This is a genomic window from Rhizobium sp. PP-F2F-G48 (assembly GCF_004342335.1).
GTDB lineage: Bacteria > Pseudomonadota > Alphaproteobacteria > Rhizobiales > Rhizobiaceae > Ferranicluibacter.
In genome coordinates this window covers 1-111,116 of record NZ_SLVH01000005.1, presented here as the reverse complement: position 1 = coordinate 111,116, position 111,116 = coordinate 1, and the positions used below count along the sequence as shown (strand labels likewise).

General features: G+C 64.6%; 111 protein-coding genes, 2 tRNA genes and 1 other RNA gene (1 of these 114 running past the window's edge). 60 read left to right on the top strand and 54 right to left on the bottom strand.

Going from position 1 to position 111,116, the window contains the following annotated elements:
* The 3 genes in view from C8J36_RS13580 to phnG are tightly spaced (at most 3 nt apart) and all read right to left on the bottom strand, a layout consistent with a single transcriptional unit that may run on beyond the window.
* Positions 1 to 507: the start of a carbon-phosphorus lyase complex subunit PhnI gene (locus C8J36_RS13580; protein ID WP_132535624.1), read on the bottom strand. Its footprint begins 606 nt before the window's first position; 507 of the gene's 1,113 nt are visible here — the first part of the coding sequence; it begins with the start codon at positions 505 to 507; its stop codon lies off the left edge, out of view.
* A 3-nt stretch (positions 508 to 510) separates the two neighbouring features.
* Positions 511 to 1,101 (bottom strand): phosphonate C-P lyase system protein PhnH, encoded by a 591-nt coding sequence (gene phnH, locus C8J36_RS13575; RefSeq protein WP_132535622.1) that lies wholly within the window; start codon positions 1,099 to 1,101, stop codon positions 511 to 513.
* Positions 1,098 to 1,559 carry a phosphonate C-P lyase system protein PhnG gene (phnG, locus tag C8J36_RS13570; RefSeq protein WP_132535620.1) on the bottom strand — a complete coding sequence of 154 codons (462 nt, stop codon included), beginning with the start codon at positions 1,557 to 1,559 and terminating at the stop codon, positions 1,098 to 1,100. The genes phnH and phnG overlap by 4 nt, the downstream gene beginning before the upstream one ends.
* Positions 1,560 to 1,671: 112 nt before the next feature.
* Here phnG and phnF point away from each other — a divergent pair, with 112 nt between their 5' ends.
* Positions 1,672 to 2,406, top strand: coding sequence for a phosphonate metabolism transcriptional regulator PhnF (gene phnF / locus C8J36_RS13565; protein WP_132535618.1), 735 nt, complete (start codon positions 1,672 to 1,674; stop codon positions 2,404 to 2,406).
* Positions 2,407 to 2,415: 9 nt separating this feature from the next.
* Here the strand turns inward: phnF and C8J36_RS13560 are convergent, their stop codons facing one another.
* The 6 genes from C8J36_RS13560 to C8J36_RS13535 all read right to left on the bottom strand — a co-directional run bounded on the left by C8J36_RS13560 (position 2,416) and on the right by C8J36_RS13535 (position 8,560).
* A complete protein-coding gene (locus C8J36_RS13560) occupies positions 2,416 to 3,261 on the bottom strand; it encodes a DeoR/GlpR family DNA-binding transcription regulator (protein ID WP_062595378.1) in 846 nt (281 codons plus the stop codon).
* A 315-nt stretch (positions 3,262 to 3,576) separates the two neighbouring features.
* A complete protein-coding gene (locus C8J36_RS13555; protein WP_062595592.1) occupies positions 3,577 to 4,524 on the bottom strand; it encodes a D-ribose ABC transporter substrate-binding protein in 948 nt (315 codons plus the stop codon).
* Positions 4,525 to 4,655: 131 nt separating this feature from the next.
* On the bottom strand, positions 4,656 to 5,645 hold the full coding sequence (locus tag C8J36_RS13550) for an ABC transporter permease (protein WP_245506570.1): 990 nt from the start codon (positions 5,643 to 5,645) through the stop codon (positions 4,656 to 4,658).
* Between the two features lie 50 nt (positions 5,646 to 5,695).
* Positions 5,696 to 7,285 (bottom strand): sugar ABC transporter ATP-binding protein, encoded by a 1,590-nt coding sequence (locus tag C8J36_RS13545; protein ID WP_132535614.1) that lies wholly within the window; start codon positions 7,283 to 7,285, stop codon positions 5,696 to 5,698.
* Positions 7,282 to 7,938 (bottom strand): DUF2291 domain-containing protein, encoded by a 657-nt coding sequence (locus C8J36_RS13540; protein ID WP_062595375.1) that lies wholly within the window; start codon positions 7,936 to 7,938, stop codon positions 7,282 to 7,284. The genes C8J36_RS13545 and C8J36_RS13540 overlap by 4 nt, the downstream gene beginning before the upstream one ends.
* An 88-nt stretch (positions 7,939 to 8,026) precedes the next feature.
* Positions 8,027 to 8,560 carry a hypothetical protein gene (locus C8J36_RS13535; RefSeq protein WP_132535612.1) on the bottom strand — a complete coding sequence of 178 codons (534 nt, stop codon included), beginning with the start codon at positions 8,558 to 8,560 and terminating at the stop codon, positions 8,027 to 8,029.
* 226 nt (positions 8,561 to 8,786) lie between these two features.
* Here C8J36_RS13535 and C8J36_RS13530 point away from each other — a divergent pair, with 226 nt between their 5' ends.
* The 11 genes from C8J36_RS13530 (at position 8,787) to C8J36_RS13480 (ending at position 22,518) form a co-directional block, all read left to right on the top strand.
* Positions 8,787 to 10,433, top strand: a complete 1,647-nt coding sequence (locus C8J36_RS13530) for an FGGY-family carbohydrate kinase (RefSeq protein ID WP_132535610.1) — start codon at positions 8,787 to 8,789, stop codon at positions 10,431 to 10,433.
* Position 10,434: 1 nt separating this feature from the next.
* Positions 10,435 to 11,946, top strand: a complete 1,512-nt coding sequence (locus C8J36_RS13525; protein WP_132535608.1) for a glycerol-3-phosphate dehydrogenase — start codon at positions 10,435 to 10,437, stop codon at positions 11,944 to 11,946.
* Positions 11,947 to 11,956: 10 nt separating this feature from the next.
* The gene (locus tag C8J36_RS13520) at positions 11,957 to 12,889 is read left to right on the top strand and encodes a TIM barrel protein (protein WP_132535606.1); all 933 of its coding nucleotides are present in this window, start codon (positions 11,957 to 11,959) and stop codon (positions 12,887 to 12,889) included.
* A gap of 151 nt (positions 12,890 to 13,040) precedes the next feature.
* A complete protein-coding gene (locus C8J36_RS13515; RefSeq protein ID WP_062595373.1) occupies positions 13,041 to 14,000 on the top strand; it encodes a sugar-binding transcriptional regulator in 960 nt (319 codons plus the stop codon).
* Between the two features lie 147 nt (positions 14,001 to 14,147).
* On the top strand, positions 14,148 to 15,365 hold the full coding sequence (locus tag C8J36_RS13510; RefSeq protein WP_162242432.1) for a CHASE3 domain-containing protein: 1,218 nt from the start codon (positions 14,148 to 14,150) through the stop codon (positions 15,363 to 15,365).
* Between the two features lie 63 nt (positions 15,366 to 15,428).
* Complete coding sequence (locus tag C8J36_RS13505; RefSeq protein WP_132535604.1) at positions 15,429 to 16,706, top strand: arsenic transporter; 1,278 nt, start codon at positions 15,429 to 15,431, stop codon at positions 16,704 to 16,706.
* An 86-nt stretch (positions 16,707 to 16,792) separates the two neighbouring features.
* Positions 16,793 to 18,415: a ribosomal protection-like ABC-F family protein gene (gene abc-f, locus C8J36_RS13500; protein ID WP_062595370.1), complete on the top strand. Its 1,623-nt coding sequence runs from the start codon at positions 16,793 to 16,795 to the stop codon at positions 18,413 to 18,415.
* Between the two features lie 138 nt (positions 18,416 to 18,553).
* The gene (locus tag C8J36_RS13495) at positions 18,554 to 19,462 is read left to right on the top strand and encodes an ABC transporter substrate-binding protein (protein ID WP_244481218.1); all 909 of its coding nucleotides are present in this window, start codon (positions 18,554 to 18,556) and stop codon (positions 19,460 to 19,462) included.
* Between the two features lie 169 nt (positions 19,463 to 19,631).
* Positions 19,632 to 20,798, top strand: coding sequence for an ABC transporter permease (locus C8J36_RS13490; protein WP_132535602.1), 1,167 nt, complete (start codon positions 19,632 to 19,634; stop codon positions 20,796 to 20,798).
* On the top strand, positions 20,795 to 21,733 hold the full coding sequence (locus C8J36_RS13485; RefSeq protein ID WP_132535600.1) for an ABC transporter ATP-binding protein: 939 nt from the start codon (positions 20,795 to 20,797) through the stop codon (positions 21,731 to 21,733). The genes C8J36_RS13490 and C8J36_RS13485 overlap by 4 nt, the downstream gene beginning before the upstream one ends.
* A gap of 44 nt (positions 21,734 to 21,777) precedes the next feature.
* Positions 21,778 to 22,518: an ABC transporter permease gene (locus C8J36_RS13480; RefSeq protein ID WP_062595589.1), complete on the top strand. Its 741-nt coding sequence runs from the start codon at positions 21,778 to 21,780 to the stop codon at positions 22,516 to 22,518.
* Positions 22,519 to 22,606: 88 nt separating this feature from the next.
* On the opposite strand, the gene C8J36_RS13475 is transcribed toward C8J36_RS13480, so the two are convergent.
* The 6 genes from C8J36_RS13475 to C8J36_RS13450 all read right to left on the bottom strand — a co-directional run bounded on the left by C8J36_RS13475 (position 22,607) and on the right by C8J36_RS13450 (position 27,536).
* A complete protein-coding gene (locus C8J36_RS13475; RefSeq protein ID WP_062595367.1) occupies positions 22,607 to 22,861 on the bottom strand; it encodes a hypothetical protein in 255 nt (84 codons plus the stop codon).
* Positions 22,862 to 22,987: 126 nt separating this feature from the next.
* A complete protein-coding gene (locus tag C8J36_RS13470) occupies positions 22,988 to 23,725 on the bottom strand; it encodes a TfuA-like protein (protein ID WP_132535598.1) in 738 nt (245 codons plus the stop codon).
* Positions 23,722 to 24,891 (bottom strand): YcaO-like family protein, encoded by a 1,170-nt coding sequence (locus C8J36_RS13465; RefSeq protein WP_132535596.1) that lies wholly within the window; start codon positions 24,889 to 24,891, stop codon positions 23,722 to 23,724. Before C8J36_RS13465 ends, C8J36_RS13470 begins: the two co-directional genes overlap by 4 nt.
* 5 nt (positions 24,892 to 24,896) lie before the next feature.
* Positions 24,897 to 25,100, bottom strand: coding sequence for a hypothetical protein (locus tag C8J36_RS13460; RefSeq protein ID WP_132535594.1), 204 nt, complete (start codon positions 25,098 to 25,100; stop codon positions 24,897 to 24,899).
* 100 nt (positions 25,101 to 25,200) lie between these two features.
* Positions 25,201 to 27,087 (bottom strand): hypothetical protein, encoded by a 1,887-nt coding sequence (locus C8J36_RS13455; protein ID WP_132535592.1) that lies wholly within the window; start codon positions 27,085 to 27,087, stop codon positions 25,201 to 25,203.
* On the bottom strand, positions 27,087 to 27,536 hold the full coding sequence (locus C8J36_RS13450) for a helix-turn-helix transcriptional regulator (RefSeq protein WP_062595362.1): 450 nt from the start codon (positions 27,534 to 27,536) through the stop codon (positions 27,087 to 27,089). The genes C8J36_RS13455 and C8J36_RS13450 overlap by 1 nt, the downstream gene beginning before the upstream one ends.
* Positions 27,537 to 28,186: 650 nt before the next feature.
* Here C8J36_RS13450 and C8J36_RS13445 point away from each other — a divergent pair.
* Positions 28,187 to 28,366: a hypothetical protein gene (locus C8J36_RS13445; RefSeq protein WP_132535590.1), complete on the top strand. Its 180-nt coding sequence runs from the start codon at positions 28,187 to 28,189 to the stop codon at positions 28,364 to 28,366.
* A gap of 9 nt (positions 28,367 to 28,375) precedes the next feature.
* Positions 28,376 to 29,146, top strand: coding sequence for an exodeoxyribonuclease III (xth, locus tag C8J36_RS13440; protein WP_132535588.1), 771 nt, complete (start codon positions 28,376 to 28,378; stop codon positions 29,144 to 29,146).
* 55 nt (positions 29,147 to 29,201) lie between these two features.
* Here the strand turns inward: xth and C8J36_RS13435 are convergent.
* Positions 29,202 to 29,277: transfer RNA gene (locus C8J36_RS13435), tRNA-Ala, on the bottom strand.
* 236 nt (positions 29,278 to 29,513) lie between these two features.
* Positions 29,514 to 29,903: a TIGR02300 family protein gene (locus C8J36_RS13430; RefSeq protein ID WP_062471147.1), complete on the bottom strand. Its 390-nt coding sequence runs from the start codon at positions 29,901 to 29,903 to the stop codon at positions 29,514 to 29,516.
* A 341-nt stretch (positions 29,904 to 30,244) separates the two neighbouring features.
* Here C8J36_RS13430 and cmk point away from each other — a divergent pair, with 341 nt between their 5' ends.
* Both cmk and rpsA read left to right on the top strand, forming a co-directional pair.
* The gene (gene cmk / locus C8J36_RS13425; protein WP_132535586.1) at positions 30,245 to 30,877 is read left to right on the top strand and encodes a (d)CMP kinase; all 633 of its coding nucleotides are present in this window, start codon (positions 30,245 to 30,247) and stop codon (positions 30,875 to 30,877) included.
* Between the two features lie 136 nt (positions 30,878 to 31,013).
* Positions 31,014 to 32,720, top strand: a complete 1,707-nt coding sequence (rpsA, locus tag C8J36_RS13420; protein ID WP_062595358.1) for a 30S ribosomal protein S1 — start codon at positions 31,014 to 31,016, stop codon at positions 32,718 to 32,720.
* 125 nt (positions 32,721 to 32,845) lie between these two features.
* Here rpsA and C8J36_RS13415 read toward each other — a convergent pair whose 3' ends face one another.
* Positions 32,846 to 35,005: a hypothetical protein gene (locus tag C8J36_RS13415; protein ID WP_132535584.1), complete on the bottom strand. Its 2,160-nt coding sequence runs from the start codon at positions 35,003 to 35,005 to the stop codon at positions 32,846 to 32,848.
* Between the two features lie 263 nt (positions 35,006 to 35,268).
* Here C8J36_RS13415 and C8J36_RS13410 point away from each other — a divergent pair, with 263 nt between their 5' ends.
* Complete coding sequence (locus C8J36_RS13410) at positions 35,269 to 36,672, top strand: nicotinate phosphoribosyltransferase (RefSeq protein ID WP_245506553.1); 1,404 nt, start codon at positions 35,269 to 35,271, stop codon at positions 36,670 to 36,672.
* Between the two features lie 120 nt (positions 36,673 to 36,792).
* Positions 36,793 to 37,137 (top strand): DUF6665 family protein, encoded by a 345-nt coding sequence (locus C8J36_RS13405; protein ID WP_132535582.1) that lies wholly within the window; start codon positions 36,793 to 36,795, stop codon positions 37,135 to 37,137.
* 20 nt (positions 37,138 to 37,157) lie between these two features.
* Here the strand turns inward: C8J36_RS13405 and C8J36_RS13400 are convergent, their stop codons facing one another.
* A complete protein-coding gene (locus tag C8J36_RS13400) occupies positions 37,158 to 37,784 on the bottom strand; it encodes a ribonuclease D (RefSeq protein ID WP_062595355.1) in 627 nt (208 codons plus the stop codon).
* 137 nt (positions 37,785 to 37,921) lie between these two features.
* On the opposite strand from C8J36_RS13400, the gene C8J36_RS13395 reads away from it, so the two are divergent.
* Entirely contained in the window at positions 37,922 to 38,254 is a 333-nt protein-coding gene (locus C8J36_RS13395; protein ID WP_132535580.1) for a hypothetical protein, read from the top strand.
* 120 nt (positions 38,255 to 38,374) lie between these two features.
* Positions 38,375 to 39,406: a hydroxyacid dehydrogenase gene (locus tag C8J36_RS13390; RefSeq protein WP_132535578.1), complete on the top strand. Its 1,032-nt coding sequence runs from the start codon at positions 38,375 to 38,377 to the stop codon at positions 39,404 to 39,406.
* 27 nt (positions 39,407 to 39,433) lie between these two features.
* Here C8J36_RS13390 and C8J36_RS13385 read toward each other — a convergent pair whose 3' ends face one another.
* From C8J36_RS13385 to rimP, 10 genes are all read right to left on the bottom strand, one after another.
* On the bottom strand, positions 39,434 to 39,646 hold the full coding sequence (locus C8J36_RS13385; protein ID WP_062595352.1) for a hypothetical protein: 213 nt from the start codon (positions 39,644 to 39,646) through the stop codon (positions 39,434 to 39,436).
* An 81-nt stretch (positions 39,647 to 39,727) separates the two neighbouring features.
* Entirely contained in the window at positions 39,728 to 39,964 is a 237-nt protein-coding gene (locus tag C8J36_RS13380) for a hypothetical protein (protein ID WP_062595351.1), read from the bottom strand.
* 304 nt (positions 39,965 to 40,268) lie between these two features.
* A tRNA-Leu gene (locus tag C8J36_RS13375) sits at positions 40,269 to 40,355 on the bottom strand.
* Positions 40,356 to 40,451: 96 nt separating this feature from the next.
* Complete coding sequence (locus tag C8J36_RS13370) at positions 40,452 to 41,915, bottom strand: phosphomannomutase (protein WP_132535576.1); 1,464 nt, start codon at positions 41,913 to 41,915, stop codon at positions 40,452 to 40,454.
* A gap of 141 nt (positions 41,916 to 42,056) precedes the next feature.
* On the bottom strand, positions 42,057 to 42,482 hold the full coding sequence (locus tag C8J36_RS13365) for a YqaA family protein (protein ID WP_132535574.1): 426 nt from the start codon (positions 42,480 to 42,482) through the stop codon (positions 42,057 to 42,059).
* On the bottom strand, positions 42,479 to 42,769 hold the full coding sequence (locus C8J36_RS13360; protein ID WP_132535572.1) for a SelT/SelW/SelH family protein: 291 nt from the start codon (positions 42,767 to 42,769) through the stop codon (positions 42,479 to 42,481). Before C8J36_RS13360 ends, C8J36_RS13365 begins: the two co-directional genes overlap by 4 nt.
* A gap of 125 nt (positions 42,770 to 42,894) precedes the next feature.
* Positions 42,895 to 45,573, bottom strand: coding sequence for a translation initiation factor IF-2 (gene infB / locus C8J36_RS13355; protein WP_062595348.1), 2,679 nt, complete (start codon positions 45,571 to 45,573; stop codon positions 42,895 to 42,897).
* Between the two features lie 106 nt (positions 45,574 to 45,679).
* Positions 45,680 to 46,396: an RNA-binding protein gene (locus tag C8J36_RS13350; protein WP_132535570.1), complete on the bottom strand. Its 717-nt coding sequence runs from the start codon at positions 46,394 to 46,396 to the stop codon at positions 45,680 to 45,682.
* Between the two features lie 5 nt (positions 46,397 to 46,401).
* On the bottom strand, positions 46,402 to 48,024 hold the full coding sequence (nusA, locus tag C8J36_RS13345) for a transcription termination factor NusA (protein ID WP_062595346.1): 1,623 nt from the start codon (positions 48,022 to 48,024) through the stop codon (positions 46,402 to 46,404).
* An 81-nt stretch (positions 48,025 to 48,105) separates the two neighbouring features.
* A complete protein-coding gene (gene rimP / locus C8J36_RS13340; protein ID WP_132535569.1) occupies positions 48,106 to 48,741 on the bottom strand; it encodes a ribosome maturation factor RimP in 636 nt (211 codons plus the stop codon).
* A gap of 330 nt (positions 48,742 to 49,071) precedes the next feature.
* On the opposite strand from rimP, the gene C8J36_RS13335 reads away from it, so the two are divergent.
* Positions 49,072 to 50,703, top strand: coding sequence for an MFS transporter (locus tag C8J36_RS13335; RefSeq protein WP_132535567.1), 1,632 nt, complete (start codon positions 49,072 to 49,074; stop codon positions 50,701 to 50,703).
* An 8-nt stretch (positions 50,704 to 50,711) separates the two neighbouring features.
* Here the strand turns inward: C8J36_RS13335 and C8J36_RS13330 are convergent, their stop codons facing one another.
* On the bottom strand, positions 50,712 to 51,980 hold the full coding sequence (locus C8J36_RS13330; protein ID WP_132535565.1) for a lytic murein transglycosylase: 1,269 nt from the start codon (positions 51,978 to 51,980) through the stop codon (positions 50,712 to 50,714).
* 1 nt (position 51,981) lies between these two features.
* On the bottom strand, positions 51,982 to 52,587 hold the full coding sequence (recR, locus tag C8J36_RS13325; protein WP_062595342.1) for a recombination mediator RecR: 606 nt from the start codon (positions 52,585 to 52,587) through the stop codon (positions 51,982 to 51,984).
* Positions 52,588 to 52,671: 84 nt separating this feature from the next.
* On the opposite strand from recR, the gene C8J36_RS13320 reads away from it, so the two are divergent.
* Both C8J36_RS13320 and C8J36_RS13315 read left to right on the top strand, forming a co-directional pair.
* A complete protein-coding gene (locus C8J36_RS13320; protein WP_132535563.1) occupies positions 52,672 to 53,292 on the top strand; it encodes an MOSC domain-containing protein in 621 nt (206 codons plus the stop codon).
* A gap of 164 nt (positions 53,293 to 53,456) precedes the next feature.
* On the top strand, positions 53,457 to 54,257 hold the full coding sequence (locus tag C8J36_RS13315) for a DUF2865 domain-containing protein (protein ID WP_207897505.1): 801 nt from the start codon (positions 53,457 to 53,459) through the stop codon (positions 54,255 to 54,257).
* 64 nt (positions 54,258 to 54,321) lie between these two features.
* Here the strand turns inward: C8J36_RS13315 and C8J36_RS13310 are convergent, their stop codons facing one another.
* The 3 genes from C8J36_RS13310 to ffs all read right to left on the bottom strand — a co-directional run bounded on the left by C8J36_RS13310 (position 54,322) and on the right by ffs (position 56,825).
* The gene (locus C8J36_RS13310) at positions 54,322 to 54,645 is read right to left on the bottom strand and encodes a YbaB/EbfC family nucleoid-associated protein (protein ID WP_132535559.1); all 324 of its coding nucleotides are present in this window, start codon (positions 54,643 to 54,645) and stop codon (positions 54,322 to 54,324) included.
* A gap of 34 nt (positions 54,646 to 54,679) precedes the next feature.
* Positions 54,680 to 56,611: a DNA polymerase III subunit gamma/tau gene (locus C8J36_RS13305; RefSeq protein ID WP_132535557.1), complete on the bottom strand. Its 1,932-nt coding sequence runs from the start codon at positions 56,609 to 56,611 to the stop codon at positions 54,680 to 54,682.
* Positions 56,612 to 56,728: 117 nt separating this feature from the next.
* Positions 56,729 to 56,825: signal recognition particle sRNA small type (gene ffs / locus C8J36_RS13300), an RNA gene on the bottom strand.
* Positions 56,826 to 56,987: 162 nt separating this feature from the next.
* Here ffs and C8J36_RS13295 point away from each other — a divergent pair.
* Positions 56,988 to 57,395 (top strand): HIT family protein, encoded by a 408-nt coding sequence (locus C8J36_RS13295; protein ID WP_207897504.1) that lies wholly within the window; start codon positions 56,988 to 56,990, stop codon positions 57,393 to 57,395.
* Positions 57,392 to 58,360 (top strand): NAD(+) diphosphatase, encoded by a 969-nt coding sequence (nudC, locus tag C8J36_RS13290; RefSeq protein WP_132535554.1) that lies wholly within the window; start codon positions 57,392 to 57,394, stop codon positions 58,358 to 58,360. The genes C8J36_RS13295 and nudC overlap by 4 nt, the downstream gene beginning before the upstream one ends.
* A 78-nt stretch (positions 58,361 to 58,438) precedes the next feature.
* Here the strand turns inward: nudC and C8J36_RS13285 are convergent, their stop codons facing one another.
* The 3 genes from C8J36_RS13285 to C8J36_RS13275 all read right to left on the bottom strand — a co-directional run bounded on the left by C8J36_RS13285 (position 58,439) and on the right by C8J36_RS13275 (position 61,289).
* The gene (locus tag C8J36_RS13285) at positions 58,439 to 59,500 is read right to left on the bottom strand and encodes a porin (RefSeq protein WP_062595337.1); all 1,062 of its coding nucleotides are present in this window, start codon (positions 59,498 to 59,500) and stop codon (positions 58,439 to 58,441) included.
* 173 nt (positions 59,501 to 59,673) lie between these two features.
* Positions 59,674 to 60,528, bottom strand: coding sequence for a prephenate dehydratase (locus C8J36_RS13280; protein ID WP_132535552.1), 855 nt, complete (start codon positions 60,526 to 60,528; stop codon positions 59,674 to 59,676).
* Positions 60,525 to 61,289: a 3-deoxy-manno-octulosonate cytidylyltransferase gene (locus C8J36_RS13275; protein ID WP_132535550.1), complete on the bottom strand. Its 765-nt coding sequence runs from the start codon at positions 61,287 to 61,289 to the stop codon at positions 60,525 to 60,527. Before C8J36_RS13275 ends, C8J36_RS13280 begins: the two co-directional genes overlap by 4 nt.
* Before the next feature lie 180 nt (positions 61,290 to 61,469).
* On the opposite strand from C8J36_RS13275, the gene C8J36_RS13270 reads away from it, so the two are divergent.
* Positions 61,470 to 62,138, top strand: a complete 669-nt coding sequence (locus C8J36_RS13270) for a cytochrome c family protein (RefSeq protein WP_132535548.1) — start codon at positions 61,470 to 61,472, stop codon at positions 62,136 to 62,138.
* 135 nt (positions 62,139 to 62,273) lie between these two features.
* Here the strand turns inward: C8J36_RS13270 and C8J36_RS13265 are convergent, their stop codons facing one another.
* A complete protein-coding gene (locus C8J36_RS13265; protein WP_132535546.1) occupies positions 62,274 to 63,218 on the bottom strand; it encodes an AEC family transporter in 945 nt (314 codons plus the stop codon).
* A gap of 131 nt (positions 63,219 to 63,349) precedes the next feature.
* Between C8J36_RS13265 and C8J36_RS13260 the strand changes: the two genes are divergently transcribed.
* Both C8J36_RS13260 and C8J36_RS13255 read left to right on the top strand, forming a co-directional pair.
* A complete protein-coding gene (locus tag C8J36_RS13260; protein ID WP_132535544.1) occupies positions 63,350 to 63,637 on the top strand; it encodes a DUF982 domain-containing protein in 288 nt (95 codons plus the stop codon).
* A 155-nt stretch (positions 63,638 to 63,792) separates the two neighbouring features.
* Positions 63,793 to 64,056 (top strand): BON domain-containing protein, encoded by a 264-nt coding sequence (locus tag C8J36_RS13255; protein ID WP_062595331.1) that lies wholly within the window; start codon positions 63,793 to 63,795, stop codon positions 64,054 to 64,056.
* A 24-nt stretch (positions 64,057 to 64,080) separates the two neighbouring features.
* Here C8J36_RS13255 and C8J36_RS13250 read toward each other — a convergent pair whose 3' ends face one another.
* The gene (locus tag C8J36_RS13250) at positions 64,081 to 64,446 is read right to left on the bottom strand and encodes a YraN family protein (RefSeq protein WP_132535542.1); all 366 of its coding nucleotides are present in this window, start codon (positions 64,444 to 64,446) and stop codon (positions 64,081 to 64,083) included.
* Positions 64,443 to 65,375: a 16S rRNA (cytidine(1402)-2'-O)-methyltransferase gene (gene rsmI / locus C8J36_RS13245; protein WP_132535540.1), complete on the bottom strand. Its 933-nt coding sequence runs from the start codon at positions 65,373 to 65,375 to the stop codon at positions 64,443 to 64,445. The genes C8J36_RS13250 and rsmI overlap by 4 nt, the downstream gene beginning before the upstream one ends.
* A 231-nt stretch (positions 65,376 to 65,606) precedes the next feature.
* Here rsmI and dnaN point away from each other — a divergent pair, with 231 nt between their 5' ends.
* Positions 65,607 to 66,725, top strand: coding sequence for a DNA polymerase III subunit beta (gene dnaN / locus C8J36_RS13240; protein WP_132535538.1), 1,119 nt, complete (start codon positions 65,607 to 65,609; stop codon positions 66,723 to 66,725).
* A gap of 60 nt (positions 66,726 to 66,785) precedes the next feature.
* On the opposite strand, the gene C8J36_RS13235 is transcribed toward dnaN, so the two are convergent.
* Positions 66,786 to 67,697, bottom strand: a complete 912-nt coding sequence (locus C8J36_RS13235; RefSeq protein ID WP_132535536.1) for an agmatinase — start codon at positions 67,695 to 67,697, stop codon at positions 66,786 to 66,788.
* Positions 67,698 to 67,882: 185 nt separating this feature from the next.
* Between C8J36_RS13235 and pmtA the strand changes: the two genes are divergently transcribed.
* From pmtA to C8J36_RS13205, 6 genes are all read left to right on the top strand, one after another.
* Complete coding sequence (gene pmtA, locus C8J36_RS13230; protein ID WP_132535534.1) at positions 67,883 to 68,479, top strand: phospholipid N-methyltransferase PmtA; 597 nt, start codon at positions 67,883 to 67,885, stop codon at positions 68,477 to 68,479.
* Positions 68,480 to 68,508: 29 nt separating this feature from the next.
* Positions 68,509 to 69,156 carry a histidine phosphatase family protein gene (locus C8J36_RS13225; protein ID WP_132535532.1) on the top strand — a complete coding sequence of 216 codons (648 nt, stop codon included), beginning with the start codon at positions 68,509 to 68,511 and terminating at the stop codon, positions 69,154 to 69,156.
* Complete coding sequence (pyrF, locus tag C8J36_RS13220) at positions 69,149 to 69,862, top strand: orotidine-5'-phosphate decarboxylase (RefSeq protein WP_132535530.1); 714 nt, start codon at positions 69,149 to 69,151, stop codon at positions 69,860 to 69,862. The genes C8J36_RS13225 and pyrF overlap by 8 nt, the downstream gene beginning before the upstream one ends.
* A 35-nt stretch (positions 69,863 to 69,897) precedes the next feature.
* The gene (locus C8J36_RS13215) at positions 69,898 to 70,185 is read left to right on the top strand and encodes a DUF1330 domain-containing protein (RefSeq protein WP_062595324.1); all 288 of its coding nucleotides are present in this window, start codon (positions 69,898 to 69,900) and stop codon (positions 70,183 to 70,185) included.
* 130 nt (positions 70,186 to 70,315) lie between these two features.
* The gene (locus tag C8J36_RS13210; protein WP_062595323.1) at positions 70,316 to 71,296 is read left to right on the top strand and encodes a complex I NDUFA9 subunit family protein; all 981 of its coding nucleotides are present in this window, start codon (positions 70,316 to 70,318) and stop codon (positions 71,294 to 71,296) included.
* 234 nt (positions 71,297 to 71,530) lie between these two features.
* Positions 71,531 to 71,695: a hypothetical protein gene (locus C8J36_RS13205; protein ID WP_092931659.1), complete on the top strand. Its 165-nt coding sequence runs from the start codon at positions 71,531 to 71,533 to the stop codon at positions 71,693 to 71,695.
* Between the two features lie 117 nt (positions 71,696 to 71,812).
* Here C8J36_RS13205 and C8J36_RS13200 read toward each other — a convergent pair whose 3' ends face one another.
* Positions 71,813 to 72,619, bottom strand: coding sequence for an undecaprenyl-diphosphate phosphatase (locus C8J36_RS13200; protein WP_132535528.1), 807 nt, complete (start codon positions 72,617 to 72,619; stop codon positions 71,813 to 71,815).
* A gap of 195 nt (positions 72,620 to 72,814) precedes the next feature.
* Here C8J36_RS13200 and C8J36_RS13195 point away from each other — a divergent pair, with 195 nt between their 5' ends.
* The 3 genes from C8J36_RS13195 to C8J36_RS13185 are packed head-to-tail and all read left to right on the top strand — an operon-like array spanning position 72,815 to position 75,535.
* Entirely contained in the window at positions 72,815 to 73,507 is a 693-nt protein-coding gene (locus C8J36_RS13195) for a glutathione S-transferase family protein (protein ID WP_062595585.1), read from the top strand.
* Positions 73,488 to 74,663 carry a tRNA epoxyqueuosine(34) reductase QueG gene (queG, locus tag C8J36_RS13190; protein WP_132535526.1) on the top strand — a complete coding sequence of 392 codons (1,176 nt, stop codon included), beginning with the start codon at positions 73,488 to 73,490 and terminating at the stop codon, positions 74,661 to 74,663. Before C8J36_RS13195 ends, queG begins: the two co-directional genes overlap by 20 nt.
* The gene (locus C8J36_RS13185; protein ID WP_132535917.1) at positions 74,663 to 75,535 is read left to right on the top strand and encodes an SDR family oxidoreductase; all 873 of its coding nucleotides are present in this window, start codon (positions 74,663 to 74,665) and stop codon (positions 75,533 to 75,535) included. The genes queG and C8J36_RS13185 overlap by 1 nt, the downstream gene beginning before the upstream one ends.
* A gap of 257 nt (positions 75,536 to 75,792) precedes the next feature.
* Here C8J36_RS13185 and C8J36_RS25335 read toward each other — a convergent pair whose 3' ends face one another.
* The gene (locus tag C8J36_RS25335) at positions 75,793 to 76,038 is read right to left on the bottom strand and encodes a hypothetical protein (protein ID WP_245506575.1); all 246 of its coding nucleotides are present in this window, start codon (positions 76,036 to 76,038) and stop codon (positions 75,793 to 75,795) included.
* On the opposite strand from C8J36_RS25335, the gene C8J36_RS13180 reads away from it, so the two are divergent.
* The 14 genes from C8J36_RS13180 (at position 75,932) to C8J36_RS13115 (ending at position 89,028) form a co-directional block, all read left to right on the top strand.
* Positions 75,932 to 76,255 carry a septal ring lytic transglycosylase RlpA family protein gene (locus C8J36_RS13180; protein ID WP_244481235.1) on the top strand — a complete coding sequence of 108 codons (324 nt, stop codon included), beginning with the start codon at positions 75,932 to 75,934 and terminating at the stop codon, positions 76,253 to 76,255. The two genes, C8J36_RS25335 and C8J36_RS13180, sit on opposite strands and share 107 nt — an antisense overlap.
* 186 nt (positions 76,256 to 76,441) lie before the next feature.
* The gene (locus C8J36_RS13175; RefSeq protein WP_132535524.1) at positions 76,442 to 77,731 is read left to right on the top strand and encodes an RsmB/NOP family class I SAM-dependent RNA methyltransferase; all 1,290 of its coding nucleotides are present in this window, start codon (positions 76,442 to 76,444) and stop codon (positions 77,729 to 77,731) included.
* 166 nt (positions 77,732 to 77,897) lie between these two features.
* Entirely contained in the window at positions 77,898 to 79,178 is a 1,281-nt protein-coding gene (locus C8J36_RS13170) for an imelysin family protein (protein WP_132535522.1), read from the top strand.
* Positions 79,179 to 79,213: 35 nt separating this feature from the next.
* Positions 79,214 to 80,824, top strand: a complete 1,611-nt coding sequence (locus C8J36_RS13165) for a di-heme oxidoredictase family protein (RefSeq protein ID WP_132535520.1) — start codon at positions 79,214 to 79,216, stop codon at positions 80,822 to 80,824.
* Entirely contained in the window at positions 80,824 to 81,957 is a 1,134-nt protein-coding gene (locus C8J36_RS13160; protein ID WP_132535518.1) for an imelysin family protein, read from the top strand. The genes C8J36_RS13165 and C8J36_RS13160 overlap by 1 nt, the downstream gene beginning before the upstream one ends.
* 10 nt (positions 81,958 to 81,967) lie before the next feature.
* Positions 81,968 to 83,077 (top strand): DUF1513 domain-containing protein, encoded by a 1,110-nt coding sequence (locus tag C8J36_RS13155; protein ID WP_132535516.1) that lies wholly within the window; start codon positions 81,968 to 81,970, stop codon positions 83,075 to 83,077.
* A 127-nt stretch (positions 83,078 to 83,204) separates the two neighbouring features.
* A complete protein-coding gene (locus C8J36_RS13150; protein ID WP_062595313.1) occupies positions 83,205 to 83,657 on the top strand; it encodes a TspO/MBR family protein in 453 nt (150 codons plus the stop codon).
* Between the two features lie 125 nt (positions 83,658 to 83,782).
* Entirely contained in the window at positions 83,783 to 84,235 is a 453-nt protein-coding gene (locus tag C8J36_RS13145; RefSeq protein ID WP_062595312.1) for a PaaI family thioesterase, read from the top strand.
* Between the two features lie 17 nt (positions 84,236 to 84,252).
* Positions 84,253 to 84,894 carry a 5'-methylthioadenosine/S-adenosylhomocysteine nucleosidase gene (locus C8J36_RS13140; RefSeq protein WP_132535915.1) on the top strand — a complete coding sequence of 214 codons (642 nt, stop codon included), beginning with the start codon at positions 84,253 to 84,255 and terminating at the stop codon, positions 84,892 to 84,894.
* An 85-nt stretch (positions 84,895 to 84,979) separates the two neighbouring features.
* Entirely contained in the window at positions 84,980 to 86,557 is a 1,578-nt protein-coding gene (gene guaA, locus C8J36_RS13135; RefSeq protein WP_062595311.1) for a glutamine-hydrolyzing GMP synthase, read from the top strand.
* Between the two features lie 160 nt (positions 86,558 to 86,717).
* Positions 86,718 to 87,779, top strand: a complete 1,062-nt coding sequence (locus C8J36_RS13130) for a succinylglutamate desuccinylase/aspartoacylase family protein (RefSeq protein WP_132535514.1) — start codon at positions 86,718 to 86,720, stop codon at positions 87,777 to 87,779.
* 2 nt (positions 87,780 to 87,781) lie between these two features.
* Complete coding sequence (locus C8J36_RS13125) at positions 87,782 to 88,132, top strand: ArsC family reductase (RefSeq protein ID WP_132535512.1); 351 nt, start codon at positions 87,782 to 87,784, stop codon at positions 88,130 to 88,132.
* Between the two features lie 21 nt (positions 88,133 to 88,153).
* Positions 88,154 to 88,627, top strand: a complete 474-nt coding sequence (gene ybaK / locus C8J36_RS13120) for a Cys-tRNA(Pro) deacylase (protein ID WP_132535510.1) — start codon at positions 88,154 to 88,156, stop codon at positions 88,625 to 88,627.
* A gap of 83 nt (positions 88,628 to 88,710) precedes the next feature.
* Positions 88,711 to 89,028 (top strand): DUF6074 family protein, encoded by a 318-nt coding sequence (locus C8J36_RS13115; protein WP_245506568.1) that lies wholly within the window; start codon positions 88,711 to 88,713, stop codon positions 89,026 to 89,028.
* A 4-nt stretch (positions 89,029 to 89,032) separates the two neighbouring features.
* Here the strand turns inward: C8J36_RS13115 and C8J36_RS13110 are convergent, their stop codons facing one another.
* Entirely contained in the window at positions 89,033 to 89,587 is a 555-nt protein-coding gene (locus tag C8J36_RS13110; RefSeq protein WP_132535508.1) for a 2'-5' RNA ligase family protein, read from the bottom strand.
* Between the two features lie 139 nt (positions 89,588 to 89,726).
* On the opposite strand from C8J36_RS13110, the gene C8J36_RS13105 reads away from it, so the two are divergent.
* Positions 89,727 to 92,036 (top strand): heavy metal translocating P-type ATPase, encoded by a 2,310-nt coding sequence (locus C8J36_RS13105; protein ID WP_132535913.1) that lies wholly within the window; start codon positions 89,727 to 89,729, stop codon positions 92,034 to 92,036.
* 91 nt (positions 92,037 to 92,127) lie between these two features.
* Here the strand turns inward: C8J36_RS13105 and C8J36_RS13100 are convergent, their stop codons facing one another.
* The 3 genes from C8J36_RS13100 to C8J36_RS13090 form a co-directional block, all read right to left on the bottom strand.
* Complete coding sequence (locus tag C8J36_RS13100; protein WP_062595306.1) at positions 92,128 to 92,565, bottom strand: RpiB/LacA/LacB family sugar-phosphate isomerase; 438 nt, start codon at positions 92,563 to 92,565, stop codon at positions 92,128 to 92,130.
* Between the two features lie 161 nt (positions 92,566 to 92,726).
* Positions 92,727 to 93,494 carry a triose-phosphate isomerase gene (locus tag C8J36_RS13095; protein WP_132535506.1) on the bottom strand — a complete coding sequence of 256 codons (768 nt, stop codon included), beginning with the start codon at positions 93,492 to 93,494 and terminating at the stop codon, positions 92,727 to 92,729.
* Positions 93,495 to 93,522: 28 nt separating this feature from the next.
* Positions 93,523 to 94,281, bottom strand: a complete 759-nt coding sequence (locus tag C8J36_RS13090) for a DeoR/GlpR family DNA-binding transcription regulator (protein WP_132535911.1) — start codon at positions 94,279 to 94,281, stop codon at positions 93,523 to 93,525.
* 238 nt (positions 94,282 to 94,519) lie between these two features.
* Here C8J36_RS13090 and pncB point away from each other — a divergent pair, with 238 nt between their 5' ends.
* Positions 94,520 to 95,824 carry a nicotinate phosphoribosyltransferase gene (gene pncB / locus C8J36_RS13085; RefSeq protein ID WP_062595303.1) on the top strand — a complete coding sequence of 435 codons (1,305 nt, stop codon included), beginning with the start codon at positions 94,520 to 94,522 and terminating at the stop codon, positions 95,822 to 95,824.
* A gap of 132 nt (positions 95,825 to 95,956) precedes the next feature.
* On the opposite strand, the gene C8J36_RS13080 is transcribed toward pncB, so the two are convergent.
* Positions 95,957 to 96,223: a hypothetical protein gene (locus C8J36_RS13080; protein ID WP_132535504.1), complete on the bottom strand. Its 267-nt coding sequence runs from the start codon at positions 96,221 to 96,223 to the stop codon at positions 95,957 to 95,959.
* A gap of 165 nt (positions 96,224 to 96,388) precedes the next feature.
* On the opposite strand from C8J36_RS13080, the gene C8J36_RS13075 reads away from it, so the two are divergent.
* Positions 96,389 to 97,003, top strand: a complete 615-nt coding sequence (locus C8J36_RS13075) for a TetR/AcrR family transcriptional regulator (RefSeq protein WP_062595301.1) — start codon at positions 96,389 to 96,391, stop codon at positions 97,001 to 97,003.
* Positions 97,004 to 97,100: 97 nt separating this feature from the next.
* On the opposite strand, the gene C8J36_RS13070 is transcribed toward C8J36_RS13075, so the two are convergent.
* Positions 97,101 to 97,487 (bottom strand): hypothetical protein, encoded by a 387-nt coding sequence (locus C8J36_RS13070; protein ID WP_132535502.1) that lies wholly within the window; start codon positions 97,485 to 97,487, stop codon positions 97,101 to 97,103.
* 288 nt (positions 97,488 to 97,775) lie between these two features.
* Here C8J36_RS13070 and C8J36_RS13065 point away from each other — a divergent pair, with 288 nt between their 5' ends.
* Entirely contained in the window at positions 97,776 to 98,075 is a 300-nt protein-coding gene (locus C8J36_RS13065) for a DUF2934 domain-containing protein (protein WP_132535500.1), read from the top strand.
* Between the two features lie 244 nt (positions 98,076 to 98,319).
* The gene (gene glgA / locus C8J36_RS13060) at positions 98,320 to 99,777 is read left to right on the top strand and encodes a glycogen synthase GlgA (RefSeq protein ID WP_132535498.1); all 1,458 of its coding nucleotides are present in this window, start codon (positions 98,320 to 98,322) and stop codon (positions 99,775 to 99,777) included.
* Between the two features lie 118 nt (positions 99,778 to 99,895).
* Here the strand turns inward: glgA and glgX are convergent, their stop codons facing one another.
* Entirely contained in the window at positions 99,896 to 101,986 is a 2,091-nt protein-coding gene (gene glgX / locus C8J36_RS13055; protein ID WP_132535496.1) for a glycogen debranching protein GlgX, read from the bottom strand.
* 372 nt (positions 101,987 to 102,358) lie between these two features.
* Between glgX and treZ the strand changes: the two genes are divergently transcribed.
* The 3 genes from treZ to C8J36_RS13040 all read left to right on the top strand — a co-directional run bounded on the left by treZ (position 102,359) and on the right by C8J36_RS13040 (position 106,074).
* The gene (gene treZ, locus C8J36_RS13050) at positions 102,359 to 104,161 is read left to right on the top strand and encodes a malto-oligosyltrehalose trehalohydrolase (protein WP_165915049.1); all 1,803 of its coding nucleotides are present in this window, start codon (positions 102,359 to 102,361) and stop codon (positions 104,159 to 104,161) included.
* Between the two features lie 203 nt (positions 104,162 to 104,364).
* Complete coding sequence (locus C8J36_RS13045) at positions 104,365 to 105,294, top strand: VOC family protein (protein WP_132535492.1); 930 nt, start codon at positions 104,365 to 104,367, stop codon at positions 105,292 to 105,294.
* 177 nt (positions 105,295 to 105,471) lie between these two features.
* Entirely contained in the window at positions 105,472 to 106,074 is a 603-nt protein-coding gene (locus tag C8J36_RS13040; RefSeq protein WP_132535490.1) for an alpha/beta hydrolase, read from the top strand.
* Between the two features lie 4 nt (positions 106,075 to 106,078).
* Here the strand turns inward: C8J36_RS13040 and ggt are convergent, their stop codons facing one another.
* The 4 genes from ggt to C8J36_RS13020 all read right to left on the bottom strand — a co-directional run.
* The gene (gene ggt, locus C8J36_RS13035; RefSeq protein ID WP_132535488.1) at positions 106,079 to 107,818 is read right to left on the bottom strand and encodes a gamma-glutamyltransferase; all 1,740 of its coding nucleotides are present in this window, start codon (positions 107,816 to 107,818) and stop codon (positions 106,079 to 106,081) included.
* 102 nt (positions 107,819 to 107,920) lie between these two features.
* The gene (locus C8J36_RS13030; protein WP_132535486.1) at positions 107,921 to 109,864 is read right to left on the bottom strand and encodes a hypothetical protein; all 1,944 of its coding nucleotides are present in this window, start codon (positions 109,862 to 109,864) and stop codon (positions 107,921 to 107,923) included.
* On the bottom strand, positions 109,861 to 110,895 hold the full coding sequence (locus tag C8J36_RS13025; protein ID WP_132535484.1) for a Gfo/Idh/MocA family oxidoreductase: 1,035 nt from the start codon (positions 110,893 to 110,895) through the stop codon (positions 109,861 to 109,863). Before C8J36_RS13025 ends, C8J36_RS13030 begins: the two co-directional genes overlap by 4 nt.
* Before the next feature lie 44 nt (positions 110,896 to 110,939).
* Positions 110,940 to 111,116: phosphogluconate dehydrogenase C-terminal domain-containing protein (locus C8J36_RS13020; protein ID WP_281029237.1), on the bottom strand; the 177-nt coding region annotated here is incomplete at its 5' end.

The following is a 111,116-nucleotide window of genomic DNA, read 5'->3' as shown; positions in this document are numbered from 1 at the left end:
CAGGCCCTCGCCATTGAGGATATCCGTCACGCGGGGATAGGCGGCATCGCCGGCCACGTCGCCAGCCACGTCACGCCGGGCGCCGGGCTCGACGGGGTGGTCGCCGGCCATGTCGGGGTCGATCAGGCGGTGTGTATAGTCGAAGGTGGGTCCGAGCAGCTGCCCGCCGGGAATGTCCTTGTAGGTGGCCGACACGCGGCGCTCGATCCGCATGGCCCCGGTCTCCACCGGCCGCGTCGCGCCGAAGCGCGGCAGCGTCGTGCGATAGGCGCGGATGAGGAAGATCGCCTCGATCAGGTCGCCGCGCGACTGGCGCACGGCCATGGCGGCGAGCTCGGGATCGTAGAGCGACCCCTCGGCCATGACGCGATCCACAGCGAGCGACAGCTGGCCGGCGATCTGGTCGAGCGAGAGTGCAGGGACGGAGCGGTCGCCCCGACGCCGGTCGGCGAGCAGCCGGTGCGCCTTTTCGATGGCGGCTTCCCCGCCCTTGACGGCAACATACATGGCTTAGGCCTCCTGGATGCGTGTGGTGCGGGGCAGGGCCAGCGCCTCGCTGCCCGAGACGAGGACGAGATCGAAGCCGAGCGGAAAGCCGGCGCGGTTGGCGGCCATGACATCGGCAAAGCCCTTCGGCAGGCCTTGCGGCGCGATGTCGCTCGAGGTCTCGATGCCCGGCCCGCTGAGGCTGAGGCGCTCGCCGCCGCGAAGGGAGGCGACCGGCAGAAGCAGCGTGGCCGAGCGATCCGGATATTCCGCCGTGCCCACCGCAAAACGGCTCCAGGCAGTGGTGTCGCTGTCGTCGGCAAGGTGAACGAAGCGGGCGGACGGCACCGCGCCTGTTATCGGCGCGCCGGTGTGGAAGCCGACCCAGGCTTGTGCGTCCGGCATGTCCGTTTCGAAGAACACGGGCGTATCGTTGTCGGCCAGCGCCAGAAGGATCGCGCCGGCCGCAGACGACATCGGCCTGGGGGGGCCGGCAAGGCCTGCGAAGTCGGCGATGCTGCCCGGTCGCGCAAAGGCATCCATCAGGGCGCGAAAGGCGCGCTGCGACCCGAAGACGGGCTCGGCGAAACCGCCATCGACAAAGGCAAGGCTCATCGGTCTTCTCCCCGAACCAGCGTGAAGAAATCGACGCGTGTCGCTTCCGTTTCTTCCGCGCGCTGCCGGCGCGCTTCGGCATCGAGGACCAGCGCGGGTGCGACGACATCCGTCTCGATCATGGGCTGCCATTCGGCACGCTGACCGAGCGCGTCGAGATGCGCCACCATGCGGGCCTTCTCCAGGTCGCGACCGAGAACGATGGCGTGGCCGACCTCGCCGCTGTCGAGCTTCACGGTCGCCCGCGTCACGCTGGCTTCGCCAAGGTTGAACGGTGCGCCGCCGCCGCCGATCCGTCCGCGCACCATCACGGCACCGATCTCCGGCCCCCGCACGGGGATTGCCGACGGTGCGGTTCTGGCAATCGCACCGTAGCGCTCGGCAAGGATGTCCGCGGGCATGGACGCCATGGCGTCGAGCGCGCGTTTGCGATCTGGGATCTGCTGTTCTGTGGTCATTTCGGATCCTATTTGTCTATTTGTGTAGACAACTAATCTTGATCCGATTTATAACCCGAAAATCATGACGCCGCTGTGACACTCTTTACTGGCGGCGCTGAAGGGATGGGCCATGGACAGACAGGATGACGGAATTTCACGCTGGCGCCGGGTGGCCGATGGCATTCGCGCCTCGATCCTTGCGGCCGCAGTAACCGACCGCCTTCCCCCGGAAACGGAGCTTGCGGCCGACTATGGCGTCAACCGCCACACGGTGCGCCGCGCCATCGCGGCCCTTGCGGCGGAGGGCATCGTCCGGGCCGAGCGGGGTCGAGGGACCTTCGTCAATCCGGTCGAGCCGCGCATCTCCTATCCGATCGGCACGCGGGCGCGGTTTTCCGAAAACATGATGCGGCAATCGCTGGAGCCCTCGGGGCGTCTCGTCGGATCGCAGAAGGTGGTGGCGGACATGGCGATGGCGCGGCTGCTCGGCCTCGCGCCGGGCGCCCCGCTTCACCGGCTGGACCATATGGCCGTGGTGGACGGCGTGCCTCTGTCCCGCTCCACCTCGCACTTCTCGGCCGAGCGCTTTCCCGGCATCATCGCGGCCTATGCGCAGGAGGGCTCGATCACCCAGGCGCTGCAGCGCTGCGGCCTTGCCGATTATCGCCGGCGCGAAACGCGCCTGACGGCCGAACGGATCGCTGCGACCGATGCCGACGCGCTCGCCTGCGCCGCCGATGCCATCGTGCTCGTCACCAATGCCGTCGATGTGGATCTCGAGGACCGGCCGGTGCAGGCGATACGCACCCGGTTTCTGGCGGATCGCATGGAACTCGTCTTCGCCAATCCGCAGAGCGCCCTTTAAGCGGACGCCCTATCGCCCGACCTTCGGCCGGTCCACCGGCGCGACCATCAGGTTGATGCCTTTGGAGCGCATGCGCTCCAGATGCTCCGGCGCGATATTGTCGTCCACGATGACGAGATCGAACTCGGTGAGGGCTGCGAAGGAATAGAGCGCACGGCGCTCGAATTTCGTGTGGTCGGCCAGAAGGATGCGCATGGCGGCGCTGTCGAACATCGCCCGCTTGGTCTCCACCATTTCCGGCGACTGGTGAAACGCGACATCGTCGAGAATGGCCGACATCGACATGAACACGGTATCGCCCCGGAGTTTTTCGATCTCGCGGATGGTCATGCGGCCCATGAAGGCATTGCACCAGTTGTAGAACTGCCCGCCAAGACCGAGCAGCGTGACGTCCGGTACGGCCTTCAGCTCGTTCATCAGATTGAGCGAATTGGTAATGACCGTCAGCGGCACTTTTTCCGGCAGGTGGTGGGCCATCTGCAGCACGGTGGTGCTGTCGTCGAAGAAGATCGCCTGTCCCGGCTCGATGAAGGTCATGGCCGCCCGGGCGATCGCAGCCTTCTCGCGAGCCTGGCGGCTCGATCGGTAGACGTCGCTGGATTCGATCAGGCTCGTCGGGGCGGCGGTGACGATACCGCGCGTCTTGCGGAAAAGGCCGCGGCTGACGAGTTCGTCGACATCCCGGTGCGCCGTCATCAGGCTGATGCCGAAACGGTCGGTCAGGTCCTCGATCCGCATGGAGCCCTCGGCCATCACGGCCTCGGCGATCAGCTGACGGCGCACGATCTGGCGGGCATGACGACTGTCGCTCGGAAGCTCGGACATGAACGGACTGGCGGTTGTCTTGTTCGTCATCCCGGTGCCCCTCTGTTCGCTCTGCCTGCGTCCTAGCGGAATGAATTTGACATTTGATACCCACCAGCGGCGATCTCTGTGATCAAATGTAAAATTCTTAAATTCCACTCGAATCATGAACTTCCTAGTGGTTTTTTGGATTCCGGCATTTGCCCTCATGGGTGCTGCAAACGGGAGCAAATGTCGGAATCAAACCACTAGCGCATAAAACCTTCAACGGAAAACCCGTTCGCACGGATGCGACCAGCGAGCGAGGCGACCTGAGGACAATGAGAAAAGGGCGCCGCGGACGGCGCCCTCTCTGGCCTTGGGAGTTTACTTGTCGAGGACGAAGGGTGCCGAGTACTTGTCGACATTGTCCTTGGTGATGAGCAGGCAATCGAACAGCTGCTTTTCGGACTTGGCGCCCGTCGCGCCCGTCTTGATGAAGCTGTCGGCCTGCTTCACGGCTTCTTCCGAGAAGACGGCGACCGGCTGGAGCACGGTGTACTGCAGCTCGCCGGCCTTGATGGCGGCGACCGCATCCGGCGAGCCGTCGAAGCCGCCAACCTTGACGTTGGCGATCTTGCCGGCTTCCTTGAGTGCCGCGATGGCGCCGAGCGCCATTTCGTCATTGCCGGAGATCACGCCGTTGATGTCGGGATTGGCCTGCAGCATGGACTGCATCTTGTCGTGACCCTTGGTGCGATCCCAGTCGGCCACTTCCGACGCCACTTTTTCGAGGTCCGGATACTGCGTGAGAACGGTCTCGTAACCGTTGGAGCGGGTCGCGGCATTGTTGTCGGAGGGAGCGCCGAAGAGTTCGACATACTTGCCCTTATCGCCGACGGCTTCCACCCACTGCGTGGCACCAAGGGCGGCACCCTGCGCATTGTTGGAGACGAGCTGCGCCTTGGCGAGGCCTTCCTGGTTGATCTCGGCATTGACGAGGATGACCGGAATGCCGGCGGCAACGGCCTTCTTCACCGCGCCGACGGAGCCGTCGGCATTGGCCGGGTCGAGGATGATCGCGACCGACTTGTTGGTGATGGCGGTGTCGATCAGGTTGCTCTCGGTGTTGGTATCGCCCTTATGCGCGCCGACGGTCGCGGTGTAGCCGAGCTTTTCGGCAGCGGCCTTGGCCACGTTGCCTTCGGTCAGCCAGTAGGGGTTGGACGGATCGTTGACGATCACCGTCATCAGGCCCTCGGCATAAGCGGTGCTGGCGAACATCGTGGCGGCAGCGGCGGCGGCCATCAAGAGGCGGGTTGCTTGTTTCATCATGGTCTCTCTCCCGGTTTTGAAATGCGGTTCGGTTGTGCCGGTCACCCGGCGGTGCTTGTCCGTGGCCGACGCCGCCTCTCCTCGAAAGGCAGGGGCCGGATAGGCGGAGAAGGTCGTGTGTCGGTCGCCGCTTACTTCGGGCGGCGCCCGTACTGGATGCTGTTGAGCAGGACGGCGAGAACGATGACCGCGCCGGTAAAGACGGTCTGCCAGTAGGAAGACACGCCGATGATGACGAGGCCATCCGACAGGAAGCCGATGACGAAGGCGCCGAGCATGGTGCCGCCGATCGTGCCGCGTCCGCCGGTGAGCGCCGCGCCGCCGATGACGACGGCCGCAATCGCCGTCAATTCATAGGTGGTCCCGGCCGTCGGGCCGGCGGAGGTCAGCTGCGACGACAGGACGAGGCCGGCAATCGCCGCGCAGACGCCCGAGAGCACATAGACGATGATCTTGACCCGCTTGACCGGCACGCCGGACAGCTCTGCCGCCCGCTCGTTGCCGCCCGACGCATAGAGCCAGCGGCCGAAAGCCGACCGGCTGAGCATGACGAAGCAGAGGATAGCGAGCAGAGCGAGCACGAGAACGCCGATCGGCACGCCGAACAGCCGGTTGAAGCCCAGCCAGTCGAAGCCTGTATTGCCGAGCTCCGGCCGTCCGCCGAGATTGTTGAAGGTGAGGCCATTGGTCATCAGCAGGGCCACCCCGCGCGCGACATAGAGGACGCCGAGCGTCGCCACGAAGGCGGGAACGCGGAAATAGGCGATCAGCACGCCATTGACCGCGCCGACGAAGGCGCCGAGCGCGCAGGTCAGAATGACCACGACCCAGACCGGCGGATAGAGCACCACACCGAGCTGTTCGAGCGTGACGCCCTGCATGAGATAGCCGGCGACAACGCCGGACAGCCCGAGCGTCGAGCCGACCGAGAGGTCGATGCCGCCATTGAGGATCACGAGCAGCATGCCGATGGCGAGAATCCCGAAGATCGCCACATGCGACGACATGATCAGGAAATTGGCGACGGAGAAATAATAGGGCGACAACAGCGAGAACACAACGATGATCGCGATCAGGGCGAAGAAGGCGCGGCCCTCGAGCAGGAGCTGAGCGATGTTCATCGTCTTCTTCTGCGGCGTCGGGCGCGCGGTGGAATGGGTTGCCGACATGATCAGTGCGTCCTCGTTTCGGGCTCGTGCCCATCCGATCCATGGCCTCCGGCTTTTTCGCCGGATGCCGCCATGATGAGTTCCTTGGTGACGTCGGAGCCGAATTCGGCGGAAATCCTGCCGCGGCGCATGACGACGATGCGGTGCGCGATGCTCAGGCATTCGCCCACTTCCGATGTGGAATAGATGACCGCGAGGCCTTGTCTTGCGCGCTCGGCGAGCAGCTTGAACACTTCCGACTTCGCGCCGATATCGATGCCGCGGCTGGGCTCGTCGAGCAGCATGACCTCCGGATTGGTCGCCAGCATCTTGCCGATCACGACCTTCTGCTGGTTGCCGCCCGACAGCGAGCCGATCGGCGCCGTGCCGCCATCCGTCTTGATGTGGACCTTGGCGATCGCGTCGGTGACGAGGCCGGCTTCGCCGCGGCGCGAGGTGAAAAGGCCCTTGGTGAAGGCACCGATGCTGGCAAGCGACAGGTTGCTGCCGACCGTCATCGTCTGCACCAGCCCGTCGCGCTGCCGGTCTTCGGGCACGAGAACGAGCCCGTTGTCGATGCGCTCGGCAATGGAGAGCCGGGACACGTCCTGCCCGCGCAGCATGACGCGGCCGGCGGATGGCTGCAGCCGTCCGGCCACGCATTCCAGAAGCTCGGTCCGCCCGGCACCCATCAGCCCGTAGATGCAAACGACCTCGCCTGCGCGAACGTCGAGCGAGAGCGCATCGACCACCGAATAGCCGGCGCCTGAGGCGTCCGGGACCGAAAGCTTCTCGATCGACAGGGCGACCGGACCGAACGCATAACCCGACGGCGGCGCGCCGAGGTCGAAATTCTCGCCGACCATGTTCCGCACGATCCATTCCAGATCGATATCGGCACGCGGTGCATAGGCGGTCATCGTGCCGTCGCGCAGCACCACGGCATGGTGGGTGATCTGCAGCGCCTCTTCCAGATGGTGCGAGATATAGACGATCGACACGCCGCGCGCCGTGAGGTCGCGGATCACCTTGAACAGCACCTCGACTTCCGAGGCGCTGAGCGCCGATGTCGGCTCGTCCATGATGAGGATGCGGGAATTGACCGACAGCGCGCGGGCAATCTCCACGATCTGCTGCTGCCCGAGACGAAGCTCCTCGACCGGCGTCAGCGGATCGATGGGCTCTTCCAGTTCCTCCATCAGCAGCCGGGTCTGCCGTTCTTCCTCGGCATAGTTGACGCCGGTCGGCCCCATGATCTCGCGGCCCATGAAGATATTGTCGCGGACATTCATGTTCAGCGCCAGCGACAGTTCCTGATGGATGATCGAAACGCCGCTGTCGCGGGCATGCGACGAGGAGGAGAAGCTCACCGGCTCGCCGTCGAGCAGGATCTCGCCGGAGGTCGGCTGCACCACGCCTGAGAGGATCTTCATCAGCGTCGACTTGCCGGCGCCGTTCTCGCCGAACAGGGTGGTGACCTGACCGCGGCGGATCTCGAAATTGACGCCCTTCAGCGCATGGATGCTGCCATAGGACTTGGCGATATTGCGCGCCTCCATGACGACGGCGCCATGGTCGCCCGATGGCGTGAGACGTGCGGTTGCGGCGCTCATTTCACGGTCACCACGACGGGCGTGACCAGCCAGTTCTTGGGGTTGATCAGCTTGAACACGCCGGTGATTTCCACCGTCTTGCCTTGAAGCGCGGCCGGATCGAGACTGCCGAGCGCCTCTTTCTTCATGGCGTTGTTCAGCGCCGAGCCGGCGTTCTGGTACTCGATCTGGTTGGTGAACTGGCCGAACTCGATCTCGCCGGTGGCATCGCGCAGGTCCGTGCCGTTGATCGCCGGGCCGGTCTGGACCCGCACCACGGTCCCCTCGGGCAGGCCGGACACGGCGATCGTGTTGGTGCTCGACTTGCGCTCGCCGACGACGCCGGTGAACTTGACCGGGATGACAGGGCCGGTGCTGGTGGCAACGCCGTATTTGGTGCCGGCGGCCGCCTTGTCGGCGGCGATCGCCTGGCCGAGTTCGGCGGCATCGACCGCGCGGCTCGCCACGCTGTCGCGGACCTTGGGAAAATTCTCGGCCCCGAAAGCTTCCGGCGAGAACACGTCGGCGCGCACGTCATGTTCGGAGCCGATCTGAACCACGCGCGTATCATAGGCCATGGCACCGACGAGGATCACGGCCAACACGGCCGTGACCAGGCGACCGCGGGTGAAGCGGGGGGAATGTATCGATTTCGCTTCGGCAAGGGTGCTCATGACGAAAGCCTCATATCTGAAATCGCCTCTTGAAGGAGGCGCAAAGGTCGGTTGAAGGCCGCGGATGTCCGCGACGACGTGTCGAAGGTCATCTCTGGGGACGGTCGTCGCGGGAACGGTGGCTGGCGGGCAGCACGGTGCGACGGCGGAGGGTCCGGTCGCGGAACGGGATCACGGTTCTGTTCATGACGTCTCCTCCCTCGCGCATCGACGGCGCATCCCCGCCGACGATCTCCTCCCGTCGGCCTTCATGCTTGATGATAACAGATGATAGGTCTGTGTTATCAATGGATCGAACAATGGTAGAAAATTTTCCGACTGTCAACGGCACCTGCTTACCGAAATCGCGGATCTGGAGGCGTGGAGCGACAGGGAAGGAGGCGACTTCAGCGGTGGATCGCCGGAGGGTAAAGACTAAAGAGGGCGTCCTGTTGCCGAATGGGTTGATGGCGATGGAACGCATCTCACGCGAAGCCTCAAACGGTTCTATCGTCTGATTATATTGGTTTAATGATAATAGAAGACGGTTTCTTGCGCGGATTTGGCGCTGCTGGAAGACTGTGATCGAATGGTTCGTCCGATCGGAGAGCCGGCACCGCGTCATGCCGTCATCTGCGGCCACGGCTCTCGCTTGGCAACCTTGACACAACAGATCATTTGTGAAAAAAAATGCGGAAGCAGAAAGATATTTCGACGTCAGTGTGATGTTTGTGAGATATCGTGATGGCAGATTGTTATCTTGGAGGATGACATGGCCGGGCGCCCTTCCGATAAGGGCTCTGCGAGAATGGGAGGAGCACCGATGATGGCATGTGCAGGAGCGCGGCGACGAGCCTTGTGGATGCGGCATGCGTGAGGGTGGCGACGTCATCATCGGCGTGGATGCGGGAACGTCGGTCATCAAGGCCGTCGCCTTCGATCTCACCGGACGCCAGCTCGCCTGTGCGTCCGTGCGCAATGTCTACGCGACCGGCGACGACGGCTCCGCGACCCAATCCCTGGAACAGACCTGGGCGGACTGCGTCGCCGCGCTGAAGGGCCTTTGCGAAAAGATCGACGGCCTCGCGTCAAGGACCGCGGCGCTCGCCGTCACCGCGCAAGGCGACGGCACCTGGCTCGTCGGGTCGCACGATCGTCCCGTCTGCGATGCCTGGCTGTGGCTCGATGCCCGCGCCGCGTCGAGCGTGCGCCGCCTGGCCGGCCGCACGGAGGATCGCGTGCGATTCGAGGCGACCGGCACCGGGCTCAACACCTGCCAGCAGAGTGCGCAGATGGCGCATATGGACCGCCACCGCCCCGAGCTCCTGGACGGGGCCGAGGTCGCCCTGCACTGCAAGGACTGGCTCTACCTCAACCTCACCGGCATCCGCGCCACCGACCCGTCGGAAGCAAGCTTCACCTTCGGCAATTTCCGCACCCGGCAGTACGACGATCTCGCGATCGACAGCCTCGGCCTTGCGCATCGCCGCAGCCTCCTGCCGGAGATCATCGACGGCACGCAGGTCCAGCATCCGCTTTCGGCCGAGGCGGCCCGGGCCACCGGACTGCGCGCGGGAACGCCCGTGTCGCTCGGCTATGTCGATATGGTCATGACGGCGCTCGGTGCCGGGGTGCGGACGCGCTCGACCAATGCCGCCTGTTCCACCGTCGGCTCCACCGGCGTTCACATGCGCGCCAAGCCCGTGGACGCGGTGCATCTGAACGCCGAGGGCACGGGCTATGTCATCGCGCTGCCCGTCCCCGGCATCGTCACCCAGGTTCAGACGAATATGGGGGCGACGCTCAATATCGACTGGATCCTGCGCCTTGCCGCGGACCTGATGGCGGATGCGGGGCGGCAGGTCGCCTTTTCCGATCTCGTCGGGCGGATCGAGCACTGGCTGGAAACGACGCGCCCCGGCGCACTGCTCTATCATCCCTATATTTCCGAGGCCGGCGAGCGCGGGCCGTTCGTCAATGCCCATGCCCGCGCCGGCTTCATCGGCCTGTCCACCCGCCATGGTTTCCCCGACATGCTGCGCGCCGTGGTCGAGGGTCTGGGCATGGCGACGCGGGATTGCTATGCCGCGATGGGCGCCATGCCGGAAGAGCTGCGGCTGACCGGGGGCGCGGCCCGTTCGCGCGCCCTGCGCGGCGTGCTCGCCGCTTCGGTCGATGCGCCCGTTCGCATTTCCGACCGCGAGGAGGCGGGTGCCGCGGGTGCCGCGATGATGGCGGCGGTGGCGCTCGGCGTCTATCCCACCATGGATGCCTGCATCGACGAATGGGTGAGCCCGCTTCTCGGTCAGGCCGAGGCGCCCGACCCCGATCTCGCCCGCCACTACGACCGCCTGTACCCGGCCTATGTCGCGGCCCGCCAGTCCCTGACGCCCGTCTGGGAAACGCTCGGACAGGAGCCTGCGCATGCCCGCCCCGAAGGGGAGACGACGCCGGCCGCCCTGGACCCTGCCGACATGACGACGCGCGACGACACATCCCACCTTCGAGGAGCCTGACATGACAGACGCAAAGACGGTCGATCTCTTCGTGATCGGCGGCGGCATCAACGGTGCCGGCATTGCACGGGACGCCGCGGGTCGCGGCCTCTCGGTCATCCTCTGCGAAAAGGGCGATCTGGCCGAAGGCACGTCGTCTCGCTCGGGAAAGCTCGTTCATGGCGGCCTGCGCTATCTCGAATATTACGAGTTTCGCCTCGTGCGCGAAGCGCTGATCGAACGCGAGGTGCTTTTGAACTCGGCAAGCCACATCATCTGGCCGATGCGCTTCGTGCTGCCGCACAGCCCGGACGATCGCCCCGCCTGGCTCGTCCGGCTCGGCCTCTTCCTCTACGACCATCTCGGCGGCCGCAAGCGCCTGCCGGGCACCCGCTCGCTCGATCTGCACCGAGATCCCGAGGGCGCGCCGATCCTCGACAAATACACCAAGGGCTTCGAATATTCCGATTGTTGGGTGGATGATGCCCGCCTCGTGGTGCTGAACGCGCTGGATGCCGCCGAACGGGGTGCCACCGTGCTGACGCGCACCGCCTGCATCAGCGCCCGCCGCGAGGATGGCGGCTGGCGCGTGGAGACGCGCAACGAGCGCACCGGCGAACTCTCGTCGTTCCGCGCAAAGGTGCTCGTCAATGCCGGCGGCCCCTGGGTCAACGACATCGTCGGCCGGGTCGCCGGCTCCAACAGCAGCCGCAACGTGCGCCTCGTCAAGGGCAGCCACATCGTCGTGCCGAAGTTCTGGGAGGGCAGCCAAGCCTATCTCGTGCAGAACCACGACAAGCGCGTGATCTTCATCAACCCCTATGAGGGCGACAAGGCGCTGATCGGCACCACGGACATTCCCTATGAAGGGCGTCCGGAAGAGGTTCAGGCCGAGGAGAAGGAGATCGATTACCTGCTCGCCGCCGTGAACCGCTATTTCAAGGAGAAGCTGCGTCGCAGCGACGTGCTGCACAGCTTCTCCGGCGTCCGCCCGCTCTTCGATGACGGCAAGGGCAATCCCTCCGCCGTCACGCGCGACTATGTCTTCGAACTGGACGAGACCGGCGGCGCTCCGCTGCTCAACATCTACGGCGGCAAGATCACCACGTTCCGCAAGCTCTCCGAGCATGCCATCCAGAAGATCGCCGGCTTCTTCCCCAACATGAAGGGCGACTGGACGCGCGGCGCGACGCTGCCCGGCGGCGAAATCCCCAATGCCGATTACGTGCAGTTTGCCGAGCGGATGCGCAGCGACTACCCCTGGATGCCGCGCGCGCTGGTCCATCATTACGGCCGCCTCTACGGCGCCCGCGTCAACCGCATCGTCAAGGGCGTCACGTCGATCGAGGGTCTCGGCCGGCATTTCGGCGGGCAGCTTTACGAGGCCGAGGTCCGCTACCTCGTCGCCAACGAATGGGCCGAGACATCCGAGGACGTGCTTGTCCGTCGCACCAAGCAGAACCTGCACCTGACGGCTGCCGAACGGGCGGCGTTTGCCGACTGGTTCGATGCGCATGTCGCGCTGGCCGCGTGAGGGAGCGATCATGAACCTGACCCTGTCCCTGAACACCAATCCGCTCGTCAACCGCTTCGCCGAGCCGGACGACCTGATCGATACCGTGGCGCACGCGCTGAAGGTCCGCGATCTGCAACTGACCCACGAGTTCATCAATCCGAGCTGGCCCGCACCCGTCATCCGCCGTCTGACGCGGGAGATGCAGGCGGCCCTTTCCCGCACCGGCGTGCGCGTCACCTCCGGCATGACGGGGCCTTATGGCCGCCTCAACCATTTCGGTCATCCCGACCGCGACGTGCGACGCTACTACGTCGACTGGTTCAAGACCTTCGCGGACATCACCGCCGATCTCGGCGGCGTCTCCGTCGGCACCCAGTTCGCCATCTTCACCTATCAGGATTTCGACGACCCCACCCGGCGCGAGGCGCTCATCCGGATCGCCATCGACTGCTGGGCCGAAGTCGCCGAGCACGGCAAGGCGGCCGGTCTCGACTACATCTTCTGGGAGCCGATGAGCGTCGGGCGCGAGTTCGGCGAAACCATCGCCGACAGCATCCGCCTGCAGGACAGGCTGACGGCCGCCGGCATGGCCATTCCCATGTGGATGATGGCCGACATCGACCATGGCGACGTGACCTCGCCCAATCCCGACGATGTCGACCCCTATGCCTGGGCGCGGGCGGTGCCGAAACTGTCGCCGATCATCCACATCAAGCAGAGCCTGATGGACAAGGGCGGTCACCGTCCGTTCACCGCCGAATTCAACGCCCGCGGCCGCGTTCACCCCGAGCCGCTGTTGAAAGCGCTCGCGGAGGGCGGCGCCGAGACCAACGAGATCTGCCTCGAACTCTCCTTCAAGGAGCGCGATCCGAACGACCGCCAGGTCATCGAGCAGATCGCCGAAAGCGTCGCCTTCTGGGCGCCGCATATCGATACGGGTGTCTCCGACCTGCATATCTGACACACTCTGCGACACGGCATCGCGATGGCGGAGCGCCGTGCGCGCCGCGGAAATAACGTGCCAGCCTGCGACGCGGGGTGTATGGCGAAGGTGAGGACAAGTCGGATCGGCGCGCGGCACGACGCCCGAGGCAGGAGAAATGGCAGGACGCATGGCAGGGAACCGACGCCCCATCGACCCGGAGGAATCGCTCGCGACGCGCGCCGCCTGGCTGCACTATGTCGGCGGCATGACCCAGGCGGCGGTCGCCAAGATGCTCGGCCTGCCCTCGGTCAAAACGCACAGGATGATCGCGCGTGCGGTGGCCGACGGCATGGTCAAGGTCACCATCGACGGCGATATCGTCGAATGCGTCGATCTGGAGGCGCGCCTTGCCGAGCGGTACGGCCTGACCTATTGCGAGGTCGCACCCGACATGCGCGAAGAGGGGCTGCCGCTCCGCGCGCTCGCGTCCGCCGGCGCATCCTATCTGCGGCGGGAGATCGAGCACGGCGCGCACCGGATGATCGGCCTCGGCCATGGCCGCACGCTGGCCGCCGCGGTGCGTCATATGCCGCGTCTGGCCGCGAGCACCGTGTCCTTCGTGTCGCTTCTGGGCGGCGTCACCCGCAACTACGCCATCAATCCGCATGACGTGATGCACCAGATTGCCGAGAAGACAGGGGCGACCGCCTATGTCATGCCGGTTCCCTTCTTTGCCAATACGGCGGAGGACCGCGAGGTTCTTCTTTCCCAGCGCGGCGTCGGCGAGGTGTTCGCGCTGGCCGAAGGCGCCGATCTCAAATTCGTCGGCATCGGCACGGTGGAGCCGGCCGCCCAGCTCGTCGCCTCCGGCATGATCGAGCCGCGCGAAATCCGCGAGATCTCCGCAAACGGCGCCGTCGGCGAACTGCTCGGCCACTTCTTCGATGCCCGCGGTCGCCTGCTCGAAACCATGCTGAGCGCCCGCACGCTTTCGGTCTCCTTCCACTCCGCCAAGGCCGACCACATCGTCGCCATTGCCGGCGGCGCGAGCAAGGTCGAGGCTATTCGCGCCGTTCTCACCAGCCGCCGCCTCTCCGGCCTCATCACCGACGAGCGCACCGCGCAGGCCCTGCTCGACGCGGGGTAAAAGGCCAGGATCGGGCACGTGAGGAACTGTTGGCAAAGCTTCGCATCATAAAAGCGGGGCGGGCGCTTTCCATTCGACGGGACGAACACATGTATGGTCGAACGCGGGGCCGCACGGCATGCCCGCGACGCCGCAGCGCGAGGGACCATGGCCAGACCGACGGTGAACAAGTTCCTGCTGCAGGCGCGCAACGAGGTGCGCCAGAGTGCCGGGATGATCATCATCGCCGTGCTCTTCGTCGCCGTCGCCTCGATCGGGGCTTCGGTTCTCCTGTCGCAGCGGGAACGGCAGGCGCAGGAGGCCATCGCCCACACCATCGGCAACGAGCGGCGGATCTCCACCCTGCAATCGCTGTTGCAGGATGCCGAGATCGGCCAGCGCGGCTACCTCATCACGCAGGACCGTGCCTATCTCGAGCCCTACGAGGGGTCCATTCAGGAAATCGACCGGATGATGGAGGAGCTCGCGACAGGTCTGTCCGACAATAGCCGTCAGGATGCCAATGTCGCCGTTCTCCGCTCGCTGATCGTCCAGAAACTGTCGGAACTGCGCCAGAGCATCGACCGCCAGCGCGAGGGCGATGCGGCCGGGGCACTCGCCATCATGAAGACCGGGCAGGGCAAGATGCTCATGGACGGCGTGCGCAACGCCTTGAAGACGATGCGGGCCGAAGAGAGCAATCAGCGCATGCAGCGCGTGGCCGAAGCACGACAGGCCGGCGCCCGCATGGAGATGGTGGTCTTCGCGCTGTCGCTGCTGACCGCCGTCTTCGCACTCGTTGCGGTGCGCGCCACCGCGAGACGGGCGCGGTCCGCGGAGCTCACGAGGGACGAACTGCTCTCCCGGCTCGACCGCCGGCTGCTTGCGATCATGGCGGCGGATATCGTCGGCTATTCCCGGCTGATGGAGGGCGACGAGACGAAGACGCTCGTGCGCCTGAAGATCGTGCGCGACCGGATCGATCCGATCATCGAGAAGCACAGCGGCACGATCGTCACCACCGCCGGCGACAGCGTTCTCGCCGCCTTTGCCAGCGCCCTGTCCGCCATCGATTGCGCGATCGAGATCCAGCAGGCGATGGCGGAAGCGAATGCGGACCTCGATGAAAACGCCCGGCTGATGTTCCGGATCGGCATTAACGTCGGCGATGTCGTGGTGCAGGATGGCGACGTCTTCGGCGACACGGTCAATGTAGCGGCACGGCTGGAAACGCTGGCCGAACCCGGCGCCATCTGCATTTCCCGCACCGTGCGCGACCATGTCCGCAAGCAGCGTCCGCTGACCTTCGACGATCTCGGCTTCCAGCGCGTCAAGAACATCGCCCAGCCGATCAGCGCCTTTCGCGTACGGGCCGAAGCGGGGTAGACGACGGCGTCAGCCGACCCCCTTCGCGCTTCGCCATCCAGACATCCATAGAGCCGGAAATCCATGCCGACGTTTCTTTCCCCTGTCCTGCTCACCTGGGGCATCTCAGCCCTGGCCGTCGCCGGGGTCATCACCCGGCCGTTTCGCCTGCCGGAGGCCGTCTGGGCCGTTCTGGGTGCCGCCGTCATCGCCGCACTCGGCCTCATGCCGCTGTCGGCGGTCTGGAACGGCATCGCCCGCGGCACCGATGTCTACCTGTTCCTGATCGGCATGATGCTGTTGTCGGAACTGGCCCGCAAGGAAGGACTGTTCGACTGGCTCGCCGCCATCGCGACCCGCCAGGCGAATGGGTCGCCGAAGTGCCTGTTCTTCCTGATCTACGCGGTCGGCGTGCTCGTGACCGTGTTCCTGTCGAACGACGCGACGGCCGTGGTGCTGACGCCGGCCGTCTACGCCGCCACGCGGGCGGCGAAGGTCGCAAACCCGCTGCCTTACCTGCTGATCTGCGCCTTCATCGCCAATGCCGCGAGCTTCGTGCTGCCGATCTCCAATCCCGCCAACCTCGTCATCTTCGGTGGCGGCGAGATGCCGCCGCTCGGGGAATGGCTGCGCACCTTCACGCTTCCGTCCATCGTGGCGATCGTCGTCACCTATCTCGCGCTCGCCTTCACCCAGCGCCGCGCGCTCGCCTCGGAAACGGTCGCGGCCGACGTGCCGACGCCGAGCTTGTCGCCCGCCGCCCGCGTCGCCGGCATCGGGCTTGCCCTGACCGCCATCGGCCTCGTCATCGTGTCCGCGCTCGATCTCGATCTCGGCCTGCCGACGTTTGTCGCCGGCATCGCCACGACGCTCCTGATCGTTCTCGTCAATCGCGAGCCACCTCTCGACGTCCTCAAGGGGATTTCCTGGAGCGTCCTGCCCCTGGTCGCCGGCCTTTTCGTCATCGTGGAAGCGCTCAGCGGCACCGGGCTCGTCGGCATGCTCGGCGATCTCCTTGCCCGCAACGCGGCGATCTCGCCCGCGTGGACGGCGGGCGTCGCCGGTGTCGGCGTCGGCTTTGCGGCCAACCTCGTCAACAACCTGCCGGCCGGGCTCTTTGCCGGCAGTGCGGTGCAGGCCGCGGGTGCGCCGAGCCTTGTCGCCGCCGCCATCCTGATCGGCGTCGATCTTGGTCCCAACCTCTCCGTCACCGGCTCGCTCGCCACCATTCTCTGGCTCACCGCCCTGCGGCGCGAGGGTATCGAAGTCGGCACCTGGCAGTTTCTGAAGCTCGGGGCGGTGGTGATGATCCCGGCGCTGTTGCTCTCCATCGCCACGCTGATCGGCATGTCTCTGCTGTGACGCGCGTGCGCTGCAGCAAAAAGCCGGGACAACAGGGCCATCCCGTGCCATAAGGCGACCCGCAACGCAGCCGGGCCCGACCGATCATGATACGCATCGAAAACATCTCCAAGCAGAACAGCCACCGCCTCCTCTTCATCGAGGCCTCGGCCGCGCTCAACAAGGGCGAAAAGATAGGCCTCGTCGGCCCGAACGGCGCCGGCAAGACGACCCTTTTCCGCATGATCACCGGCTCGGAACTGCCCGACGAGGGGCAGGTGGCCACCGAGAAGAACGTGACGATCGGCTATTTCAACCAGGATGTCGGCGAGATGTCCGGCCGCAGCGCCGTGGCCGAGGTCATGGAGGGGGCAGGGCCCGTCAGCATCGTGGCGGCCGAACTGCGCGCGCTCGAAGCCGCGATGTCCGACCCCGACCGCATGGACGAGATGGACGCGATCATTGAGCGCTATGGCGAGGTGCAGGCGCGCTACGAGGAGCTGGACGGGTACGCGCTGGAAGGCCGCGCCCGCGAAGTGCTCGACGGCCTGTCCTTCAGCCAGGAAATGATGGACGGCGATGTCGGCAAGCTCTCCGGCGGCTGGAAGATGCGCGTGGCGCTCGCCCGCATTCTGCTGATGCGGCCCGATGTCATGCTGCTCGACGAGCCGAGCAACCATCTGGACCTCGAAAGCCTGATCTGGCTCGAAAACTTCCTGAAGACCTATGACGGCGCGCTGCTGATGACCTCGCACGACCGCGAGTTCATGAACCGCATCGTCACCAAGATCATCGAGATCGACGGCGGCTCGCTCAACAGCTATTCCGGCGATTACGGTTTCTACGAGCAGCAGCGGGCGCTGAGCGAAAAGCACCAGCAGGCGCAGTTCGAGCGCCAGCAGGCCATGCTGGCCAAGGAAATCAAGTTCATCGAGCGCTTCAAGGCCCGTGCCTCGCACGCCTCGCAGGTGCAGAGCCGCGTCAAGAAGCTCGAGAAGATCGACCGCGTCGAGCCGCCGAAGCGCCGCCAGACGGTCGCCTTCGACTTCCTGCCGGCGCCGCGCTCGGGCGAAGACGTCGTCAATATCAAGCAGGTCCACAAAGCCTATGGCGCGCGGACGATCTATGACGGGCTCGACTTCATGGTGCGCCGGCGCGAACGCTGGTGCATCATGGGCATCAACGGTGCCGGAAAATCCACGCTTTTGAAGCTTGTCACGGGAACCGCCGCGCCGGACAAGGGCAGTGTCACCATCGGCGCCAGCGTCAAGGTCGGCTATTTCGCCCAGCACGCCATGGATCTGCTCGATGGCGAGAGCACGGTTCTGCAGTGGCTGGAGGAGCGGTTCCCGAAGGCTGGGCAGGCGCCGCTCCGGGCTTTGTCGGGCTGCTTCGGCTTTTCCGGCGATGACGTCGACAAACGCTGCCGGGTTCTCTCCGGCGGCGAAAAGGCGCGCCTCGTCATGGCGGCCATGCTGTTCGACCCGCCGAACTTCCTCGTGCTCGACGAGCCGACCAACCACCTCGACCTCGACACGAAGGAAATGCTGATCAAGGCGCTCTCGGCCTATGAGGGCACGATGCTCTTCGTCTCGCACGATCGCCATTTTCTCGCGGCCCTGTCCAACCGGGTGCTGGAACTGACGCCGGACGGTATCCATCAGTATGGCGGCGGATACACCGAATATGTCGAGCGGACGGGGCAGGAGGCTCCCGGCATACACGTTTAGGCTGCGTCGAAACGAACCGGTCGCATTTTGCCCTGCGACGGCTCTGTTTTTCCTCCGATGTCGCCACATATGGCAGCCTATGCCGCGACGATCGCTGTCATCGCGTGGACGATAGTGTGTCATCAGGGGAGAATTCGCGTGCGTCTCAAGTCTACACTCATCGCGGCGGCAGCCGCTGTCCTGTCATTTTCCGCCGCTCAGGCCCAGGTCGTCGTGTCCTCCAAGATCGATACCGAAGGCGGCGTGCTCGGCAACATCATCCTGTCGGTCCTGAACGCCAACGGCATCAAGACGACGGATCGCGTGCAACTCGGTGCAACGCCGGTCGTGCGCAAGGCGATCACCGCCGGCGAGATCGACATCTATCCGGAATATACGGGCAATGCCGCGTTCTTCTTCGAAAAGGCCGAAGACCCCGCCTGGAAGGATGCCGCCAAGGCCTATGAAGAGGCCAAGAAGCTCGACTACGACGCCAACAAGATCGTCTGGCTGACGCCGTCGCCCGCCAACAACACCTGGGCCGTCGCCATCCGCAAGGATCTGGCCGACCAGTCCAAGGTCAAGACCTTCTCCGACTTCGGCAAATACGTGACCGATGGCGGTACGGTGAAGCTCGCGGCCTCCTCAGAATTCGTGAACTCGGCCGCCGCCCTGCCGGCCTTCCAGACCACCTACGGCTTTACGCTGAAGCCCGACCAGTTGATCACGCTGTCGGGCGGCGATACCGCAGCCACCATCGCCGCTGCCGCCAACCAGACGAACGGCGCCAATGCCGCCATGGTCTACGGCACTGACGGCGGCATCGCACCGTCCGGCCTCGTGGTCCTGGAAGACGACAAGGGCGTCCAGCCGGTCTACCAGCCGGCGCCGATCATCCGCGAAGCCGTGCTGAAGGAAAATCCGCAGATCGAAACGCTTCTGAAGCCCGTTTTCGAAAAGCTCGATCTCGTGACGCTGCAGGACCTGAACGGTCGCGTGCAGGTCGGCGGCGAGCCGGCCAAGGCCGTGGCCGAAGACTTCCTGAAGAAGAACGGCTTCTTGAAGTAAGCAGACGGGCCGGGAGGCATTGCCCTCCCGGCCCTTTTCACGTCCGCCTTCGACGGTTGCGGCAAACGTCTTCCAGGAGGCTCGCCCCTATCGCCGGCAAGACACCGTCACGTTCCGGCACGGAACGGTCTCGCGGCACGGGGCTTGCCTTCGGAACATCAGGAGAGGCATGCGCATCCGCTTCGACAAGCTCGGCGTCCTGATCGCCATCCTCCTTTGCCTCGGCACGCTTCTGGCGCCGTTTGCGACCTTCCGTGCCAATCGGATCGTCCCCGGCGGTCCGCGTTCCATCCTCGAATCCCTGCCCGCTGGCTACGGGACGGCGCTCCTGATCGCCCTCGGCGTGGCGGCTGTGGTGACCATCCTCAGGACGCCGGCCGCCGCACGGCTGGCGGTTGCCGCGATCGGTCTTCTCGCGCTGATGCTTTTGATCGGCACGGCCGGACGCTTCCTGACGCCGGAGGGCAACACCTATGCGCGGGTCTCCCCGGCATCCGGCTTCTGGACGCTTCTCTTCGCCTTCCTGCTGCTTGCCGCCGATGCCATCACGCGCATGAAGCCGAAGCCTTCCGTCCGGGTGCTGCTGCTCGGCGTGACGCTCGGTGCCCTTGCCGCCATCCTCGCCTCCGGCCGATGGGATTCGCTCTCGCTTCTTAAGGAATATTCCGGCCGGGCGGACGTCTTCTGGAACGAGGCGGGCAAGCATGTGACGCTCGCGATCGGCTCGCTCCTTGCCTCCGTCATCGTCGGCCTGCCGCTCGGCATCCTCTGTCACCGCGTGCGGCCGCTGCGGGCCGGCGTGCTGAACGTTCTCAACCTCATCCAGACGATCCCGTCGATCGCGCTCTTCGGCCTCCTCATCGCGCCGCTCGGCTGGATCGCGGTGAACGTTCCCGGCGCCTCTGCGATCGGCGTGCGCGGCATCGGCGCGGCGCCTGCCTTCGTCGCGCTGTTTCTCTATTCGCTGCTCCCCGTCGTTGCCAATACGGTGGTCGGGCTTGCGGGCGTTCCCCGCGAGGCGAACGAGGCCGCGCGCGGGCTCGGCATGACGGGGGCGCAGCGCCTGCTGCGGGTCGAGTTCCCCCTCGCTCTCCCGGTCATTCTCACCGGCATCCGAATCGTTCTCGTCCAGAACATCGGTCTTGCGACCATTGCGGCGCTGATCGGCGGCGGCGGGTTCGGCGTGTTCGTCTTTCAGGGCATCGGCCAGACCGCCATGGACCTCGTGCTGCTCGGCGCCGTGCCGACAGTGCTTCTGGCCTTCGCCGCGGCCACCATCCTCGACGCCCTCATCGAAATCAACGCGCCGCTCAACCGCGCAGGCAGGACAGCATGATCGAGATCGACGGCATCACCAAGCGCTACGGCGACGACACCGTCGTCGACACTGTCACGATGACCATCCAGCCGCGAACCGTCACCGTCATCGTCGGCACCTCAGGCTCCGGCAAGACGACGCTGCTGCGCATGATCAACCGTCTCGTCGAGCCGACCGCGGGGACGATCCGCCTCGACGGCGAGGACAACCGCTCCGTTCCCGGCTTCGAGCTGCGCCGGCGCATCGGCTACGCCATCCAGGGCCACGGCCTCTTCCCGCATCGCACGGTGGCCGAGAACATCGCGACCGTGCCGGTGCTGCTCGGTTGGGACGCGGCGCGCATCAAGGCCAAGGTGGCCGAACTGCTGGCGCTGTTCCAGCTCGATCCGGAAACCTTTGCCGACCGCTTTCCGCATGAACTGTCCGGCGGTCAGCAGCAGCGTGTCGGCGTGGCGCGGGCGCTCGCGGCGGAGCCCAACGTGCTTCTGATGGACGAGCCCTTCGGCGCGCTCGACCCGATCATCCGCGCCAAGGCGCAGGAGGATCTGCTGGCGATCCAGCGACTGCTGGGCACCACGATCATTCTCGTCACGCACGATATGGAGGAAGCCTTCCATCTCGCAGATCGCATCGCCGTCATGGACAAGGGCAAACTCGTGCAGTACGGCCCGCCCGCCGAACTGGTCGAGCGCCCGGCGACCGATTTCGTCGAAACCCTGATCGGCGCGACCGAACGCCCGTTCCGAATGCTGTCGATCGAAACCGCGGGCGCCGCCGTCGAGCCCGGCGAAGCGCAAGGCACGGCAATCGCCGCCACGACAACCCAGCGGGACGCGCTGGCCGAACTTCTCTGGAGCGGGCGGGACGCCGCCCCCGTTGCGGACGCCGATGGCCGGCCGATCGGACGCATCACGCTGGATGGGCTCGTTCAGCGTGCCGCGAGGCGCCGATGACCGCGTCTCACGCAACGGCCCGACACACGGCCAATACCGACCGGATCAGAGGATGGATACCGCTGGGCCTGCGGGCTCTGCTGCTCGTCGCCCTTCTCGCCTTCCTGATCGCTCCCATGCTGTTCGAGCCGATCCTGAAGCCGCTGGTGCAGGACAACGCTCCCGCGATCTACAACCAGGGCAGCCTCTTGACGCTGACGCTCCTGCATCTGCGCATCGTCGCCATTGCGACGACGGCCGCCATTCTGGTGGCGGTAACGCTGGCAATTCTCGTGACGCGGCCGTTCGGCGCGGAGTTTCTGCCCTTGTCGCGCAGCCTCGTGAATGTCGGGCAGACCTTCCCGCCTGTGGCCGTTCTCGCCCTTTCCGTGCCGGCACTGGGTTTCGGGGAGAAACCGACGCTGGTGGCGCTTTTCCTCTACGGCCTGCTGCCGATCTTCGAAAACACGCTGACGGCGCTGACCACCCTGCCGCCTGCCGTGATGGAAGCCGCGCGCGGGGCCGGGATGACCGACCGGCAGCGTCTCTTCCGGGTGGAGCTTCCCTTGGCCGCGCCCGTCATTCTCGCGGGGATCAGACTGTCGATCACGGTGAGCCTGGCCACCGCGACCATCGGCTCGACGGTTGCGGCAAGGACGCTCGGAGAGGTGATCATCGCCGGGCTCCAGTCCAACAATCTCGCCTTCATCCTGCAGGGCGGCCTTATTGTCGGAGCGCTTGCCGTTCTGATCTATGACGGACTTTCGGCCCTCGAAGCCCGCCTGCGCCGGCGCGCCGGGATCTGACCGGCAGTCAGGCCCGGACTGCAGGCCCAGACTGCAGGCTTGACTGCAGGCTTGCCTGCAGGCCGGGGGGCGGCGGCTTGAGCGTCGATCAGTGCGCGCGCTGACGCTGAAGGCTGGATTCCGAGAAGACGAGCCCATCGAACGTGCTGTCGTTTTCCTGCAGGACCGAGCGCAAGGCGAGGTCGAGGCAGTGGACGGCATTTCCCAGATTGAGATCGATCGCGTTTTGCCGGGCGAAGACGATCAGGCGGGCGAGGGCCCGGATTTCCTGAGGGTCTCGTTCGGTGTGCGTGAGGTCTACGGGTTCCGCAATCGGGTTGCTGAGTGTCATGTTCCAAGCCATTCGGTTGTCTTGAGGCGAGTGTAGCGACAGCCCCGGAAAACCGCGCGTGACACAGGCGTGACATAGGGTGCGTGACGTATGACGCTTCAGACGGAGGCTCTTCAAAACATTAGAGGTTTCGGATTCTCAACGCTGGATGAGCTCTTCCCAGAGTGTCGTTTGCCGAAAGACCCAATCGGGTTTCTCGCGCGATCGCGCGCTGGAAGAGGCCGCGAGCGCCTGAATCAGCAGGAGGGCGTCTTCCCGTTTCCGGTTGCAGGCACCGGCTTTCAGTTTCGCTTCGAGTGTCCGGCGCGTGTCCTCGTCCGGCAGATCGACCCCTTTCAGGATGCTGCGCCAGGTTCGGTCCTTGAAATGCAGCCCTCGCGCCGCCGCCTCGATCCGGTCGCAGAGATCCGGTGTGAGGCCGGTTCGCAGATCGGGCTGCGCGAGCGTTGCGAGGATATTGACCAGCGGCTCGCTCAGGCTCGCCCATCCAAGCGCCGCCGGCGCATGCAGCTGCGCGACATCGGCGTCATCCACCAGCACGCCATCGGCATAGGACCGCGCGATGGTACCAATGCCGACCATTCCGAACACACGGCACTCGGCAGCCCGCAGCGCACCCATGCTCGCGGCACCGAACACCGCAACGCCCGCGGACAGGGCATAGAGGATCTCCTTGTGCCAGACGGGCGCGGTATATTCGAACCCGCCATCCACCAGCCCGATCGCGGCGGCACCGTCGCGCACCGCGCGATAGACGTCGCCCTGGATAGCCGGTGGCCGGATGTCGAGGCCCGACGCGATCCGGGCCGCATCCGGCAATGTCGGCCCAACGAACAGAACTTTCCGGCCGGTATCTTCGTTTCCGAGGGACGTCATTGCGTGAGCGCCTGGCGCAGCGCGCGCGTCCCGTATCGCTGCCGACGCTTGCCCTCGGGGTTTTCAAGCGCAGGCGCGAGGACCTTGGCGACGGCGAAGGGAAGGTCCGGCCGGGAAAGCCGCACCGCGATCATCAGGCCTGCCCCGCGCGCGTGGAGGGCACCGACCAGCGCTGCGCCGGACGAGGCGGGGAGGGTGGACGGGGTCCAGGCGCGGGGCTCCGCCAGCATTGCCTGCCGCGTGCTGTCGGCGAGCGGCCTGTCATAGTCCTCGGGAAAAACGTCGTCGCGCGCACCGCTGATATAGGTCAGGCGCGACTGGGCGCTTTCGGTGATGGCCCGGAGGACCGCCTGCCGCGGGACAGGGTGCGTGCCCGCGCCGAACGTCACGTCCACATGCTTCAGCGCTCCCGCAAGGCGGCTCGCCTCGGGACCGAGATAGGCGGAGAAGCAGGGAATGCCGAGATCGCTGGTGGCGTCAAACAGGCGCAGCTTGAGCCCGGCCGCCGCGATCTGCCCTTCGAGCGCGCGGATGACGGGGCAGTCGAAATCGGATGGCGATACGCATGTCGCAAGGCGCGCGGCGAGAGGGCGCAACAGCCAGAGGGCATGGGCGTCGCGCTCCACGCGCTCCATCAGGCCATGAAAGATCGCCTCGTCCAGCGTATTGCCGGAGGCGAGCCCGTCGGAGGACTGCCAAAAGCGGCCATGCCGGATCGTGCGGTCGAGGGTGACCGCCTGCAAGGGCACGAGCACGGGTTCGCCGGTGAGAAGATCCTGTCCCTCCACCCAGTCCGTCTCGTCGTCCGGGGCCAGCGGCTCATGGCCCGACGCCACCAGTCCGGACAGCGGATGAAATGCCTGTCCGCGGGCCTTCAACGCCGCCAGGCTTGCGGTGAGCACCGCGACGGCGGGGTCGCACGCGACGGCCCGTTCGAGCGCTTCCATGACGGCCGATGTCCGCGCGTCCGCGTCGGTTGCGCCCTTGCCCTGCGCCACGACGATGGATCTGGCATTGGGCATATAGGCGCACCAGACCGGAATGCCGATCCGATCGAGCCCCGTGTGGCGGGCAATACGTGTGATGCCGAAGGCCGCGAGAAGAGGTGCAACGCGGTCGAAGGTCTCGGCCGCGGTGCAGGTCCGGTCGAAGGTCGTAAGGCGCAACGGTGTCAGTCGAAGAGACCGGAGAAAGCCTTGTCGGCCGGCGCGAGGGCGACGGCGAAATCGACACCGCGAATGAAGGGCGCGCGGCTTGCGCGCAATTCGCCGGCCCGGCCATCGGTGTCTTCGAGCGGCTTCACGGTGCCTGCCTCGACATCGGCGACATAGAGCTGGCTATCCCCAGGGAAGCCGAAAACGACGGTTTTGGACATGCGATCCTCCTTTATGACAAAAATGGCAAGGACAACCTTCTGCGATTTCCGGTTGTGATTGCCGATACGGGTAGGGCAGGTCGCGCAAACGATTCTGCCGCTAATATCCTGCCCGTGAAAGGCCTTCGCGGTAAAGCTCTTTCTGCCATGTTTCGCGGATGGGTAGAACAGCCAGCCAGCGGTCGAGATCGAAATGGGGGTTGGTCTCGCGGTCCTTGCGCCGGTAGCGGCGTGCTGACGCCATGTCGCCGAGCATGGCGAACGCGGCCGCTCTCAGCCGATCGGCCGAGGATTGATTGGTCATCCGGCCGATATAGTCGATGGCATCCTGGTATCGGCCGACAAAGTAGCTCGCACCGGCCGCGCTCCAGAAATAATCGTCGGGGCTCAGGGGATTGAGGTCGATCGCCCGCTGGATCTTGCGCAGCCCCTCGTCGGGACGCGAGGCATGGACGAGCGAGTCGGCATAGCTGTAGATCGCATCCGCATAATGCGGGCTCAGGGCTTCCGCACGTGCCAGAGCCTCGAGGCTTTCATCGAGATCGCCGAGATAGAGCTTGGCGACGCCCAATTCCTTGTAGCCTGCGGCACTGGAAGGGTCCTGCTGGATGGCAAGCCGCGCATGCTCTTCGGCCTTGTGCAGAAGCCCCTTGTCGCCGCGCGCCGTCAGCACCCATTCCAGCGAATAGGTGCGCGCCAGCCCGATGAAGCTCGGCGCGAAATCCCGTCTGTACTGAAGCGCCTCGCGAAAGCCGCGTCGTGCGCCGCGAATCGACGGCAGGGAAATGGTCTTCGTCTGGCGCGCGCCGGAGAGATAGGCCCGGTAGGCATCCGGATGATGCTCGTATTCGACCAGCGGATCGTAGTTGCGCTGCAGCTCCGTCGCGATGCTGTCGGCGATGATCTTGGCGATCACCCGCCTGTGCGAGGAAAACGGCGTGTCGAGCGAGAAGCGCTCCGCCCAGATGACCCGATCGAGCGGCACGAAGATGATCTGGACCAGAAGGCCTTCCGCACAAAGCGTGGTATCCACGAGATAGGAGATGGCATGCGTTTCCAGCATGGCGATCCGGTCATTGCTCTCCTGGATGCGCTTGGCGGTGTGCGGCGCGACGATCGAGATATTGCGCAGCGTGCACAGGCTGATGGCGATGTCGTCGATCAAGGCCGCAACGGTGCCGGTGAGGGTCCGCGACGCTCCGAGGCGCAGGGCCGGTGGCAGCAGCGCCAGCCGCGGCAGCGACGCCGTCACCGTCAGCGCAAGCGAGGCCCGGGGCACGACCTGTGCATAGACGGGCATGGGCGGATCGGAAGCAGCGCTCCCGGGCGCGGTCGAACGCCCGCCGGCGAACGGCAGGACCTTCGCCTCGGCGCTCGGGAAGCCTCTCTGCTGCGCCGACGGCGCGTTTTCCTCCAGCAGAGCCCGTACGGGCTCGTCGTGGACATTGCGTTCCAAGAGCAGGAAAGCCGCCTCCCGCAGGATCACGGTGTCCGGCAGGGCGGTGACCTCGCCGGCGACGGCAAACAGCCGCTCCCGCAGGCAGTGATACTGCACATCCATCTGCATCTCGCCCCAGCGCCGCAGGAAGCCGTCCGGCAGCTTACCGAAGAGAAAGCGCTCCCGCAGCAGGGCCAGCATGGTTTCGAGCGAGGTGTCGTCGCGGCGGAAGCAGGCGGCATCCACGACCAGTCGCTGCCCGTCGTCGCCAAGCGTGATGGAGGTGTCGCCGATGTCGAGGATCACGCTGTGATAGGCGAGTTGCGCCTTTCGGATGCGCGACACCATCTTGCGCAGATTGATGTGCTGCGCCTCACGGTCGGCTTCCGGCCAGAGCATGGCGGAGGCCTCGTCCCGCCGAAGCGCGGGGCGTTCGCCGAGGCGCAGGATGCAGACGAGCAGCAGGGCCTTTTGCGGAAAGGCGAGATCCTCGCCACTCCGGGTCTTCAGGGCCAGATTGCCGAATGTCTGCAGCCGCAGCGGACACATCAGGAGGGGTTGGCGGAAGCCTGCGCGACGGAAGCATCCGCCGGCTGCCGGGCGGACGTCTCTTCGCCCTGTGCCAGCGAGGTGACCAGGGCAACCACCGTCTTGCGAATGTCCGGGCTTTTGATGGACGAGAACGCCTTGTTCAGCGACAGGCCCTCGCGCGTCGAGAGGAACGCGTTGACAGCATCGAAGTCGGCGGCTTCCGGACGGGTCTGGTCGCTCGGATTGTCCTGGAAGAAGTAGCTGATCGGCACGCTCAGAATGTCGGCGGCGGCCTGCAGCCGGCTCGCGCCCATCCGGTTCACACCCTTTTCATACTTCTGGATCTGTTGGAAGGTGATGCCGAGGCGGTCGCCCAGCGCCGTCTGGCTCATCCCGAGGATAAGCCGGCGCGCACGAACACGACCTCCAACGTACACATCGATCGCATGGGGGGCTTTCGCGTTCATAGTCGCTCCTGCAGAAATACCGGCTGAATTCTCGTTGCGCGAGAATGTATGATTTTACAGAAAGAGCAATGAATTTCCTGCCGGATTGCACGCGGCGGTCTCATGGCGCTTCTGGTTAGCAACCGATAACGTTTTCCGAACGCTTTTGCTACTCCTGTTGCTGAGAAAGAAGATCGTTATGTTCGAGGGTTGACAATGACTTCGGCGAGCAATGTCAGAACCGTACGAAGCATTCGGCAGCCTCGATGCGCCGGGACGTCGCTGTCGGCGGTCTGGTATTGGTAAGCGCGAACGAAGACGTTTGAAAGGGTTAAAATTTGGTCAACTCGACCTGCTTATTTTGACCGGTATGCCCTCACTGCATAGCTGCACTGCAATATGAGAGCTTTCGGTTCTTCCGAAATTGCGTATGATCCTCTCATCGAACAGCGCACCTCCTCCCGCGCTCTTCGAGTTTCAGGGCTCCGATCCTCCTCCCCGGACCCCTGTAGGAATAGCGGCACTCCTCCTCCCAGCCGCTGTTCGGTTCTTTTGGAAAGCCTGCCGCACCTCCTCCCGCGGCAGGCTTTTCAGTTTCTGGAGGAGACGTCCCCGCATCTTTTTGCCGCCCGGAGCGTTGGCTGCCTGTTATCCGTCAGAAGGAGAAGGCAATGTCCAAGCGCGAGATGATCGATACCGGAACCGGCAAGCGCTATGTGCGCCGCGATGAGAATGGCCAGTTCATGGAAAGCGTGGATGTCGGCCGCTCGCTGTCGGCCGACGCCCGTCACGATGCCAAGACGAAAGCGAAACCCGGCGAAGGCGACAAGGGTGACCGGAAAGGTCACTGACGTCCTCGCATGCGGATCGCGACCTATAACGTCAACGGCATCAACGGGCGGCTCGACATTCTGCTTCGCTGGCTGAAGGAGAGCCGGCCCGATATCGTCTGCCTGCAGGAACTGAAGGCGCCGCAGGCGAAGTTTCCGAGAAAAGCGTTGGAGAAGGCGGGCTACGGCGCCGTCTGGCACGGGCAGAAAGCCTGGAATGGTGTCGCGATTCTGGAGCGGGATGCGACGCCAATTCTCACGCGCCGCGGCCTTCCCGGTGTGGAGGACGACGCGAGCCGCTATATCGAAGCCATCGCCGGCGGCATGATCGTCGGTGCGCTCTACGCCCCCAACGGCAATCCCTACCCAGGGCCGAAGTTCGCGCGAAAGCTCGACTGGTTCAAGGCCCTGACCGCCTATGGCGAGACGCTGCTGGCGTTCGGCATGCCCGCAGCCCTCGTCGGCGACTTCAACGTCATGCCGACGGACCTCGACGTCTATAATCCCGCCCGCTGGACGGACGACGCGCTTTTCCGCCCCGAGATCCGCAAAGCCTATCGCACGCTCGTCGATACCGGCTGGACCGACGCCATCCGCGCGCTGCATCCCGACGAACAGATCTTCACCTTCTGGAAATATCTCCGCAACGCCTTTGCGCGCGACGCCGGCCTGCGCATCGACCATTGCCTCCTCAGTCCCGATCTCGCCCCCCATCTCACCGCATGCGGCGTCGATCGCCATGTCCGGGGATGGGAGAAAACCAGCGATCATGCGCCGGTCTGGATCGAGCTGTCATTGTGAAAAACGCAAGCCGATCGGAACGGAGCATGCGGGAGAATTGAACTTCAAGGAGATTTGGTGGAGCTAAGCGGGATCGAACCGCTGACCTCTTGCATGCCATGCAAGCGCTCTCCCAGCTGAGCTATAGCCCCATAAAGGGTCCGGCAAGGCCGGTTCCGGGTACCGCCGGGCGCTTCGTCCCGGGCAGGTGCGGCTTATTACGTCCGCTTCCCGGAGATGGCAAGCCATAAAATCGATGGCATCGACATTTTGTTGAATTCGCGATGAAAACGCCTTGGTGGCGGCGAACGAGCGGGGCGCGCTCAAACGAAAAGGCCTGCCTTTCGTGGGAAAGGCAGGCCTTCAGAAGAGGGAATGCGAAAGCGGATCAGACTTCGTCGTCGTCGTCGTTGACGCCGATCAGGTCGGACAGGCCGTCATTGTCGTCGTCTTCGTCTTCCTCGAGGAAGGTGTCGTCGTCGTCATTGTCGATCTCGACTTCGTCATCGCCCAGATCGGGGATGTCGTCGCCGTTCGCGCCTTCGTCGGCCTCTTCCAGGGAGACGAGTTCGACTTCCGGGTTCTCGGTGTCGACTTCCGCCACATCCTCTTCTTCCGCAGCCTTTTCCATGACCTTGGCGACGGAGGTCTCTTCGAAGAAAGAGAGCGGGTAGGACTTGCCGGTGTACGGAGACACGATCGGGTCCTTGTTCAGGTCGTAGAACTTGCGGCCCGTTTCCGGGTCGATGCGCTTGGTTCCGAGTTCCGCTTTTGCCACTGTCGATGCCTCTTGAACGGCCGGACGAACCGGCGTCAGCCGGAATGCCGGCGGTAAACCTAAGATGAATTAGCCGGTCCCCTTAATCGGAAGGGCGCAGACTGTCAAAGCCAAAACGTGTGCGCGGACTGTTTCCCTGTCTGGAAGCGCACTGCCGGGCGCTTCTTGAGAGCCGGCGGATGCTCCGCTGGAAAAATCGTCCCGAAACGCCATCTTGCCAAAATGCAGCTTGTGGGGAATGAGACGTCCACGTCATCGGGAGACGGCATTGCCTGCCGCGATCATCATGCTATCTCCCGGAGAGACGCATCCGGTGAAGCCTCTTATAGTCTAGGTGAAGCATGACGTTTATTATTGCCATCGACGGACCGGCTGCTGCGGGCAAGGGCACGCTGTCGCGTCGGCTCGCCGAAACCTACGGGTTTCACCACCTGGATACGGGGCTGACCTACCGCGCAACCGCCAAGGCGCTGCTCGATGCCGGTCTGCCCTTTGATGACGAGAGCCTTGCCGAAGCCATGGCGTTGAAGGTCGATCTCGCCGGGCTCGACCGTTCGGTGCTGTCCTCGCATGCGATCGGCGAAGCCGCGTCGAAGATCGCGGTCATGCCGGCGGTCCGGCGCGCGCTGGTCGAGGCGCAGAAGGCATTCTCGGCGCAGGCCCCGGGCGCCGTGCTCGACGGGCGCGATATCGGAACGGTCGTCTGCCCGCAGGCCCAGGTGAAGCTGTTCGTCACGGCCTCGCCCGAAGTGCGGGCCCGGCGCCGCTTCGACGAGATGACGGCGCACGGCGCACCGGCCGATTATCTCGCCGTCCTCGCCGATATCATCAGGCGGGACGAGCGCGACATGGGCCGCGCCGACAGCCCCTTGCGCCCGGCTTCAGACGCGCACTTGATCGATACCTCGGAAATGGGTATAGAGGCGGCGTTTTCAGCGGCGAAGTCAGTGATCGACGCCGCGTTAGCACACTAGCAGTCCGAACCGACCGTCCCCGCGCCGGAATTGTTCCCGATACGATGCCCTATGGGATCATCGGGAGCGGAGGGTCATCGGATATGATCAACGCAAACCCCCGGCGCCCGTGCCAATGGCACGACCAGGAGTATTCATGTCTGAAGCACAACCCACCCGCGACGATTTCGCAGCGTTGCTGCAGGAATCCTTCGCCCAGCAGGATCTGGCCGAAGGCTACGTCACAAAGGGTGTGATCACGGCCATCGAGAAGGACGTCGCCATCGTCGACGTCGGCCTCAAGGTCGAAGGCCGCGTCGCCCTGAAGGAATTCGGCGCGAAGGCCAAGGACGGCACGCTGAAGGTCGGCGATGAAGTCGAAGTCTATGTCGAGCGCATCGAAAACGCTCTGGGCGAAGCCGTTCTGTCGCGCGAGAAGGCTCGCCGCGAAGAAAGCTGGATGCGCCTGGAAGTGAAGTTCGAAGCCGGCGAACGCGTCGAAGGCGTCATCTTCAACCAGGTCAAGGGCGGTTTCACCGTCGATCTGGATGGTGCCGTTGCCTTCCTGCCGCGCAGCCAGGTCGATATCCGCCCGATCCGCGACGTCACCCCGCTGATGCACAACCCGCAGCCCTTCGAAATCCTCAAGATGGACAAGCGTCGCGGCAACATCGTGGTTTCGCGCCGCACCGTTCTGGAAGAATCCCGTGCCGAACAGCGTTCTGAAATCGTTCAGAACCTCGAAGAAGGCCAGGTCGTTGACGGCGTCGTCAAGAACATCACCGATTACGGTGCGTTCGTCGATCTCGGCGGCATCGACGGTCTGCTGCACGTGACGGACATGGCATGGCGCCGCGTCAACCATCCGTCCGAGATCCTGAACATCGGCCAGCAGGTCAAGGTTCAGATCATCCGCATCAACCAGGAAACCCACCGCATCTCGCTCGGCATGAAGCAGCTCGAGTCGGATCCGTGGGATGGCATCGGTGCGAAGTACCCGGTCGGCAAGAAGATCTCCGGTACCGTTACCAACATCACCGACTACGGTGCATTCGTCGAGCTGGAGCCGGGCATCGAAGGCCTGATCCACATCTCGGAAATGTCCTGGACCAAGAAGAACGTCCATCCCGGCAAGATCCTGTCCACGACGCAGGAAGTCGACGTTGTCGTTCTCGAAGTCGATCCGACCAAGCGCCGCATCTCGCTCGGCCTCAAGCAGACGCTCGAGAACCCGTGGCAGGCCTTCGCGCACAGCCATCCGGCTGGCACGGAAGTTGAAGGCGAAGTCAAGAACAAGACCGAATTCGGCCTGTTCATCGGCCTCGACGGCGACGTCGACGGCATGGTGCACCTGTCGGATCTCGACTGGAACCGTCCGGGCGAGCAGGTCATCGAGGAATACAACAAGGGCGACATGGTCAAGGCCGTCGTTCTCGATGTGGACGTCGACAAGGAGCGCATCTCGCTCGGCATCAAGCAGCTCGGCAAGGACTCGGTCGGCGAAGCCGCCACGTCCGGCGAACTGCGCAAGAACGCCGTCGTCTCGTGCGAAGTCACTGCCGTCAACGACGGTGGCCTCGAAGTTCGTCTCGTCAACCACGAGGACATCACCTCGTTCATCCGTCGTGCCGACCTGTCGCGCGACCGTGACGAGCAGCGTCCTGAGCGTTTCTCGGTCGGCCAGACCGTAGACGCCCGCGTCACGAACTTCTCCAAGAAGGACCGCAAGGTCATGCTTTCGATCAAGGCGCTGGAAATCGCCGAAGAAAAGGAAGCCGTTGCACAGTTCGGTTCGTCCGACTCGGGCGCATCGCTCGGCGACATCCTGGGCGCCGCCCTCAAGAACCGCGGCGGCAACGAGTAATCGTGGCCCGGTTCGACGGTCTGTCGAACAGCGTTTGAAAGGAAAAGGCCCGCGGCGAGACATCGCCGCGGGCCTTTTCCTTTGTGGACTGTGTGTACCCTGCTCTGCGTTCGCTTGGTGCAGGATCAGGCGAGATCCGACAGGCGCTGGTAAAGATCGTAGGCATCATGGCGCGCGCCGTCGGCCGCCTCGGTAGTCTCTGGGTGCCCGGCTTCTGCCTGCCCGGCCTCCGCTTGCCCGGCACCAGCTTGCCCGGCCCCTGCTTGCATGGCGGATCGAGGGGAAGCCTCGGCACGCTCCGCGTCTTCCTCATCCGAGGCAGAGCCGCCATCGTTCTCGCGGCTCTCGTCCTCTCCGCTCTGGGCGAAGCCGGCTTCGTCTTGCCCGCGATGGCGGCGCGGTTCGTCGTCGTCGATCTCGGTGCTGCCGGCTTCCGGGGCGTTGAGATAGGGCACGAAGGGGAAGCCGACCGCCTCCCGGAGGATGCTGGCCTCCAGTCCGCGCGGCGGGAGCGGCACGGCAACGACGTCTTCGCTTTGTGTCATCTGTGCAAGACCCAAGGCGGCACGGTCTTCGTCCATGACCGTCAGCAGATCCGCCTCGATGCTCGGGTGGCCCTGCGGGCGGGCGTTGGCAGACTCCGCCGGCGGGTTTGCAGGGCCGCGTGCCTCCTGCTGCAGAAGCGCCTCGGATGTCTCGCCGAGGCTTCCCGACAGCATGTAGAACAGCGTCTCCCATTCATCGAGCTGTCCGATGGTATTGGCGACCTCGCGCAGGCCCGATGTTATCAGGGCGATTTCCACCTGGGGCAGAAGCGGCTCGAGCCGGCGCGCAGAGGGCTCCCCACTATCGGGCTCGCGGTGCGCGAGCGCCACGTCGCCCGATCTGCCGGGGCGCTGCGACGGCTGAAGGCCGCGGTCAGCCGGCGATACAGACACCGCATCGAGGGATGAGAGAGGCGCTGCAAGCGGGCGGGCCTGAAAGGTGATCGTCTCGGAAAGGGAGCGGGAGGCTCCCGGAAGCGATTCGCTCCCGGATCGCTCCGGGGCAGCCTGTTCGGGAGAAGATTGCGCGGGCAGGGGCTGAACCGGTTGCGCTGGAGCGCGCGGCGCCGGGGCATGATCGGGTGCGGGTCCCATCGAGGGCCGGCCGGCCAGTCGTCGTTCGGGGTGGTCCTCTTCGGAGAAGAGCGGATCGTTTCTCACACCGCCGGTCGCCGCTTCGCCACCCGCTGTCGCACGCGTGGCAGGGCTTGCAAGGGCGGTGTCGCCAGACTCGAAGGCGACCTTGCCAGGCGTGGTCATCGCGGGCGTCCGTTCCGCAGGCCGACGCACGTCGTGCGGCTCGCCATACCGGTCCCCGCGGACGTCCCCCTCCTCTCCTTCGCTCCGACCGATTGCAACGTCGGCCCCGGCCCCGTCTGCCGCGTCCGTACCGGCGTCTCGCGGCACGACAGGATCTGTCGGACCGTCAGAGGGGGTATCGAGCGCCTGTCCTCTGGCGATGGCCACAGCCTGCGCCAGCGCCTGTGCGTCCGACGCGAGGAAAGCGGTCGCGCTTCGCAAGGTCGGCACAGGGTCTTCCGCGGTCTGTATCGGACGGTCTGTGCTTCCCGGCGCGGGTGCCGCGGCAGCGGAACGTGCATCGGACGCCGGGTCCGGCCTTGCGAGCGGGGGCGTCGTTGTTTCCGGAGAAAAAGCCTGTCCGAGCGCCTGTTGCAGATGCGGCGCACCGGGCGCGACGCCCGGAGCCTGCGAGAAGGCCATGCGGGTCGGAAGCGGTGCCTGGATGGTCGGCTGGCGAAAAGCCGGCCGGTCGTCCTCGTCCGGAAAGAGGGCGGAGACGGCATCGGGATGCCAGAGGCCGTCGCGCGTCAGCGGCATGTCGATCCGCAGATCGATGGTCAGTGCCGGGCGCAGCGTTTCCACCAGCATCTTCAACGCAGCCAGAAGCGGCTGCTGGTTGAGCTGTTTTTCGATCAGCGCCCGCGCGGCAGGCGGCAGGACATCCATGTGGGCGGCCAGGCGGCGGGTGAAGTCGCGCAGGCTCTCCTGCGGCTGCGGCGGAAAATCGACGATCCGGGCCAAGGCTTCCGTCAGGCGGGCCAGCGCGACGCGCGTTGCCGGATCCGCATTCGGCATATCGCGCAGAACGATTTCGATGACGTGCAGGATGGCGTCGAACCGCTTCGTCGCCACTGAGGGAAGCACCTGCCGGTCCTTGGCCGTACCGCCATCGGTCAGCGCGGCTGCGGCACTCCGGGAGATGGCGGTCGATGTCTGCATGGCAGTCTCCGTCCATGTCCGGCCTCGGCCGGGTGCGATTGATGGGAAACGAACGCAGGGAGCGGGTGCCCTGCCGGCCGGCGGGTTCAGGCGCGCCAGGCGAAACCGGCGTCATGATGTCGATGGGCGCGTCATGCGCATGCCCGCCAGAATACACCTGGAGGCAGCATATGCCGGGAAAAGAGCCGGCGAGGCATGAATGTCTCCAGATTAGCGCAATATGGTTACGATATCGTTAGCGAAATGCGGATGCGTATCGCGCGATGGACGGAAGGCTGAACGACATGAACTGGGACAATCTCATCCTCAACACCGACAGCTACAAGCTCAGCCATTTCCTGCAATATCCGCCGGAGACGACGGCGATCTCCTCCTACATCGAGACGCGTGGCGGGACCGATCTCATCGATGTCGTGTTCTTCGGTCTCCAGATTTTCCTGAAGGACGTCCTGAGCCGGCCCGTGACGATGAGCGACGTGGCGGAGGCCGAGGACATCGTAAAGGCCCACGGCCTGCCGTTCGATCGTGCCGGCTGGACGCATATCGTCAACGCGCATGGCGGATACCTGCCGCTGCGGATCGAGGCGCTGCCGGAGGGCACGCTGACGCGCCGCGGCATACCGCTGGTTCAGGTCGTCAACACGGACCCCGCCTGCTGGTGGCTGACATCGCATATCGAAACGGCGCTGCTGCGCGCCGTCTGGTACCCGTCAGCGGTGGCCAGCAACGTCCGCAAGGTCAAGCTGGCTCTGCGCGACGCGTTGGAACGCACCGCCGACGAGCCCGAGCTTCTGCTGCCGTCGCGCCTGCTGGATTACGGCGCGCGCGGCGTCGGCGCCTTCGAGCAGGCCGGCATCGGCGGCGCGGCCCACCTCGTTCATTTCACGGGCACGGATACGCTGTCCGGCGTCCTCACCGCGCGTCGCTGCTATGGCGCTGCCATGGCGGGACGCTCCATGCCTGCCTCCGAGCATTCCACCATGACGGCCTGGGGCGGCGACCGCGAGGCGGATGCCTATGCCAATATGGTCGCCCGCTTCGCGCCCTCCGGCGCCTTCGCCGTCGTCTCCGACAGCTACGACATCAACCAGGCGGTATCGTTCATCTGGGGCAAGCAGCTGCGCGACACGGTCAAGGCAAGCGGCGCGACGGTCTATATCCGCCCCGACAGCGGCGATCCGATCGAGACGCCCGTGCAGGTCGTGCAGCAGCTCGACTATCGCTTCGGCGCCACACAGAACCGCAAGGGCTTCAAGGTTCTCGACCGCTGCGTCCGGGTGATCCAGGGCGACGGCATCACGCTGGCCGATATGAACCAGATCCTCAGCCGGCTGGAAGCCTTCGGCTATTCCGCCGAAAACATCACCTTTGCCATGGGCGGCGGCCTCCTGCAGAAGGTGAACCGCGATACCTACGCCTTCGCCATGAAAGCCAATGCGCGCCAGGACACGAGCGGGCGCTGGCACGACGTCTGGAAACGCCCGGCCACGATGAACGTCAAGGCCTCCAAAGCCGGTCGCCAGGCCGTCGTGTCGGGTCTCGCGGGGCTTGAGGCGGCGCGGCTCGATGCGCTCGCCGGGCGCGAAAACCAGCTGCAGCCGGTCTGGCAGGATGGTCGCCTGCTGAAAGACTGGTCGTTCGAGGAGGTTCGCGCACGGGCCCGATAGGGTCGAGGATCAGAGTGGCCCGAGCGCGCCGATCACTTGCAGCCGGACGGCACGCGCCCCAGATTCGAGGGATCGCCCCGGTTGTCCGTTTCGTCGGGGTGGCAGAGGAAGGATCTCGCCATGTCGGTCAGGCCGCCACAATCGTTCAGCAATCCCGGCGGCTCGCGCCAGACCGGCCTCGACATCCTCGAATATGAGTTGATGGCCGAACGCGCGGATGCGCTGGGGCGTCACGGGCTGAGAGTGGAACAGGCGATCGCGGCGCTGCAGGCGCTGGATGACCCGGAGACGACGCCGGCGCGGCGCGAGGCCCTGCTGGATACGGCCGCCGACGTTGTCTGGTCGTTCTTCATCCAGCGCGAGATCTGTGGCCTCCGCTCCAACCGCGATGCCATCGAGCGTTACCGAATTCCCAGAGAGGTCGTCGCCCGCCTCGGCGTCGTGCGCAAGAAGGGCCAGACCTGACGGCGCAGTCACCGGCCGGTTCAGCTATGCGAAAAAATGTCCGTGTCGTCCCAGCCGAGCAGGTCAAGCTTCGCGCGGGTGGGCAGAAACGAAAAGCAGGCCTCCGCATGGTCGATCCGTCCGTCCCGCATCAGGCGCTGGTTGAGCTTGTCGCGCAGGGCATGCAGGTGCAGGACGTCGGAGGCGGCATAGTCGAGCTGCGCCGGGGTGAGTATGGGGGCTGCCCAGTCGGAGGACTGCTGCTGCTTGGAGATGTCGACCTCCAGCATTTCCTTCAGATTGTCCTTCAGGCCGTGGCGGTCGGTATAGGTGCGCGACAGGCGCGAGGCGATCTTGGTGCAGAACACCGGCGTTGTGGTGACGCCGAAGGTGTGGAAGAGCACGGCGATATCGAAGCGCCCGTAGTGAAAGATCTTCTGTCGGGCAGGGTCGGCAAGCATGTGCACGAGATTGGGGGCCATCGTCTGCCCCGCCGCGATCTGCACGATATCGGCCGTTCCGTCCCCCGGCGACAATTGAACGAGACACAGGCGATCGCGGCGCGGCACGAGGCCGAGCGTCTCCGTATCCACGGCAATCGCGCCGTTGTAACGCGCAGCGTCGTCCGCGGCGATATCACCTTCGTGAAACCGGATTGTATTCGGCATGGAGATCCCCACATCATCCTTTGACAGGCTGCGCCGGCGGTATAGCGCGGAACCGGCTGCGATGCGATAGGGTCGCTGGGGCTCCAGAGGCGGAACCGGTCAGCGGGCGACGGATGGGCGGAAAAGGGGCGTGAGCCATGGGACGAAAGATCTGCAACCTGGCCATGGCCGCATGCATCGGCATCGTGGCAGCCCTCGGCGCCGCAGCGACTGCGACTGCGGCCGAACCCCGGAAGCCGGCCTTAACCTTCGACAGCCTGCCCGGTGTCAAGCCGGAGGATCCGATCGGCATGACGAGCAATTTGCGCTGCGAACAGGTGCTCATCGATCGCGCGCTCGGCAACATCGTGCCGACGCGGGGCCCGCGATACCATACGGTCAATGTCTGCAGCCGGGATGGCGGCCCCGAATTCGTCTCGCCCCGCCTGCCGCCATCGAACTATCGGCAGCTTCGCGGCCTGAATTATTAACCCCCGCGCCGCGATTTCCCATCCGCTTTTCGTCTGCTACGGAAGAGTGCGTTCAGCCGCAAGGGCTGATGCACCACGCTCTTCGACGACGTGGCACCTGACGATGCGGGAGGAACGCGAATGTCCGAAAACGAAAAGCCGCTGGTGATCAGCGCACCCGAGCCGCGAACGCTCGATCTGATCTTCACGACGGAAGCCCTTGGCGCCCTTCACGACCGATATCGGATCGTCGAGGTGGCGGCCGATACCGTCGCCAGTCTCGATGGCGATATTCTGGGTGCGGCGCGCTACGTCCTCGGCCAGCCGCCGCTCGACGCCGCGACGCTGGCGCGGATGCCCAAGCTGCGCTCCATCCTGAATGTGGAAAGCAACCTGATCAACAACATGCCCTATGACGTGCTGTTCGAGCGCGGCATCCATGTCGTCACCACGGGCCAGGTCTTTGCCGAGCCCGTGGCGGAACTGGGTCTCGCCATGGCGCTCGGCATCGCACGCGGCGTCGTCGATGCCGATCTCGATTTTCGCGAGGGGCGGGAGCTCTGGGGCGGAGACGGCAATCGGACGGCGCGGCTTCTCAGCGGCTCGGATGTCGGCATCATCGGCTTTGGCGATCTCGGCAAGGCGCTGAACCGGGTCCTTACCGGTTTCCGGACGGTCACGCGGGTGTTCGATCCCTGGCTGCCGGCCTCGATCCTCAGGGACAACGGCGTCGTTCCGGCGGATCTGGACACCGTGTTGTCGGAAAGCGACTTCATCTTCGTCGTGGCCGCGGTGACGAGCGAGAACGAAGGCTTCCTCGACGCGCGCGCGTTCGCAAAGATGAAGAAGGGGGCGGCCTTCATTCTCCTGAGCCGCGCCAATGTCGTGGATTTCGAGGATCTGATGGCCGCCGTCGAGCAGGGTCACATCGTTGCGGCCAGCGACGTCTTCCCCGAAGAGCCCCTGCCGCGCGACCACAAGGTTCGCACCTTGCCCGGCTTTCTGCGCTCGGCGCACAGGGCCGGAGCGCTCGACAGCGCCTTCAAGAAAATGGGCGACATGGTGCTCGAAGACATGGACCTGATGGACCGCGGCCTGCCGCCCATGCGCTGCAAGCGCGCCGAGCGGGAAACCGTATCCCGCATGCGCTCGAAGCCCGTCACCAACAACTAAGGACGCGCGGGACTGGCGTTCTGGAGATCAGGTCTCGTCGGCGGTGATTCTGCGCATCGCCGCCAGCAGTGCCGCCTCGCTGGTATGGCCCGTCTTGTAGAGACCGAGCAGCACGGTCGCGACATCGCGACCGTCCGCACTGTCGATCGGCGTGCCGATCTCCTGGCACCAGAGATCGAGTGCGCGGTAGACGACATCGATTTCCGTTTGCTCGAGCGCCATATCCGAGATGAACGACATGACGTCCTCCTTCTTCCCTGCAGGGACAGCCGACCTGACCTGACGTCGATCTGTAAGGGCATCCTGCAGGTCGGGCAATCCCTACATCGACGGGCTTGCGTCATTCCGCATGGAGGAGGAGGCGGAGGCTTCCATCAGCGATGCGGCGATCGCCATGGCCAGAAGCTTGCCCTTCGCGCGAACCGCCCCCGTATTCGCGTCCCGCACCGATACGGCAAGGTCCATGCCTTCCCGCATCAGGATCTGCTGTGCCCGCAGCACAGCCCAATTTTCAACGTTCTCGTAGTTCCCCATCACGACACCCCTTCGCTTGATCATGAAGCTTACATGTCCCCTCCCTTGGAGCGCGAAACAGGCGCACCGCGAATCATCGGAACATGTTCAAGGAAATGCGAAAACAGGCCTCCTGAGAAGCGTGACTTCTTCAGGATGAAAAGTAAGAGTTTTGCGACAGCGGTTCGGATTGGGTGCCGCGACTGCTCCGTGGCAGGCCTGATCTTGCGGACTGATCACACCCCTGCCGCTGATGCTGTCGTCATGCGGTGGCTCGCCTGGTCTGGCAGACGCCCAAAACGCCAAAAGCCCTGCTTAAGCAGGGCTTTATGGATCATCATCGGGAATTTGGTGCCCAGAAGAGGACTCGAACCTCCACACCCTTTCGGGTACCAGCACCTGAAGCTGGCGCGTCTACCAATTCCGCCATCTGGGCGACGAGCGGGGATGTAAAAGGCCGGGCGTCCAGTGTCAACAGCGTTTTTGAAGATTTCGCGACAGCGGGGGATAAATAACGGAAATTCCTCGCTTTTCATTCCGAGGCGCGACCCGTCTTCCCGGCCTGTCCGAAATGGTCCGCCCAGTCACGGATGCGGGCGAGACCGTCGGCCAGCAGGGCCTGTGCCTTCTCCTCGGTGGCGCTTTCCACATAGCAGCGCATTTCCGGGGCGTTGCCGGACGGGCGGAGGTGGACGATGCTGTCGTCCATCAGCGTGATCCGCAGGCCGTCGATGTCGCTGACGGCGGCGGGCACGCCGAGCGGCTCCAGGAACGCGGCGAGTGCTGCGGGCGTGCTGCGCAATGCCGCCATCAGAGCCTGGCTCGTTTCCACCGGAAATCGCTCCAGGCGGTCGCTGAGCGCAACGGGCAGGTGGTAGCGCGCAACGACGGCCGAAAGCGGCTCACGGCTCTCTGCGGCCTGATAAAGCACGGCCAGCACCGGCAGGAAGCAGTCCCGTGTCGGCAGGGCGGCAAACCGGGTGCCGTTGACCGTCACATCGCTCCCCGTCAAGGTTCCGCCATTCGCCTCGAAACCGACCACGCAGGCATGGCCTGACGTGACCGCGTCCTGCATGCCGGCAATGACGAAGGGGGAGCCGACGCGGGTCCGGAGCACCTCGGTCGTGCCGCGTCGCTCCAGCCCGGAATTCGAGGTGACGGGGGTGACCGCGACGGTCGCGCCGAGGAATTCGGCCGCGATCAGGCCGAGCAGATCGCCTCGGATCGGCTCGCCGGCTTCGTTGCCGACGAGCGGCCGGTCGCCGTCTCCATCTGCTGAAACGATCGCATCGAGCCCATGCTCGCCCGCCCAGCGGCGAAGAGCCGAAACGGTGTCTGCGGAGACCGCTTCGGTATCGACCGGAATGAAGCTGTCGGACCGCCCGAGGGGAACCACGTCGGCGCCGTAACGCGCGAGCACATCGACGAAGAGGTCGCGAGCGACCGTCGAGTGCTGGTAGACCCCGACTTTGAGGCCGGATAGCGCGCGATCCGGCAGGAGGGCCATGTTGCGGGCGATGAAGAGGTCGCGCACTGTCGCCTCGATCGTCGGCACCTCGGCGGGCGTCGCATCGATCGCGACGGGGCTCGCCTGAAGCGTATCCGCCGCCTGCGTGATCGCCACTTCGTCGTCCTTCGCAATCTCGCCGTCCGGCCGGTAGAACTTGATCCCGTTGCGATCGGCGGGAATATGCGAGCCGGTGACCATCAGCGCGGCGGAGCGGGTGGTCAGCGCATAAAGCGCAAGCGCCGGCGTCGGTACGGTGCCGCAGTCGCGCACGGCCAGGCCGGCGCGCAGGAGCGCACCTGCGGCGATGGCAGCGATCGCCGGGCTGGAGGCACGGAAGTCTCGTGCGATCAGAACCGTGTCGCCGGGCTTGGCCTGACCGGAGGCAAGCAGCGTGCGTGCGAACGCCGTGGCATAGAGCGCGGCAGCCGGACCTTCGAGATCGACGGACAGGCCACGCAGCCCGCTGGTTCCGAATTTCAGGCTCATGGCGATCTGGCTCCTGCGTCTTCCAAAAGCGTGCCCGGTGGCGCGCGGCATGTCTGGCAGGAATAACGCAAAGCCGGGCCACGTCAAAGCCGCGGGACGAGCGGGGGCGACGAAAATAAGAAGGAAGTTACCGAAGTCGCCTCAGCCGAAAACCCAGACCAGCAGGGCATAGCGGACGGCCTTGCCGATCGTGACATAGAGCACGAAGGCGGGCCACGGCATGCGCAGCAGCCCCGCAGCCAGTGTCAGCGGATCGCCGATGACGGGAAGCCAGGAGAGCAACAGAACCGGCTGCCCATACTTTCGGAACATCGCCTCCGCCCGCGCGCGGCTCTTCTGCGAGACGGGAAACCACCGCCGTCCCTCGAACCGCAGGAAGAAGCGACCGAGGATGAAATTGACGACGGCACCCAATACATTGCCAAAGGTGGCGACGACGAAGACGAGGCCGCGCGGCAGATCCGGATCCTGAAGCGCCGAGATGACGACGGCTTCCGACAGCCCGAAGAGAAGCGTGGCCGAAAGGAATGCCGCGGCGAAGACGCCGACGAGGGCTGCAAGGCTCAAGAGGCGGGCCGATCCGTATGTCCGAGATCGCGCTCCGGCGCGATAAGGTCCCGTACCCGCTGTTTCAGTTCCTTCGGTCCCGGAAACCCGCCATCTGCCTTGCGCTCCCAGATCAGCGTCTCATCGACCCGGATCTCGAACACGCCGCCAGTTCCCGGAATGAGGGCGACTTCGCCAAGCGCATCGGAAAAGGTCTGAAGCAGCTCCTGCGCCATCCAGCCGGAGCGCAGGAGCCAGTTGCACTGCGTGCAGTAGAGAATGCTGATGCGGGGCTTTCCCTGGCTCATGATCCTGCTCCTTCGGCGGTCCATTCGTGACGGGGCCGGTTAAATTGGTCGCGACATCGAAACGGCGACCGGACATGAAAATGGCGGCCGGAGCCGCCATTTCAAACCTGTTATCCGCGCTCGCCTTACAGCGTGCGGGTGATGTGCTCCACGCGGAAGCACTCGATCGTGTCGCCGGCGCGGATGTCTTCGTAGTTCTCGAAGGCCATGCCGCATTCCTGGCCGACCGGCACTTCGGACACTTCGTCCTTGAAGCGCTTGAGGGTCTTGAGCTTGCCTTCGTGGATGACGACGTTGTCGCGCACGAGGCGGACGCCCGCACCACGCTCGACCTTGCCTTCGACCACGCGGCAACCCGCGACCTTGCCGGTCTTGGTGATGTTGAACACTTCCAGGATTTCGGCATTGCCGAGGAAGGTTTCGCGACGCTCCGGCGAGAGCAGACCCGACATCGCCGCCTTCACGTCATCCACCAGGTCGTAGATGATGTTGTAGTAGCGGATCTCGATGCCCGAACGCTCGGACGCCTGACGTGCCTGCGTGTTGGCGCGCACGTTGAAGCCGATGATCGCCGCATCCGACGATTCCGCCAGCGCGATATCGGACTCGGTGATCGCACCGGCACCCGAATGGACGATGCGGGCCCGGACTTCGTCGGTTCCGAGACGATCGAGCGCACCGATGATGGCTTCAACCGAACCCTGAACATCGCCCTTGATGACCAGCGGGAACTCCTTGAACCCGGTGTTCTGCAGCTTGCTCATCATCTGTTCGAGCGAACCGCGCTGACCGGACTGGCGGGCAACCGCCTTGTCGCGCGTCAGGCGCTGGCGATACTCGGAGATCTCGCGGGCACGGCTTTCGTTTTCGACGACGGCGAAGCGATCGCCGGCAGCGGGCGTTCCCGACAGGCCGAGAACCTCGACCGGGGTGGCCGGGCCAGCTTCCTTGACATGGTCGCCCTTGTCGGTGACGAGCGCGCGCACGCGGCCCCACTGGTCGCCGGCAACGATGATCTGGCCGGGCTTCAGCGTACCCTTCTGGACGAGCACGGTCGCAACCGAACCGCGACCGCGATCGAGCTGGGCTTCGATGACGATGCCTTCCGCCGTCCGGCTCGGATCGGCCTTGAGGTCGAGGATTTCGGCCTGCAGCAGGATCGCCTCGAGCAGCTTGTCGAGGTTGAGCTTGTTCTTGGCCGAAACTTCGACGTCGAGAACCTCACCGCCAAGCGATTCCACGAACACTTCGTGCTGCAGCAGCTGCTGGCGCACCTTGTCCGGGTTGGCTTCGTGCTTGTCGATCTTGTTGATCGCCACGATGATCGGAACGTCGGCAGCCTTGGCGTGGCTGATCGATTCGATCGTCTGCGGCATGACGCTGTCGTCGGCCGCGACCACGAGGATCGCGATGTCGGTGGCCTGCGCACCACGGGCACGCATGGCCGTGAAGGCCGCGTGACCGGGCGTGTCGATGAAGGTGATCTTCTGGCCGTTCTGCTCAACCTGGTAGGCGCCGATATGCTGCGTGATGCCGCCGGCTTCGCCCGAGACGACGCTCGTCTGGCGAATGGCGTCGAGCAGCGAGGTCTTGCCGTGGTCGACGTGGCCCATGATGGTCACGACCGGAGGACGCGACACCATTTCGCCGGCATCGTCGGCCTGGTTGAAGATGCCTTCTTCGACGTCGGATTCCGAGACGCGCTTGACCGTGTGACCGAATTCGGCCGCGATGATTTCGGCCAGATCGGCGTCGATGACGTCGCCGGGCTTCATCATCTGGCCATCCTTCATCAGGTACTTGATGACATCGACGGCGCGCTCGGACATGCGCTGCGACAGTTCCTGAATGGTGATGGTTTCCGGCAGGATGACCTCGCGCATGACCTTTTCGCGCGTTTCCTGCATCTGGCTGCGGCGGAACTTCTCCTGCCGGCGGCGCATGGCGGCAAGCGAGCGGCCACGGGCATTGCCGTCGTCGTCGAGAGCTGCGGTCAGCGTCAGCTTGCCCTTGCGGCGTTCTTCCTCGGTCTTCGGGCGCGCCGGAGCCTTGGCAGGCTCGGGGCGAACGGGCTTGCCGCGAACCGGCACGGCGCCGGGACGGGCAGGGCGGGTTTCCTCGGCCTCATTGGTGCGGCGCGTGCGCACGCCGTTCGCGTCCGTCGTGATGATGGGAGCAGGGCGCTCGACAACCGGAGGCGCGGCAGCGGCGGCTGCGGCCGCAGCCTTTTCGGCTTCCGCGGCAGCGGCCAGCGCCACCTTCTCGGCTTCGCGTTCGGCCGCAGGACGGGCAGCTTCTTCCGCTTCGCGGCGTGCGGCTTCCTCGGCTTCGCGCTTCAGGCGCTCGGCTTCCTCGATCTTGCGCTTTTCCTCGGCAGCGGCGCGGGCCTTGGCTTCCTCGGCGTCGCGGATCTGCGCTTCGGCGAGCGCGCGACGGCGCGCGTCGATTTCACCGGCCGAAAGCTGGTTCAGAACGACGCCGGTGCGCGGACGTGCCGGATCGGGCCGCGGAGCCTGGGGCTGCGGGCGAACCGACGTCTGCTGCATGGGCCGGGTTTCCGGGGGGCGCGGCTGCGGCTGCGGCTGAGGCTGCGGCGCACGGACGGGAGCCGAGGCGATCGGTGTGACCGGCTTCTCGTCCTCGGGCCGTGTGGGGCGGCGTTTGCGGGTTTCGACCACGACAGCCTTCGTGCGGCCGCGGCCCATGTCCTGGCGGACTGTGCCCTGGCTCACGCCGGAGGGGCGCAGCGTCAGAGTCTTCTTGCCGGCTCCGCTCAGGGTCTTGTCGTCGTTGTTATCGGTCATTCCGTTCCGTTCCTAAGATCGAAGCCGGATGCGTATCACCAGACCCCGTCGTTCGATTGTCGTCTTACTGTATTGCGGTCGTCACGGCCGTGGCCGGTGTCCCGCGTCATGATGTCGGCTGGGAAGCGTCGCCGAAGGCACGGGGGGACATTTCGCCCCGGTATCGTTCCAGCATGTTTGCGCGCTTCACTACACCCTCACCCGCCTGCCCTGCAAGCGCTGCGGCATGGATAAAAGAATTACTTCCGAGCAACGTATCCAATTCCTCTCCGGTGAAGAAGCGGAAGGTGGGTATCTGCTCGCCGTCGTCGGTGGCAAAGCTTATGGCCTTGCGCGCCTGGTCTATTTTCCGCACGCCGTCGGGTGCGGCCGTGGAGGCGTGGAAGGTGGCGATGGCTGCCATGCCGCGCACCGCCTGTTCCACTTTCGAAGCCCCGGTGATGAACTGCGCGGCCTTGCGCGCCATGTTCATCATGCCGATCAGCTGCTGCACCAGAAGCCTATCGACTTCGTCCAGAAGCTCGGGGCCGGGCTTGGCCTCCGCCGTCTTCAGCGCCCGCGCAAACAGCTTGCGCTTGATCGCCGTCTCGAGAACCGCCCGCTCGGCGGTGACCCAGCAGCCGCGTCCCGGCAACTGGCGTTTCAGGTCCGCGACCACCCGGCCGTCCGGCCCCGCAACGAAGCGGATCAGGCCGTCGTCGGCCGGACCGCTCGCGCGGGTGACGATGCACATGCGCCCATTGAGCGGCAAGTCGTCGTCGTCCGCTTCGGGGACGTTGATGTCGTCCGGCGCCACAATCGGCTGGTCGGGTACGGAATTCATGAGGATCAGGACGCGGCTTCCGCCTCGTCCTCCTCGCTGCCTTCCACTATCTGGAGTGCCTCGGTCTCGCGTACAAGGTCTTCCTCCGTAATCCAGCCCGCAGCAAGGCGCGCTTCGAGGATCATGGTTTCCGCTTCCGTGCGCGAAACTTCGAGCTTCGAGAACAGGCCTTCGAAACGCTTGGTCTCGCCGTCCTTCCGCTCCGACCAGCCGACGAGATCGTCTGCGGCGCAACCTGCGAAGTCTTCCATCGTCTTGATGCCGTCCTGGCCGAGCGCCACCAGCATCTGGCCCGTCATGCCGTTGATGGAGCGCAACTCGTCGGACACGCCGAGTTCCTTGCGCTTTTCGTCCATCTCGGCTTCCAGCCGGTCGAGATATTCGCGGGCACGCGTCTGGATCTCGCTGGCGGTCTCCTCGTCGAAGCCTTCGATGGACGCGATCTCGTCCAGTTCGGCATAGGCGAGTTCCTCGACCTGCGCGAAGCCTTCGGAGGCCAGCACCTGGCCGACCATCTCGTCCACGTCGAGCGATTCCATGAACAGGTTCGTGCGCTCGTTGAATTCCTTCTGGCGGCGCTCGGACTCTTCGGCTTCCGTCATGATATCGATGTCCCAGCCGGTCAGCTGCGATGCCAGACGCACGTTCTGGCCGCGACGGCCGATGGCGAGCGACAGCTGCTCGTCGGGCACGACGACTTCGATACGCTCCGCATCTTCGTCCAGAACGACCTTGGCGACTTCGGCCGGCTGCAGGGCGTTGACGATGAAGGATGCCGGATCCTGGCTCCACGGAATGATGTCGATCTTCTCGCCCTGAAGCTCGCCGACGACGGCCTGGACGCGGCTACCGCGCATACCGACGCAGGCGCCGACCGGATCGATCGACGAGTCGTTGGAAATGACCGCGATCTTGGCGCGCGAACCCGGGTCGCGGGCGACCGAGCGGATCTGGATGATGCCGTCGTAGATTTCCGGCACTTCCATGGTGAAGAGCTTGACCATGAACTGCGGGTGCGTGCGCGACAGAAAGATCTGCGGGCCGCGCTGTTCGCGGCGCACGTCGTAGACATAGGAGCGGACGCGGTCGCCGTAGCGCATGTTCTCGCGCGGGATCATCTCGTCGCGACGGATGATACCTTCGCCGCGGCCGAGGTCCACGATGACGTTGCCGTATTCGACGCGCTTGACCGTGCCGTTGACGATCTCGCCGATGCGATCCTTGTATTCGTCGAACTGGCGGTCACGCTCGGCTTCGCGGACCTTCTGGACGATGACCTGCTTGGCGGACTGGGCCGCGATACGGCCGAAATCCATCGGCGGCAGCGGGTCGGCGATGAAGTCGCCGAGCTTTGCGTCCGGGTTGCGGTCGCGCGCCAGTTCCAGCGGGATCTGCGTACCGTAGTCCTCGGCGACCTCGACCACTTCCAGAAGACGCTGCAGGCGGATTTCGCCGGTCTTGGAATTGATGTCGGCGCGGATGTTGCTTTCCGAGCCGTAGCGCGAGCGCGCCGCCTTCTGGATCGCGTCGGCCATGGCGGCCAGCACGATTTCGCGGTCGATCACCTTTTCGCGCGCGACGGCATCCGCGATCTGCAGAAGTTCGAGCCGGTTAGCACTGACTGCCATGGGGTATGTCTCCGTAGGTCGAATAGTCCGGGTGGTGCCGTTCGGTCAGCGCTTCGAAGGCGAAGCACCGCCGGGCGCGTGTCATTCCTGCGAAGGGGTCTCGTCGTCGCCGTCGAGCTCTTCGAAATTCTCGTTGGCCGCTTCACGGGCGGCCTTGGCCTTCTTGTCGGCCGTCAGGGCATCGCGGATCAGGTCGTCGGTCAGGATCAGCTTGGCTTCCGCCAGCGCCGAAAACGGCACGGTGACGGTCTGCGCCTCGTCCGGGCCGGGCTGGTCGCGTTCGATCGTGAAGCCGTCCGCATCCGCGCTCAGGATAACGCCGCGGAAGCGCTTGCGGCTTTCGACCAGAACCGAGGTCTCGCATTTCACGAGATGGCCGGTCCAGCGCACGAAATCGCCCTTGCGCACCATCGGCCGGTCGATACCCGGCGAAGACACTTCGAGATGATACGCCTTGCCGATCGGATCGTCCACGTCGAGCACCGGCGAGATCGCGGTGGAAACGGTTTCGCAGTCTTCGACGGTCATGGTGCCGTCGGTCCGCTCCGCCATGATCTGCAGCGTCGCGCCGTTCTGGGCCGAAAGGCGCACGCGCACCAGCTGGTAGCCCATCGGCATCAGCACGGGTTCGATGATGTCGGCCACGCGGCGGTCGATCCCGGTCTCGGTGATCAGGCGCGGTTCCTGCTGGATGTCTGCCGTGTCGATGTCGGACAAGCACTGTCTCCCGTCATGCATGTTCTGTCATGATGGTAATAAAAAAGAGCGGGTCCTGACGGGCCCACTCTTCATCAACCGATCAAGAATTTGAGCGTCATATACGCCGCATCCGCCGCAATTGCAAGCGCCGCGCCGGCGGCGACCCTCGGGCGGATTTTCACGGGTCGCTGCGGGTTGCCGCGGCAAGCCTCCGGGCTACATTGCGTGACAGGACCTCAGACAGCCTGAAGATGCCGTCGCCCGCATCGCGCTCATACCCTTTCGTGCACAAGCGTGGTGCGCCGGACGGCATCTCCGCGGGGACGCGGGTGAACGAAGGAGATTGCCGTGCCGGATCGATCATCGCCCTTGGCGCCTTTCCGCCACGAGACCTTCCGCATCATCTGGATCGCCAGCCTTGCCTCGAACTTCGGCGGCCTGATCCAGTCCGTCGGCGCCGCCTGGATGATGACGTCCATCTCGACCTCGGTGAACATGGTCGCGCTGGTGCAGGCATCGGTGACGTTGCCGATCATGCTGTTCTCGCTGATCTCGGGGGCGCTCGCCGACAGTTTCGACCGGCGGCGGATCATGCTGGTCGCGCAAGTCTTCATGCTGGCCGTCTCCGCGCTGTTGACGGCGTTTGCCTGGTTCGGGCTGATCACGCCCTGGCTGCTGCTGACGTTCACCTTCCTCATCGGCTGCGGCACGGCGCTGAACAATCCGGCCTGGCAGGCCTCCGTCGGCGACATGGTTCCGCGAGAGGATCTGCCGGGCGCGGTGTCGCTGAACAGCATGGGCTTCAACATGACGCGCAGCGTCGGTCCGGCCATCGGCGGCGTCATCGTGGCGGCGGCCGGTGCGGCGGCGGCCTTTGCGGTCAATACGCTGACCTATTTCGCGCTGATCTATGCGCTTCTCCGCTGGAAGCGGACGCCGGCGCTGAACGCCCTGCCGCGCGAGCCTCTGGCGCGGGCCGTGGGCGCCGGCCTGCGCTATGTCGCGATGTCGCCGAACATCCTCAAGGTCATGCTGCGCGGCTTTCTCTTCGGCCTGTCGGCCAGCGCCATCCTCGCGCTTCTGCCGCTGGTCGCGCGCGACCTCGTGGCCGGCGGACCTCTGACCTACGGCGTCCTCCTCGGCGCGTTCGGCATCGGGGCGATCGGCGGTGCGCTGCTCAGCGCCCGGCTGCGCGAGCGTCTGGCCGGCGAAGCCGTGGTGCGCATCGCCTTTCTCGGCTTCGCCCTGTCCGCCGTCATCGCGGCCGTCAGCCGGTCGGAGATCCTCACCGGTCTTGCCATGCTTTTATCGGGGGCCGGCTGGGTTCTGGCTTTGTCGCTGTTCAACACGACGGTGCAACTGTCCACGCCACGCTGGGTGGTCGCCCGGGCGCTCTCGCTCTACCAGACCACCACCTTCGGCGGCATGGCGCTCGGCAGCTGGGTCTGGGGCGTGGCCGCGGAAGACTACGGCCCCTCGACGGCCCTCATCGCCTCGGCGGTGGTCATGCTGGTCGGCGCGGCCGTCGGCCTGCGCTTTGCGCTGCCGGAGTTCAAGGCGCTCAACCTCGATCCCCTCGGCAGTTTCACCGAGCCGATGCTGAAGCTCGACTTGAAGCCGAGAAGCGGGCCGATCGTCGTGATGATCGACTACGAGATCGATCCGGCCGATGTGGAGGCGTTCCTGTCGATCATGACCGAGCGCCGCCGCGTCCGCATTCGCGACGGTGCCGGCCAGTGGACGCTGATGCGCGACCTGGAGCGGCCGGAGATCTGGACCGAAACCTATCACGTGCCGACCTGGGTCGAGTATGTTCGCCACAACCAGCGGCGCACCAAGGACGATGCGGCGATCCACGAACGGCTCCGCACACTCCATCGCGGCGAAAGCGCGCCCTATGTGCATCGGATGATCGAGCGCCAGACGATCCTGCCGCATGAATACGAGCAGTTCAAACGACAGGTCGATCTCGACCATTGAGGCGATGTCTACCGCAACTTGGCTTTCAGACCGGCATCCGGAAAACAGGTTGCCGCAAGCCCGTTCTTCTCCTGCCACTGGCCGAGCGAGCGCCGGGTCTTATAACCGGCGAGACCGTCGGCCTTGCCGATGTCGTAGCCTTGAACCTCCAGCCGCTTCTGCATGGTGAGAACATCCGAGCGCAGCATCTTGCCGACATCGCCCCATGCGCCCTCGAACGCCCCGCCATTGCCGCCGATCCGGTCGGCGAGATTGCCGATGAAGAGGGCGTAGAGGTCGGAATTGTTGTATTCCTTGATGACGTAGAAATTCGGCGTCACCAGAAATTCCGGCCCGTGGCGGCCCGCCGGCACCAGCATCATGCCGCTGGCCTTCGCCTCGCTGCGCGGAAACGCCTTGCCGGAGATGCGGGTAATGCCGGTGGCGGCCCATTGCCCGAGCGGCTTTGCGAGATCCGGCCCTTCCTGCGCACAGGAGACGCCGTCCGGGATCGACACCTCGAAGCCCCAGTCGCGCCCGCGCTGCCAGCCTTTCTGAGACAGGTAATGCGCGATGGAGCCGAGCACGTCCGGCACGGAATTCCAGATGTCGCGCCGTCCGTCGCCGTCGAAATCGACGGCATAAGACAGGAAGCTCGACGGCAGGAACTGCGGCTGGCCCATGGCGCCGGCCCAGGAACCGCGCATATCGGCCTCCCGAACGTCGCCGCTCGCCAGAATATGCAAAGCCGAGACGAGCTCGCGGGTAAAGAGCTCGCCGCGGGTCGACATGAAGGCCTTGGTGGCGAGCACGTCGAGCACCGGATGCGGGATCTTCGCCCGCCCGAAACCCGATTCGCGGCCCCAGATCGCCAGCACGATCGGGCCGGGCACGCCGTAGGTCTTCTCGATCCGCCGCAACGTCGCGGCATGCGTGGCGGCAAGGCTCCGGCCGGTCGCGGCCAGCCCCTGCAGACGCTTCTCGGAAAAATAGGCGCCGGGGGAAGCGAACTCCGCCTGGCTCTGCTTCTGGTCGCCCTGCGGTTTCGACCCCGGCGGCACGAGGTCCGGCAAGTCCCAGTCGAGCTTCACGGTGGCGAATGCCGTGTCGAACTCCGTCTTCGAAATGCCGCCCTTCTGCGCCTGCGGCCAGAGGTCCGTCTGCAGCCAGCGCCGAAACTGTGCTTCCGTCTCGGCCTTCGAGGCGGCCAGCGCCGGTAGGCCCGTGGAGGCGCAGAGGAGGGCGGCAAACCCGAGGCGGCGCAACTGTCGAAGGCCGAAATGTCTGGAAAATGTCATGTCAGATTGCCGTCCTCGCCCGCAAAGCCGCGGTCAGTGTACCGTCGTCGAGATAATCGAGCTCGCCCCCGACGGGGACGCCATGGGCAAGCCGGGTGATACGCACGTCCAGCCCGTCGAGCTGGTCGGTGATATAATGCGCCGTCGTCTGGCCCTCGACGGTGGCGTTGACGGCGATGATGAGCTCGCGCACCTCGCCCTTGACGACGCGATCGACCAAACCGCGGATGTTGAGATCGTCCGGTCCGACGCCATCGAGCGGCGACAGCGTGCCGCCGAGCACGTGATAGGCCGTGTTCATCGCCCCGGTGCGCTCCAGCGCCCAGAGATCGGCGACGTCTTCCACCACGATGATGCATGTATGGTCGCGCCGCTCGTCGGTGCAGACGCTGCAGGGATCGCTCGTATCCACATTGCCGCAGCAGGAGCAGATGCGGACCTTGCGGTGCGCCTCGCTCATCGCGTCGGCGAGCGGCCCCAGCAGCTGATCCTTCTTCTTGACGAGATGGAGCGCCGCGCGACGGGCCGAGCGCGGTCCGAGGCCCGGCACCTTCGCCAGAAGCTGGATGAGTTTTTCGATTTCGGGACCGGTGACTCGCTTTGCCATGAGGCGCGTTCTATCCCATATGCCGTCGGAGTGAAAATGCTTTGCACCGCGCAGACCTGCGATGGCGGGCGAAAAGGGTAAGCCATGAAGATTGCCGCCGTCTGCATCGGCCATGCCACCGTCATCGACGGCAAGACCGCAAAGACCGGGATCGTCAAGCATCCCCTCAGCGGTGCCATCATCGTCGACGCTGCGGGACTGGCGGGCGACGCCGTTTGCAATCGAAAGCATCACGGCGGTCCGGATCAGGCCGTCTACGGTCTCGGTTCGCTGGATCTGGAGGCCTGGTCGGTCGAGCTCGGCCATGCGGTCGCGCCCGGCCTGTTCGGCGAAAACCTCGTCGTCTCGGATGTCGACAGCCGGGCGATCGCGGTCGGCGACCGCTTCGAGACGGACACCGTCACGCTGGAGGTCACCTCCACCCGCATCCCCTGTTCGACGCTCGCGCTGCGGCTGGGCGATCCGGGTTTCGCCCGCAGGTTCCGCAGGGTGGCCCGGCCGGGCTTCTATTGCCGTGTGCTGCGCCCAGGCATGATGTGCGCCGGGGAGCGCGTGACCTATCGCGCTTTCGAAGGCCCGCGGATCACGATGCCGGAAATGCTCGCGACCTCGATGAAGTCCCTTTCGGAGGCGGAGCGCGCGCGTTACGGGGCCGCTCCGATCAGCGAGCGGGTGCGCGCCCAGCTCGAGGCGCGCACTCGCTAGACATTCCCGCCCTAACCGTTCCTTCCCGGCTTGACCATTCCTTCCCGCCTTAACCATTCCTTAAGGAACCGCTTCGCGCCGCCGTCCCGCCACGCTATGTCCGACACTTACCAAGGATGACGGGGACGAGTGCGATGGCGGGGACGTTGAGAATCAGACGGCTGGTGGCACGCCTCGCGCTCCTGTTCCTCGTCGCGGTTCCCGCAAGCCACAGCCTCGCCCGCACCTGCGCGGCGTCGGGCACCGAGGCGACACGTCTCCAACGGCAGGTCGCCTCCAACATGGTGATGGCGCGCAAGCATGGTTGCGATGTCGGAAACGGGGGCTTTGCCTGCCGGGAGGTCGCCGGTCGCATCGCACAGGCCCGCGCGGCGCTCGCCGCCCTGCCGTCGGCCTGCAAGTCCGATCTGCGCGCGGTCCGTGAGACGCCGCGCCGGCCGAAGCCGAAGCGCATCGTCCGGCAGCCCGTCAAAGCCGAGGTCGCTGCCACGCGCGGCATCACAAGCCAGGCCACGCTCTGCGTTCGGCTTTCCGATGGCTATTATTTCCCGACGCCCAATTCCGGATTTCAGGCGCTGCCCGCCTCGACCGAGAACCTCGCAGCACAATGCAGGACCATCTGCGACACGGCGGATATGGATGTTTTCCGTCAGCCGGGAGAAAACGGCGAGCCGGCGGATATGATCTCGCTCACGCGCGGCACGCGCTATGGCGATCTCGATGTGGCAGGCCTTTACCGTAAGGCGGCTGAAGCCAGGGCCTGCGACATGAGCCGCATCGCGCCTCCGGCCTCGGCGTCCAACACCGCCGCGCGCACACTGCCGGACCCGATTTTCAAACCGGCGCCGACCGTTCTGGCAACCGCGCTTTTCCAGGACATCGGTCTGCGCGGCACGCGGACGGATATTCCGAAACTGCCGCGCAAGGTCCGCATGGTCGGCCCGGCATTCCTGCCGGAACTCTAACCGTAACGGCTCTTCTCGCGCAGCGTCCGATGCCGAAGCGATCCCGCTTCAGCCGGGAATGCTTCTAGAAGGGCAGCTTCATGCCGGGCGGGATCGGCAGGCCGGCCGTCAGCTCGCGCGTCTTTTCCGCGGTAATCGCCTCGGCCTTGTCCTTGCCGTCCTTGTGCGCGGCGACGATCAGGTCCTCTAGGATCTCGACATCGTCCTCCTTGAAGAGGGACGGGTCGATCTTGATGCTCTTCAGCGCGCCCTTTCCATCGAGCCGCACGGTGACGAGGCCGCCTCCGGAGGTGCCGTCCACTTCGAGAAGGGCAATCTCCACCTGAAGCTTCTCCATCTTGGCCTGCATTTCCTTGACCTTGCCCATCATACCCATGATGTCGCGCATCGTCCGTCGTCTCCTCTTCTCAGATCCGGTTGGATCAGTGTTCTATGTCGTCGCCGGGAAGGATGTCGCCTTCCTCGGATTCGGCCACGGCGGCGATCTCCGGCGTTTCGTCCGGTTCGACATCCGTCACCTTGATGCGCACATCGACCATCCTGGCGCCGGGAAAACGGGCGAGGATGGCGGCGACGTCGGGGTCCTGACGCGCATCGTTGAAGCGCTGTTCCTTGGCTGCCGCTTCGGTCTCCACCATCGTCGGCTGGCCGGGTTCCCGGCTCACCGTCACCATCCAGCGGATGCCGGTCCACTCTTCCAGTCGCCGCTGCAGATCGGTCACCAGCGTCTTCGGCGCGTCGTCCGGAACGTTCATCTCCAGGCGGCCGGGTTCGATCCGCACCAGCCGTACGAAATTGCGCACCAGCGTCTTCAGGAGAATGTCGCGGTTCTTCTGGCAGAGATCGACGATATCGGCGACCGAGCGCAGCGGCACGACCGGCTCGGCGGGCGCCGCCTCCGGTTTCAGATCGACCTGTCCGCGCGCCTGCGCTGCGGGAAGCTCGGCCTCGGGCACGGCGCGCAGCATGGCCGCACCATTGGCCGTCATCCGCGACGGCATTACCGGTTCGCCGGCGCGCGCCTGAATGCCGCCCTGGCTCGATGCATTTGCCTGCGCGGAAACAGCGGACGCCGATGCGCCATTGCTGCTCCCAGAACCATTGCCCGATCCGGCACCGCGCGGTGCGGGGCGCGCGGCATCGCCGCCGGACATTTCGAGGAGCCGGCGTGCGGCCTCTTCCGGGGAGGGGAGGTGGGCCGCATGCGTCAGCCGGATCAGCACCATTTCGGCGGCCCCGGCCGGGCGGGCTGCATTCTCCGTTTCCGGGATGCCCTTGAGCAGCATCTGCCAGATCCGCGACAAGGTGGAGACGGCGACGGCGGTGGAGAACTCCGCGCCGCGCACCCGCTCGACCTCGCTCAGCGACTGGTCGTTGGCGGCCTCGGCCGAAAATTTGAGCTTGGTCACGAGATGCGTGAAATCGGCAAGATCCGTCAGCACGACGGCCGGGCTGGCGCCGGCCTCATATTGCCAGGCGAACTCTTCGAGCGCCGCTTTCACGTCGCCGCGCACCACATAGCCGAACAGGTCCACGATACGCGCGCGATCGGCAAGGCCGAGCATGCTGCGCACCGCGTCTGCCGCAACGGCACCGCCGCCATGGGCGATCGCCTGGTCGAGCAGCGAAAGACCGTCACGGGCCGACCCTTCGGCAGCCCGCGCGATCATCGCCAGTGCCTCGGCTTCGGCCGTGATGCCTTCCTTGCCGAGAATGGTGGAGAACAGGCCGACAAGATCGGTGGCGGCGATGCGCCTGAGATCGAACCTCTGGCAACGCGACAGCACCGTGATCGGGACCTTGCGGATTTCGGTCGTCGCGAAGATGAATTTCACATGCTCCGGCGGCTCTTCGAGCGTCTTCAGAAGCCCGTTGAAGGCCTGCGTCGAGAGCATGTGCACTTCGTCGATGATATAGACCTTGTAGCGCGCGGACACGGGCCGGTAGCGCACCTGCTCGATGATCTCGCGGATATCGTCGATACCGGTATGAGATGCGGCGTCCATCTCGATGACGTCGACATGCCGGCCCTCCATGATCGCCTGGCAGTGTTCGCCCGGCGTACGGAGGTCGATCGTCGGCTTGTCGATGTCGTCAGTCTTGTAATTCAGCGCACGGGCGAGGATGCGGGCCGTCGTCGTCTTGCCGACGCCGCGAACGCCCGTCAGCATGTAGGCCTGCGCGATGCGGCCGGTCTCGAACGCATTGGTCAGCGTGCGAACCATCGGCTCCTGCCCCACCATCAGGTCGGAGAAGTCCTTGGGCCGGTACTTGCGCGCGAGAACCCTGTAGGCCGCCGGCTTCTCGGCCGGGGCGGGCGCAGCGTCAGGAGATGTGGTGGTGATGTCGTTCATGCGCCCCGCCGCTCGTTCCGTCTGTCCGGACGGTCGGCAAGCTTGAGACGCGGCAGCGAGCTTGCGAACGGGCGGCCCTGGTCTGGTGGTTCAGGGACTTCCGTGAAGACCCTGAGGGTGGGAGGCTGGCACGATGACCCGTGCCGGGCTCGTTGGGGCTGCTTCCTTCCGGACCTGACCCGGTTGGCGAGTGGCTCGTCCACCACCAACCTCCCGATCTCCATATCGGCAATATCCAGACGGAATGCAAGTCGGCCCTTGGAAGAATCTGGCATCCCTGTCAGAACAGGACGCGCTCCTGAAGCCTGAAGCCGACCGTTCGAACGTTGACGGCACGGCTGCCGATGGAGACCGACAGGAGAAGCAGGAGGAACCCGTGACCCCGTTCGAACTCGACCCGCGTCTGGCACGCGACAGCGATCTCGTGGCCCGTCTCGATCTTTGCCAGCTGCGGCTGAGCCGGGATGCCCGCTGGCCCTGGCTCATTCTCATCCCCGAGCGGAATGCCATCAGCGAAACCTTCGAGCTGTCGTCCGACGAGCAGGCAACGCTGTCGCGCGAGACCAACCGCGTCGCCGAGGCTCTGAAGCGGGTGACCGGTGCGACCAAGATCAACATCGGGGCGCTGGGCAATATCGTCCGCCAGCTCCATGTCCATGTCGTCGCCCGCACCGAGGGGGATGCGAACTGGCCGGGCCCCATCTGGGGTTTCGGCACGGCGGAGGCCTGGGATACGGCAAAACGCGACGATTTCCTCAACAGATTGACGGAATCCCTGACATGACCCACGCCATTTTTGACCGCACGGGGCCGCATCCCGAGCCGAGCTCGCTGGTCGCCTTTGCCGGCAACTACCTCGTGCGCGACAGCGAACACCGAAGCGACGACTGCCTCGACGTGGCGCTGAAGACCGAGGGCGCGCATCTCTTCGCCTTTGCGGAGGGTAAACTGGTCGTCAAGCACGACGAGAACGTCATCGACCCGCTGTTTGCGCCCTACGAGATCGCCGTTCTCGAACCCGATCTGGAGGCCGCGATCCTGCTGGGAAGGCTGCCCTCCGGCGAGCCGCGCATCGCCGTTCCCGTCAATCGGACCGAGGCGACCTTGGAGGAGCCCTTCAAGCTTGCCGATGGCCGCAGCCTCTATCGGCAGGCGATGCTGCCGGACGAGCTTCTCGGACAATTCGCACAGGCCGCAAGCCTGATCGCCTGGAACGCCTCCAACCGATTTTGCGGCAAGTGCGGCAGCCCGATGGAGGCCAGGGGCGGGGGATACCGGCGGGTGTGCACGGCCTGCGGCCACCTGGCATTTCCGCGCACGGACCCCGTCGTCATCATGCTGACGATCGACGTGCAGCGCGATCTCTGCCTGCTCGGCCGCAGCCCGCATTTTCCGGAAGGCATGTATTCCTGTCTTGCGGGCTTTGTGGAGCCGGGCGAGACGATCGAAAATGCCGTGCGGCGCGAGACGATGGAAGAATCCGGCATCCGGACCGGCCGCGTGCGCTACCACGCCTCGCAGCCCTGGCCCATGCCGCACAGCCTGATGATCGGCTGCTTTGCGGAGGCGAAATCCAGCGAGATCCGGATGGACGATCTGGAGCTCGAGGATTGCCGCTGGTTCACCCGCGAGGAAACCCGCGCCATGCTCGCCCGCAATACCGGCCAGGAGGTCGGCCATCAGACGACACCGCCGAAGGGCGCGATCGCCCACCAGCTGATGCGCGACTGGCTGGACTGGCCGGTCTGACGGAAACGCCGGAGCTGGAAACAGAAGAACCGGCGCAAGGCCGGTTCTTCGTCGCCTGATCGCAGAGAGGGCGTTCGATCAGAAATCGCGCTGGAAGCGGATGGTGCCGCCGAAAGCATCGCCATTGCCGCGCTCGCCGTCGAACTTGGTGTAGTTGAATTCCGGCTGAACCTTGAAGTTGTCGACGATCATGTATTCCATGTTGAGGGCGGTCGCGAGCGTGCCGTCCTCTTCATAGGCGACCTGGCCGTTGATCGAGGTCTTGTCGTTGACGGTCGCGGTGAAGCCGCCCCAGGCTGCCCAATCGCCATTCCACGGGCCGTAATAGTTGCGCCGGCGCGTGTCGCCCGGGCCCTTGTCGTTGTCCCAGTCCGACTGGTAGCCGGCCATGATGAAGACCTTGAACACGTCGTTGAAGACGATGTCGCCGCGGACCTTGCCGCCGAAGGCCTCGGCATCCGGGTCGTAGCCGCCGATGATGAACAGGCCGCCCCAGTCTTCCTGAATGCGGGCGCCGGCGAGCGGATGTGCGGCCCGGTAGTCTTCGGTCGGACGGCTGGCGAAGCCGGTGTCGTAGGTGCCGCCGCCTTCTTCCAGGCCGATGAAGGCCGAGAAACCCTTGTCGCCACCCCACTGGTAGCTGACCTGGTTGGTCCGGTCGCCGGTGTAGTCGATGACGTCGTCATTGATGATGTTGCCTGCCGAATTCAGGAAGAGATCGTAGCGGGAATCGTTGAAGCCGGCCATGAAGCCGCCGAGCGTGATGAAGGCCGAGTTGATGTAGGTGGGCGTTTCGCCGTCCGCGGCTTCCGCCCGCAATTCGATGAAGGAGCGGAGCTCGCCGTATTCCGTATCGCTGCGGGCATCGAGGGTCACGGTTCCACGGGTAAACGGCGACCAGTCGAGGTTTTCGCCGCTATAGGCGCTTTCGCCGAGATTGTGGTCGGAGCGGACATAGCCACCGATCTTCAGGCACGTTTCCGTGCCGGGAATGTAGAAGAAGCCTTCGCCGAAGGCATCGCAGACACGAACATATTCCATGGCTTCCGGCTCGGCGGCAACGATCGCATCGGCAGCCTGTGCGCCTGCGGTCATGGAAAGTGCGGCCGTCGAGGCAAGGAGGAGAGTTCTGATGATCATCGTAGGCGTCCTTTGGATGCCGCCGTTGCGCGGCTGTCAAACGAAAGGCACCGGCGGCATTGCCGCAAATCAGTCGCCTCTCCGCCTTACGCAATCACTTTTGCGCCGTGAACTCTACCCCACAAGTCGGGCATGTCCGCCGGTGCGCAAAGGTTTTCGGATCGGCGCGACTTTTATAACACGCGCCGCATGGGGTGGGCCGGATAGGAGCCGAGAATCCGGACCTTCTCCGAAAAGAACCGAAGCTCTTCCAGCGCCCGCTTGACGTTCGCGTCGTCGGGATGCCCGTCGATGTCCGCATAGAACTGCGTCGCGATGAACTTTCCGCCGATCTGGTAGCTCTCCAGCTTCGTCATGTTGATGCCGTTCGTGGCAAAGCCGCCGAGCGCCTTGTAGAGCGCTGCCGGAATGTTGCGGACATTGAAGACGAAGGTGGTCACGAGGTGGTCGGCCTCGGCGTCGCGCCGGATCGGCTTCTCGTCGCGCGAGAGCACGACGAAGCGCGTCACGTTGTTTTCGGTGTCCTCGACATTCTCGGCCACGATATCGAGTTTGTAGAGATCGGCCGCGAGCCGGGGGGCGAGAGCCGCCATCGAGCGGTCCCCCGTTTCCGCCACGAGCTTGGCGGCACCGGCGGTGTCGCCGGCCACGACCGGCTTCCAGCCATTGGCGCGGACGATCTTGCGGCATTGGCCAAGCGCATGGATGTGGCTGTGCACGGTGCGGATCTCGCTGCGCGACACGCCCGGCAGCACCATCAGCTGGAACCGGATCGGCATGAAGTATTCACCGATGATATGCAGGCGCGATTCCGGCAGCAGATGATGGATGTCGGCGACGCGGCCGGCGATCGTGTTCTCGATCGGGATCATCGCGAGATCCGCCTCGCCGTTCTCGACGGCCAGAAAGGCATCCTCGAAAGTCTGGCAGGGAAGCGGGTCAATCGTCGGGAACATGTCGCGCGACGCCATGTCGGAATTCGCACCGTAATCGCCCTGGAACGAGATGCGGTTGGTGACGGGCATCATGATGCAGCTCCGGGGCGCGTCGACAGCAGCCGGCGTGCCGCTTCCAGATCGGCCGGCGTGTCGACGCCGAGGGGGATGGAGCTGACGATTTCCACGTCGATGCGCATGCCCGCCTCCAGCGCCCGCAGTTGCTCGAGCGATTCGCGCTTTTCGAGCGTGGAGGGCGGCAAGGCGACGAATCGTTCCAGCGCGGACCGGCGATAGGCGTAGAGGCCGATATGATGGTAGAGCGGCCCCGCACCGTGGGGTGCTGTCGCCCGCGTGAAGTAGAGCGCCCGCAGGCGGCTTTCGGAGAGCGGCGCGCCGACCACCTTCACGACGTTCGGGTTGGTTTTCTCAGCCTCATGCACGATCTCCACCGTCAGCGTCGCGATGTCGACGGCGGGATCCTCGAGCGGCCGCAGCGCTGCGCGAATTGTCTCCGGCTCAATCGTCGGCAGATCGCCCTGCACGTTGATCACGGTCTCGATCCGGCCGTCCGGGTCGCAAAGGGTGAGCGCCTCGTAGATGCGGTCGGAGCCGGACTGGTGGTCGATACGGGTCATGACGGCTTCGAAGCCGGCAGCCGTCACGGCATCGAACGTGTCCTGGTGATCGACCGCCACGACGATGCGCCCCGCCTCCGCATCGCGCGCCCGCAACGCGACCTGAACGATCATCGGCAGTCCGCAGATGTCGGCCAAAGGCTTGCCGGGAAGCCGCGTGGAGGCCATCCGCGCCGGGATCAGCACGAGTGTTTTTGCCAAATTGTCGCTTTTCATGCCGAGCCCTTCAAAACACCATTAAAAAGTGCCAGAAGTGGTTCGTCCGGCACGGATATCGCTGTTGCAACGCTTGGTCAAAAGACATAGCTTCCGCACGATTTCAAGGTGCCGCGGCAGATTGTTCATACCGGCGGCGCGTGCGTATGCCTGAGGCCGGACGCAAGGGGAGGTGTGTTGATGAACTCGCATGTAAATATGGCCGTGGGAGCCTTTCTCGGAACGGTCTTCGTGCTGATGTCCGTATCGATCGCCTCCGAGGGCATCTTTCATTCCGAAGCCCCGGAAAAGCCGGGCTTTGCGATCATCGCCGAGGAAACGACGGGCGAGGCCGGAGCGGGGGCTGCAGCCGAGGTCGAGGTCGACATCAAGCCGCTGCTGGCCAGCGCCGATGCAAGCGCCGGCGAAGCCGTATTCAAGAAATGTGCCGCCTGTCACACCATCGAGAAGGGGGGACCGAACAAGGTCGGCCCCAATCTCTGGGGTGTCGTGGAACGCCCGATCGCCTCGCATGAAGGCTTTGCCTATTCGGCCGGCATGAAGACCTTTGCCGAAGCCAACAAGACCTGGACCTACGATCACCTGAGCTATTTCGTCGAGGCACCGAAGAAGCACGTACCGGGCACGGCCATGGGATTTGCCGGCGTGAAGAAGCCGGATGAGCGTGCAAACCTCATCGCCTGGCTGCGCGGCCAGTCCGATGCGCCTGTCGCCCTTCCCGAGGCATCTGCCTCTGCCGCGCCCGCAGCGGCGCCGGCCGAAGGTGCGGCACCTGCTGCCCCGGCAGCCCCTGCTGCTCCCGCAGCGCCTGCGCCTGCTGCACCGGCTCCGGCGGCACCCGCCAACTAAGCCGAAGCCTTTCGCTGAACCTGGATCAATCGAAGCCCGGCTTTCGCCGGGCTTTTTCGTGTCCGGGCAACCGGCGGACTTTGCGCTTGAGATTGCGATACGACGCCATGGCAAGGATGGCGGGGGCCACAAGCGTTAGAGAAGCACGTAGGCCCAGGCAGAGACCGTGAAGACGCCGAGGGCCGTGGTCAGCGTGATGGTCGAGGATGCCAGGCCGTGACCCACGTTGAAATGATTGGCGATCAGCCAGGCATTGACGCCTGTCGGCACGGCCGAGGTCAGCACCAGCGCCGCCGTCCAGTGACGATCGAGGCCGAGCAGGTGACTGGCTGCAAACACGCAGGCGGGCAGCACGACGAGCTTGAGCGCGCTGGTAAAGGCGGCAAGGCCGAGATTGCCCGACAGACCATATTTGTCGAGCGCCATCCCGATCGAGATCAGCGCGGCGGGACCGGCCACGGCCGCGGTCTGGTCGATGGCGATCTTGAGCGGTCCCGACAGCGGCAGGTTCGTCATATGCATCAGGGCGCCGCAGACGAGCCCGATCACGAGAGGGTTGCGCACCAGGTTTCGCAGGATGCCGCGGGCAAGCGCCAGCGGGCTCTGCGCCACGCCGCCATTGGTCTTCCGCTCGGCTCGCTCCATCAGGATCGTGCCCGCGATCATCATCACCGGAAGATGCACCGAAATCAGGATCGACAGGGCGACGACGCCGGCATCGCCGACACTGCGCGAGACGAGCGGCAGGCCGATGAAGATCGTGTTGGCGAAGGCCGAGGACACGCCTGCGAGCACGCCGATGCGGCGGTCGCGCCCGAAGCCGAGCGTGGCGACGAGATGGCCGAGGGTCCAGACGACGGCGACGCCCGAGAAATAGGCGATCCAGAGCGGCCAGGGCGAGCCTTCCGTGAAGTCCGCGGTCGCAATGGTGCGAAACAGCAGAACGGGGACGGAAACCTTGAAGACGAAATCGCCGAGTGCGTCGCCGACCGCCGGTTTCAGATAGCCCGTTCGCACGATCAGCCAGCCGGCAAAGATAAGGACGAAGAGGGGAAGGACATTGATGAGGACGTCGGACATGAGGCTCTCCGTGCCTTTATCGCATAAACTGCTTCGTGCGCTCTCCGCAACCTTTCCGTTTGCCACGCAATGTCTACGTAAGTTTCGCCTGTCATAAAGCGAGACGGCTATCGGCAGCGGAGGGATTCGGCATGGCGGTCAGTGACTACGCAGCGATCAATGAAAAATGGTGGCAGCAACCCGTCGTGCTCGAGCTTGGCGGTATCGGGGACTATCGCATCGTCCGCAACACACGGGAAGCGGCCGAAGTTCTACTCGAAAAATGGCCGACGCATGAAGGTGCGGCCTATGGGGCGGCGATTCGGATGTGCCGCTACGTGCTGAACGGCGAGCAGCCGGCAGATTATGCCCGTGAGGACTTTATCGCCGCAGCGGTCGAGGCGTTCATCCATATCGATGAGGGCCGCCGCCGCTTCTGATTGTCCAGCGCGTGGCGAGCCGGCTCACGACCGAAACGGCGCAGCATGGAACATTCCGGACGGACCTCGCGTTGCAGTGCAGCTAAACGCTGATCCGCGACACGCCTGAACGGGCCCATCCTGTCTGCGGGGAGCGGGCAACAGGGGGCTCTAGCATGCCGATGGACAAGCAGATCTACTGCCGACGCGACGACGAACCCCATCTGCGGGACGACGATCTTGCGGGCAAGGTCTCCCGGTATATCCAATATGTCGCCCTCGTGGACACGACCCACCTCGATGTCGTCGCCATCGGCAGAACCATCATCCTCTCGGGCTTCGTTGCGAACGAAGCCGAGATCGGCTGCATCGAGCAGGCGGCGGCTTCGGTGATCGGCGTCCATCTGGTGGAAAACAACGTCACCGTCCGACATCACTAAGAGTGTTGAGGGGTTTCGACGCCCTTAGAATGCGCCGGGAATATGCACCGGCCAACGCCAGGGCCGGATGGCCATGATGTCGTAGCGAATGGACAGGCGGTCCGCATCCGGCTGCCTTTGCAGCCAGAGATCACTCGCATTGCGGATTCTTACCTCCGACATCGCGCTTACCGCAAAGATCGCCGCATCCACGCTTCCGCGCGCTTTCACCTCGACGCAGGCGACGAGCGTTCCGCGCCTGGCGATGATGTCGATTTCTCCAAGCTTTGTGCGGTAGCGAAAGGCGACGATGCGATAACCACGCAGCATGAGAGCGAGCGCGGCGACATATTCCGCGACGGCGCCTTTGCGCACCGCCCGCAAACGTCGCCGGTCGGCCGTTCCCGTCACGGCTGTTCCTTGAGCGTCAGAAGCCGGTCGTACAGCGTTCGGCGGTTGAGGCCCGTTTGTTTCGCGGCTTCCGTCGCGGCCTTGCCGGCCGGCATCGCGGCGGAGAGCCGGGCCAGCAGGACATCCACATCCTGCGCGTCCGGCGCCGCTTCTTCCGGCGGCGGGGCGATGACCAGCACGATTTCGCCCTTGACGACGACATCGCCGCCATAATGATCGGCAAGGTCTCCGAGCGTTCCCCGCCGGAACTCCTCGTAGGTCTTGGTCAGTTCGCGACAGACCACGGCCGCCCGCTCCCGGCCGAGCGTCTCCGCGGCGCCGATCAGGGTCGCACCGATCCGGTGGGGGGACTCAAAGAAGATCAGCGTTGCCGGCACGCGGGCGAGTTCGGCCAACCGGTCGCGTCGCGCCTTGTCCCTGGACGGCAGAAAGCCCGCAAAGAGAAAGGCATCGTTGGAAAGCCCCGAGCCGACGAGTGCCGCGAGCGGCGCGGAAGGCCCCGGCAGCGGCACCACCCGGTGCCCGGCCTCGATCGCGGTCTGGGCAAGCCGGTAGCCGGGATCGGAGACGAGGGGCGTGCCCGCATCCGACACCAGCGCGACCGATCGGCCCGCATCGAGCGCCGCGATCAGCCGGGGGCCGGCCTCGTTGGCATTGTGCTCGTGATAGGCGTAGGGGCGGTTGGCGATGCCGTAGCGATCGAGCAGAACGCGGGTGACGCGGGTATCCTCGCAGGCGAGCACATCCGCGCCGGCCAGGGTTTCCAGCGCCCGCAGGGTGATGTCGCCGAGATTGCCGATGGGCGTCGCCACCAGATAGAGCGCCGGCTCGATCGGCCGGGCCTCCACGACCGTGTCGTGGACGCGATAGCTGCGCGACCTTGTGCCGGCATCCGGTGCCGCATCCCGTTCTGTCGTCTTGTCGTTCATGCGGTCTTTATGGGGGAGCCGGCCCCGTGCCGCAAGCCGGTGCACGAAACGATAACGGTGGGTAGATCGGCATCGGATGGAGCTTGGCCCTTGCACTTCGTCCCGGTGTAGTGCCATTTTGCGCGTCCATATCCACGCCGCCCTTCGGCCGCTCGCGGCCCGGTGGCCGAGGCGTTCAAGAGTTCAAGCCGGGAGGCGTCTTCCGGTCCTGATGGAAAGCGACAGCATCTCATGCGCATTACGATCGAGCGGTCCAATCTCCTCAAATCGCTGAACCATGTCCACCGCGTCGTCGAGCGCCGGAACACCATTCCGATCCTGTCGAACGTTCTGCTGCGGGCCGACGGCGAAAGCCTCGACATGAAGGCGACCGACCTCGATCTCGAAATCACCGAGGCGACGCCCGCCCAGGTCGAGCAGCCGGGCGCGACGACCGTGCCTGCCCATCTGCTCTACGATATCGTCCGCAAGCTGTCGGACGGTTCGGAAGTCCTGCTATCGACCAATGCCGAGGGCACGGCGATGACCGTCGCCTCGGGCCGGTCCAAGTTTTCGCTTCAGTGCCTGCCGCAGTCGGATTTTCCGGATCTGAATGCCGGCACCTTCACGCACAAGTTCACGATGAAGGCGACCGATCTCAAGATGCTGATCGATCGGACACAGTTCGCAATCTCCACGGAGGAGACGCGCTATTACCTGAACGGCATCTACATCCACACGATCGAAAGCAAGGGCGACCTGAAGCTGCGCGCCGTGGCGACCGACGGCCACCGGCTCGCGCGTGCCGATCTGGAAGCGCCCTCGGGCTCCGAAGGCATGCCGGGCATCATCATTCCCCGCAAGACGGTGGGCGAGCTGCAGAAGCTCGTGGACCAGCCGGATGCGACGGTGACGCTGGAGCTGTCCGACGCCAAGATCCGCATGAGCATCGGCTCGATCGTCATGACGTCGAAGCTGATCGACGGCACGTTTCCGGATTACCAGCGGGTCATTCCGGCCAACAACGAGAAGGAGCTGCGGATCGATTGCCAGTCCTTCGCGCAGGCCGTCGATCGCGTCTCCACGATTTCGTCCGAACGCGGTCGCGCCGTGAAGCTGGCGCTCGCCGACGGACAGCTGACGCTGACCGTCAACAATCCCGACAGCGGTAGCGCGACGGAAGAATTGCCCGTGGGCTACGACAACGACCCGCTCGAAATCGGCTTCAACGCCAAGTATCTGCTCGATATCACGGCCCAGCTTTCGGGCACCGAAGCCGTGTTCATGCTGGCCGATGCCGGCTCGCCGACCCTGGTCCGCGATCTCGCCGGCGAAGACGCGCTGTATGTGCTGATGCCGATGCGGGTTTAGTCCGCAACAGGGATACCGTGCCGCGTCATGTAAGGGGAGATGGAATTCTGTCCCCGCTCATCACCTCTGCCGGATGATCGTGCCGATCGCGTTGGCGACAATGCGCGACGCCGTCAGCGCGGAAAGGCCGGCAATGTCGGCCGGCGGGAAGAGTTCGACCAGATCGAACCCGACGATAGAGCCGCGCGTGCCGATGCCGGCGATAATGTCGATGACCTGTGTGTAGGTCAGTCCGCCCGGGGAGGGCGCGGCCACGCCCGGCAGGATGCTCGGGTCTAGCCCGTCGCAATCCACCGTCAGGACGACCTTCGTTCCCTCCGGGATATGCCGAAGAGCCGCTGCAGCGCCCTCGGCATGAATCTGCCGTGCTGTCACCAGCCGGCTGCCGAACCGCAGCGCATCGTCGACCTCTTCGCGACGCGCGCTGCCGATCCCGCGCAAGCCAACTTGAACCATACCCGTGACGTGAGCCATCTCGCTCGCCCGTCGCATCGGGCTCGAATAGCCGTATCGCTCATCGTGCAGGGTGTCTCGCCAGTCGATATGCGCATCGATCTGGACGATCCAGATCGGTCCCCTATCGGCAAAGCCCGACAGGAACGGGATGACCACGGAGTCGTCGCCACCCAGAAGAATGGGAACGGCGCCGGTCGCAAGAACCTCCCGTGTCACGGCTTCGATGCGCTCTCGATTGCCGGCATTGTCATCCATCCGTGTCGGCACGTTGCCAAGGTCGATGCAGCAATGTCTCCTGTCATCGAAGAGCGGCCCGCCAAGATCGAAATCCCAATGATCGATCAGGCCGGCGTCCTCGCGGCTTGCTGCCCGTATGGTGTCGGCAGCAGGCACGTAACCGCTGCTATCTTTGCCCGCATAGTTGCTCCCATGCCCGGCACCGAACACGGCCGCCACGGGCTTGAGGTTCTCCGAAAGCCGGTCCGGAAATCCAAGAAAGGCTGGCATCGCAGTCATTCGGGAGTCCTACGCTGTTCCGTTTCGAGGTCTAACACGTATACTGTCCCAGGCGACCTGACGCAGCAAGTCCGCATCAAGGGACAGAAATCAAATGACGCAAAAAGAACGCTTTTTGTCGCTTTGGATTTTTGAATGCGGTATGACAGCGAACGCTCAAGCAGCGAGTCGGAGTGGAGACGGGTATGAATTTGCGTTTGAAAGAGCGTTTTGGTAAAAAATTCGATGAGGAAATCCGGTTCTTCAAGGGCTGGCGCAGCAACATGAAGGCTGTGGGGGCGATCACGCCGACCTCCTCGATCGCCGCGCGGCGGATGGCGAGCGTCATCGATATCGGCTCGGGCCTTCCGGTCCTCGAGCTCGGGCCCGGAACGGGCGTCATCACCAAGGCCATCCTCGATCGCGGCGTTGCGCCCGACCAGCTCGTATCAGTCGAATATTCGAGCGACTTCTACACCCAGCTCCTGGCGCGCTTTCCCGCGGTCGAGTTCATCAACGGCGATGCCTTCGATCTCGGCACCACGCTCGGCCGCCGTGCCGGCGACCAGTTCGATTGCGCCATTTCGGCCGTCCCGCTTTTGAACATGCCGATGCCGCGCCGTGTCGCGTTGATCGAGGATCTACTGACCCGGGTGCCTGTCGGTCGCCCCGTGGTGCAGATTTCCTATGGTCCGCGTTCGCCCGTCGCCAACATGCCGGACCGGTTCCGCACCGAACAGCTCGATTTCATCATGCGCAATATCCCGCCGGCACGGCTCTGGATCTATCGCAAGACGCATTGATCCCGTCTTCAGCGCGAACGGGCACCGTCATGTTCGGTCTCTATATCAGCCATCCCGAGGTCTCGATCGATCCCGACGTGCCGATCCCGCGCTGGGGCCTTTCGGAGCGGGGTCGCGCGCGGGCCGGGATCGGAGCGCATTCCGGCTGGGCACGGCGTCTCGGTCGGATCGTCTCATCGGATGAGACGAAGGCGCTGGAGACGGCCGCAATTCTGGCTGCGGCATCGGGCGTAACCGTCGAGGTTCTGGAGAACACCGGCGAGAACGACCGCTCGGCGACCGGTTTCCTGCCGCCGGCAGAGTTCGAGGCGGCGGCCGACAGCTTTTTCGCCCAGCCTGCCGTGAGCTTTCGCGGCTGGGAAACGGCAGATGACGCGCAGGCCCGCATCGTCCGCGCCGTCACGGCCGTGCTCGATACGCACGATCCAAAGGTCCCGATCGCCTTTGTCGGCCATGGCGGCGTCGGCACGCTGCTTTATTGCCACCTCTCCGGCGTCCCCATTTCGCGGGTGCACGATCAGGGCCCCGGCGGTGGCGGCAATCTCTTTGCGTTTCCCCTCGGTCCAGTCCCCGCCAGCTTGAACGATCCCGCAGACACGGTTTTTTCCCTTGCCCGGCATCGCCCGGTGTGCAAGTGGACCCGCATCGAGGACTGGCAGGGGTGGACAGATGGCTGAGGCAGCGCGCGACAGGTTGATCATCGGTCTCGACGTGCCCACGATCGCCGAGGCGCAGGGCATCGTCGATGCGATCGGCGACGAAGGCAGGTTCTACAAGATCGGCTATCAGCTGGTCTTTGCCGGCGGTCTCGACTTTGCGCGGGACCTTGCCGCGTCGGGCAAGAAGATCTTCCTCGACATGAAGCTTCTCGATATCGACAACACGGTCGCCAAGGGCGTCGAGAACATCGCGCGCATGGGCATGACCATGCTGACGCTGCACGCCTATCCGAAAGCCATGGCCGCCGCTGTCGAGGCCGCGAAAGGCTCCGGCCTCTGCCTGCTGGGCGTGACCGTGCTGACCTCGATGGATGCGGACGATCTGAAGGCCGCCGGCTATGCCGACGATCCGCGCGCGCTCGTGCTGCGCCGCGCCGCCCAGGCAAGGGATGCGGGAATGGGCGGCATCGTGTGTTCGGCCGAAGAGGCTGCGATCGTGCGCGAGATCGTGGGCCCGGATCTTGCCGTGGTCACGCCCGGCATCCGGCCGGCGGGCGCCGACAAGGGCGACCAGAAACGGGTCATGACCCCCTTCGATGCGATTTCGTCCGGTGCGAGCCATCTCGTCGTCGGTCGCCCGATCGTTCAGGCGGCCGATCCGCGCGCGGCGACGCGTGCCATTCTCGACGACATGCGCCGCGCCAGCTGGCCCAGCAACGACTGACCGCTTCGGCGTGACATATTTCAGAGGAGACCATCATGGCCAAGGGATACTGGATCGCGCGCGTCGATGTTCGCGACGCCGAGCGCTACAAGGATTACGTCGCGGCGGCCAAGCCAGCCTTCGAGACGTATGGCGCCGTCTTCCTCGCGCGCGGCGGGCCGGTGGAAAAGCTCGAGGGCACCATCCGGGCGCGCAACGTGATCATCGAATTCCCCTCGATGGAGGCCGCCACGGCCTGCTACCATTCGCCGGAATACCAGATTGCTGCGGCCATCCGCCAGGAGATCGCCGATGCCGACATGCTGGTGGTCGAAGGCGTCTGAGCGGCGCCGTCCCTCTGCGACATGTTGCACTGCCTGATATCTTTCCGTACGAGGTGGGTTAAGCTATATCGCATGATTGATCATGCCTGAAAAAACACCCCATGCCTGAAAACCACCGGAGCGCCGTTCCATGACCCTGTCCAATCTTCCCCCGCTCGTCACCGTCTTCGGCGGATCGGGCTTCGTCGGGAGGCACGTGGTGCGCGCGCTTGCTCGGCGCGGTTTTCGCATTCGCGTCGCCGTGCGCCGCCCGGATCTGGCAGGCTTCCTGCAGCCGCTCGGCAATGTCGGCCAGATCTCCTTCGTCCAGGCGAACCTGCGCTACCGCCAGTCGGTCGATGCCGCCGTGCAGGGCAGCGATCACGTCGTCAACTGCGTCGGCATCCTGTTCGAGGCCGGCCGGAATACGTTCGATGCGGTGCAGGATTTCGGCGCACGCGCCGTGGCTGAAGCCGCTCGCAGCGTTGGCGCCTCGCTCACCCATATCTCCGCCATCGGCGCCGATGCCGAAAGCGAGTCCGTCTACGCCCAGTCCAAGGCGAAGGCCGAGAAGGCCGTGATGGAGATCAAGCCGGATGCGGTCATCCTGCGTCCCTCGATCGTCTTCGGTCCCGAAGACGGCTTCTTCAACAAGTTCGCCCAGATGTCGCGCTTCTCGCCGGCTTTGCCGCTGGTCGGCGGCGGCAAGACCGCGTTCCAGCCGGTCTATGTCGCGGATCTGGCCGAAGCCGTCGCCAAGGCAGTCGAAGGCAAGGTCGAAAAGGGCCGGATCTACGAGCTCGGCGGTCCGGAAGTGCTGACCTTCCGCCAGTGTCTGGAGATCATGCTGAAAGCGATCGATCGCAAGCGTGCGCTCGTCACGCTGCCCTTCGGTGTCGCTTCCCTGATCGGCAGCGTCTCCTCCCTGATCCCGCTCATCACCCCGCCGCTCACCACCGACCAGGTGACGCTGCTCAAAAGCGACAATGTCGTCTCGCCGGCGGCCGAAGCCGAGGGCCGTACCTTCAAGGCGTTCGGAATCGAGCCGACCTTGGTCGAGGCGATCATCCCGAGCTACCTCGTTCGCTACCGGCCGCAGGGTCAGTATACGCGCTCCGGCAAGGCCGCCTGAGCCTGCCTTGAAATGCTGGACCTGATCAGCCGCCGGTGATGAACCGGCGGCTTTTCTCTGTCCGGAACGACCGGCGTTGCAGTTCTGCCGCACTGCACATTTGCCGTCGGCCTTTACCGGCGATTCAACATGTTGCGTTATTGCTTGTGCCGGTGCTGGAGCATAGACAGCAGCCGCGTGCCTTTGTCAGGATCAGGGCACGCCATTCCGACATCTCGAAAGGCTAGAGAGTAAATGGGTAAGTCGATCGCAATTTTCTTTGCGTGCGCGGCATTGGTCATCGTTGCCGGCTCGTTCGCCGCGCCGAAGACCGTGGCAGGCAGCCACGATAACTGTGCGCCGGCTTATGGCGTCGATCCTTGCACGACGTCGTCGATCGGTCTCGTATCCGGCCGCTGACGTCTGTTGCGGCAACGATGTTACATCGGCTGCCGATAAGAATTCCAAGGGTATGGCGGGGGCCAGGAAACCGCATGCAGACCGTGATCGGCTGCATGCGGTTTTTTCTTGTCCGGTTCAGCCGTAGACGGTGAGGCCGATGAGGCCGACCGTGCCGACGATGATGCGCCAGATGGCGAACGGGGCAAAGCCGCGGCTGGACACGAAGGCGAGCAGCGAGCGCACGACGACGAGTGCCGAGACGAAGGCGGCAATGAAGCCGACGGCGATCAACGATGCGTCGTTGAAATCCAGCACGTCCCGGTTCTTGTAGAGATCGAGCACCGTGGCGCCGAGCATGGTGGGGATGGCGAGGAAGAACGAGAATTCCGCCGCCGAGCGCTTGTCCGTGCCCATCAGCAGCGAGCCGGCAATGGTCGCACCGGACCGGGACGTTCCGGGAATCATCGCGAGGCACTGGAACAGGCCGATCTTCAGCGCCAGCGCCGGCGTGAAGTCCATCATGTCGTGATAGCGCGGCTTCATCGGCATCCGGTCGATCGCGTAGAGAATGATGCCGCCGACGATCAGCATGATGCAGATCAGCTTCGGCGTTTCGAACAGAACGTTCTTGATGAAATCATGGGCGAGAAACCCGATGATCGCGGCCGGCAGGAACGCGAGCAGAATGAGGAGCACGAAGCGCCGGGCCCGGGGATCGCTGGGCAGGGCGATCAGGATCGACCAGAGACGCTGGAAATAGACGGTGAGGATGGCGAGGATCGCCCCGAGCTGGATGATGATTTCGAAGGTCTTTCCCTTCGACTCGAAGCCGAGGAAGTGGCCGACGAGAAGGATATGCGCGGTGGAGGAGACAGGAATGAACTCGGTCAGGCCCTCGATGAGGCCGAGAAGGAGCGCACTGAAGATCGAATGTTCGGGCATCAGGTAAGGTTTCCTTTAAGCAAAGGAGTTTAAGGGTTCAGGAACCGGGGGAGGGCCGATTCGCTTGAGTTCGGCAAGGCTTGCTTCTATAGCTGCGACGAGCGCTGTCTTATAGCTGTCTTCCCTCTGCCATGGCCAGCCGAAACCGCGCCCCGCGATCCGACCTTGAAAACCTGTTCCGAGACAGACGAAGCGATGCCCACACTCTATCATCACTCCATGTCCACAGCGTCCCGTTTCGTCCGGCTCATCCTGTCGGAATACGGCTACCAGACGGATCTGACGGAAGAGCAGCCCTGGGAAAAGCGGCGCGATTTTCTGGCGCTCAATCCGGCCGGCACGCTGCCGGTCTATGTCGATGACAGCATGCGTGCGCTCTGCGGCGCCGCTGTCATCTCCGAATATCTCGACGAGACCAATGGCGTGCTGAAGCGCGAGCGCCGGCTTCTGGCGGAAGACCCGTTCCAGCGCGCGGAAATTCGCCGCCTGACCGAGTGGTTCCTTTTAAAGATGGAAGCCGACGTGACCCGCCCTCTGGTGCGCGAGCGGATCTTCAAGCTGCAGATGACGGCGGACCAGGGCGGCGGCGCCCCGGACTCGAAAATGCTGCGTCTGTCGCGCGCCAATATCCGCCAGCATATGAAGTACCTGTCGTGGCTCGCGGGCTCGCGCACCTATCTGGCGGGCGACCGCCTGTCCTATGCCGACCTTGCCGCCGCCGCCGCCCTGTCCGTGCTCGACTACATGGGCGAGATCGACTGGACGGAGGCCCCTGCCGCCAAGGACTGGTATCAGCGGCTGAAATCGCGCCCCTCCTTCCGCCCGCTGCTGGCCGAGCGCGTGCGCGGCCTGACACCGGTATCGCATTATGCGGACCTCGACTTCTGATCCGCAAAGCCGCGCGGACGGCGCTCTTGCCCGTCGCCGCGCAGGCCTCACTTCCTTCCTGAAGGCCGAGGCGCGCGACAAGGGCTTCGATGTCTGTCGCATCACGATGCCGGACACCATACCGGATGCGCCGGCCCATCTGGCGGATTTCCTGGACAAGGGCTACCACGGCACCATGGACTGGATGGCCGAGACCGCCGAGCGCCGTGCCGATCCCCGTGCGCTGTGGAGCGAGGTGCGCTCCGTCGTGATGTTCGGCATGAATTACGGCCCGGACCATGACCCCCGCACCGTGCTGGACTTGAGGGATCGTGGCGCGATCTCGGTCTATGCGCAGAACCGGGATTATCACGACGTCATCAAGGGGCGGCTGAAGGAGGTCGCGACGCGGTTTGCCGCGCGCGCCGGCGCCGACGTCAAGGTGTTCGTGGACACGGCGCCGGTGATGGAAAAGCCGCTCGCCGCGCAGGCGGGTCTTGGCTGGCAGGGTAAGCACACCAACCTCGTCAGCCGGACGTTCGGCTCCTGGCTGTTTCTCGGCAGCCTGTTCACGACGGAAGATCTTGAGATCGATACGCCCGAGCAGGATCATTGCGGTTCCTGTCGCGCCTGCCTCGACGCCTGTCCGACGAATGCCTTCCCGGCGCCCTACAAGATCGACGCGCGCCGCTGCATCTCCTACCTCACCATCGAGCACAAGGGGCCGATCGATCCCGCCCTGCGCCCGGCCATCGGCAACCGCATCTATGGCTGCGACGACTGTCTTTCGGCCTGCCCCTGGAACAAATTCGCGGCCGTGGCACGCGAGATGAAGCTGAGGGCGCGCGCCGATCTCGCGGCCCCCTCGCTGGCTCTTCTCATCGCGCTCGATGATGCCGGTTTTCGCAGGCTGTTCTCCGGCTCCCCGGTCAAGCGCATCGGGCGGGATCGCTTCGTGCGCAACTGCCTGATCGCGGCCGGCAATTCCGGCGATCCCGCGCTGGTGTTCCCGTGTCGCGCGCGCCTGACGGATGCTTCGCCTGCGGTGCGGGGGATGGCCGTCTGGGCATTGTCGCGGCTGTTGTCGCCGGACGCATTTCGGGCGCTTGCCCGTGAGCGACCTCAGGACGATGACAGCGAGGTCTTGGACGAATGGATACGCGCAGGAGCCGCATGATGGACGTTCTCATTCTGGGTGCGGGTTTCTCCGGCGCCGCCATCGCGCGCCGTCTTCTGCCGGAGGCACGCTCGGTCGCGGGCACCACCCGTTCGCCCGAGCGCCAGCAGGGGCTCGCCGATATGGGCCTTGAAGCGCTGATCTATGATGGCGAGACCCTCTCTCCCGCGCTTCGCGCCGTGATGGCGCGCACCACGCACCTCGTCCAGTCGATCGCACCCGGCAAGGCCGGCGATCCGCTGATGCGGCCCGGCATGCCGGATGTATCGAGCCTCATGCCGAACCTGCGCTGGGTTGCCTATCTCTCCACGGTCGGCGTCTACGGCGACCATAAGGGCGCCTGGGTGACTGAAGACGCGCCGCTCGACCCGGTATCGACCCGCTCACGAGAACGCGTGGAGGCGGAAGAAGCGTGGCTCGAGACCGGCCGATCAACCGGCATTCCTGTGGCCGTTCTGCGCCTGTCCGGCATTTACGGACCCGGCCGAAACGGCTTCCTCAATCTTGCCAACGGCACGGCACGGCGTCTGGTGAAGCCGGGGCAGGTGTTCAACCGCATCCGCGTCGAGGATATCGCCGGCGCCGTGGCGTTCCTCAGCGAGAAAGGCATGGGCGGGGTCTTCAACGTCACGGACGACGAGCCGGCTCCGCCGCAAGATGTCGTGCTGGAGGCCGCGCGTCTGATGGGCGTGACGCCGCCCCCGGAAATCGCCTTCGAGACGGCAGAACTCTCGCCGATGGCGCGAACCTTCTATGGTGAAAACAAGCGCGTCTCGAACGCAAGGCTGCGGGCTGCCGGATATACCTTCCTGCATCCCGACTACCGCCAGTCGCTGCGTCAGATGTGGAACGAGGATTGCTGGAAAGTCTGAGCCCAACGGCTCGATATCCTTTGCCGGCGACACAACCTAATCGAGAAATCGTAGCGCCGTGAGGACTTCCAGATGATGGATTTCTGACGGTTTCAAAATTTTAATCTCATTTTATCTAGCCTGTGGAAAAACCATTCCAGAAAACACCGTATTTCTGAATCGTTTTGATTCCACGCCGTTTTTTCCGATACAGACTGGTGATTCAAAATTTTAAGAAATTTCAACAAGTGGCTGGGTGAGTAAAACCTAACCGTTGCTTAACGGTTGAAGCTCTTTTTCGCCATTTTTGCCCCGGACAAGCCGTCTCGTTCGCTGAAGAGCAAGACGATACGACGAAGGGGTACCTGGTTGACGAGACGAAAACTTGCGAGTGTCGCACTGTCGGCATGCGTTGCTTTGGGGGCAACTTTTACATCCATCACACCATCACAAGCCGCAGGTGCCGGATGCGGCGGCGCTTCCTGGTACGCACTCTCATCCCGCACCGCCTCCGGCGAGCGCATGAATGCGAAATACCTCACCGCCGCACACCGCAGCCTGAAGTTTGGCACGCGGGTGGAAGTCACCAACAAGCGCAACGGCAAGAGCGTCGTCGTCCGCATCAACGACCGGGGCCCTTTCATCCGGGGCCGTGTGCTTGACCTCTCGAAAGCTGCAGCGTCGCAGGTCGGCATGGTCAGCGCCGGTCACGCCAGCATCTGCTATCGCGTCGTCGGTTAAAGCCCGACAGTCGAAAAAGGTTCCGGACGAAATCCGGATCTGACGAAAAACGACCTCCGCGGCATGGGCCTGTGGAGGGAGGAGCAAGGTCGCAAAGGGCCTTCCCGCTTGCTCTTCGCTTTCATCGCCGGTACACGCGCCACGATAGACGATGGGTCTGTGCTGCCGAACGATGGAGTGTGAGCGATGCGACTGGGTGGACGACTTGCCGGTGCGATCGATGTCCTCTCCGACATCGAGACGCGAAAACGCCCGGTTGCGGATGCGCTGAAGGACTGGGGCCTTGCCCATCGGTTTGCCGGCTCCGGCGACCGCGCCGCCATCGGCAACATTGTCTATGATGCGCTCCGCCGCAAACTGTCCCACGCCTATCTGATGGACGACGATAGCGCGACTGCGCTTGGGCATGCCGTCATGCTGCGCCAGTGGGGCGAAACGCCTGAAACGCTGGCGGCAAGCCTGGAGGGCGACCGCTTTGCGCCGCCCCCGCTGCCGGAAGCGGCCCTGGCCGCGTTCCGCAGCCGCAACCTCGAGGATGCCCCCGTTTTTGTTCAGGGCGACATTCCGGAATGGGTCGTACCCTCCTTCCAGCTGGTTTTCGGCGATCGATGGCTGGAAGAAGCCGCGGCACTCGCCGAACGCCCCGCACTCGACCTGCGCGTCAACACGCTGAAGGCCGATCGCGCGAAAGTGCTGAAAGCGCTCGATGAGGCCGGCGTGCGGCCGACCGAAACCGCGCGTCAGGGCCTTCGTGTCGCGCCCGGCGAAGGTCCGTCTCGTCTCCCCAACGTCACCGCCGAGCTTTCCTTCCAGAAGGGCTGGTTCGAAGTCCAGGACGAAGGCTCGCAGATCGTTGCCGATCTCGTCGGCGCGACCGGTGGCGAGCAGATCCTCGATTATTGCGCCGGCGGCGGCGGTAAGACGCTGGCTCTCTCGGCGACCATGGACAACAAGGGTCAGGTTCATGCCTTCGACACCGACCGCAAGCGCCTGGCGCCGATCATCGAGCGGCTGAAGCGGGCGGGCACCCGCAACGTTCAGGTTCACGACCGGCCGCAGGCGCTCGCCGGTCTGACGGAGCGCTGCGATGCCGTTCTGGTGGACGCGCCCTGCACCGGCACGGGCACATGGCGCCGTCGGCCCGACACGAAGTGGCGCCTGAACGAGCGCAACATCGAGGAGCGCCAGGGCCAGCAGCGCGAGGCGCTGGCGGAGGCTGCGCGCTACGTCCGGCCCGGTGGTCGCCTCGTCTATGTCACCTGTTCCGTGCTTGCCGAAGAGAACGACCAGCAGGTCGATCGCTTCCTGGCGGAAAACCCGGGCTTCACCGCCCTGCCGGCGATCGACAGCTGGAACGCGCTGTTCGGCACCTCGGCTCGCCGCCCCGTCACGCGCGACGGCCGCACGCTGACGCTGTCCCCGGCATCCACCGCGACCGATGGCTTCTTCTTCGCCATGCTGCAGCGGCAGGGGTGACAGGTTCAAAGCATTCTAAACTATACACTTTGACACCAGTTTAATTTTCGTTCATGAGGATCGCACGGGGCAGGGGCATGCCGGAAGGCACGTCCGGTCCCGGATCCGTTTCACACGCGCGGTATTCCTGTCCGGCTCTGCGGGCGGGCTCCGCCGAGGAGAGGTCATGACCGTATCATTCCTTCGCGCCGCCGCCTTGGCGCTGGCCACTGCCACCTCCGTGCTGGCGCTTCAGCCGGCCCAGGCCGCCACCGATGCCGCAGCCGTGCTCAAGCATTACTCCGACGTCGCCCATGCAAAATTCGAGGATGCCCTGACGACCGCGCAGGCGCTCGACAAGGCCGTCGATGCGCTGATCGCGACACCGAGCGAGGCGACGCTGAAGGCCGCCCGCGAGGCTTGGCTGGCCGCACGCAACCCCTACCAGGAAACCGAGGTCTATCGTTTCGGCAATCCGATCGTCGATGAATGGGAAGGCAAGGTCAACGCCTGGCCGCTCGACGAAGGCCTGATCGATTACGTCGATCCGAGCTATGGCAACGAGAGCGACGAGAATGCGCTCTTTACCGCGAACGTCATCGCCAACAAGACGATCTCGATCGACGGCAAGGAAATCGACGCCTCCAAGATCACGCCGGAATTCCTGTCGGGCACTCTGCAGGAAGCCGACGGCATCGAGGCGAACGTGGCGACCGGTTATCATGCCATCGAATTCCTGCTCTGGGGGCAGGATCTGAACGGCACCGGACCGGGCGCCGGAAACCGTCCCTACACCGATTACGATACCAAGGCCTGCACCAACGGCAATTGCGATCGCCGGGCCGCCTATCTCAAGGCTGCGACCGATCTGCTCGTTTTCGACCTGAAGGAAATGGTCGCCAACTGGACGCCGGATGGTGCCGCCACGAAAAATGTCGAAGCCGATCCGAAGGCCGGGCTCACCGCCATTCTGACCGGCATGGGCTCGCTCTCCTATGGCGAGCTTGCCGGCGAGCGCATGAAGCTCGGCCTCCTGCTGCACGATCCGGAAGAGGAGCATGACTGCTTCTCCGACAACACCTACAACTCGCATCTGCATGACGCGATCGGCATCGAACAGGCCTATCTCGGCACCTACACCCGCACCGACGGCACGAAGCTGACCGGCCCCTCCTTGTCGGAACTCGTCGCGGCCAAGGATCCGGCCGTGGATGCGGAGATGAAGGAAAAGCTTGCGGCGACCGTGGCTGCGATGCAGGCCATGGCCAAGCGCGGCCAGACGGTCGAGGCCTACGACCAGATGATCGCGGAAGGCAATACCGCGGGCAACGCCGTCGTCCAGAAGGCGATCGACGGGCTGATCGCCCAGTCGAAGACCGTCGAGCGCGTGCTGACCGCACTCGATCTCGGCAAGATCGAGCTCGAAGGCTCCGACAGCCTCGACAACCCGAACGCCGTCTTCCAGTGAGAACCGCGCCCGGACGCGCCGACGCCTGATCCGCGATGACCGCCCGGACCCCTCACCGTTTCATTACGCCTGTTGCCGCCGCGAGCCTCGCGGCGGCTTTCGTCGTGGCAGGGGCGGGGATATGGGTCGGCGCGGGGGCAGGCGGGCAGTCCGCCCGCCTGAATACGCCGGTCTTCGCGTCGGAGCCGGCACTTCCGCTGTCGGGAGATGTCGACGGGCGGAGCGACCTGTCGGAAAAGGACAGGCGCCGCGTTGCCGATGTGACGAGGCCAACGCAAGACGTCTCCCGACCCGAGCCTTTCGAGGCCATGGCCGGTGGCGCGGGAACCTCGACCGCAAGGCCGGACCGGGCTGGGCTCACCCATCCCGCGGCCAATCTGGATGCGGAGGCGGAAGAACGGTTTCGCCTCGGCAGCGCGCTTTTCGAAAAGCTCTGGGTGTCCTCGCCCTCCTCGACGCAGGCCTCGGATGGCCTTGGGCCGCTTTACAACGCCCGCTCCTGCGAGACCTGCCATGTCCGGGATGGACGGGGACGGCCGCCGGCCGGTGGTGCCGGAAGCCCCTCCCTGGTCATGACGTTCGCGTTCCCCGACCCGTCCCGATCCGGTCGGCACGGCGATCCCGTCTACGGTCGTCAGTTGCAGGACAGCGGCGTGCCCGGCCTGCCGGCCGAGGGTCGTCTCGCGCTGCGCTACGACGAACTTTCGGTCACGCTTGCCGGTGGCGAGCGTGTCGGCCTGCGCCGCCCCGTCTATGGGATCGAAGACCTCGCCTATGGTCCGCTGGACAGTGCCACCCGCCTGTCGCCGCGTCTCGCGCCGCCGATGACCGGTCTCGGCCTGCTGGAGGCGATCGATGCGGGCGATATCCTTGCCCATGCGGACCCGAGGGATCGCGACGGCGATGGCATCAGCGGCCGGCCGTCCTGGCTTGCGCAGGGTGCGGACGATGCTCCGGTTCTCGGCCGGTTCGGCTGGAAGGCGCAGGCTCCGACCGTGCGGGCCCAGGCGGCGGCTGCCTTTGCGACGGATATCGGGATCTCCACGCCCGACGACATGAGAAGCCATGGCGACTGCACCGCCCGACAGCCGCGATGCCTTGCCCTTGAGGACGGCGTGCAGGCCCGGCTGGGAACGAGCGAGGCGCCCGATCCCGTGCTCGATCTCGTCGCCTTCTACGCCCGCCATCTGGCCGTCCCGGCGCGACGCAACGTCGCGGCGCCTGCGGTGCTCACGGGAAAGCGGATCTTCTCCGAGGTGGGCTGCGCCTCCTGCCACGTTGCGAAATTCGTCACCCGCCGCGATCCGGCAGCGCCATCGACTGCTTTCCAGCTCATCTGGCCCTATTCCGACCTGCTCCTGCACGACATGGGCGAGGGCCTGTCCGACCCGGCTGCCGGCAGCAGCGCTGAACCCGAGGATGGCGCAACGCCGCTGCCGGGGGAATGGCGGACGCCGCCGCTTTGGGGTATCGGTCTTGCGCACACCGTCGATGCGAGGGCGGGCTTCCTGCATGACGGACGGGCGCGGACGCTGACCGAGGCCGTTCTATGGCACGGCGGCGAAGCGCAGGCCGCGCGCGATCGTTTCGTATCCCTCGACGCCGCGGATCGCCGGGCGTTGCTTGCTTTTCTGGAGTCGCTCTGATGCGTCTATGGACAGCCTTTCTGCTCACCGTGGCGCTCGCCTCGGCCACCCCAGCCTTCGCGCAGGAGGCGGACGAGGATGTCGCAGCAGCACCGCCGAGCGGTCTGGTGTCGGAAGCCGTGCCGAAGGTGATGGCGCGCGCCGTCGATGGCTTCATCCGGCCCGGCTACCGCGAACTGGTCGAGCGCACCGGTGCCCTTGCCGACCATCTGCGCCCACTCTGCCACCGTCCGTCCGAGACATCGCTCGCCCGCGCCAAGCGCGCCTTCTCCGACGTCACCGCTGCCTGGTCCCGCATCGAGATCGTCCGCGTCGGGCCCGTTCTCGATGGCAACCGGTTCGAACGCGTTCTGTTCTTTCCCGATCGCAAGAGCACGGGTCTGAAGCAGGTCCAGCGCATCCTGGCCGAAAGCGACGAGACCGCGACGATCGCAAGCGCGCTGCGTGGCAAGAGCGTTGCGGTCCAGGGGCTGGGCGCACTGGAATATGTCCTGTTCGGCACCGATGCCGACGAACTGCTCGACGCACCGGACGGGTTCCGGTGCCGCTATGCCCGCGCCATTGCCGACAATCTCACGAGCGTGGCTGCGGAACTGAGCGCCGCCTGGGAAAATCCACGCGGTGTCCAGGCCGCCTGGAAGGCGCCGGGGCCTGACAACCCGCTTTACCGGACGTCGGGAGAGGCGGCAACCGAGCTTCTCGGCATCCTCGTTCACGGGGTGGAAAGCCTGCGCGACCAGCGGCTGCGCCCCGTCTTTGCGGGCGCGATCACCCCTGCGCCGTCGCCCGGCCATCCGAAGCTTGCCGTCTACTGGCGCTCGGGCGAAACGATGGATTCGGTTGCCGGAAATGCGCGGGGTCTCAAAGCCCTTTTCGATGCCTCCGGCATGCGCGCGCTCCTTCCTGCCGACAAGCAGTCGATCGCCGCCTCGATCGATATCGTTTTCAACGAGCTCATCGCCTCGGCCGATGCCGTCGATCAGCCGATCGACAAGGCCCTGATGGATACGGGGGAACGCCGGAAACTCCTTCTCGTTCTGCGCAATGCCAATGATCTGTTGCAGCGATTGAATATGGATTTCGGTGCCGCGATCGGGCTCGGTGCCGGCTTCTCCTTTGCCGACGGCGACTGACGGGGCGGCCATGACGCAATCCGCGATCACCCTACGTCCGGTCCTTGTCGACCGACGCGCTTTCCTCTCGATGGCCGGCGCCGCCTGGGCCGTGTCGCTTTCCCCCGCGGCGGCCGCGGTCCTCTCCCGCACGGACGCCGTCTTCGCCTCCGCCTTCCGGGCGGGCGACGGCGCCTACGGCATTGCCACCGTTTCCGAGGAAGGCGAGGTCATCGACCGGCATGTCCTGCCGGATCGAGCCCATGGACTGGCGCATTCCGCCGTCTCCGGCCACACCGTCGCCTTCGCCCGGCGCCCCGGCACCTTCGCGATGGTCCTCGATACCGCCGGGCGCGATGAGCCTGTCGTCATCACCGCCAGCGAGGGGCGACATTTTTTCGGTCACGGCTGCTTCTCGGCAGACGGTCGGCTGCTCTACGCCACGGAGAACGACTTTGCCGGCAATCGCGGCATGATCGGCTTCTATGACGGCACGGACGGCTATCGTCGCATGGGCGAGTTCCCGACCTACGGCATTGGCCCGCACGATATGACGCTGTCGCCGGATGGACGTCTTCTGGTGGTCGCCAATGGCGGCATCGAGACGCATCCGGATTTCGGACGCACCAAGCTCAATCTCGATCACATGGAGCCCTCGCTCGTCCTCATCGACACGGCGACCGGCCGGCTGGTCGAGCGTCACGTCATGCCACCGCATCTGCGGCAACTCTCGACGCGTCACGTCGATATCGATGCCGGCGGCCGCATCTGGTTCGCCTGCCAGTACGAGGGTCCCCGCAATGCCCGTCCGCCGGTTGCCGGTGCCTTCGCACCGGGCGAGGACATGAAATTTCTCGATCTGCCGGAAGAAGCGGCGGCAGCGCTCGCCAATTATGTCGGCGCCATCGCCGTCCACCGGGCGGAGGGGCTGGTCGGCCTCGCCTCGCCGAAAGGCGGCGCCGTGGTCACCGTCGACGCGCGGACCGGCACATTCGTCAAGCTGGAAAAGCTCGCCGACGCCGCCGGCATCGCGCCCGCAAAACGCCCGGGATTTGCAGTGTCATCCTATGACGGGCGCTTTGCGGAACGAACCAGTCCGATCGCCTGGGACCAGCATATCATCCGCACCCGCCCGACGTGAGCGGGCAGCACGCCCTGCACGCTCGCCCTGCACAAAAGCCGCCCGTTCTGCCGCTGCCTGTCAAAGGCGCGGCGCCGCCCTAAATTCCGCTTCCTGCCTCGACCGAATTCGCACTGATTGGACCCCCATGCGCCCTCCGCTGATCTACGCTCTCTTCATCGTCGCCGTGGTCGCCTGCGGCCTGCTGATCGGGATCAACAATATTCCCGGCGAATGGTACCAGTCGCTTCAAAAGCCGCCGTTCAACCCGCCGAACTGGATCTTTGCGCCCGTCTGGACGACGCTCTACGTGATCATCGGTTTTGTCGGTGCCCGCACCTTCCTGCAGCATCGCCACACACGCGCCATGCGGTTCTGGGGCGCGCAGATGCTGTTCAATTTTGCCTGGTCGCCGCTGTTCTTCGGCCTTCACGAGATCGCTCTGGCGCTGATCGTCATCCTAGCATTGCTGATTTCGGTCTATGCTTTCATCGTCACATCCTGGCGGCAGGATCGCCTCTCGGCATGGCTCTTCGTGCCCTATGCCGCCTGGGTCTCGTTCGCGACGCTGCTGAACGGCTCTATTCTGCTCCTCAACTGAATGTGCTAAAGGGCAAGCCCTTGCGGGCGAGGGGACGTGCGTGCCAGTCTCCCGCCGTTCCGAGCGAGAAGCCGGCAGCAGACGTTGTCCGGAGCCGCCGATCCGGTGGCATTGGGGTGTTGGACATGGATGAGACGATCGACCACGACTTTCGCCTCCGTGTCCGCCGGAGTTTCGACCGGCAGGCCTTCATGCGGACGATCGGTGCCGAGCTGACGCGCGTCGAGCAGGGCATGGTGGAGATCGAGCTGCCCTTCGACGAGATGATGACGCAGCAGCACGGCATTCTCCACGCGGGCATCATTTCCTCTGCACTGGAAACCGCAAGCACCTATGCGGGCTATTCGGTGCTGGAACCGGACGCCGGTCTGCTCACCATCGAGTTCAAGGTCAACCTGCTGTCGCCCGGCCGCGGCGAGCGTTTTCTGTTTCGCGGCGAGATCACCAAGCCGGGCACGACGATCATCGTCTCCGACGGCCGCGCCTATGCGATGTCGCAGGACGCCCCGCCCAAGCTGATCGCCTCGATGACGGCCACCAAGATGGTCGTGCGCGACCGCGAAGGATTTGCAGAGTGAGCGAACGGAACGACGACATGCCCGAACATCTGCTGAAACAGGCGGGCGATCGAGCCGTCCTCTACGTCATGGCGGCAGAGGCGGAATATGGCCCCCATCTGAAGACGCGGATGACGCCGTTGATGACGGGCGTCGGCCCGGTGGAGGCCGCGGTCTCTGTCACGCGCGCCCTGCAGCGACTATCCGCCGCAAATCGTCTTCCGGCACTTGTCGTCTCCCTCGGCTCGGCCGGCTCCGCTAGGCTCGAGCAGGCGGAAGTGTACCAGGCGACATCGGTTGCCTATCGCGACATGGATGCATCGCCGCTCGGTTTTGAAAAAGGAGCGACACCTTTCCTCGACCTTCCCGTCACCGTTCCGCTGGCTCTGCGCGTTCCCGGCCTCGCCGAAGCGAGCCTCTCCACCGGCGGCAATATCGTCTCGGGCGCGGCCTATGCCGACATCGCCGCCGACATGGTGGATATGGAAACCTTCGCCGTGCTGCGCGCCTGCCAGGCCTTCGGCGTGCCGCTGCTGGCGCTGCGCGGCATTTCCGATGGCAAGGCGGACCTTCGCCATGTCTCCGACTGGACGGCCTATCTCGACGTGATCGACGAGAAGCTCGCGGCCGTCCTGGACAGGCTCGAAACGGCGTTGGCGGAAGGTGCGCTCGGCCTTTGAGGCAGGCAGACGCGGGTTAGACGTTGCACTTGCCGGCCTGTTTATTTAAAGGCTCGGAATGATCCCGCGCGTGAAAAGGCCAGGCATGACCGAGATAGCCCATCCCGACAGCATCCTCATTATCGATTTCGGCAGCCAGGTGACCCAGCTCATCGCGCGCCGGGTTCGTGAAGCCGGCGTCTACTGCGAGATCCACCCGTTCAACAATGCCGATGAGGCCTTCGCCCGGATGGGTCCGAAAGGCGTCATCTTCTCCGGCGGCCCGGCCTCCGTCACGGCGGACGGCAGCCCACGCGCGCCGCAGGCCGTGTTCGACAGCGGCATTCCGCTGCTCGGCATCTGTTATGGCCAGCAGACGATGTGCACGCAGCTCGGCGGCACCGTCGAAGGTGGCCACGCCGCCGAATTCGGCCGCGCCGACGTCGAGATCAAGGCGGCAAGCCCGCTGTTTGACGGCCTGTGGGAGGTCGGCGGCCGCTATCCCGTCTGGATGAGCCATGGCGACCGCGTGACGCAGCTGCCGCAGGGCTTCGAGGTCATCGCCACCTCCGAAAACGCGCCGTTCGCGATCGCGGCCGATGAGAAGCGCCGCTACTACACGACCATGTTCCACCCGGAAGTGGTGCACACGCCGGATGGCGGCAAGCTCCTCTCCAACTTCGTGCACAAGATCGTCGGGCTGAAGTCCGATTGGACCATGGCCGCCTACCGCGCCGAAATGATCCGCAAGATCCGCGACGACGTGGGCGACGGCCGCGTCATCTGCGGCCTTTCCGGCGGTGTCGACAGCTCGGTTGCCGCCGTGCTGATCCACGAGGCGATCGGCGACCAGCTGACCTGCGTCTTCGTCGATCACGGCATGATGCGTCTCAACGAGGCGGACGAAGTGATCACGATGTTCCGCGACCACTACAATATCCCGCTCGTTCATGTAGACGCGTCGGACCTGTTCCTGACCGAGCTTGCCGGCGAGGTCGATCCCGAGGTCAAGCGCAAGATCATCGGCCGCCTCTTCATCGAGGTGTTCGAGGCGGAAGCCGCGAAGATCGCGGCCGACGGCAAGGGCGCCCCGGCCTTCCTCGCGCAGGGCACGCTCTATCCCGACGTGATCGAAAGCGTGTCCTTCTCGGGCGGCCCGTCCGTCACGATCAAGAGCCACCACAATGTCGGCGGCCTGCCGGCCCGCATGAACATGAAGCTGGTCGAGCCGCTGCGCGAGCTCTTCAAGGACGAAGTCCGCGTGCTCGGACGCGAGCTCGGTTTGCCCGAACGCTTCGTCGGCCGCCATCCCTTCCCGGGCCCGGGCCTTGCCATTCGTTGCCCCGGCGGCGTGACGCGCGAAAAGCTCGACATCCTGCGCAAGGCCGATGCCGTCTATCTCGACGAGATCCGCAAGGCCGGCCTCTACGACGTCATCTGGCAGGCCTTCGCCGTGCTGCTCCCGGTCCAGACCGTCGGCGTCATGGGCGACTACCGCACCTACGACTTCGTCTGCGCCCTGCGCGCCGTCACCTCGGTCGACGGCATGACGGCCGATTTCTATCCCTACGACATGACCTTCCTCGGCCGCACCGCAACCCGCATCATCAACGAAGTCCGCGGCATCAACCGTGTCGTGTACGACATAACGTCGAAGCCGCCGGGCACGATCGAGTGGGAATAAGACCACGCAAGGAGCCGGTACGCCACGCGATGTGACGCGCCGGCTTCTTCTCTATCGTCTTTCTTCCTATTCCATGCTCTGCCAAGGCGTAATCGTTCACTTTTCGTTCTTGAACGATGCGGTGGTTCGGCTATAGAGGCGGAACAGGATGGAGGCCAAGGTGAAGCAGAGCGCGATCGTCATTCCCGGAGACACGCCGGAGATCAGCTGGCACATTCCGGTCCTCGAATTTGCCGGGCCGCACGCCAACGCGGTACCGAAGGTCTATATTCAGGCCGCCCTGCATGCCAACGAACTCCCCGGTGTCGCTGCGCTTCACCTGCTGTGTGCACGGCTGGGCGATGCGGAAGCTGCGGGTATGATCCGGGGCGACATCACCATCGTGCCGCAGGCAAATCCCATCGGTGCGGCACAAGCGCATTTCGGCGAGATGAAAGGCCGCTTCGACCTGGGGTCGCGCGGCAATTACAATCGCGATTTTCCCCTGATCGCCTCGTCCGCACGGCACGAGTTGCTGCTGGGTCTCGATCGGCTCACTGCGCCGGAACGGCTGAAGCGGGAGCTGCTCCACCGCGCGCTCGGCGCGGATCTGGTGCTCGATCTCCACTGCGACGACGAATCGCTGCCCTATGCCTATATCGATAGCGCCTTCTGGCCTGAGGCTTCCGACCTCGCATCGGCCCTGCAGATGGACGCGGTCTTCCTGTCCGACGGAGAAAGCTCGGCTTTCGAGGAGGCCGTTTCCTACGCCTGGAAACAGGAGAGGGGCGGCAAGGACTTCTTGCTGCCGGGTCGCCTCTCGGTGACGGTGGAGTTGCGCGGGCGTCGCGACGTCGGCCCGAACGTGGCGCGTCGCGATGCCGACGGGCTCTGGGCGTTTCTTCAGGCCCGCGGCATCGTGGAGGGCGACGCACCCGCGCTTGAGCCTTATTCCGGCCCGGCCTTCGCTCTCGACACGATCGAAATGATCAAGGCGCCTGTTCCCGGCACCGTTCTCTTTCATCGCGACATCGGCGAACGCGTCGAGGCCGGCGACCTGCTGGCCGTCCTCATCCCGCGACCCGGCTTTCCGGAGCACGATGTGGAGGTGCGCGCGCCGCAGGCCGGCCTGGTCGTCACGCGGTCGTCCGCCCGCTTTGCCCGCCGCCGCGACGACCTGATGAAGATCGGTTGTGCCGGAAACACCGGAGCCGGCCGCAAATCCGGCGCGTTGGAGGACTGATCATGGTGACGACCCTTTACGGCATCCGCAACTGCGACACGATGAAGAAAGCCCGGACCTGGCTCGATGGCCGCGGCATCGCATATCGGTTTCACGACTACAAGGTCGATGATATCGACCGTGCATCCCTCTCGGCTTGGTGCGCCGCGCTGGGTTGGGAGAGCATCCTGAACAAAGCAGGGACAACGTTCCGCAAGCTTCCGGACGCGGACAAGCAGGATCTCGACGCGGGAAAGGCGATCGCCTTGATGCTGGCCAACCCGTCCATGATCAAGCGCCCGATCCTCGATCATGAAGGCGCACTGACCGCCGGCTTCCGGCCGGAGGCCTATGAGAGGCTTTTCGGAAACTGAGCCCCCAAAGGGAAACGGGCCATGTCGAAAACGACACGTGCAACGCAGGCGCTGGCAAAGGCCGGGATCGCCTTCACCACCCATAGCTATGACTACGACCCTTCCGTCGATCGGATCGGCATGGCGGCGGCCGAAGCCATGGGCGAGGCGCCACATCGCGTGCTGAAGACGCTGATGGCAGAGGTCGATGGCAAGCCGGTCTGCGTGGTCGTGCCATCCGACCGCGAGGTGAACATGAAGAAGCTGGCTGCCGCCGCATCGGGCAAGTCCGCGGCCATGATGAAGCCGGCCGCTGCCGAGCGGCTCACCGGCTATCATGTCGGCGGTATCAGCCCGTTCGGGCAGAAAAAATTGGTGCCGACCTTCCTTGAGGAAGCGGCACTCGCCGAGCCGCTGGTCTATATCAATGGCGGGCAGCGCGGCCTGCAGGTCCGTCTTGCACCGGCCGATGCGGTTGCGGTGCTTGGCGCTGCAGCCATGCCGCTCGTTACATAAGGGAACGCCATCAAGGTGTTGGATACGAAGCGTTAACCAAAATCTCCTTACATCAGGGTGACAGAAGGAGAATCGGTGTGAACATGACGACAGGACACGACGCCCGGGGCGCGCAGAGCGGGATCATCGCATTTCCGCTGTCCGGACGGACAAACCTGATCCGCCGGTGCGCGGCCGAGCTCGAAGCCGTTCATGGCGAAGCGGCCGTGACCTACTGGCGCACGGCCTGCCGCAACCTTGCCGACGATCTCGCCACGTTGGGCTGTGACGAAAATGACATTCATCATCAGGTCATGGATTTCCAGACGGAAGTGCAGCTTGAAATGATGCGCCGCTATAGCGAGCGTCTCGAAGCAGGCGCCGATGCGGACCCGGAAGAAGGCCACCGCGCCCGCACCTGACGCTTCATTTCAGTGAAAAACGGGCCGCCGGCTCCCAGGGGCCCCCGGCATAGTGCCAGAGACGAAGTCCGGTGACCGCGAAATCCCATGGAGCGAAGTCTTCGGATAGCGATGCCTGAAGCGCGCGTGCAGTGTCCGGGGAGACCTTGTTCTGCACCGTCACATGCGGTCGAAAAACCTCCCGGTCCTGTCGCGTCAGCCAAGGGCTCCATCGCTGCACGAGTGCGGTTCGCAAACCCTCAAGGGCAGGGCTCGACAGGGCAAAGGCGACGCCGTTTCCAAGAAAGCGAACGGTCTCGACCGTTGCCGCGATGGGCCGCAACCCGGCCGTGGCCTCGTCAAGATGCTGCTCTATAGCCGCTCTTTCCGCACCCGGCAGAGCATGGAACAACGTGATATGTGCCGATAGCCAGTTTCGCTCCGGTGGAAAATGTCGGGCGCGCAGAAGATCGAAGTGGTCCTGAGCCATGGCCTCCATCTCGGCTGTGAGGATCAGGGGCCGGTGTGAAACATGCGGCAAACGGCCATCATCGCCGTGTTGCGTCTCGTTGTCAGTCATCGTCTCGTGTCCTGTCATCAGCCGATTTTACGGCTGCGCGCCCGGCCCGGATGTAAAAATCGCGCATCCCGTCATTTTTAGCTTGTAGCTCTAGTCGCTAGAGCCCTTACAACCATGACCTAACAAGAGGGAGTTGATGATGGGCGAGATGCGAAAGACACGATTTGACGTTTCGGGCATGGACTGCGCTTCGTGCGCGTCCAAGATCGACACCGCTGTCCGGCGCGTGGCCGGGGTCTCGGATGTCGCGGTCTCCGTCACGACGCAAGCCATGACCGTTCATCACGACGAGACGACCGACCTGGACGCACTGGCGCGCAAGGTTTCCGGTCTCGGCTACAAGACCGTGCCTGCGAACCGGACGCCGGCGAATGCGGCACCTGCGCAGGCTTCTGCGTGTTGCAGCGGACACGCCCATCACGATCATGGCGGCCATGACCATGACCATGACCATGACCATGACCGTGAGAAGCACGATCATGATCACGGTAACCATGCCCATTCCCACGAGGCACAGCGTCCGACGTCCGAAAGCGCCGCCGCGTCCCTTCCGTCAGGTCTGCACGGCCATGATCATGGGCCCACGTCCGGACCCTGGTGGGCATCGGCCAAAGGCCGGTTGACGCTTCTCTGCGGCGGTGCGCTCGTGCTTGCCTACGCCGTCGGGCATCTGTTTCCCGAGTTTGCGTCCGAAGCCTTTCTCCTTGCGCTGCTGGTCGGCCTCGTGCCCATCGGCCGGCGCGCGATCATGGCGGCGCTGGCGGGAACGCCGTTCTCCATCGAGATGCTGATGACCATTGCCGCCATCGGCGCCGTCATCATCGATGCCGGAGAAGAGGCCGCAGCGGTCGTCTTCCTGTTTCTTGTCGGCGAACTGCTCGAAGGCGTGGCCGCCAGCCGCGCGCGGCGCAGCATCCAGGCCTTGTCGGACCTCGTGCCGAAGACGGCCTTCCTCGAAGACGGCGACGTCACGCGCGAGGTGCAGGCAGACGCGCTGGTGCCCGGCAACATCATTCGCATCCGCCCCGGCGACCGCATTCCTGCCGATGGCGAGATCCTTTCAGGCGAAAGTGCGATCGACGAAGCGCCGGTGACGGGCGAAAGCGTGCCCGTTCGCAAGGTTGCGAGCGAGCCGGTCTTTGCCGGTACCGTCAATGGCGAGGGCGTGCTGCGCGTGAAAGTGACCGCGGCAGCGGCTGACAACACGATTGCCCGTGTGGTCCGCCTGGTGGAGGAAGCGCAGGAGGCGAAGGCGCCGACCGAGCGCTTCATCGATCGCTTCTCGCGCTACTACACCCCGGCCGTGGTCGTGGTCGCGGCGCTGGTCGCCATCCTGCCGCCGCTTCTGGCCGGCGGCTCCTGGTCGGAATGGGTCTACAAGGGTCTCGCCATCCTCCTCATCGGCTGCCCCTGCGCACTGGTTATCTCGACGCCGGCCGCCATCGCGGCGTCCCTGTCGGCCGGCGCCCGTCGGGGGCTGCTGGTCAAGGGCGGTGCTGTTCTGGAAAAGCTCGGCACGGTCGATACCGTGGCCTTCGACAAGACGGGAACGCTCACCGAAGGACGCCCCGTGGTCACCGATATTCTCACCTTCATGGGCGAGGAGAGCGAGATCCTGCGCCTCTCGGCCGCGCTCGATGCCGGATCGAGCCATCCCTTGGCGCTCGCCATTCTCGCCCGTGCGGAGGCTGACGGCATCGCCTATCCCGCAGCCGAAGGTGCATCGGCACAGGGCGGCAAGGGCGTCGCGGGAAAGGTTGGTTCGCAGAGCCTCTTCCTCGGCTCGCCCCGGGCCGCAGGCGACATCGCGCCGCTGACCGCAGATCAGTCGAGCGCCATTCAGGCGCTGAACGACGACGGCAAGACGGTCTCGGTGCTCGTCATCGACGGACAGGCGGCGGGTGCCATCGCCATGCGCGACGAGCCGCGCAAGGACGCCCGGCAGGCGCTGGCCGCGCTCAAGGCGAACGGCATCCGCACGGTCATGCTCACCGGCGACAATCGCCGCGTGGCAGAGGCCGTCGGGCGTGATCTTGGCATCGACGTGCGCGCCGACCTCATGCCGCAGGACAAGCAGACCATCGTGCGTGAGCTGAAGGCGCAGGGCGCGACGGTGGCCAAGGTCGGAGACGGCATCAACGATGCGCCCGCACTCGCGGCGGCCGATATCGGCATCGCCATCGGTGGTGGCACGGATGTGGCGCTCGAAACCGCGGATGCCGCTATTCTTCACGGGCGCATCGCCGATGTCGCAGCGCTGATCGATCTGTCGAAGCGCTGCATGGCGAACATCCGCCAGAACATCGCCGTCGCGCTCGGTCTGAAGGCTATCTTCCTCGTGACGACCGTGGTGGGCATCACCGGCCTCTGGCCGGCGATTTTGGCGGATACCGGCGCAACGGTGCTCGTCACCATCAACGCCCTGCGCCTCCTGCGCGTCCGCGCCTGATCGTTCAACAACGACAAACGCCCGGCATCTCTGCCGGGCGTTTGTCTGCGCGGTCGCGCGGGAGGATCTGCGCGACGTGAGGGAAGCGAACTTACTTGGCGGTGTCGAGGCGATCGATCGCCTTGACGTTGTCGGCCGAGGAGCCGCTCGGATCGAACTCCGAGGCGAGCCAGGTATCGACGATCGCCTTGGCAAGTTCCGGACCGATGACGCGGGCGCCCATGGTGATGATCTGCGCATTGTTCGACTTGGCGGCGCGTTCGGCCGAATAGGTGTCGTGCGTCAGTGCTGCCCGGATGCCGGGCACCTTGTTGGCCGAGATGCTGACGCCGATGCCGGTGCCGCAGAAGAGGATGCCGCGCTCGTTCTCGCCGTCGACGATGGTCTGGGCAAGCTTCTGCGACAGGTCGGCATAAAAGCCCTGCTGGCTGAGATCCGTGACTTCGAGATCGTTGCGGGTCGCCAGATGCTTGGCGATGACGTCGAGAAGCGGCTTGCCGGCGCTGTCGGCTCCGATGGCGATTTTCATGGCTGTTTCCTTTCAGGCTTTTGTTGATTTGGGGTGTCATACGGGATCCGGTTGATCAGACCGGATCCCGTATTCCTTCCATTGAAAATCTGGCTTTCCGGCCAGGGATTTTCGATGGCTCTTGTTTCCGGTTCGCGGAACGCGATCCGCCGGAAACCGTATCAGAGAGCGGATGAAACGCGGGCGAGGATGTCGAGATAGCCGGCGACATTCCAGGCGGAACGGCCGATGAACAGGCCGTCGATATGCGGCTTGGCGATCAGCTCCGCGCAATTGCCGGGATTGACGCTGCCGCCGTAGAGAACGGGCACGGAAACGCCGAGACAGGCCTTCGCCACCTCGGCAATGCGGGCATGGCGGTCGTCGGCATAGTCGGCGGATGCGGGAATGCCGTTGACGCCGATGGCCCAGACGGGCTCGTAGGCGAGAAGCACCGGCTTCTCCCGATCCACACCGCTCAGGCCGGAAAGCGCGCCTTCGACCTGCCGCTTCAACACGGCATCCGCCTCGCCGGCCTCCCGCTCGGACAGCGTTTCCCCGATGCAGATCAGCGGCGTCAGACCATGACGAACGGCGGCTGCCGTCTTCAGGCCGACGGTCCGGTCGGTCTCGCCAAAATGCTCGCGTCGCTCGCTGTGGCCGAGCTCCACGAGGTCGAGCCCGCAATCGGTGAGCATCGGTGCCGAGATCTCGCCCGTCCAGGCGCCGTCATCGTCCCAGTGCATGTTCTGTGCGCCCACCTTCACGCTGGTGCCGGACAGTCGCCGCTTGACCTCCCGCACGGCGGTAAACGGCGGAATGACGAAGCGCTGGATGCGGGGGTCGCGCGCGCCGTCGCTGGCCGCGAGATCCTCGGCGAAGGCCATGGCCTCGCTCAGCGTCTTGTTCATCTTCCAGCTCGTTCCCACCCAGATGCCGTTCGTCGTCACTGCATGCTCCTCGTTGTAACTGCGGTCGTCAGACCTTGATGATGGAAATCCCGGCATCGCCCAGTGCAGCCTCGTGGCCGTTATCGATGCGGTCGCTGGTAATGACGGCGCTGAAGCCGTCCAGTCCTGTCAGGAAATGCAAGGCCGGCTTGCCGAATTTTGCGTGATCCACCATGAGGTAGCTGCGGCCTGCCGATCGCATCATCTGCCGCTTGGTCTTCACCACTTCCTGGTCCTGATGATACGCGGCCGCCCCCTGAATGGCGGAGGAGGAGAGAAAGGCGATATCGGCCCGCAGCGACGACAGCGTCTCCTCCGTCACGATGCCGAAGAAACCGTTGAACTTCCGGCTGTACTGGCCCCCGAGCGAGATGACCTCGATGCCGGGGACGGCGGTCAGCTTGACGATGACGGAGAGGTTGTTGGTGATCACCGTCAGCGGCCGGATGGTCGCGAGATGATCGGCAAGGCCGCCCGCCGTCGATCCATCATCGATGATGATGATCTGCCCCGGTTCCACCAGCGTCGCCGCATGAGACGCGAGCTGCCGCTTTTCCTCGGCCGCCATCTTCTCGCGGTAGCGGAAGTCGCTTTCGAATTGCGCGCTGGACTGGATCGATGCGCCGCCGTGAACTTTTCGAAGAAGCCCGGCCTGCTCGAGGTCATCGAGATCGCGATGGACGGTCATTTTGCTGACGGAGAAGCGCAGGGCCAGATCCTCGACGGATGCAGAGCCTGCTTCCATCAGGATATCCATGATCTCCTGCCGCCGATCGTCCGGTTTCAAAGCCACCACGGTCTCCATCCTCGATGGCTTTATAAACGTGATCTCAAAAAAATACAACATTTCTCATGAGATTATGTGATGATAGAATGTGATATTTCAGACGGCTTTGGTGCTCTCCCGATGTTGCAGGCAACTGCACGGCATGGCATGAAGAGGCAGCACGCTGCGCCATCGAGGGCGCGGCACGGGAGGAATGTCCGCAGCGGCCCGGCCGTGGACGCGGATGCGAGGATACGGCATGACGAAGACGGATATTGCGCGGCGCGTCTACGACAATGCCTGGAAGCTCGACCCGGTGGTGCGCAGCCTTCTGGACACGGATTTTTACAAGCTTTTGATGTTGCAGATGATCTGGCGTCTTTACCCGGATGTCGACGCGACGTTCTCGCTGATCAACCGGACCAAGACGGTGCTCCTGACGGAGGAGATCGACGAGCAGGAACTGCGCGAGCAGCTGGATTACGTCCGCACGGTGCGCTTCACCAAGAAGGAGATGATCTGGCTTGCCGGTAACACCTTCTATGGCCGCAAGCAGATCTTCTCGCCCGACTTCCTCGCCTGGCTCGCCGATTTCCAGCTGCCGGATTACGAACTCTCGCGCCGCCACGGCCAGTACGAGCTGACCTTCCCCGGCAAGTGGACGCATACGAGCATGTGGGAAATCCCCGCTCTCGCCATCGTCAACGAGCTGCGGTCGCGCACGGCGATGAAGGATATGGGGCCCTTCGCCCTCGATGTCCTTTATGCCCGTGCCAAGGCGAAGATGTGGTCGAAGGTGGAGCAGCTGAGGGCGGTTCCCGATCTGCGCATTTCGGACTTCGGCACGCGGCGTCGCCATTCCTTCCTGTGGCAGCGGTGGTGCGTCGAGGCGCTGAAGGAAGGGATCGGCGAGTCTTTTTCCGGCACCAGCAACGTGCTTCTCGCCATGGATACCGATCTCGAAGCGCTCGGCACCAATGCGCACGAACTGCCGATGGTGGCGGCGGCGCTCGCCAATACCGATGCCGAACTGGCGGATGCGCCCTACAAGGTTCTGCAGGACTGGAATCGTCTTTACGGCGGCAATCTGCTGATCGTCCTGCCGGATGCGTTCGGAACGGCGGCCTTTCTCAAGAATGCGCCTGACTGGGTCGCCGACTGGACAGGCTTCCGTCCCGACAGCGCTCCGCCGATCGAGGGCGGCGAGCGCATTCTCGACTGGTGGCGCGCCCATGGCCGCGACCCGAGGGAGAAGCTTCTGATCTTCTCCGACGGGCTCGATGTCGACATGATCATCAAGACCTACCGGCATTTCGAGGGGCGGGTGCGCATGAGCTTCGGCTGGGGCACCAACCTCACCAATGATTTCGCCGATTGCGCCCCGACGGAGGTCGGTGGGTTGAACCCCATCTCCATCGTCTGCAAGGTCATCGACGCCAATGGCCGTCCGGCCGTCAAGCTGTCCGACAATCCCCGCAAGGCGACCGGCGATCCGGCCGAGGTCGAGCGGTACCTGAAATTCTTCGGCACGCAGGATTTCGAGGAGCTCGCCGTTCGCGTCTGACGCGTTTCACGCGGAACGCAAGACGAAAAAACCCGACCGGAGGAGGCCTTCCGGTCGGGTTTTCGTGTCGCCCGGGAACAGGGCGTCGCTCGGGCCGGCTCACGTGGAGCGAACCCGGGGATCGGGATGCGATCAGTAGCAGGCAGCGCAGGCGGAGCCCGTGCGCACCGCGAGCGGGTGCACCATCGCAAGCAGGCGCCGCTTCGGGGCTGCCAGAAGCTTGGCCGCATGGGTGCGGGCGCCGCCGGGTTCCGGCTTGGCGTTTTCCAGCGCGTTCGCTGCCGAATAGAGCAAGGTCCTGAATTGCGAGGAGGTCACGCCATCCGCCCGCATCACGGCGCGGATCATCGGATCGGTCAGCACCTCGTTCAGGGTCAGATCGTCATTCGCCATGTTCATGGCCTTCTCCTTCGTGTCGTCCACAGTCGAGGGCAGGCTGGGTTGGGCCTGTCCTTGACCGAAATGCTTTGGTGTGTTACCGGTAAGTAACAAGTCATTTGTTACCGAACGGTCACACCCATGTCAATCGCTGTCGTGAATAAAAACGCCAAACGTGGCTCTACTGTGAAGCCGGAAGCGGAATCGACGTCGGTGCCCAGCCCGTCGTCGGCAAAGGTCGCTCCGCGGGACCGGATCGTGACCACGGCCTGTGAATTGTTTCGCCAGCACGGCATTCGCGGCATCGGTGTCGATGCGATTGCCGAAGCGGCTTCGACCAACAAGATGACCCTCTACCGGCATTTCGGCTCCAAGGACGATCTCGTTTGCGAGACCCTTCGCGTCACCTCCGAGAAGAGCGACGCGATGTGGGCAGACATCGAGACGCGGTTTCCCGATGACGCCAGGGCGCAACTCGGTGCCTGGGTGACGGCGCTGTCCGACTGTCTTCAACGCGAGTCTTTCGGCTGCGATATCGCCAACGCCGCGGTTGAGCTGAAGGAAGCCAACCATCCGGCCCACGCCGTCATCGAGAACTTCAAGATCCTGCAACGCGGCAAGCTCACCGGTCTTTGCCGGCGCACGGGCACGAAAGAGCCCGAGACCCTGGCCGACACCTTGTTGCTGCTGTTGGAAGGCGCTCGCGTCAGTCGTCAGGCGTCGGGTCTCGAAGGCCCTGCCCAGTGTTTCCAGCGCGCCTGCCGCAACACGCTCAATGCCTTCGGCATCGGCACGGCCTGACGTCTGGCCGGATCGTACCGCGCATATCATCATAAAAAAGAGCCATCGCGGCGCTGTCGCGATGGCTCTTTTGCTTCGGCATCACGCCGTTTTGAAATTACATCCCGTCGCGCTGCAGGAGCGCACGAACCTCTTCGAAGCGGCGCTTGTTGGCATCGTTGCGCTCATCCGGGCCATAACAGGTGCTGGACACGCAGAAGCGCTGCAGATTGAAGGGCGCAGACGTGTTCTGGAATTCGCATTCGATGGAATCCACCATGTCCTTCTTCTCCACGCCCTCGCGCGTCGAATAGGTCAGGCGCGCGCCCGGCGGCTTCAGTTCCGGAAAGGACTGCACGACGCCGGTCTGAAGCGTGTCGGCGAGAAGCAGGTGCTTTGCAACCTGAACGCAGACATCTTCGATCTTCGGCGTTTGCGCGGCGGCCGGCGACAGGCCGATGAAACCCGATGCAGCGGCAATGGCTAGAACAATCCGTTTTCTCATGACACACTCCGGAAGGCCGCCTCTGGCGGCAGTGACTTGGCGGAGTCTTCGCGTTGGCTGAAAGGGCCGGCGGCAAGACGATCCGTGAGCGCTAGATAGGGCGGTTTCGACCGCCATCCAGTTGCTTTGGCCACGCTTGCGCCGAGCAGTTGCTTTCTTTCGCAAAGTCTCGTCGCTCCTCATTCGGGAAGCGCCGGGAACAGGCAGTATATCGATCCTGCTCTGGAACCAAATCGGCGCTCCTTAATTTGGGAGTGGCGGTAATCCTATCATCAAAGGGAGAAGGCCATGACCGAGAAAGACGAAGACCTGATCAAGAAGCGGGCCTATGCCTTGTGGGAGTCCGAAGGTCGGCCGGAAGGTCGCCATGATGAGCATTGGAGCAAGGCGCATCAGGAACACGCAACGGCCGAGAACACGTCCGTGCTGGGCGAGCCGGACAGCCCTGAGGAGCCGCAGCGCTCTGAAAAGAACGCCGCGCCCGTCGACAAACCTGCAAAGGCCGAGCAGGCGAAGCCTCCGCTGTCCGTCGTGGAGGGTGGCGCTGCGGCAAATCCCGCCGCCAAGCGCAAGCGAAAAACGGTCTGAGACCGCACAGGCGCCGGGTTCGCCCGGTGCCTGATTTCCCCTTGTAACGGCACCCGCCGACGATCGATCCGCCCGCTGGGTGTCTCTCCTCTCGCACCGCACAAGTTTCTCGCCTGCTCCGCAATATTTGTGCGGACAGGGGGATCGCTTTCCTCCATCATTGGAGCATGAGGGGTTTCGCTTTTCTCCCGACCTCCATTTCAGCCGGCAATCCCACCGGATTGCCAAGAGGAACGTGGCCTTCGTGAACGTACTGTCTGTAACGTCGGAAATCTTCCCCTTGATCAAGACCGGCGGCCTCGCCGATGTGACAGGGGCTCTGCCGAAAGTGCTGGCCGCACGCGGCTATCGGACCCGAAGCCTGATCCCCGGCTATACCTCCGTTCTCGCCGAGATCAGCGATGCGCGGCCCGTGCATTTCTTTCCCGATCTCTTCGGAAATCCGGCCTGGCTGCTGGAGGCCGAATGCCAGGGTCTCGACCTCCTGGTACTGAACGTACCGGCGCTCTACGACCGTCCGGGCGGGCCCTATGTCGGCGAGGATGGCATCGATCATCCCGACAATTGGAAACGCTTCGCCGTGCTTTCATACGTGGCGTCGGCGGTCGCGGGCGGACTTCTGCCGGACTGGACACCCGATCTCGTCCATACGCATGACTGGCAGACGGCGCTGACCTCGGTCTACATGCGCTATTCCACCAATGCGCAGGCGATCCCCTCGGTTCTTACCATTCACAATCTCGCTTTTCAGGGTCAGTATTCGGCCGCGCACTTGAAGGATATCGGCCTCCCGCCCGAAGCCCTGTCGATCGATTGCCTCGAATATTACGGCGATATGAGCTATCTCAAGGGCGGCATCCGCACGGCAAGCGCGATCACCACCGTCAGCCCGACCTATGCCCGCGAAATCGTCTCACCGGAGCTCGGAATGGGCATGGAAGGCGCGCTTCTGTCGCGTCTCGATACGTTCACTGGGATCGTCAACGGCATCGATAGCGAGATCTGGGATCCGGCCACCGATCCCTACCTTCCGGCGCGATACGATGTCCGGCAGATCCGCAATCGCAGTCTCAACCGCACACGCCTGCTTGAGACCTTCCGGCTCGATCCGACACCGGGGCCTGTCTTTGCGGCCGTGACCCGGCTGACCTGGCAGAAGGGCGGCGATATGCTGGCCGAAGTCGCAGAAGAGATCGCGGCGCTGGGTGGAAAGCTGATCGTGCTCGGCAAGGGCTCGAAGGATATCGAAACGCAGCTCCTGCTTGCCGCAGGCCGTCATCCCGGCAGGATCGGCGTTCGGATCGGCTATGACGAGGAAACGGCGCATCTCGTGCATGGCGGCACCGATATCATCATCCAGCCATCCCGCTTCGAGCCTTGCGGCCTGACGCAGCTCTACGCGCTGCGCTATGGCGCCGTGCCGGTCGTGTCGCGCACCGGCGGCCTTTCGGAAACGATCATCGATGCGAATGATGCGGCCATGTCCGCGCGCGTGGCCACCGGCTTTCAGTTTCACCCCGCCACGAGCGACAATCTGCGCCTTGCCATCCACCGGGCATTCTATGCCTATCGGGATCCGAAGAAGTGGGCCCGCTTGCAGAACCAGGGCATGAAGGCCAATTTCTCCTGGGAGCGGAGCGCCGAGCAATATGCCGAGCTCTACGGCCGGGTCATCGCCAAGGCGAGAAAAGCGGTCGCCTGATCGCTTCGAGATTGCTTCGTACCATCCACGAAGAAAAGCCGGCCTGACCGCGTGTCAGACCGGCTTTTTCCTGTGGCTATCCCTGCCGGCCCGCAAACGGCGGGCCGGCCGGAACCTGTCAGGCCGGGCGGAAGACCGCGAGGCTGCGGGCCTGCATGTCGAACGGCTCGGCCGCATCGACAGGCTGCGCCTGCACGTCCGGATCGTCCGTCGTCAGTTCGAGGACCCAGTTGCCGCCGGGGCATTCGGGAAGCACGAACGGTACGACGCCGTCATGCGGATTGAAGATCATCAGGATGTGCGACCAGACGCCGTCCTTTTCGACAAGGTCTTCGCGCGAGATCATGGCGCCGATCGTCGTGCCGCCGCCGTCCTGCCATTGCTCCTCGGTCTGCTCGCCGCCCCCCGCATTCAACCAGGTGATGACCATGCCGTCGCGCCAGTTCTCGCGGTGCAGAAGCGGTTGGTTGGCACGCAGCGTCGTCAGCCGGCGGACGAAATCGCGCAGGACCTCTGCGCTGGGCGGCAGGTTCTCCCAGTGGATCCAGCTGATATCGCTGTCCTGGCAATAGCCGTTGTTATTGCCCATCTGGCTGCGGCCGAACTCGTCGCCGCCCAGAATCATCGGCGTGCCGTGCGACAGCAGCAATGTGGCGAGGAAGTTGCGCTTCTGGCGCTCGCGGGTCGCGTTGATGGTCTCGTCGTCGGTCGGACCTTCGGCGCCATAATTGAAGCTGCGATTGTCGCCGTGGCCGTCCTTGTTGTCCTCGCCATTCGCGTCGTTGTGCTTCTCGTTATAGGAAACGAGGTCGTTGATGGTGAAGCCATCATGCGCTGCGACGAAGTTGACGCTGGACCAGGGGCGGCGACCACGAAGATCGTAGATATCGCCGGAGCCGAAGAAGCGGGCCGCGAAGTCCGGTGCCGTTCCGTCCGTATCCATCCAGTAGTCGCGGACCGTGTCGCGATATTTGTCGTTCCATTCGGCCCAGCCGGGCGGGAAGCCGCCGACCTGATAGCCGCCCGGTCCGATATCCCAAGGTTCGCCGACGAGCTTGACCTTGGAGAGGACCGGATCCTGCGTGACGGCGTCGAAGAAGCCGCCACGCTCATCGAAGCCCTCGGGTTCGCGGCCGAGAATGGTGCCGAGGTCGAAACGGAAGCCATCGACATGCATCTCCTCGACCCAGTAGCGGAGTGAATCCGTCACCATCTGCAGGACTCGGGGATGCGACGTGTTGACCGTATTCCCGGTGCCGGTGTCGTTGATGTAATAGCGATGGTTATCCGGCAGGGTGCGATAGTAGGAGAAGTTGTCGATGCCCTTGAAGGAGAGCGTCGGTCCGAGTTCGTTGCCCTCGGCCGTATGGTTGTAGACCACGTCGAGAATGACCTCGATACCGCCATCGTGCAGCGCACGAACCATGTCGCGGAAGCCGTCGAGCGCGCGGGGACCGTAATAGCGCGTTGCCGGCGCGAAGAAGCCGAGCGTGTTGTAGCCCCAGTAATTGTGCAGGCCCTTGTCGACCAGCATGCTGTCGTCGGGGAAGAAGTGCGTCGGCAGCAGCTCGACCGAGGTTATGCCGAGACTTTTCAGATAATCGACGGCGGCCTTGTGACCCATGCCGTCGAAGGTGCCGCGCAGGTTTTCCGGAATGGCGGGATGCAGCTTGGTGAAGCCTTTGACGTGCGTTTCGTAGAAGATGGTCTTCGACCAGGGGACGATCGGTCCGCGGTCGCCCTTCCAGTCGTAGGTCTTCGGATCGATGACCCGCCCCTTCGGCGTGACGGACGCGCTGTCGAGCGTGTTGAAGGTGAGATCCTTGTCGTCTTCCGCGTCCATGTCATAGGCGAAATGCGCCTTGGACCATTGAACGTCACCCACGAGCTCGCGGGCATAGGGGTCCACCAGAAGCTTGTTCGGGTTGAAGCGATGACCACGCTCCGGATCGTAGGGGCCATGCACGCGGTAGCCGTAAAGCGCACCGGGTTTCAGGCCGGGGATGTAGCCGTGCCAAATCTCGTTGGTGTATTCCGGAAGTTCGATCCGAGCGACTTCGACGGCGCCGCTGTCGTCGAACAGGCAAAGCTCGATCCGCTCGGCGTGGGCGGAGAAGATCGCGAAATTGACGCCATCCTTGTCGGGCGTCGCTCCCAGCGTGTGCCAGAACCCCGGCTCGACTGCATATTGTTTGACTCTGGCGTCCATGACGGCATCCCCTGTTTCGGCCCGTTCAGAAATTGTGCGGCGCATCATTTTGTTCCCTTGCGCATCGGGAATCTTTTCATGGCACAGCCAATGGTTCCGTGTTCTTGCCGGTCTCGCTGATCTGCGCATCCGGGCTCTAACGAGCGTGGCAACAACAAGTTCAATCACCGATAAACATTGCGTGTCCGACATCGTCGTCCCTGGATGTCCGGCCGTCGCGACGCATATGCATTCGCAGTGCAGCATTCCCTTGATCGCACCCGGAACCTTTGCCCGGATCCGGTTGTTGAGGGGCGGATAAAAGCCGATGCGGGGCGCACGACGCACCACACCTCCGGGCCGAACCGGAGCCAGAACCGAGATGAGGACAGGATGGACTCCCTGACGACAACCGAGAGTGTTGACCCTTCCGCAAACCAGCAGACCACCGCTTGGGGGCCCGAGCTTCTGGACGGGGGAGGCGCGCGGTTCCGTCTCTGGGCGCCGGGCGAGGATCGGCTGACGCTTCGGCTGGACGGCGCGGATCACGAGATGGGCAAGGCAGGCGAGGGCTGGTTCGAGGCCGTCATTCCCGAGGCAAAACCCGGTGCGACCTATGCCTTCGTGCTGCCGGACGGCAAGGTCGTGCCGGACCCTGCAGCCCGCGCGCTCGCGGAGGACGTTCACGGTCCCGCAGTGCTGGTCGATCCCGACGCCTATGAATGGCGGAACACCGGCTGGAACGGCATGCCCTGGGCCGAAACGATCCTCTATGAACTTCATATCGGAACGTTTACGCCGGAAGGCACATTCCGGGCGGCAATCGACAAGCTTGCCGATCTGGCGGAAACCGGCATCACGGCCGTCGAGATCATGCCCGTCTCGCAGTTCGGCGGCACGCGAGGCTGGGGTTACGACGGTGTCTACCCCTACGCGCCGCACAATGCCTACGGGACGCCGGACGACCTCAAAGCCTTCATCGATGCCGCTCACGGCTTCGGCCTGATGGTCTACATGGATGTCGTCTACAATCACTTCGGCCCCGACGGGAACTACCTGAGTGCCTATGCGCCGGATTTCTTCCGCGAGGGCAAGAAGACGCCCTGGGGCGCAGCCATCGCCTACAGCAAGGATCCGGTGCGTGATTTCTTCGTCGGCAACGCACTGTACTGGCTCCGTGAATTCCGGATCGACGGCCTGCGCTTCGACGCGATCGACATGATCTTCGACGACGCGGAAACGCATGTCCTCATCGAGATCGCACGCCTGGCCCGCTCCGAGTTTCAAGGCCGTCATATCCACCTCGTCACCGAGGACCCCGCCAACCATATCGAACTGCGCCGCAGCGACGACAACGAAGCGCTGCTCTACGATGCCGACTGGAACGACGACTATCACCATGCGGCACATGTCGTCGCCACGGGTGAGAAGACGGGCTACTACGGCAAGTTCAGCGACAAGCCGGTCGAGAACCTCGCGCGTGCACTGACCGAAGGCTATATCTTTCCCGGTCAGAAGCCGGTTGAGATGAGCGAGCCGATGCCGATGGAGGCCTTTGTCGGCTTCCTGCAGAACCATGACCAGATCGGCAATCGTGCGTTCGGCGATCGCCTGATCACGCTGACGTCGAAGGAAATGCTCAAGGCCCTGACCGTCGTCACCATGCTCGCACCCCACATTCCCATGCTGTTCATGGGCGAGGAATATGGCGAGACGCGTCCTTTCCTGTTCTTCACCGATTACGACGGCGAACTCGGCAAGGCCGTGCGCGAGGGCCGTCGCACCGACATGGACAATTTCGGCGGTCTGCCGGAGGGCAAGTCCGTCGAGGATGTCGCAGACCCGAATGCCTTGGAGACGACGGAGAACACCCGCCTCGATTGGTCGAAGGCCGAGACCGAGGAGGGGCAATTCTGGCGTGCGCTCTATCGCGATCTGATCGCCATCCGCAAGCGTGCGATCGTGCCGCTGCTGCTCGCCGCGCCGAACACGCTTTCGGCTGGGACCATTCTCACCGCAGAGGGAAGGCGGCTCGCCATCGATTGGCAGCTCGGCGACCGCCGCCTGCAGCTGCGCGCCAATTTCGGTGATATCCCTGCCGATCTGCCCCCGGCGACCGGGGAAACGCTTTACGGCGAGCACAGCACGCAGGGCATGGGGCCACATTCGGTTCTCTTCGCCCTCGATCGGGCCTAGTCGAAGACGCGTTTCGGCGGCGGATACGGCTTCGCCGCCGGCTTCCGAGATGTGAACAACGAAACCGGATTGTTCTCGAAATTGAGAACAATCCGTCCTGCATCGTTCCTCTATCGCCAGCCGGCCTCCTGCACCATCTTGACCTCATCAGACGCCCGGCAGCCAAATGGCGGCAACACATCCGGGCAGGAAAGGATGAGATCATGATCGACCATATCAAGGGGCTCCATCACGTCACGTCGATGGCGGCCAATGCCCGCGTCAACAATGCGTTCTTCACCGATGTGCTCGGCCTTCGCCGGATCAAGAAGACGGTCAATTTCGACGCGCCGGACGTCTATCACCTCTATTACGGCGACGAGATCGGCACGCCCGGTACGGTCATGACCTACTTCCCGTTCCCGCATATCGCTCGCGGCCGTCCCGGCACCGGGGAGGTCGGCACGACCGTCTTCGCGGTTCCCAAGGGCTCGCTTCCCTTCTGGGCGGATCGCCTGACCCAGAAAGGCGTGGCCGAGGTGACGCCGAGCGAGACTTTCGGCGAGAAGCGTCTGTCGTTCAAGGGCCCGGATGGCGATGGCTTCGCACTGGTGGAGACGGCCGACGATCCGCGCACGCCCTGGACGAACGGGGGCATCCGTGAGGATCACGCCATTCGCGGCTTCCACTCGGTGGCCATGCGGCTGAGGGATGCAAGGGCGACATCAGAGCTTCTCGGTTTCATGGGCTACGACACGCTGGAGACGCGCGACGGCGTCACGCGCCTTCTCGTGCCGGACGCAAACGCAGCGGGTGTCATCGACATCGAGACAGTGCCGGACGCAGCCGGCAGCCGTCAGGGTGCAGGCTCGGTCCACCATGTCGCCTTTGCCGTCGACAATCGTGCAGCCCAGCTCGAGGTGCGCAAGGCGTTGATGGACACGGGCTATCAGGTCACCCCGGTGATCGATCGCGATTATTTCTGGGCGATCTACTTCCGCACGCCGGGCGGCGTACTGTTCGAAATCGCCACCAACGAGCCTGGCTTCGAGCGTGACGAGGAGCGGGCGCATCTGGGCGAAGCGCTGAAGCTGCCGCAGCAGCACAAGCACCTGCGGCCGATCCTCGAGCAGCAGCTTGAAAAGCTCGACTAAAACGTGTCGCGCAAAGTGTGCCGCGGTTTCGCGACAACGGCACGCTTAAAACAGGGACTTGAAGCGCAAAGAGCGAATCGGAAAGATCGCGACGCGCTTCAAGCCACCACCGAAAACGGAACAGTCAGAATCCGGAGCCGTCGCAGACATGCGGTGGCCTCCGGCAGGAGCATTGTCATGACCGATAGGAACTACACGCACCTGATGAAGACGGGCGCGCCGGGCGCACCGCTTCTCGTGACGCTGCATGGAACCGGCGGCGACGAGAACCAGTTCTTCACCTTTGCAAGCCAGCTGCGCCCCGATGCCACGATTCTCTCGCCGCGCGGTGACGTCTCGGAACACGGTGCCGCCCGCTTCTTCCGCCGCACCGGCGAGGGCGTCTACGATATGGCGGATCTCGCCCGCGGGACGCAGAAGCTGGCCGCCTTTGTGCGCGAAAAGGCCGAAGCGGTCGGAGCATCCGAGATCTTCGGCCTCGGCTTTTCCAATGGCGCCAATATCCTCGCGAATATGCTGGTGGAGGCGCCCGATCTCTTCGACCGGGCCGCACTCCTGCATCCGCTGATCCCGTTTCAGCCGGCGCCGGCACCGGGCCTTGCCGGCCGCCGCATTCTCGTCACGGCAGGCGAGCGGGACCCCATCTGCCCGACGCCGCTGACCATCGCGCTCGCCGACTATTTCACGGCACAGGGTGCGACGACGCAGCTCTCCTGGCACAATGGTGGCCACGATATCCGCGACAACGAGATCGAGGCGATGCGCGCGCTGTTTGCGTGAGCGTTCAATAACCCCGCGCGGCACCCGATGCCGCGCGGCTGTCCATGGCCCCATAGTAGCGGGCGCCGCCTTTCGTTGCCGCTGCTTCCGCCGCCGTCTTGCCGCCGACGAGAATGCCGGCTGCCTGACCCCAGACGGGCCAGTTCTTGTCCGGCCCGATGTCATGGCCCATGCCCTGGAGAATCTTCAGCGTGTCGGCGGAAAGGGCGAAAGGCTCGAGGGCCACCGAATCCGGCATCCATTGATGGTGCAGGCGCGGCGCATCGATCGCCTCCTGCAGCGTCATGCCATGGTCGATGACGTTCAGGATGGCCTCAAGCGTGATCGTGATGATGCGGGCGCCGCCCGGACTGCCGATGACCATGAACGGCTTGCCGTCCTTCGTCACGATGGTCGGGCTCATGGAGGACAGTGGGGTCTTCCCCGGCGCAATCGCATTGGCCTCCCCCTGCACGAGGCCATAGAGATTCGGCGCGCCGGGCTTGGACGTGAAGTCGTCCATCTCGTTGTTGAGCAGGATGCCGGTGCCGGGTGCGACGACGCCGGCGCCGAAGGAGCCGTTGAGCGTATAGGTGACGGAGACCGCGTTGCCCTTCTCGTCCATGATCGAGTAATGCGTCGTCTCGTGGCTCTCTCCCAGCCCCTTGGGGGTAAGCTCTGCGGAAACGCCGGCCTTCGCAAGGTCGATCTTGCCCCGGATCTCCTGCGCATAGGCCTTGTCGAGCAGCTTCTCGACCGGGTTCTCGACGAAGTCGGGATCGCCGAGCGCCGAATTGCGATCGACATAGGCATAGCGCATGGCCTCGATCATGACATGCGCGGTGGCCGCCGAGCCGGCGCCAAGTTCGCCGAGCGGATAGCCTTCGAGGATGTTCAGAATTTCGCACAGGATGACGCCGCCCGAGCTTGGTGGCGGCGACGAGATGATCTCGTAGCCGCGATAGGTGCAGGTGACCGGCTTCAGCTCGCGAACCGTATAGCGCTGGAAATCCTCTTTCGTCAGGATGCCGCCCTTGTCGGTGCTGGCCTTGACGATATCGTCCGCGATCGCGCCCTTGTAGAACGCATCCGGCCCCGTTTTCGAGATGGCCGCAAGACTGCGCGCGAGGTCCGGCTGGACCAGCGTCGCCCCGATCTTCGGAGCCTGGCCCTCAGGCGTCAGAAAGATCGCGGCGGCGGCCGGGTCCCGGCCGAGCTTCTTGACGCTGTTGCCGAGCGAGGCGACGTCGCCGCCATCGAGAGTGAAGCCTTGTTCCGCCAGCTTGATCGCGGGGGCGAGAAGCGCCTCGCGCGACAAGGTGCCGAAGCGGGTGCGCGCTGCCTCGAATCCGGCGACCGATCCGGGCACGCCGACGGCGAGATAGCCATCCGTGCTGCGCCCTTTGGCGATCTCGCCCTTGTCGTCGAGATACATCGTCTTGGTGGCAGCCAGCGGCGCCCGCTCGCGAAAATCGAGAAAGCTCGTGCGACCATCGGCAAGGCGCACCGTCATGAAGCCGCCGCCGCCGATATTTCCCGCCGTGGGATAGACGACCGCCAGTGCGTAGCCGACCGCAACCGCGGCATCCACCGCATTGCCGCCCTGTTTGAGGATTTCGACCCCGACATCCGAGGCCAGATGCTGGGCGGTCACGATCATGCCGTTTTCGCCGGCAACCGGCTGCGGCGAGGCTGCCTGGGCAGGTGAAACGGCAAGGCCGATCACGAGGGCGAGATGCACGAGAGGGGTGCGGATGAGGGTCATGCGTGGGGCTCCTCCGGATATGGCGACCAGGGCCGCAAGCAGAGAGGATAGCCCAAACGCCGATGCGCCGCTTCCGAAAAAATACCCGTTTAGAACACCGGCTCAGGCGTCGATCCGCAGGACCCCGTAAGCGCCGAGCCGGATGTTTCCTTCACCGAGACGCTCGGCCTGCAACGCGCCGGCCGCAGCAGCGACCATCGTTTCCGCATCGAGCCTGTAGACAGCGGCGTCGGCCGGGATGTCGAGCCCGGAGAGATCGAGCGCCTGCGGGGTGGGCGTCAGGTTGACGAGGACGATCGTGTGGCCGGCCCTGCGCTCCACGAGCATTGCAAGAACCTGATCCGGTCGATCCGAGGCAAGCACGCTCGCCATCGCGCCGGCGAGATCCGCAAGCAGGGCGACAGCATGAAACAAGGGTCGCCGTCCGCCCTTTGCGACGGGCTCGTCAGCGCCGGCGATCAGGCCGAACGGGCCCGTCAGCGCCGAAAGCGTCAGCTGGTCGAGCCCGGCGGGTGCGACGGAAATGGCGTAACCGATGGCATAGGCAGCGGCGAACAGGCCGTTCTGGCGCGGATCGCGGTTTGCCATCGGAATCCGGCTGCCGTCCGGATTGTCCATCGTCCGGCTGCCATAGGGGTTTTGCCGCATGGGAAGGGTGGAAGGGCCGATGCGATAGCGCCGGTCGCCATAGATTTCGCGCACCGAGCGGGTGATGAAGGGCAGCGCCTCCAGCGTCTGCATGACGCTGCGATCGTCCGCGGCATGCACGATCGGGTTGGTGCAATGGCTGATGAAGTCCAGCGTATCGGCAGGCACGCGTTTGCGGTTGAGTTCGGTGAAATAGCTGAGCATGCCGCCGCCGAGCATCCGGGCCGGAAAGGCATCCCTGGCCGCGGCGTAGACGTCCTCCAGCGGCGGGCAGTCCGGCCAGGCGCTGCCGGGCGGTGTGGACTGCCGATCGACCGCAGGCGAGACCATCACGGCATCCGGCGTGAAGCCCGCGGCGTCCATCGCTGCGGCTATCGCGCGCAGTTCGGCATCGAAGGGCTCCCGGCAGGGCAGTGCGATTTCCAGCGTGGTCGATGTCCGATGCCGGGCCGCAAGAGCCGCAAAGGCAGGAAACGCAGCCGCAACATGACCGGCAAGCGGATCGAAATGGAAGAGCAGGGCCTGAACCTTCGGGTCGAGGCCGGCGTCCAGCAGGACAGCCGTTGCGTGAGCGTCCTTTGGCGTGACGATCAGCCCGATGGGCGGCAGCCGCCGCACGGGGCCGTCCTGCATCGTCAGTCGCAGAGGCGCATCGGATGGCGTCGCGAGGGAAGCGGCCTGGCGGGACCGCGTGTCCACGATCTGCAAGGTGACCTGCTGGGCGACATCGGTGCCCGGCTCGATTTGATAGGGCCAGGGGAGCGCGAGCGGCCGGACATAGGTCTTGTAGGAGGCGTCCGACCAGTTGCGCTGGTCTTCCATCTCGAACGTATCGCCCTCCATCCGGCATTCCGCCATCACGCCCGGCCGGGCCTGATGCGTAATGGCCCGCATGTCCTTGAAGGGCTGCCAGGGCTCGATGAGATCCGGCAGGACGGTCGCCTCGATGGTCCCGTCGATATGCTCAACCCGAACCGGCGTCCCCGCGACGCCGACGATCGGGTGAAGCACGCAGAAGCCGCAGCGGTTGGTCTCGAACCCCGTCTCGGACGTCGCCGTGCCGGAAAACCGCAATCGACCGCCGTTCTCGCCGTCGATCCGGGCCTTTATATCGAGCCGCGTCCCGTCCGGGCCGTGGCAGGTCGCGCGGTAGGATACCGTGAAACCGTCCGCGCGCTGGTCCACCACGAGATCCTCGATCGCGGGATCGTAGGTGCCCCAGTCGCGATCGCGCACGAGGAAGGAGACGGCGCGAAGCACCTCGACACCGTCATAGCGGATGGTGCGCAAGGCGCCGCCGGACAGCTCGGCGGAAAGATCGCCGGCCGTCAGAACCAGACAGTCCGGCTCGGTCCGGAGCGTGCCGGTCAAGCGAAAGGCGAGCGCGTCCTCCGTCATGCGATCAGCGGGCCGATCGCGACCGGCTGAAGCGTCGCCGCACTTTCATAGGCCGCTTCCACCAGGGCGAAGGTCTTCAGATTGTCCGCCCCGGACGTCGAGGTTTCCGCGCCCTCTGCCATTTTTTCCGTCCAGTGCTGCTGGATGGCAAGGACGCTCTCCTGGATATTGTGCCAGGGGCGCGATGCCCAGGGGAGGAGGGTCGGCGAGACGTCGAGCGTATCGGTGCCCGCCGCATGGGTGATCTCCAGCCGGTATCCCTGCATCAGCCGCAGCGAACCTTCCGTTCCGTCCAGCTCGATCAGGGTTTCGGGGAAAGGCTCGACGGCGGCCTTGGTGGCGTAGCTGACATCGACGACCGAGGTCGCGCCGGTCTCGTGATCGAGCAGGATCGTCGCCACGTCCTCGCCCTTGATGGCAGGATTGACGCGCTTGGTGCGGGCGGTGAGCGAGGTCACGTCGCCCAGGATGTAACGGGCGATATCGAGCGTATGGATGCCCAGATCTTCGATGATGAAGCGTGCACCTTCGGCCAGATAGGGCTGGCCGGAAAAAACGTCATAGCCGGAGCGAAACGAGAAGCGGCCCCAGAAGGGCGTGCCGATCTGCGCGGCGTCCAGTGCCTTGCGCACGGCCTGGATCGGCGTCTGCCAGCGAAAATTCTCGTGGATCATCAGCGGAACGCCCGCAGCGTTGCAGGCGGCGACCATAGCCTTCGCGTCGCCGAGTGTCGGCGCGAACGGCTTCTGGCAGATGACGGGCAGGCGGTGGGCGGCGGCCATCTCCACCAGCGCGCGATGGCTGTTGACGGTGGTGGCGATATCGACGAAATCGAAACCGCCATCGGCCATCATTTGCGCGGCATCGCTATAGCGACGCGCGATCCCGAACTGGTCGCCGACGATCCGCAGCCGATCCGGGTCGCGGTCGCAGATGGCGACGATCTCCGCGCCCTCCACATCCTGCCAGGCATGCATCTGGTTGACGGCGAAGAAGCCGCAACCGATCAGCGCTCCCTTGAAATTCGGCATCGGCTGTATCCTTGAGAAGGTGTCATTGCGTGTCCGGCTGGCGCTTAAGTGATCCGCCGAATGCTCTCGGCGATTTCCTGCGGCTCGAAGACGTTCTTCCAGTCGTCGCGCATCAGTGCGGGGATACCGAATTCGATCGCCTTGTTGCAGGCATCCGAGAACACGCCGTCCACTTCCTTGAAGATGACGGCGCCGAGCACGTTCATGTGGCCGAGCAGGAA

Bases quoted from the DNA above. Each gene is read 5' to 3' on its own strand.
- C8J36_RS13140 (WP_132535915.1), top strand. From the start codon at position 84,253: ATGCCCGAACATCTGCTGAAACAGGCGGGCGATCGAGCCGTCCTCTAC.
- C8J36_RS13400 (WP_062595355.1), bottom strand. From the start codon at position 37,784: ATGCCGAATACAATCCGGTTTCACGAAGGTGATATCGCCGCGGACGAC.
- C8J36_RS13320 (WP_132535563.1), top strand. From the start codon at position 52,672: ATGAAGATTGCCGCCGTCTGCATCGGCCATGCCACCGTCATCGACGGC.
- C8J36_RS13350 (WP_132535570.1), bottom strand. From the start codon at position 46,396: ATGAATTCCGTACCCGACCAGCCGATTGTGGCGCCGGACGACATCAAC.
- dnaN (WP_132535538.1), top strand. From the start codon at position 65,607: ATGCGCATTACGATCGAGCGGTCCAATCTCCTCAAATCGCTGAACCAT.
- cmk (WP_132535586.1), top strand. From the start codon at position 30,245: ATGACGTTTATTATTGCCATCGACGGACCGGCTGCTGCGGGCAAGGGC.
- C8J36_RS13380 (WP_062595351.1), bottom strand. From the start codon at position 39,964: ATGATCAAGCGAAGGGGTGTCGTGATGGGGAACTACGAGAACGTTGAA.
- treZ (WP_165915049.1), top strand. From the start codon at position 102,359: ATGGACTCCCTGACGACAACCGAGAGTGTTGACCCTTCCGCAAACCAG.
- C8J36_RS13310 (WP_132535559.1), bottom strand. From the start codon at position 54,645: ATGCGCGACATCATGGGTATGATGGGCAAGGTCAAGGAAATGCAGGCC.
- C8J36_RS13040 (WP_132535490.1), top strand. From the start codon at position 105,472: ATGACCGATAGGAACTACACGCACCTGATGAAGACGGGCGCGCCGGGC.
- C8J36_RS13270 (WP_132535548.1), top strand. From the start codon at position 61,470: ATGAACTCGCATGTAAATATGGCCGTGGGAGCCTTTCTCGGAACGGTC.
- C8J36_RS13200 (WP_132535528.1), bottom strand. From the start codon at position 72,619: ATGCCCGAACATTCGATCTTCAGTGCGCTCCTTCTCGGCCTCATCGAG.
- pncB (WP_062595303.1), top strand. From the start codon at position 94,520: ATGACGAAGACGGATATTGCGCGGCGCGTCTACGACAATGCCTGGAAG.
- glgX (WP_132535496.1), bottom strand. From the start codon at position 101,986: ATGGACGCCAGAGTCAAACAATATGCAGTCGAGCCGGGGTTCTGGCAC.
- phnH (WP_132535622.1), bottom strand. From the start codon at position 1,101: ATGAGCCTTGCCTTTGTCGATGGCGGTTTCGCCGAGCCCGTCTTCGGG.
- C8J36_RS13205 (WP_092931659.1), top strand. From the start codon at position 71,531: ATGGGTAAGTCGATCGCAATTTTCTTTGCGTGCGCGGCATTGGTCATC.
- C8J36_RS13275 (WP_132535550.1), bottom strand. From the start codon at position 61,289: ATGAAAAGCGACAATTTGGCAAAAACACTCGTGCTGATCCCGGCGCGG.
- C8J36_RS13390 (WP_132535578.1), top strand. From the start codon at position 38,375: ATGTCCGAAAACGAAAAGCCGCTGGTGATCAGCGCACCCGAGCCGCGA.
- C8J36_RS13105 (WP_132535913.1), top strand. From the start codon at position 89,727: ATGGGCGAGATGCGAAAGACACGATTTGACGTTTCGGGCATGGACTGC.
- C8J36_RS13170 (WP_132535522.1), top strand. From the start codon at position 77,898: ATGACCGTATCATTCCTTCGCGCCGCCGCCTTGGCGCTGGCCACTGCC.
- ybaK (WP_132535510.1), top strand. From the start codon at position 88,154: ATGTCGAAAACGACACGTGCAACGCAGGCGCTGGCAAAGGCCGGGATC.
- C8J36_RS13545 (WP_132535614.1), bottom strand. From the start codon at position 7,285: ATGAGCGCCGCAACCGCACGTCTCACGCCATCGGGCGACCATGGCGCC.
- phnG (WP_132535620.1), bottom strand. From the start codon at position 1,559: ATGACCACAGAACAGCAGATCCCAGATCGCAAACGCGCGCTCGACGCC.
- C8J36_RS25335 (WP_245506575.1), bottom strand. From the start codon at position 76,038: ATGCGCTCGCCGGAGGCGGTGCGGGATGAGAGTGCGTACCAGGAAGCG.
- C8J36_RS13160 (WP_132535518.1), top strand. From the start codon at position 80,824: ATGCGTCTATGGACAGCCTTTCTGCTCACCGTGGCGCTCGCCTCGGCC.
- C8J36_RS13280 (WP_132535552.1), bottom strand. From the start codon at position 60,528: ATGATGCCCGTCACCAACCGCATCTCGTTCCAGGGCGATTACGGTGCG.
- nudC (WP_132535554.1), top strand. From the start codon at position 57,392: ATGACCCACGCCATTTTTGACCGCACGGGGCCGCATCCCGAGCCGAGC.
- C8J36_RS13215 (WP_062595324.1), top strand. From the start codon at position 69,898: ATGGCCAAGGGATACTGGATCGCGCGCGTCGATGTTCGCGACGCCGAG.
- C8J36_RS13540 (WP_062595375.1), bottom strand. From the start codon at position 7,938: ATGAGCACCCTTGCCGAAGCGAAATCGATACATTCCCCCCGCTTCACC.
- C8J36_RS13155 (WP_132535516.1), top strand. From the start codon at position 81,968: ATGACGCAATCCGCGATCACCCTACGTCCGGTCCTTGTCGACCGACGC.
- C8J36_RS13555 (WP_062595592.1), bottom strand. From the start codon at position 4,524: ATGATGAAACAAGCAACCCGCCTCTTGATGGCCGCCGCCGCTGCCGCC.
- C8J36_RS13405 (WP_132535582.1), top strand. From the start codon at position 36,793: ATGTCGGTCAGGCCGCCACAATCGTTCAGCAATCCCGGCGGCTCGCGC.
- C8J36_RS13045 (WP_132535492.1), top strand. From the start codon at position 104,365: ATGATCGACCATATCAAGGGGCTCCATCACGTCACGTCGATGGCGGCC.
- C8J36_RS13510 (WP_162242432.1), top strand. From the start codon at position 14,148: ATGGCCAGACCGACGGTGAACAAGTTCCTGCTGCAGGCGCGCAACGAG.
- C8J36_RS13450 (WP_062595362.1), bottom strand. From the start codon at position 27,536: ATGAACGCGAAAGCCCCCCATGCGATCGATGTGTACGTTGGAGGTCGT.
- C8J36_RS13475 (WP_062595367.1), bottom strand. From the start codon at position 22,861: ATGGCTTGGAACATGACACTCAGCAACCCGATTGCGGAACCCGTAGAC.
- C8J36_RS13485 (WP_132535600.1), top strand. From the start codon at position 20,795: ATGATCGAGATCGACGGCATCACCAAGCGCTACGGCGACGACACCGTC.
- C8J36_RS13385 (WP_062595352.1), bottom strand. From the start codon at position 39,646: ATGTCGTTCATCTCGGATATGGCGCTCGAGCAAACGGAAATCGATGTC.
- C8J36_RS13265 (WP_132535546.1), bottom strand. From the start codon at position 63,218: ATGTCCGACGTCCTCATCAATGTCCTTCCCCTCTTCGTCCTTATCTTT.
- C8J36_RS13360 (WP_132535572.1), bottom strand. From the start codon at position 42,769: ATGAGCCAGGGAAAGCCCCGCATCAGCATTCTCTACTGCACGCAGTGC.
- C8J36_RS13285 (WP_062595337.1), bottom strand. From the start codon at position 59,500: ATGATCATCAGAACTCTCCTCCTTGCCTCGACGGCCGCACTTTCCATG.
- C8J36_RS13110 (WP_132535508.1), bottom strand. From the start codon at position 89,587: ATGACTGACAACGAGACGCAACACGGCGATGATGGCCGTTTGCCGCAT.
- C8J36_RS13395 (WP_132535580.1), top strand. From the start codon at position 37,922: ATGGGACGAAAGATCTGCAACCTGGCCATGGCCGCATGCATCGGCATC.
- guaA (WP_062595311.1), top strand. From the start codon at position 84,980: ATGACCGAGATAGCCCATCCCGACAGCATCCTCATTATCGATTTCGGC.
- abc-f (WP_062595370.1), top strand. From the start codon at position 16,793: ATGATACGCATCGAAAACATCTCCAAGCAGAACAGCCACCGCCTCCTC.
- ggt (WP_132535488.1), bottom strand. From the start codon at position 107,818: ATGACCCTCATCCGCACCCCTCTCGTGCATCTCGCCCTCGTGATCGGC.
- C8J36_RS13175 (WP_132535524.1), top strand. From the start codon at position 76,442: ATGCGACTGGGTGGACGACTTGCCGGTGCGATCGATGTCCTCTCCGAC.
- C8J36_RS13550 (WP_245506570.1), bottom strand. From the start codon at position 5,645: ATGAACATCGCTCAGCTCCTGCTCGAGGGCCGCGCCTTCTTCGCCCTG.
- C8J36_RS13235 (WP_132535536.1), bottom strand. From the start codon at position 67,697: ATGACTGCGATGCCAGCCTTTCTTGGATTTCCGGACCGGCTTTCGGAG.
- C8J36_RS13080 (WP_132535504.1), bottom strand. From the start codon at position 96,223: ATGAACATGGCGAATGACGATCTGACCCTGAACGAGGTGCTGACCGAT.
- C8J36_RS13460 (WP_132535594.1), bottom strand. From the start codon at position 25,100: ATGTCCAAAACCGTCGTTTTCGGCTTCCCTGGGGATAGCCAGCTCTAT.
- recR (WP_062595342.1), bottom strand. From the start codon at position 52,587: ATGGCAAAGCGAGTCACCGGTCCCGAAATCGAAAAACTCATCCAGCTT.
- C8J36_RS13145 (WP_062595312.1), top strand. From the start codon at position 83,783: ATGGATGAGACGATCGACCACGACTTTCGCCTCCGTGTCCGCCGGAGT.
- pyrF (WP_132535530.1), top strand. From the start codon at position 69,149: ATGGCTGAGGCAGCGCGCGACAGGTTGATCATCGGTCTCGACGTGCCC.
- xth (WP_132535588.1), top strand. From the start codon at position 28,376: ATGCGGATCGCGACCTATAACGTCAACGGCATCAACGGGCGGCTCGAC.
- infB (WP_062595348.1), bottom strand. From the start codon at position 45,573: ATGACCGATAACAACGACGACAAGACCCTGAGCGGAGCCGGCAAGAAG.
- rpsA (WP_062595358.1), top strand. From the start codon at position 31,014: ATGTCTGAAGCACAACCCACCCGCGACGATTTCGCAGCGTTGCTGCAG.
- C8J36_RS13330 (WP_132535565.1), bottom strand. From the start codon at position 51,980: ATGACATTTTCCAGACATTTCGGCCTTCGACAGTTGCGCCGCCTCGGG.
- C8J36_RS13125 (WP_132535512.1), top strand. From the start codon at position 87,782: ATGGTGACGACCCTTTACGGCATCCGCAACTGCGACACGATGAAGAAA.
- C8J36_RS13025 (WP_132535484.1), bottom strand. From the start codon at position 110,895: ATGCCGAATTTCAAGGGAGCGCTGATCGGTTGCGGCTTCTTCGCCGTC.
- C8J36_RS13195 (WP_062595585.1), top strand. From the start codon at position 72,815: ATGCCCACACTCTATCATCACTCCATGTCCACAGCGTCCCGTTTCGTC.
- C8J36_RS13260 (WP_132535544.1), top strand. From the start codon at position 63,350: ATGGCGGTCAGTGACTACGCAGCGATCAATGAAAAATGGTGGCAGCAA.
- C8J36_RS13115 (WP_245506568.1), top strand. From the start codon at position 88,711: ATGACGACAGGACACGACGCCCGGGGCGCGCAGAGCGGGATCATCGCA.
- C8J36_RS13515 (WP_062595373.1), top strand. From the start codon at position 13,041: ATGGCAGGGAACCGACGCCCCATCGACCCGGAGGAATCGCTCGCGACG.
- C8J36_RS13100 (WP_062595306.1), bottom strand. From the start codon at position 92,565: ATGAAAATCGCCATCGGAGCCGACAGCGCCGGCAAGCCGCTTCTCGAC.
- C8J36_RS13445 (WP_132535590.1), top strand. From the start codon at position 28,187: ATGTCCAAGCGCGAGATGATCGATACCGGAACCGGCAAGCGCTATGTG.
- C8J36_RS13185 (WP_132535917.1), top strand. From the start codon at position 74,663: ATGGACGTTCTCATTCTGGGTGCGGGTTTCTCCGGCGCCGCCATCGCG.
- rsmI (WP_132535540.1), bottom strand. From the start codon at position 65,375: ATGAACGACAAGACGACAGAACGGGATGCGGCACCGGATGCCGGCACA.
- C8J36_RS13520 (WP_132535606.1), top strand. From the start codon at position 11,957: ATGAACCTGACCCTGTCCCTGAACACCAATCCGCTCGTCAACCGCTTC.
- pmtA (WP_132535534.1), top strand. From the start codon at position 67,883: ATGAATTTGCGTTTGAAAGAGCGTTTTGGTAAAAAATTCGATGAGGAA.
- C8J36_RS13530 (WP_132535610.1), top strand. From the start codon at position 8,787: ATGCGTGAGGGTGGCGACGTCATCATCGGCGTGGATGCGGGAACGTCG.
- C8J36_RS13165 (WP_132535520.1), top strand. From the start codon at position 79,214: ATGACCGCCCGGACCCCTCACCGTTTCATTACGCCTGTTGCCGCCGCG.
- C8J36_RS13030 (WP_132535486.1), bottom strand. From the start codon at position 109,864: ATGACGGAGGACGCGCTCGCCTTTCGCTTGACCGGCACGCTCCGGACC.
- C8J36_RS13070 (WP_132535502.1), bottom strand. From the start codon at position 97,487: ATGAGAAAACGGATTGTTCTAGCCATTGCCGCTGCATCGGGTTTCATC.
- C8J36_RS13560 (WP_062595378.1), bottom strand. From the start codon at position 3,261: ATGACGAACAAGACAACCGCCAGTCCGTTCATGTCCGAGCTTCCGAGC.
- C8J36_RS13410 (WP_245506553.1), top strand. From the start codon at position 35,269: ATGGACGGAAGGCTGAACGACATGAACTGGGACAATCTCATCCTCAAC.
- C8J36_RS13455 (WP_132535592.1), bottom strand. From the start codon at position 27,087: ATGTGTCCGCTGCGGCTGCAGACATTCGGCAATCTGGCCCTGAAGACC.
- C8J36_RS13525 (WP_132535608.1), top strand. From the start codon at position 10,435: ATGACAGACGCAAAGACGGTCGATCTCTTCGTGATCGGCGGCGGCATC.
- C8J36_RS13370 (WP_132535576.1), bottom strand. From the start codon at position 41,915: ATGAGCCTGAAATTCGGAACCAGCGGGCTGCGTGGCCTGTCCGTCGAT.
- C8J36_RS13470 (WP_132535598.1), bottom strand. From the start codon at position 23,725: ATGACGTCCCTCGGAAACGAAGATACCGGCCGGAAAGTTCTGTTCGTT.
- C8J36_RS13305 (WP_132535557.1), bottom strand. From the start codon at position 56,611: ATGAACGACATCACCACCACATCTCCTGACGCTGCGCCCGCCCCGGCC.
- C8J36_RS13505 (WP_132535604.1), top strand. From the start codon at position 15,429: ATGCCGACGTTTCTTTCCCCTGTCCTGCTCACCTGGGGCATCTCAGCC.
- C8J36_RS13210 (WP_062595323.1), top strand. From the start codon at position 70,316: ATGACCCTGTCCAATCTTCCCCCGCTCGTCACCGTCTTCGGCGGATCG.
- C8J36_RS13415 (WP_132535584.1), bottom strand. From the start codon at position 35,005: ATGCAGACATCGACCGCCATCTCCCGGAGTGCCGCAGCCGCGCTGACC.
- queG (WP_132535526.1), top strand. From the start codon at position 73,488: ATGCGGACCTCGACTTCTGATCCGCAAAGCCGCGCGGACGGCGCTCTT.
- C8J36_RS13490 (WP_132535602.1), top strand. From the start codon at position 19,632: ATGCGCATCCGCTTCGACAAGCTCGGCGTCCTGATCGCCATCCTCCTT.
- C8J36_RS13255 (WP_062595331.1), top strand. From the start codon at position 63,793: ATGCCGATGGACAAGCAGATCTACTGCCGACGCGACGACGAACCCCAT.
- nusA (WP_062595346.1), bottom strand. From the start codon at position 48,024: ATGGCAGTCAGTGCTAACCGGCTCGAACTTCTGCAGATCGCGGATGCC.
- C8J36_RS13150 (WP_062595313.1), top strand. From the start codon at position 83,205: ATGCGCCCTCCGCTGATCTACGCTCTCTTCATCGTCGCCGTGGTCGCC.
- C8J36_RS13065 (WP_132535500.1), top strand. From the start codon at position 97,776: ATGACCGAGAAAGACGAAGACCTGATCAAGAAGCGGGCCTATGCCTTG.
- phnF (WP_132535618.1), top strand. From the start codon at position 1,672: ATGGACAGACAGGATGACGGAATTTCACGCTGGCGCCGGGTGGCCGAT.
- C8J36_RS13225 (WP_132535532.1), top strand. From the start codon at position 68,509: ATGTTCGGTCTCTATATCAGCCATCCCGAGGTCTCGATCGATCCCGAC.